The sequence below is a fragment of the Paenibacillus sp. Soil750 genome (assembly GCF_001428045.1).
Taxonomy (GTDB): domain Bacteria; phylum Bacillota; class Bacilli; order Paenibacillales; family NBRC-103111; genus Paenibacillus_E; species Paenibacillus_E allorhizoplanae.
The window spans coordinates 57,672-173,014 of record NZ_LMSD01000023.1 but is presented as its reverse complement, the minus strand read 5'-3'; the positions used below and the strand labels follow the sequence as shown (position 1 = coordinate 173,014).

The 115,343-nt window shown below is 43.7% G+C and carries 65 protein-coding genes (2 of these 65 cut by a window edge); 10 read left to right on the top strand and 55 right to left on the bottom strand.

The features are described from left to right. The 14 genes from ASL11_RS21050 to ASL11_RS20985 form a co-directional block, all read right to left on the bottom strand. Positions 1–105, bottom strand: the beginning of a protein-coding gene (locus ASL11_RS21050; protein ID WP_056619192.1) for a response regulator. The gene continues 1,413 nt to the left of window position 1, outside the view; only the first 105 of its 1,518 coding nucleotides appear in the window; the start codon lies at positions 103–105; its stop codon lies beyond the left edge, outside the window. Positions 106–232: 127 nt separating this feature from the next. Beyond that, positions 233–1,144, bottom strand: coding sequence for a carbohydrate ABC transporter permease (locus tag ASL11_RS21045; protein WP_056619189.1), 912 nt, complete (start codon positions 1,142–1,144; stop codon positions 233–235). A 13-nt stretch (positions 1,145–1,157) separates the two neighbouring features. Beyond that, positions 1,158–2,132, bottom strand: coding sequence for an ABC transporter permease (locus ASL11_RS21040; protein ID WP_056619186.1), 975 nt, complete (start codon positions 2,130–2,132; stop codon positions 1,158–1,160). A 72-nt stretch (positions 2,133–2,204) separates the two neighbouring features. Then, positions 2,205–3,881 carry a hypothetical protein gene (locus ASL11_RS21035; protein ID WP_056619184.1) on the bottom strand — a complete coding sequence of 559 codons (1,677 nt, stop codon included), beginning with the start codon at positions 3,879–3,881 and terminating at the stop codon, positions 2,205–2,207. A 410-nt stretch (positions 3,882–4,291) separates the two neighbouring features. Beyond that, positions 4,292–5,104, bottom strand: coding sequence for a carbohydrate ABC transporter permease (locus ASL11_RS21030; RefSeq protein ID WP_056619182.1), 813 nt, complete (start codon positions 5,102–5,104; stop codon positions 4,292–4,294). A gap of 13 nt (positions 5,105–5,117) precedes the next feature. Continuing rightward, positions 5,118–6,002: a carbohydrate ABC transporter permease gene (locus ASL11_RS21025; RefSeq protein ID WP_056619179.1), complete on the bottom strand. Its 885-nt coding sequence runs from the start codon at positions 6,000–6,002 to the stop codon at positions 5,118–5,120. Positions 6,003–6,091: 89 nt separating this feature from the next. Then, positions 6,092–7,447, bottom strand: coding sequence for an ABC transporter substrate-binding protein (locus ASL11_RS21020; protein ID WP_056619176.1), 1,356 nt, complete (start codon positions 7,445–7,447; stop codon positions 6,092–6,094). Between the two features lie 215 nt (positions 7,448–7,662). Next, positions 7,663–9,270: a response regulator transcription factor gene (locus ASL11_RS21015; protein ID WP_056619173.1), complete on the bottom strand. Its 1,608-nt coding sequence runs from the start codon at positions 9,268–9,270 to the stop codon at positions 7,663–7,665. 1 nt (position 9,271) lies between these two features. After that, positions 9,272–11,083, bottom strand: coding sequence for a sensor histidine kinase (locus tag ASL11_RS21010; protein ID WP_056619171.1), 1,812 nt, complete (start codon positions 11,081–11,083; stop codon positions 9,272–9,274). 253 nt (positions 11,084–11,336) lie between these two features. Continuing rightward, on the bottom strand, positions 11,337–17,330 hold the full coding sequence (locus ASL11_RS21005; protein ID WP_200962464.1) for a sugar-binding protein: 5,994 nt from the start codon (positions 17,328–17,330) through the stop codon (positions 11,337–11,339). 287 nt (positions 17,331–17,617) lie between these two features. Next, positions 17,618–20,068: a glycoside hydrolase family 31 protein gene (locus tag ASL11_RS21000; RefSeq protein WP_235550528.1), complete on the bottom strand. Its 2,451-nt coding sequence runs from the start codon at positions 20,066–20,068 to the stop codon at positions 17,618–17,620. 30 nt (positions 20,069–20,098) lie between these two features. Next, on the bottom strand, positions 20,099–20,920 hold the full coding sequence (locus tag ASL11_RS20995) for a carbohydrate ABC transporter permease (RefSeq protein WP_063795647.1): 822 nt from the start codon (positions 20,918–20,920) through the stop codon (positions 20,099–20,101). After that, complete coding sequence (locus ASL11_RS20990) at positions 20,917–21,792, bottom strand: carbohydrate ABC transporter permease (RefSeq protein ID WP_056619167.1); 876 nt, start codon at positions 21,790–21,792, stop codon at positions 20,917–20,919. The genes ASL11_RS20995 and ASL11_RS20990 overlap by 4 nt, the downstream gene beginning before the upstream one ends. A gap of 94 nt (positions 21,793–21,886) precedes the next feature. Further along, positions 21,887–23,239, bottom strand: a complete 1,353-nt coding sequence (locus ASL11_RS20985) for an ABC transporter substrate-binding protein (RefSeq protein WP_056619164.1) — start codon at positions 23,237–23,239, stop codon at positions 21,887–21,889. A 198-nt stretch (positions 23,240–23,437) separates the two neighbouring features. Between ASL11_RS20985 and ASL11_RS20980 the strand changes: the two genes are divergently transcribed. Both ASL11_RS20980 and ASL11_RS20975 read left to right on the top strand, forming a co-directional pair. Further along, a complete protein-coding gene (locus tag ASL11_RS20980) occupies positions 23,438–25,225 on the top strand; it encodes a sensor histidine kinase (protein WP_056619162.1) in 1,788 nt (595 codons plus the stop codon). A 14-nt stretch (positions 25,226–25,239) separates the two neighbouring features. Next, positions 25,240–26,004 carry a response regulator transcription factor gene (locus tag ASL11_RS20975; protein ID WP_056619160.1) on the top strand — a complete coding sequence of 255 codons (765 nt, stop codon included), beginning with the start codon at positions 25,240–25,242 and terminating at the stop codon, positions 26,002–26,004. A 35-nt stretch (positions 26,005–26,039) separates the two neighbouring features. Here ASL11_RS20975 and ASL11_RS20970 read toward each other — a convergent pair whose 3' ends face one another. From ASL11_RS20970 to ASL11_RS20890, 17 genes are all read right to left on the bottom strand, one after another. Next, positions 26,040–26,243 carry a hypothetical protein gene (locus ASL11_RS20970; protein ID WP_056619157.1) on the bottom strand — a complete coding sequence of 68 codons (204 nt, stop codon included), beginning with the start codon at positions 26,241–26,243 and terminating at the stop codon, positions 26,040–26,042. A gap of 125 nt (positions 26,244–26,368) precedes the next feature. Next, on the bottom strand, positions 26,369–33,103 hold the full coding sequence (locus tag ASL11_RS38025) for a family 43 glycosylhydrolase (RefSeq protein WP_327205109.1): 6,735 nt from the start codon (positions 33,101–33,103) through the stop codon (positions 26,369–26,371). Between the two features lie 266 nt (positions 33,104–33,369). Further along, positions 33,370–36,156, bottom strand: a complete 2,787-nt coding sequence (locus tag ASL11_RS20960; protein ID WP_200962463.1) for an NPCBM/NEW2 domain-containing protein — start codon at positions 36,154–36,156, stop codon at positions 33,370–33,372. Positions 36,157–36,470: 314 nt separating this feature from the next. Next, positions 36,471–37,976: a response regulator transcription factor gene (locus ASL11_RS20955; protein ID WP_056619148.1), complete on the bottom strand. Its 1,506-nt coding sequence runs from the start codon at positions 37,974–37,976 to the stop codon at positions 36,471–36,473. Continuing rightward, positions 37,973–39,733 (bottom strand): cache domain-containing sensor histidine kinase, encoded by a 1,761-nt coding sequence (locus ASL11_RS20950; protein ID WP_056619146.1) that lies wholly within the window; start codon positions 39,731–39,733, stop codon positions 37,973–37,975. Before ASL11_RS20950 ends, ASL11_RS20955 begins: the two co-directional genes overlap by 4 nt. Then, a complete protein-coding gene (locus ASL11_RS20945) occupies positions 39,730–41,001 on the bottom strand; it encodes an ABC transporter substrate-binding protein (protein WP_056619143.1) in 1,272 nt (423 codons plus the stop codon). The genes ASL11_RS20950 and ASL11_RS20945 overlap by 4 nt, the downstream gene beginning before the upstream one ends. 88 nt (positions 41,002–41,089) lie before the next feature. Further along, entirely contained in the window at positions 41,090–42,685 is a 1,596-nt protein-coding gene (locus ASL11_RS20940; protein WP_056619140.1) for a response regulator transcription factor, read from the bottom strand. A 165-nt stretch (positions 42,686–42,850) separates the two neighbouring features. Continuing rightward, positions 42,851–47,434, bottom strand: coding sequence for a family 43 glycosylhydrolase (locus ASL11_RS38020; RefSeq protein WP_063795646.1), 4,584 nt, complete (start codon positions 47,432–47,434; stop codon positions 42,851–42,853). A gap of 146 nt (positions 47,435–47,580) precedes the next feature. After that, the gene (locus tag ASL11_RS20930) at positions 47,581–49,359 is read right to left on the bottom strand and encodes an S-layer homology domain-containing protein (RefSeq protein WP_056619138.1); all 1,779 of its coding nucleotides are present in this window, start codon (positions 49,357–49,359) and stop codon (positions 47,581–47,583) included. A gap of 112 nt (positions 49,360–49,471) precedes the next feature. Then, a complete protein-coding gene (locus ASL11_RS38015; RefSeq protein WP_063795645.1) occupies positions 49,472–53,179 on the bottom strand; it encodes a carbohydrate-binding protein in 3,708 nt (1,235 codons plus the stop codon). 128 nt (positions 53,180–53,307) lie between these two features. Then, on the bottom strand, positions 53,308–54,309 hold the full coding sequence (locus ASL11_RS20920; protein WP_056619135.1) for an S-layer homology domain-containing protein: 1,002 nt from the start codon (positions 54,307–54,309) through the stop codon (positions 53,308–53,310). Positions 54,310–54,779: 470 nt separating this feature from the next. Further along, complete coding sequence (locus tag ASL11_RS20915) at positions 54,780–55,826, bottom strand: ABC transporter substrate-binding protein (protein WP_082595643.1); 1,047 nt, start codon at positions 55,824–55,826, stop codon at positions 54,780–54,782. Between the two features lie 23 nt (positions 55,827–55,849). Next, on the bottom strand, positions 55,850–57,913 hold the full coding sequence (locus ASL11_RS20910) for a methyl-accepting chemotaxis protein (protein WP_056619131.1): 2,064 nt from the start codon (positions 57,911–57,913) through the stop codon (positions 55,850–55,852). Between the two features lie 76 nt (positions 57,914–57,989). Further along, positions 57,990–58,952 (bottom strand): galactofuranose ABC transporter, permease protein YjfF, encoded by a 963-nt coding sequence (yjfF, locus tag ASL11_RS20905; protein ID WP_028553234.1) that lies wholly within the window; start codon positions 58,950–58,952, stop codon positions 57,990–57,992. After that, positions 58,945–59,970: an ABC transporter permease gene (locus tag ASL11_RS20900; RefSeq protein ID WP_056619128.1), complete on the bottom strand. Its 1,026-nt coding sequence runs from the start codon at positions 59,968–59,970 to the stop codon at positions 58,945–58,947. Before ASL11_RS20900 ends, yjfF begins: the two co-directional genes overlap by 8 nt. 5 nt (positions 59,971–59,975) lie before the next feature. Then, a complete protein-coding gene (locus ASL11_RS20895) occupies positions 59,976–61,487 on the bottom strand; it encodes a sugar ABC transporter ATP-binding protein (protein ID WP_327205108.1) in 1,512 nt (503 codons plus the stop codon). A 97-nt stretch (positions 61,488–61,584) separates the two neighbouring features. Beyond that, the gene (locus ASL11_RS20890; RefSeq protein ID WP_056619125.1) at positions 61,585–62,619 is read right to left on the bottom strand and encodes an ABC transporter substrate-binding protein; all 1,035 of its coding nucleotides are present in this window, start codon (positions 62,617–62,619) and stop codon (positions 61,585–61,587) included. Between the two features lie 252 nt (positions 62,620–62,871). On the opposite strand from ASL11_RS20890, the gene ASL11_RS20885 reads away from it, so the two are divergent. Genes ASL11_RS20885 through ASL11_RS20875 form a run of 3 tightly spaced genes read left to right on the top strand, consistent with a single transcriptional unit; the run spans position 62,872 to position 67,297 of the window. Continuing rightward, the gene (locus ASL11_RS20885; protein ID WP_235550527.1) at positions 62,872–64,677 is read left to right on the top strand and encodes a cache domain-containing sensor histidine kinase; all 1,806 of its coding nucleotides are present in this window, start codon (positions 62,872–62,874) and stop codon (positions 64,675–64,677) included. Between the two features lie 6 nt (positions 64,678–64,683). Beyond that, the gene (locus ASL11_RS20880; RefSeq protein WP_056619121.1) at positions 64,684–66,330 is read left to right on the top strand and encodes a response regulator; all 1,647 of its coding nucleotides are present in this window, start codon (positions 64,684–64,686) and stop codon (positions 66,328–66,330) included. Next, positions 66,317–67,297: a sugar ABC transporter substrate-binding protein gene (locus ASL11_RS20875; RefSeq protein WP_056619118.1), complete on the top strand. Its 981-nt coding sequence runs from the start codon at positions 66,317–66,319 to the stop codon at positions 67,295–67,297. Before ASL11_RS20880 ends, ASL11_RS20875 begins: the two co-directional genes overlap by 14 nt. Positions 67,298–67,389: 92 nt before the next feature. Here ASL11_RS20875 and ASL11_RS37875 read toward each other — a convergent pair whose 3' ends face one another. The 10 genes from ASL11_RS37875 to ASL11_RS20830 all read right to left on the bottom strand — a co-directional run bounded on the left by ASL11_RS37875 (position 67,390) and on the right by ASL11_RS20830 (position 84,258). After that, complete coding sequence (locus tag ASL11_RS37875; protein ID WP_268796212.1) at positions 67,390–67,515, bottom strand: hypothetical protein; 126 nt, start codon at positions 67,513–67,515, stop codon at positions 67,390–67,392. 107 nt (positions 67,516–67,622) lie between these two features. Continuing rightward, positions 67,623–69,146: a hypothetical protein gene (locus ASL11_RS20870; RefSeq protein ID WP_157256995.1), complete on the bottom strand. Its 1,524-nt coding sequence runs from the start codon at positions 69,144–69,146 to the stop codon at positions 67,623–67,625. Continuing rightward, positions 69,115–69,516 carry a hypothetical protein gene (locus tag ASL11_RS20865; protein WP_056619111.1) on the bottom strand — a complete coding sequence of 134 codons (402 nt, stop codon included), beginning with the start codon at positions 69,514–69,516 and terminating at the stop codon, positions 69,115–69,117. Before ASL11_RS20865 ends, ASL11_RS20870 begins: the two co-directional genes overlap by 32 nt. A gap of 93 nt (positions 69,517–69,609) precedes the next feature. After that, positions 69,610–74,688, bottom strand: a complete 5,079-nt coding sequence (locus ASL11_RS20860) for a CBM96 family carbohydrate-binding protein (RefSeq protein WP_056619109.1) — start codon at positions 74,686–74,688, stop codon at positions 69,610–69,612. A 99-nt stretch (positions 74,689–74,787) separates the two neighbouring features. Then, complete coding sequence (locus ASL11_RS20855; RefSeq protein ID WP_056619106.1) at positions 74,788–76,383, bottom strand: extracellular solute-binding protein; 1,596 nt, start codon at positions 76,381–76,383, stop codon at positions 74,788–74,790. Positions 76,384–76,439: 56 nt separating this feature from the next. Beyond that, positions 76,440–77,330, bottom strand: a complete 891-nt coding sequence (locus tag ASL11_RS20850; protein WP_056619104.1) for a carbohydrate ABC transporter permease — start codon at positions 77,328–77,330, stop codon at positions 76,440–76,442. Positions 77,331–77,333: 3 nt separating this feature from the next. Continuing rightward, entirely contained in the window at positions 77,334–78,308 is a 975-nt protein-coding gene (locus ASL11_RS20845; RefSeq protein ID WP_082595637.1) for an ABC transporter permease, read from the bottom strand. A gap of 180 nt (positions 78,309–78,488) precedes the next feature. Beyond that, positions 78,489–80,813, bottom strand: a complete 2,325-nt coding sequence (locus ASL11_RS20840; RefSeq protein WP_056619101.1) for a helix-turn-helix domain-containing protein — start codon at positions 80,811–80,813, stop codon at positions 78,489–78,491. Between the two features lie 45 nt (positions 80,814–80,858). Beyond that, positions 80,859–82,478, bottom strand: a complete 1,620-nt coding sequence (locus ASL11_RS20835) for a helix-turn-helix domain-containing protein (RefSeq protein WP_056619098.1) — start codon at positions 82,476–82,478, stop codon at positions 80,859–80,861. Next, a complete protein-coding gene (locus ASL11_RS20830) occupies positions 82,459–84,258 on the bottom strand; it encodes a sensor histidine kinase (protein WP_056619096.1) in 1,800 nt (599 codons plus the stop codon). The genes ASL11_RS20835 and ASL11_RS20830 overlap by 20 nt, the downstream gene beginning before the upstream one ends. Positions 84,259–84,435: 177 nt before the next feature. Between ASL11_RS20830 and ASL11_RS20825 the strand changes: the two genes are divergently transcribed. From ASL11_RS20825 to ASL11_RS20815, 3 genes are all read left to right on the top strand, one after another. Beyond that, on the top strand, positions 84,436–85,794 hold the full coding sequence (locus ASL11_RS20825) for an ABC transporter substrate-binding protein (RefSeq protein ID WP_056619093.1): 1,359 nt from the start codon (positions 84,436–84,438) through the stop codon (positions 85,792–85,794). An 88-nt stretch (positions 85,795–85,882) separates the two neighbouring features. Beyond that, a complete protein-coding gene (locus ASL11_RS20820) occupies positions 85,883–86,821 on the top strand; it encodes a carbohydrate ABC transporter permease (protein WP_056619091.1) in 939 nt (312 codons plus the stop codon). An 11-nt stretch (positions 86,822–86,832) separates the two neighbouring features. After that, positions 86,833–87,672, top strand: a complete 840-nt coding sequence (locus tag ASL11_RS20815; RefSeq protein ID WP_056619089.1) for a carbohydrate ABC transporter permease — start codon at positions 86,833–86,835, stop codon at positions 87,670–87,672. Between the two features lie 78 nt (positions 87,673–87,750). Here the strand turns inward: ASL11_RS20815 and ASL11_RS20810 are convergent, their stop codons facing one another. From ASL11_RS20810 to ASL11_RS20770, 9 genes are all read right to left on the bottom strand, one after another. Beyond that, on the bottom strand, positions 87,751–88,554 hold the full coding sequence (locus tag ASL11_RS20810) for a polysaccharide deacetylase family protein (RefSeq protein ID WP_056619086.1): 804 nt from the start codon (positions 88,552–88,554) through the stop codon (positions 87,751–87,753). Between the two features lie 15 nt (positions 88,555–88,569). After that, a complete protein-coding gene (locus ASL11_RS20805; protein ID WP_235550526.1) occupies positions 88,570–89,481 on the bottom strand; it encodes a carbohydrate ABC transporter permease in 912 nt (303 codons plus the stop codon). A gap of 2 nt (positions 89,482–89,483) precedes the next feature. Beyond that, positions 89,484–90,434, bottom strand: a complete 951-nt coding sequence (locus ASL11_RS20800; RefSeq protein ID WP_056619083.1) for an ABC transporter permease — start codon at positions 90,432–90,434, stop codon at positions 89,484–89,486. An 87-nt stretch (positions 90,435–90,521) separates the two neighbouring features. Continuing rightward, the gene (locus tag ASL11_RS20795) at positions 90,522–92,201 is read right to left on the bottom strand and encodes a hypothetical protein (protein WP_056619081.1); all 1,680 of its coding nucleotides are present in this window, start codon (positions 92,199–92,201) and stop codon (positions 90,522–90,524) included. A 99-nt stretch (positions 92,202–92,300) separates the two neighbouring features. Then, on the bottom strand, positions 92,301–95,090 hold the full coding sequence (locus tag ASL11_RS20790) for a sensor histidine kinase (RefSeq protein WP_056619078.1): 2,790 nt from the start codon (positions 95,088–95,090) through the stop codon (positions 92,301–92,303). Continuing rightward, the gene (locus ASL11_RS20785) at positions 95,090–95,869 is read right to left on the bottom strand and encodes a response regulator transcription factor (RefSeq protein ID WP_056619074.1); all 780 of its coding nucleotides are present in this window, start codon (positions 95,867–95,869) and stop codon (positions 95,090–95,092) included. Before ASL11_RS20785 ends, ASL11_RS20790 begins: the two co-directional genes overlap by 1 nt. A 132-nt stretch (positions 95,870–96,001) precedes the next feature. Next, positions 96,002–97,075: a sialidase family protein gene (locus ASL11_RS20780; RefSeq protein WP_056619073.1), complete on the bottom strand. Its 1,074-nt coding sequence runs from the start codon at positions 97,073–97,075 to the stop codon at positions 96,002–96,004. 37 nt (positions 97,076–97,112) lie between these two features. Continuing rightward, complete coding sequence (locus ASL11_RS20775; RefSeq protein WP_056619070.1) at positions 97,113–98,063, bottom strand: D-2-hydroxyacid dehydrogenase; 951 nt, start codon at positions 98,061–98,063, stop codon at positions 97,113–97,115. A 23-nt stretch (positions 98,064–98,086) separates the two neighbouring features. Then, positions 98,087–99,256 (bottom strand): mandelate racemase/muconate lactonizing enzyme family protein, encoded by a 1,170-nt coding sequence (locus ASL11_RS20770; protein WP_056619068.1) that lies wholly within the window; start codon positions 99,254–99,256, stop codon positions 98,087–98,089. Between the two features lie 395 nt (positions 99,257–99,651). Here ASL11_RS20770 and ASL11_RS20765 point away from each other — a divergent pair, with 395 nt between their 5' ends. Together ASL11_RS20765 and ASL11_RS20760 are read left to right on the top strand one after the other, a co-directional pair. Then, positions 99,652–102,087, top strand: coding sequence for a sialidase family protein (locus ASL11_RS20765; RefSeq protein ID WP_056619065.1), 2,436 nt, complete (start codon positions 99,652–99,654; stop codon positions 102,085–102,087). Between the two features lie 635 nt (positions 102,088–102,722). Next, a complete protein-coding gene (locus tag ASL11_RS20760) occupies positions 102,723–106,088 on the top strand; it encodes a hypothetical protein (RefSeq protein WP_056619062.1) in 3,366 nt (1,121 codons plus the stop codon). 803 nt (positions 106,089–106,891) lie between these two features. Here the strand turns inward: ASL11_RS20760 and ASL11_RS36595 are convergent. The 5 genes from ASL11_RS36595 to ASL11_RS20740 form a co-directional block, all read right to left on the bottom strand. Continuing rightward, positions 106,892–107,038, bottom strand: a complete 147-nt coding sequence (locus ASL11_RS36595) for a hypothetical protein (protein ID WP_157256993.1) — start codon at positions 107,036–107,038, stop codon at positions 106,892–106,894. A gap of 73 nt (positions 107,039–107,111) precedes the next feature. Next, positions 107,112–111,581, bottom strand: coding sequence for an OmpL47-type beta-barrel domain-containing protein (locus ASL11_RS20755; RefSeq protein ID WP_235550544.1), 4,470 nt, complete (start codon positions 111,579–111,581; stop codon positions 107,112–107,114). Between the two features lie 160 nt (positions 111,582–111,741). Beyond that, positions 111,742–112,842 carry a TolB family protein gene (locus ASL11_RS20750; RefSeq protein ID WP_056619056.1) on the bottom strand — a complete coding sequence of 367 codons (1,101 nt, stop codon included), beginning with the start codon at positions 112,840–112,842 and terminating at the stop codon, positions 111,742–111,744. 23 nt (positions 112,843–112,865) lie between these two features. After that, a complete protein-coding gene (locus tag ASL11_RS20745) occupies positions 112,866–115,232 on the bottom strand; it encodes a helix-turn-helix domain-containing protein (RefSeq protein ID WP_056619053.1) in 2,367 nt (788 codons plus the stop codon). A gap of 75 nt (positions 115,233–115,307) precedes the next feature. Next, positions 115,308–115,343, bottom strand: the 3' portion of a protein-coding gene (locus ASL11_RS20740) for an extracellular solute-binding protein (protein WP_056619048.1). The gene runs 1,560 nt beyond the window's last position; the window shows 36 of its 1,596 coding nt (coding positions 1,561–1,596); its start codon lies beyond the right edge, outside the window — the gene reads right to left on this strand; it ends in the stop codon at positions 115,308–115,310.

Genomic DNA, 115,343 nt, shown 5'->3' with positions numbered 1-115,343 from the left:
TGAAGCTTCCCCGCACACTACAAAGCCTAGTTTATTCCAATCAATCATCGTCCGCAGTCCCTCTAGCATGTAAGGCTCGTCATCGGCAAACATAACCCTTAACATGGGAATCACCTCACTTCAGCAAGTATATATGAACTATTATAAAGGATAAGATGAGTTTGTATAAAGCAAAAACCGTCCCAGCACCGAGCTGAAACGGGAAATGATTATAATCATCGCTTGCTAAGTCTTATTCTTTGACACTTCCAAGATTCATACCGACGATAAAATACCTTTGCAGGAAAGGATACACGAATAGAATCGGAACCGCCGCCACAATCGTGATCGCCGCACGTATGGAAGAAGGCGTAACCATGGCCTTCGTTTGATTTGTGTTTGCCCCAGCCATCAGACCGGGATCGTTGTTGCTGCTCATCGTTGATCCAAGCAGCTTCATCATTTCGTACTGAAGTGTACTCAGCTTCAAATCAGACGAAGCATACAGGAACGTATCGAACCAGGTATTCCAAGATCCAACAGCAATAAACAAGGAAATGGTCGCTAGTACGGGCGTGCACAATGGGAGGATAATCCTCAAAAATATGGTGAAATCGCCGGCTCCATCCATTTTCGCAGACTCAACCAAGCCTGTTGGAAGCGTTCGAATATACGTCCGAATGACAATGAGATTGAACGCATTCACCATTCCTGGGAGCACATACACCCAGAAGTTATTCAAAAGTCCCAGGCTTTTGATTAGAAAGTAGTTAGGAATTAATCCCGCATTAAAATACATCGTTAACACAAAAATTAGACCGATGATTTTACGAAAAAGATAGTGGGGCTGTGCCACTGTATACGCTAACATGGCGGTAAGGAATACACCTATCACCGTCGTTGTAATCGTACGAGCGACTGAAATCCACGCCGCATGGTAAATCGTACCTGAAAGGAAAATCGCCTTATAATTTTGCAATGACCATGAACGAGGCCATATATAGATACCTCCCCGAAGCGCATCATTGCCCTCATTGAATGAAATCGTTAGTGTATGAAGGAACGGATATAATGTTACTATAGCAAGAACGAGCATGAAGATGCCGTTAATCGTATGGAACAGAATCGGCTCTATCCGAATTCTGCGCGCAGTCGTTGTTCCCATCGTCATCTCTCCTTTATATCAACCGCTCTTCACCAAGGCGCTTGGCGGTAGAATTTGCAATTAGAATAAGGATTATGCTTACAACTGTTTTGAAAATACCTGCCGCAGTGGCCAGCGAATAGTTGCCTTGAGCAATCCCGTACTTGAGAACGAAAATATCAATCGTTTGCGACCAGTCGACGATCAATCCATTGCCGAGCAGGTACTGAATTTCAAAGCCAGCATCCAGAATATGTCCGATGTTCATGATTAATAGAATGATAAATGTCGACTTGATCCCAGGCAGTGTGACGTGCAGGATCTTCTGGTAACGGTTTGCACCGTCGATTCCGGCAGACTCATATAGCGACGGATCAATCGAGGTGATAGCTGCAAGGTAAATGATGGTATTCCATCCCACCTCTTTCCATACATTAGACAAGCCCACAATCCCCCAAAAATACTTACCTTGACTTAGCCACATCACAGGTTCCTTAATGAAGTGCAGCTTCATCAACAGCTGATTAACGATACCATCATCAACGGATAGGGAAGTCGCTACAATACCCGCAGCAATGATCCACGATAGAAAATGAGGCAGATAAGAAATCGTTTGGATGGACCGTTTCCAGAAACGAACTTTAATTTCATTCAGTAAAAGAGCTAAAATAATGGCTGTTGCAAAGCTAAGAACCAAATTAATCATACTCATGGCAAGCGTGTTGCGAAGCACTGTCAAGAACGTATCATCTTGAAAGAGAAATTTAAAATGCTTCAACCCCACCCACTGCTGTTTGGAAAATTTCAAAGCCGGACGATAATTCTGGAACGCCATCAACCAGCCCCAAATCGGTACATAATTGAAAATCAGAATATAAATCACGATGGGAAACGACATCAGAATTAACTGCTTCTGATTTTTGATCGTCTTCCAACTTAAACCGACGCCGATTTCCGGATCAATTTTTTGCTTTTTCTTTGGTCTTTTGGACAGTATGGTCTCGGCCATCGACATTCCCTCCTAGGAAGTAAAGCGGAGAAGACCCTGAGTCTCCCCCACTCTACTGCATGTTCTATTCTCTTATTTGCTGCTCCAATTCTTAATACGCCAGTTAATTTGTTCATTGATACGATCTTCGATGGCTTTGAAATTGCTTTTGGAAATCTGATCCACATATTCCTTCCATACACCATCAAATTCATCCGGTTTGACCATAATAGCTTTCGGCAAATATTTGACGGCAAGGTCTTCCATCTTCTGATTGGCCACTTTGGCCGGTGAACCATCCACGAGATCAATACTCCAAGCTGGGTAATATATTTGATTTTCCACAGGTGATTTGAAGAACTCTGCCCATGTCTTATGGTTGTAAGCCTTCAGCACTTCCTGATCCTGCGGCTTCAAGCTATCGAAGAATTCCTGTGGCTGTGATCCCGCATCAGTTGCATTTCCGTCACTATACGACCCTTGCATCTTAGGCAGGCCACCCAAGAACGCTTCCGCTTTATTCGCTAGCTTCCATGTATTATCGTCTGCTTTCGCGCGCTGTTCAGGCGTACGGTAGAACTTACCATCCTTCACCTCATAATCCTCGCCTTGGATACCCCATTGGAGTGTCTTCTGCCAATCTTCGGTCATTAGTGTGTCAAGGAATTTGATGATTTGTACCGGATCCTTGGCTTTCGTCGAAATCCCGAATCCGCGGTTGATGTTCAAAACTGGACGGTCACGGTAGTGCTCTTTGGCACCTGGATATAAGAGCGGGAACCCGACGTATGTGCTGCCGAATTTACCTTGTGATTTCAAAGAATTTTCTCCATCATTAAAATTCCATTGCTGGTCGAACATCCCAATGACGCGACCACTGGCAATTTTAGCTAAGTACTGATCGTAGTTCTGTACCAGTGCTTCCTTATCCAGCAAGCCTTGCGCATTGATCTCATTCAGCTTCTTGTAATAGGTCTTAGCAATATCCTTGTCCGCAAAAATTTGCGCTTTCCCGTTATCGACGATAACACCACCGTCATTTGGGTAACCAGCTAAATGCTCTGGCGGATTAAGCAGCGGGAATTTTCTCCAGTCAAAGCTCAACGTCTCGAACCCGATCATATCTGGATGTTTCGCTTTGTATTTCGCAATGATATCAAAATATTCGTCCAACGTTTTAGGAGTTGGATACCCCATTTCCTTCAGGACATCCTTTTGCAGGTAAAAGCCTGGTCCTCCATACGTAGTATCGTTAACTTGACCACTGAACACACCGTAAGCCGGCAGAGCATAAAGGTGACCGCTTGCAGGATCCTTGGCCTGATTCCACACGGAGGCATAGTGTTTCTTCAAATTCGGTGCGTACTTCTCAATCAGGTCCTCGAGGGGAATAAAAGCACCTGCCGCAATTAGTTTATCATCCCCGGACATAATATCCGCATAATCACCGCCAGCAATCATAACGCCCATCTTCTGTTGCAGGTCACCGACAAGAAACTCCATTTTTAGGCTAACGCCAGTTTTATCTTTAATCATCTTGTAGATCTTGTTGTCAGGAGTCGGCTGTTGACCAGGGCCACCAATGAACACTGACAATGTAACCGGTTTGATCGCATCGTTTTTCGTTGCTGCAGGACTTGTCTGACTACCGCTAGGCGAAGAGGTGCTGCTTGCCGCATCCTTCGAGTCGGTGCATCCTGTCAACGTTAATCCTAGAGCCAGAACAGGTACCAAAGTTGCTAAAACAGGACGTTTTATTTTCTTAACCATTTTTCTAATCCTCCCTTATTGTCTCCATAAAGATGAATGTTTGTATAGGTCAATCAATTAATTGCTTACACTATTTATTATACGCACCAAGAATGCGCTTACAATTCACAGAATAAAGATATTACCCCTATGAATTACAGCTGTTAATATTCAGTTATGAAACTATTTTACACTATACAAAGTTCAGAACACGAATACAACCTTTAGGGAGGATCGAATATGAAAAAACATCCTACTAGTTAGCAGGGCGGGTTTCGCCGGTCTTGCGCTCATACAAGAATTTTTGTTAAATCAAACAGCAGCAGTCTAGGACTTTATTTTCTCGTCCATGGCTGCTGCTGTTTTGTATTTCTGGTATGTAATCTCAGTGTTGATCGCCAACACATTAGCGAATACTTCTGGAGCTCTTCTTACTTCAAAATAGCACCTGCCGTCAATGCATTTTCAATCTTTTCATTACCTATCATATATACAATAATCATAGGTAAACTCGAGAGCACCATCGTTGCACCAATAAGTCCCCAGTCTGAAACACCGACGCTAACGAAGAAGCTTAGCAAGCCGACAGTTAACGGCCGGAATTGATCTTTTGAAGCTATAATGAAAGCAAGCGGAAACTCATTCCAAATGCGCATGAACAATAGAACGCATTGTGTCATTAGCGCTGGCGTGACAATCGGAAAAATAATTCTGAAGAATGTCTGATAAACGTTCGTCCCATCTATACAAGCAGCTTCTTCCAATTCCTTAGGAAGTGAACGGAGAAAGGCAAATAACATCAGCACACAAGAAGCGATTGCGAATCCGGAATACGGCAATATGAGACCCCAATAACTATCCTTAAGATGTAACCATTTTATTAATTGAAATAGTGGAATTAATACAACTTCAATAGGCACAATCAACCCTAAGGACACATAGAGTAGTGCCGCCGAATTGAATCTCCATTGCATACGGCTCAGACAATACGCAAGCATACTCCCCGTCGTCAGTGTGATTGCAATGGTCCCTATGGTATAAATCAAACTGTTCTCGAAGTAAACAAAGAAATGATATTTTGACAACGCTTCACTATAGTTTATCCAATCCCATGAATAGGGAATGCCGAATTGATTATTATAAGCTTCACTTTTGGACTTAAGTGACATCGTAATCATCCAGTATAAGGGAAACAGAAATGTACAGCCTATCGCTAGCCAAAATACACGACTTAAGTATTTCATGATGGTCTCCTCCTTAAAACTCCAGTTTTTCTCTGGCGACGAACCGTTGAATCAGAAAGGAGATGAATAGGCACTCTAGAATAAATACAACCGCAATAGCCGTTCCTTTACCAAATTCTGACGTTTCGAATGCCACATAATACATTTGGTAAATAACCGTCCTGGACAAATCTCCCGGACCTCCGGCTGTCATGACGCGGACTTGCGAATAGAATGCCATGGAACCTAACGTAGACAAGATTAATACGTATTTCGTTACATCTTGAAGCAGTGGAATCGTAATTCGTAAGCAGACTTGGGTAAAGCTAGCACCATCAATTAAAGCAGCTTCGTAATAATTTTTGGGGATCGTCTTGATTCCCGTATAGAATAGCATGGCGTTCAGCCCAATGTATTGCCATAGAAATGTCAATCCGATGCTTGGCATCACCGTGTTCTTTTCAGTAAGCCAGGAATGAGTCCAAGCTTCAAGACCTATGGATCTCAGAATACTGTTAAATAACCCATAGGTTGGTTCATAGAAGGATATCCACATTTCTGCGACGACCGTAACTGACAAAATTGCGGGAAGCATGGCAGACGTTTTAAAAAAACGACGCAACTTTGGAGTTTGAACATCCATAAAAAGAGCAAACATTAAGGAAAACGGTAAACCCAGAAAGACGGAAATTCCTACAATTAGATACGTATTCTTATGAGCTGTCCAGAAAGAAGCAGAAGCTAGGATATCCTTATAATTATCTAAACCAACAAAGCCTAAAGTTCGAAAACCATCATGATTATTCAAACTCATCCAAATTTCAGGCAAGAGTGGATAAACACAGAAAACGGTAAACAGAATCAACGCAGGTGCGGAAAATACAAATATGGACAATTTGGTGCTGTAGTACTTGTTCATGGCTCTCTCCACCGTCTGATTTGATTTAGAATCCCCCCGGAACTCAATGTTCCAAGGGGGATTCAGTTTATGAAATGAACTTATATAATTTACTTTTTAAACCACGTATTTTCACTCCAGATCTTGCCCATCTCCGTACTAAACTTATCAGCTGGATATTGTCCCGTCAGCAATTTCGCCCCTTGCGTCGCAAGCTCTGCCGATGTTTTTGCATCCAACGAGTTAAGTGCGAGTGAAGCAATTTTGGTAGGGATAGGATTGTACCAGTTAATGAATTTCTTCATTAACGGCTTAGGTTCCGCCACTGTATTGCCTGTCTTCAAGGCAATTGGGGCACCCGTAGATTCGAAATATTGAGCGTCTGCCATAGCTAGAAATTCCGCCAACTTTACTGCCTCTTCAGGAAACTTGGTTTTTGCGCTAACGGCATATCCGTTCAATGGAGATCCCCAGAACTGAACGTGCTTCGTTGGGTCGTATTTGTCGCTAGCACTTGGGAACGGGAAGAAATCGACTGTATCATCTTTCGCCAAATTCGGAAGCTCCCAAGTAAACATCATGTACATAGCTGCCTTCTTAGCTGTAAACATTTCGTTGGCTGGACCGTAATCTAGATTAGCAATACCTTCCGGAAAGACACCTTCCTTAACCATCTTCTCAATGCGAGACACCCCCGCCTTGACCGCCGGATTACTGAAGTCTGTCTTATTGCTCACAAGATCTGCCATCGCTTGCGGATCGCCGATTTGGATCATCTGCTGAAGCAGGAATAGCTTAGGTCCCCATCCATCTTTGCCAGGAGTAACCGCTGGTACCATGCCCTTACTTTTTAATTTCTTCGATACTTCGATAAATTCGTCGAATGTTTTCGGTACTTGCACCCCTGCTTGCTCGAACATGTCCTTATGGTAGAAAATGACCGGGGTGAAATACGTATCCGCTCCGGAAGACAAGCTGTAAATCTTTCCGTCAACATGTTTCAATGCATCAGGAACAGCGAATTTGTTCAAAAACCCGTCCTTGGTGATCGGTGAGGTTAAATCCATAATACTGCCGGTATTGTTCAATGGAGTAAAGTAACCTGCGTCGTTCCAGAATACATCAGGCATATCACCTGCAGCGTTAAACGTTTTCAGTTTATTCGCCATATCTTCGCCGCCGCCGCCCGGTTCAAATTCAATTTCTACGTTCGGAAACGCCTTGGCAACGTTCGGTTTAATATGCTTTTCCATGATATTATTGCGATTCTCGTCCGTAGTGATAGTTACAACTCTTAGCTTTACCTTCTTATCACTACCAGCCTTGTTTTCTGTCGTTGCCGCCGGGGTTGGTGAATTTCCGGTGGTTGTGGAAGGTTGGGCTTCATTCTTCGTACTACAACCTGCTGAAACGAGAAGCATACCTGCCATCAGAGAAGTGCCGAGTACCTTTACTGTTCTTACCATTTGTTGACCTCCTAAGTTTGATCAAAGTATATTGTATCTATTTGGTTGATCCCTCAATGGAAGCGGTATCATCCTTAATTTCATTCTACGGATTCCACATAAATAATTACAGAGACTATTCTCGGACAGAAAGGAAAATTGTTTGCAATTGCAAAAAAAGGCGCAATGAGACATTCTCGATAAATGCCTCATTGTGCCATATTCTTAAAACTACGCTATTGGATATTGTTCACGTACTTACTGGGGGTAATTCCAATATACTTCTTAAAACATTTACCGAAATAATTGGCATCAGCGTACCCGACCTGACTTGCGACGTATTGTACGATCTTCTCTCCTTGATCGAAAAGTCCCTTTGCTTTCGTGATGCGTATTTCGGTCAAATAGTCGTTAATTGTAATGGAGGTTTCTTTTTTAAATACATAACAGAGATGATTGTAGTTCATATGGACACTCTTTGCGAGATCAACGATACGTAGTTCTTCATTTCCATAATGACTTTGAATATACGATTTTACCTCGTCCACGACTTTGACCGCTCTATTTTGCTTCCTGCCATGTACATGTGCAATCACTTTGAGAATCAGGTTACGAACCCATCTCTCCAGTTCGCCAAAAGAGTTCATTTGTTGAATGAACTGAAAAATATCAGTTTGAGCCGTATCCTGAAATACATGTTCGAAGCTTTGAGACATCTCATGCAAAAATTCCAAACAAGTGGATACGATTTCAAGTGCGGCAACAAACAGCATTTCAGTGGAAGCGTTCTTGTTACGAGCATCCTGGAAAAAAGTCGTGAGCCACTCTTCTGCCTCAGAGAGATTACCAATTCGCATACTCATCAACAGTCCGATTCTCCTTTCTACGGAGAATAAACTGACCTTCATACCCGATTCGGCAATCATGGAATGAAGTATAACTTGATTGCCGCCTAAAACAAACCGATGTTTCAAAGCAAATAACGCTTCTTGGTAGGACACGGATATCGATTCAAAGGCAGGGTATCCATTGCCAACGCCGATCGTTACCGTACATCCCAAAGTCGCCTGAACCGATTTCCGAATCGCTTCACTAATCGCTTCCATTCTGTCGTAAGAAGCGTTAGGAACGCCAATTATCATAACATACCGATCGTTAGTATCGTGGCAACTAGCATACGGGTATGTGTTTTGAATAAACTCTTGGGCTATATCTTGAACAGCCAGCTTGCGAATATGCATGTCTTCTTTGGTAACAAGATCATCTTGTGAATCAATATCGGCTACGACCACCATATGAAATGGGGCATCCAGATTGATGCCCAAATACTGCAACCGTTCTGTAGAAGATAAGGGGTCTATAACTCTACTGCCCTGCAGCCATTCATTTAATAATCGCTCCTTCAACATCGGCATATGCTCTTTTGCCTGCTTCTTTAAGTGTTCATAATCCAGCTTTACGGCGTGCTCCTTGTCAATCAGATTCTTAATCTCAAGTAGGGAGTTTCTAAGTTCATCTTCGTCAATCGGCTTGAGCACGTAATTAAAAACCCCAAGCTGCACGGCCATTTTGGCATATACAAACTCACTTTGACCTGTTAACATAATAAATTTTGTTTCCTGCTCAGATTGTTTGGCCTTCTGAATAAATTCCATGCCGTCCATAATGGGCATATTAATATCGACCAAGACGATATCCGGATCAATTTCAGACATCAATGATAGAGCTTCCTCTCCATTCTTCGCTTCGCCAGCGATCTGGAAACCCAACTCTTCCCAAGGCAATGAAATTTTCAACGCTTGTCTAAAGTAATATTCATCATCGACAATGAGCACTTTTAACATCTCATACCTCCCGCAATGGTTTGAACGGCAAACGGATGGTAACTCTGGTATATAAGCCTATTTCGCTTTCTACCTCTAATCCGTATCTGTCCCCATACAGCATTCTAACCCGATTATGGACACTTCTGACTCCGAAGCCAGTTCTTTCACTGGAGTCCGCAACTTCCCTCAACAATCCCTTTATTTTCGATTCTTCTATTCCTACGCCGTTATCGTAAATTTCAATACGCACCTCGTCACCCAAACGGCGCCCAGTGATCCTCAATAAACCTTTTTCCGTTTTCCTCTTAAGGCCATGATAGATGGCATTTTCCACGATCGGCTGCAACGTTAACTTCGAAATTGAACACGACATAATTTCCTCGTCAATATCCATTGTATATGCCATATATTCCACATAGCGCAATTGCTGGATTTCCAAATAACTCTCAGATAGTTGCATTTCTTCTCTAAGTGTAATAATATCGTTACCTTTGCTTAACGAAATTTTATAGAAATTGGCCATATATTTCGCTGCTGTAATGGCTTCTGTTTTCATATTCAGCTTAATAAGCGATATGATCGTTTCAAGGGTATTATACAAAAAATGGGGTTGTACCTGCGTTTGCAGCAATTTGAATTCAATCTCGGCCTTTGTCTTCTGTTCCTCAACATTTTCGGCCAATAGTTCTTCGATACGGTCCATCAAATTATTAAAAACATCGTTTAAATATCCGATTTCATCCGATGATTGGTACGAGCTTCTGACCGTCAAATGGCCAGTCCGAATATCTCTCATCGTTCTGGAAAGTTGGAAGATCGGCCTCGTGATCGATCGGGACAACAGATAGGAGACAATAAATGCGAGCAATAGACATAATGAGCCGATCCAAATAATTAATTTGTTAATTTCTTTGCGCTCCACCGTAATTTCATCAATTGGAATAACACTTACAATCGACCATTCTAATGGTTCCAATCGGTGAGTAGATACCAGCACCTTCTCGCTCCCATTTCCTTGAAAGAAGCCTGTTTCTACTTGAGTCGAATTAGGAATGGATATCGAGGTTGCCTCTTTGAAATCCCGGTACAAATTAGCTTTATTCTGGGAGGAGATGATTTTTCCATATTGATCGAGTATATAGAAATTTCCTCCCTTGTAGTTCATTTTCCTTTCATAAATAGAGGCGATAACCGTTTCTTTTACGTATAAAACAACCAATCCAACCGTTTTTCCAGTATCTTTATGGATCACAGTTTTGGAAACAGCAAATACGTTGTCATCCCCTTCATAGCGGAATTTGAACTTCATTAACCCTGTCAAGACAGGCTGAAAGGAATGATCGATGGCTTCTGGGCCGGATCCAAATATACGGGAAGCAAACTCATTATCCGCAAAGCCTACATCGACCCATTGATGATTCGAAGTGAGAACACTTACCGCTTTGATATTGGTATTGGGCTCAACAATGTTGCTAATAACTTCAGAGAGTGTCTTTTTCATTGATAAATTATCTAACCCCCCCACATAATGAGAGGACGATAAGTTATTATTTTCTAAGAAATCGTTATAGAGTTCATTTTGCAACCTGTAATCAGTTGCCAATATTTTTGAATAATCTTCGACTGTCGTGATTAATGTCTGCAGGTTATTGTCAATGAGAACAAGTTCCCTTGACGAATTTTTGACTGCTTTCTCGATAATTGCTTTTTGAGAGACGATGTTGGCAAAAAGCGCAATGATTGAAATCGAAAGGATAATAATCAAAATATTTGTGGAGAAGATTTTGTTTTTAATCGAGAGCCCATTGAAATATTGCTTATACCCTTTCATGGTGATGCCACCTTTCAAATGAAGCAGACAAACTTTAATGTAAGCGTTCACCATCATTATATAAGGAAGAAATTAACAACACAATATTCATTCTTACACAAATTATGGCATGAAAAGCCCAATAAGCACATGTCATCATTAAAGAGACATACAGCTTATTGGGCATTAAACTAGCGAAACCCGCATTACGAATCCTGACATACGAACCACCGTTCACTCTTACAACAGTTCACGGCAGCCGGCCAATACTCTCTTAGTGTTTGGATAACAAATACCGGGCATCCCTGAGCAAGTAGCCTGCGGCTTGCGCAGAGATATGCTTGCCGCTTTGCGCCTGAACTTCACTCACGAAATCGGCCAGACTGTTTGCAGTGAGCTTGCTCTGCAAGCTGTTCGCAATGCCTGCGTTATCGATCCATCCGGCATTCTTAAAGCGTGAGACCAGAGTTTGCAAGGATTGGATACTGGCAGTCGTCTGGAACGCGATCGTCCGGCTACTCGTATTCCCTGCCAGATCGCTTGCCGTCACGATCAGCATGTGCGAACCGAGAGGCAGCGTATAGAGTGGAATCGTCGCTCCTTGCTGTACGCCATTTGTATCCAGCATGATCGTTGTTTTGCTGCTGTCCACTCCGGACAAGTTATCGCTGAGCGTCAGGATTGGCGTGATATCCATGGAATCACTGTACGAGCCGTATACTAGGCCGGATACCGTAATCGTCGGAACGGCCTGATCCAGGTTGAAGCTGATCGTTCTCGCTGCTTCCACATTGCCGGCATTGTCCGTAGAACGGTAACTCACGGTATATTTGTTGTCTTGGCTAAGCGTTACCGGAGCCGTATAGGTTAACCATGTGCTGCCGCCGTCCAGGCTGTACTCCGTCTTGGCCGCACCTGAGAGATTATCGGCTGCGCTAAAGCTTACCGTTACAGCTTCTGCATACCAGCCATTGCTGCCGTTAGGAGCTTCGGGATTAACAGATAAGTCTGTAACAGGTGCCTCCATGTCAATGTTCACTGAAGCTGTATGCGACTGTTCCACATTGCCAGCGTTATCCACGCTCCAATAAACGAGGGAATGAGTGCCTTCGCCGACAATGTACACTGTCGTTCCTGCCTGTTGAACTCCGCCATCTATCGTGTAATACGTCTCTCCGACGCCAGACCCGCTATCAGTTGCCGTCAGATTGACCACTGCATCATGATTAACCCAATAGATCGGTGCATCATCGGCCGTTGTCGGTGGAGTCGTATCGCCCTCTTGACCGCTGATTGAGATCAGCGCGCTGCCGCTCAAACTGGACCCGTTGGCTATCGCCGTTACTTTCACGACGCCGTTCTTTTTGGCCGACAGCAATCCTGTCTCGCTGATGATCGCCGCATTTGTCTCCGAACCGTCTTCTGCGGTTACCGACCATACGACGGGCACTCCCGCCAACATTTGCAGCGTGCCGGCTTTCGTCGTGATGGAGGTCGCTCCAGCAGCGCCGGTAACCACCGGCGGCTTGCCCACAAGTGTAACCACACCCCATTGTGAACCGTTAGCATAGGACTGTCCGGTCACGTCGTTCCACATAATAATGTCCTGACGGCCACCCGTTGCTTTCGCATCATTGATCTGCAAATCAAATCCAATTACACGATCAACCGTAGGAAGGACAGCTTTAAAGGGGATCTTCGTTTCAATGTAATAACCGCCATCCACGACTTTGGCAAAAGACTCAAAACCCGCACTGATACTGCCTGGATTAAAGCTTTTCGCATTAAGATAGTTAATACGGTATTGTCCCATACCTGTGCCGTAGGAGGTTTGTTTACTATTGGTCTCATCCACAAAGATCTCGACCGAGTCCTGCTCCCACGCGTTGCTGCTGCTGTTGTTCAGCTCAGGGGATTTTACACGCACCAGAACATACAGGTTAGTATCGTCCCATAGCACTTTAGCGGAGCCATCCGTCGGACCGTTCACCATTGTCAGATGCTTAAATATCGGCAGCGTGGCGGTCTTATCCCAGAGCAGGTCGAGCACGGCCCCGCCGAGAACAGGCGTACCGTATATGGCAGTCGCAACTCCGCTGGGTACCAGTTGAAGCGCTTTGCTCGCGTTACGGAGCGCGTAATATGAATTGTCCACTGCTGCCTGCCCGATCTCACCATTTGAGAGCGCTGTTTTGGCCTCACTTAATGCGCTTGCAAAAGCGTTCCATGAATTGCTTGTATAAATGGTAGCTTCCTTGTTATTGGCGGCCTCTATCAAGGCAGTCAGCAGGTTTTTGTCGACCGCGGAGACAATTGGGTTCGCGGGTCCACCACGGCCCGCTTTGACATTGTTAAAATATGTTTCTACTTTCGTAATTTCATCCGTTGTCAGCACCCTGTTGTAGATGAGAATCTGCGAGACCCTACCCAGGAAGCGGTAAGGGGTTGCAGCCGCCATCGTGTAACCTACGCCAAGATCCGAGCTGTTCCCTAAAAGTGCCTTAGCGTTGGTTCCAGTTCCAATGACATTGTTATTAACAAAAACGGCTCTATTGGTTCCGTTTAGCTGCGCCCGAACGCTGGCCAGACCGTCAGTGGCTGTTGTTGTAATTTGTTGCCCGCCGCCCGATACGCTGCCATCCGTGTTACCAAAGCGAACGTTAACTCTGTTTGTTCCTACACCTAGATTAATACCGCTCCAACCGCTGTTGGCCGCCCAAGTTTGGTAAGACTCGTTCAATCCGAAATAAACAAGACCATTTTGGTCACTCGAGTTGTTGGCTGTGGTTGTTGGTCTAACCAGCGCGTATATCGTCATCTGCGTACTGCCGTTATAATTTTTAAAGCCTGCAGCTTTTAGCGGCCTTGACATCGCTGCGAAATCTACATAGTCGTATCCATCGTTCTTTAGCGTGGGGTTGCCATTTGGTGTTCCAAGATTATCGCCACCGCTACCGGGGACGTTCGCTGGGACAAGCTTCGCCGGGACGCTTCCCATATTTGTCCATCCAATCACATTGCCACTGCTATCTTTTTCCACGCCCTCATCAGCCTTGAGCCATAAGTCAAGACCATTTCTAGGAATATCGACAGGCGTCATATCGCGCACCACAACACGAGCGTGAGACTGGCTGAGTACATCGCCTTCTTTCGACCGTACATAAATAATGTATGGACCGGGCAACTTTGGCGCGGTTATTTCTATCATGTTGCCGGAGGCCATTGTTTCTTTGTCGCTTTCAATAAAATTTCCATCGCTCGATGAGGAAATCCATATCTGTTTTGTGGCGTCGTCCAAATCGTACGCAAACCTGACTTTCCCGCCGGGGGCTACTGACACGTCAGCCGGGAGCAGCCTATTCGCCACCGATACTGTGGTGGTAAAGTTGAGGGTTATGGCAGGCGTCGAAGTGCTGCCTACCAAGGTCCAGCTTCCTTCGGTGCGGATTTCGTACCCATTCGCCACGGGCTTGCCGTTAAGCGTAAAGGTGTAATCCGTACTCAAAGTCAGTTTAAGCGGCCGTACCGCTGAAACTTCGTAGCTTTTCCCATTTTCCACATTGGTTGCTGAACCGCTCGCATCGACGTATACCGTATACTTGGAAGTCGCCGTTTCTCTGCCGTCTCCATATTTGATATATAGTTTGTATTCTCCTGCGGCAGACGGAGCGTTGATTGACTTAACGTCGCCGGCAGCTTTTGTCATCGTATTGCCTTCATTAAAGACAGTTGTGTTCGCGGGCGCGAGCCAGACAGTGTCTTCAGCCTTTAGCAGACCCCTGCGGTTCAGCTTTTCACCTTTACCCATGATGACGTTGGAAGCCAACTCAAACTCGGTATCGGCAATGAGGCTTCTTGGGATCATCTTCGTGTATTCGTTGGTAAGGCCCGAATTTAAAACGATTTCGTTGCCCTTAAGTGGCCAAATGCGGCTTGTACTTTTGTAATTGTCAAAAGTAGTCCTAGGGGCGCCATTCTGGTTGTTGTCCCCATCCACATAACCTTGGACCATAATCATATCGCTTTTGCGCTTCCAGTTGTTAAACTCAATAAGACGGCTCTGTCCGGGGGCATAGGAGAGCTTTGCCTGCACGACGTTGCCTATCATCTTAATGAACGTACTGCCTTCGTCGGGATGGAACCCGTTCATCCAGTTGTTGGAGCTCGTGGGTTTATCCGTTGGATTTGGGTTAAGGAAGTTGTAGTTCATCTCGGTGAAATTCGTCCAGTTGTCAGAATTCCAGTTACTATTCTTGTTAGTGACGGGATCGTTTGTCAAAGGATAGACGGTGTTTATGGTGTCCCATGTCCCTCCACCCGGCAAATTACCCGGATCGCCCTGCCGTCCCAGTGAGTAAATGGCTCCGGAGTCGTTAACTACCGTGCAAATTTCCTCTACCCTGTTATAGTTTATTTTGTTATTCCTGGAAGTCGTAGATATTGCTGGAGACCTTGCGATGCTCGTTTCACTCGTACCATTGTAAGGGCCACCGGTCTTGTTGGTCCCTTGGGCGGTAAAGCCGAACCCGTCATACTCGTCCCAACCCCATCCGATGCTCATGGCGCCGTAAGTGGTGTCATAAATGTAGTTGTGCAGTACCTGCATATTAGTTGTGTAAAAAGAAGCAAGTGCGTTGGCGCCCGGGAATCCGTAGCAGGTCCTGTACAAAAAGTTATTTGTAATATAAATATTCTCCGGCACAGCTTCCGTACCCGCCGTAAATTTCTCCTTATCAACGCCGGCCCAGTTCCTTATTGGCGTGCCTGAGACCGAAACACTGGATTCATGCGTAATCGCTACATCGTTTTCATAGATATGCTGCGGATGCCCGATTACAATGCCGGAAGCGAGCGTATCTACGATATAGTTGCCCGAGATTTCGATATCCTTGGCATCGTTTTCTACATGGATGCCATTAAATCCAGTTAGTCCGATCTCGCCGTTCAGCACTTTGATGTTCCTCGCCGCGTTGATCATTACCGCTGCCGGCGGTATGTCATACCCTCGGTAGAAAGTCTCATGCCAGTTTATGCTGCTGGGGAAGTAAACTTTGTTCACGATAGAGCCCTGAACGGACGCATAGCCGCGGGAACTGGTCGTTACCGGACCGGACCCGTCGCTATATGTATAGGTGCCCGTCAGTTCAGTCAGTTTGTAGTCGGTATGGGCAAACTTCAGCCCGTTGAAAGTAATGTTTTTGACACGTCCATCATCCGAGCCTGCAACAGGGTTCAACCGATCTCCTACAGGGATCCCTCTAATGTCGAGGACCGTCTCAAGCCTTGGAATGACCACGTCGGCGGAGTTGATATCTTCGCCTGCAAGCGGGATGTAATAAAGCGTGCTTTCCGCCTGGTCGAAATAGAAATCTCCGCGTTTGTTGAAGAACTCGAAAGCGTTGCGGATTACTTGATTGTTACCTGGATTATACTGCGTGTTATTACCCAATGATTGTGAAATGAACCCATACGGCATCTGGAACCGGAACATGATACCGCCGGGCTTGTTGCTGGCTACCGGCGCCTCTTCGATCGACGCGAAGGTGATAAAAGGCCTCGCCCATCTGGCGGTGGAGCCGCCCGTGCTTTCGGCTTCGATGTTTTGGGGGTTTTTCGTTGCCGTCGTCAGACCTACGCTGGCATCGAATACGATACCCGCCCGGATGTTGGTGCCGTTCTGCCACGCCCAAGGGTTATTGGCAGCGGTAAAGCTGGCTGTGGGGGTGCCGGTGACGGTTCTGTTGGCCGAAGCTATTTCCGAGCTCTTCGTCATGGTGGCGCCCTTATCGTTTACATAGAGTGCGCGCAGCTTATCGCTCCGGTTAAGGGTCGTTTTATACGCCTTTAAGCCGCCAGTCTGGGTAAGGCCAACAGCTTCTGTCCATACGCCTTTTTCCAGCATTTCACCAGCGCTGATTACCGGCTTCGCACCCGGCGCCGCCTCATAGCGAATCGTGCTGCTTGCACTTCCGGAATCATCTTTGTCAAAAACTAGGGTTTCATCAAGCGGATAATATCCATCCGCAATTTGAACGACGATATCACCGCCAGTCTTAGGCAGGGTCCTTACTACTGTTTTTGCCTTGGCAAGCGTTTTATACGGCTTTGCTTGTGTTCCGTCCCCTGTGTTATCATTGCCATTTGTAGCAACATAGATCGTTGCACTTGGCGCACTGGCAGCTGCGACTACCGACCCTGAAAATGGTAACATGGAAAATAGCATTACCAAAGTCATAATCCAAATGAATGCTCTGTTTCTCACTTTCATAAAACCTCCTTGGAATTGCAATTTATAAACTGTTCTGGGTAGCACGACAGTAGGAGTTTTGTTCGAATCACCCCCTTCCATTACGAACTTAACAGTGTTTTGTAAGCGATATCATTTCTGAGTTCATTGTAGTTTTTCACGACTCTTTCGTACAGAGACAATCATACGGCCAGAAGGAATTTTGTAGGAACATTGATTGGACATCGTATTAGAATGCCAAGGTAAGACAAGGAAAAGCTCAAGTACCATTTGGTAACGTACTCAAGCTATGTCTTGGCTATCTCCTCTTACAGGTCTTTGACCGTGATTTCTATGTAGTTTCCTGTGTAGTAAATTTGCGTTTTCTTCTCTCCCTCTTTGAGAGATCCATCACCATCACTAACACCCAAAAATGTTATGTTAAATGATTGATTTTGACTCATCCCGGGATAAGAGCCTTCCCGCTCTTTGATTATGAATGTTCGGTTCTCCTCATCCCACACCATAGGAATTAGAGCATAAGCACCCTTTTCATAGTTATAATTGTCTCCTTCGTCTTCATAGTAATCGAATGTGCCGTGCTGCCCCGTGTAGACACGAATGTGTCTATTATCATCCGTATGTTGTTCAGCAAACTGAATACTCCCGCCCATAGGCACGATCGATCCAGCCTTCACATAAAGCGGTATACGGTCAAGTGGAGCCTCAGCTTCTATTATTCGCCCACCTTCAAAGATGCGATTGGTCCAAAAATCGTACCACTCCGTTCCTGTTGGTAAATAAACATCTCTGGTTTTCTTCACACCTTCTAGCACTTCAGAATTACTATTGTAGTACATGGGCTCAGTGACTGGATTTACTAAAAAAGCAGGACCAAACATAAACTGATCCCCAATGTTATATGTGTTCGGATCATGCCTGAAGTCAAATGATAACGCTCGCATGAACGTATAATCATAGTGATAAACGTGGGCAGAAAAGGAATAGATGTATGGCATTAATTCGTATCGAAGAAGGAGGAAATTAACAATGGCATCATATACAGGCTCACCGGGCTCACCAAATCTCCATACCTCCCTGGGGGTATCCGTTCCATGAGAACGAAACATCGGAAGAAACGAACCGTACTGGAACCAGCGAGCATACAATTCCCGGTACCCCATATCCTGGGTGCCTGTGTCGTAATCGCCATTCCAAAACCACAGATCAGGTTTGTTCTGGACAAAGAAAGCTCCGATATCCACGGTCCAATATGGCGATCCTGTTGCGCAAAAATTCAATCCAGCGGGGATTTGCTTCCGCAGCGTCTCCCAATTTGCCGCAATGTCTCCCGACCATGTTACCGTTCCATAACGATGCTGACCTGCATAAGCTGAACGTGTCAGATTTACGACCCGTTTGCTCTCCGTGGTTCGGCGTTGTCCTTCGTAAATGCCTTTGGAATGTAGCAAGGAATAAGCATTAATGAACTCCGGATCAAGATATAGCTTCGCTTCCTCTGTGTTAATTTGCATCCGTTGTTCGGGTTCAAGCTTGATAGATCCATGCCAATCTGCTTCGAAAGGCTCTGTACAATCACACCACCAAGCATCAACGCCATGTACAAAAAGACCATCGTTTGCCTGCTTCCAGTACAATTGTCTGCCTTTTTCCTGGAAAGCGTCATATGTTGCCTGATTACCAAGCAAGCAACCATTGTCATTCATTTCCTTATTGTTATCGCTCTGAGGATTCATAATTGGCCAGATAGAAACCATCAATCGTGCATTCATCCCGTGAAGCTCTTCCACCATGGCTTTCGGATCTGGGAAACGCTCTGGATCGAGCGTTTTCTGACCCCAGAGTTCCCCAGTCCAGGACTTCCAATCCAGCACAATGCAATCAAGCGGCAGTCCTCGTTCACGGTACTCGCGAACAACGGCTATCAATTCTTCTTGCGACGTATAACGTTCTTTGGATTGAACATAACCGAATGACCACTTGGGCAGCATCGGCGCTTTTCCAGTTAATTCACGGATCCCATGCACAATACTGTCCATCTCCGGACCATGAATGAAATAATAATCCATTTCATCGTCTACTTCTGTCCATATATAGGAACCAAAAGCATCATCACGAAACGTCATCATGGAATAGCTGTCCACTACAATGCCATATCCACGCGTAGATACAAGGACGGGAACAACCGCCTTCATATTTTGTTGATATAAGTATTGATGCGTTCCCCGCAAATTCATTACGCCTTCTTCGTGCGAACCCAAGCCGTATAAAGCCTCATCTTCCATCCATTCAAACTCAAGCTTTGTATGAAATGCTTTTCGATCTATCACTTTTCTCACGTTGTCGGCTCGGACACGCAGGCCATCGGCTCCTTGTCCAGCTTCGATATTGGCGGATTCATCAAACACGGATTTCGTAACATCCATGGGGACAAGCGTTTTGCCTCTAGGATCTGGCTCTTTGGTTAATACAGCTCCTGACGCATCCAGATAAGTAAAAGCCCCCGTCTTCTTTAAGATACGGATTGTCAGTTCTGCCGTTGAAAATAATAAATGACTTTGCTGATCTTCTACGGTGAAGGGAATCTTCGAATCAGGCAAGCCTGTTATCATTAGACTTTCTCGCGTACTAAATTCAGCTTCCAATGTATATCGAATCCTAATGATCTTGTTGGAATAAGGAACGAGCATGATTCTCCCGCTTGTCGTTTCTAAAAGCAGACGATCTGCCTGCACAATATGTCGAATGATTTGCATCATAATTCTCCTTGTCACAGAAATGTGTATTCATTATCCTTTTACCGAGCCAGATGTCATACCTGAAATAATGTAACGCTGACCTAATAAATACAAAATAATAGCGGGCAGACAGGTCAGTACAATATCAGCACTAACTAGATTCCAGTCCATTTGATATTGACCAAAGAAATTATAGACGGATAACGTCATAGGCCACTGTTTGGCATTGTTTAAGAAGTAAAGAGGAAGTAAGAATTCATTCCATGAATTAATAAAAGCCAGAATAAATGTGGTCACTACAGCAGGCATTAATAATGGAAATATGATGGAGAAGAACAGCTTTAGTGGGCCGCAACCATCAATAATGCCGGATTCGTCGAGTTCTTTGGGGACGGTTCCCACAAATCCATATAAAATAAATACACTGAATGGAATTTGCACGACTGCGTACAAAATAATTATTCCGATTTGCGTATTCATCAAATGAGTCATTTGCATTACCTTGGTTAATGTAAAATAATTGATGGGTATGGCAATGCCTAGAATTAAGAAATAGTAAAAAAAACGATTCCATCTAGAACGGTTTCTAGCATAAATATAGGCTGCCATTGCAGCTAATAATACGCATAAAATCGTAGAAACTCCGGTATACAACACGCTATTCAAGAGAGAACGAAGTAATTTCCCTTTTTCAATAACGACCAGGAAGTTTTCGAAATGTAGCTTTTTTGGCAAATCAAAACCCATTGAGCTAGCCTGCGTTTTATCCTTTAACGAATTAATCACTATTAACAGGAGTGGAGCTAGCGTGATCATGCTCACGATCCAGGCAGCCATATTTTTCAAACCATTCTTCATCATGTTCAGCTTCATTTGCCCACCTCATCTTCTTTGCTCATCCATTTGACTGCAAAAAAGCCAATCACGATCATAACGAGAAACATAACTGTAGACAAAGCAGTACCTACACCGTAACGACCGAGGGAAAATTCCTTAAACACGCCAGTATACAGTACTTCTGTTTCGTATCCCGGTCCACCATTCGTAAGCGCGTACACAATATCAAATACTTTGAATCCATATATGAAATTAAGAACCGTCGTAACCGTAAGCGCTGGCATCAATAGTGGAATAATAATATGCTTGAATTTATTCCAAAAATTGCTTCCATCCATTTCCGCAGCCTCATAGTACATATCCGGAATGGCTTGAAGGCCAGCCAGTAGAATGACCATGATATAACCGACTCCTTTCCAGGTATCGACAGCAATAATGGATTTGAATGCCAAATGGATATCCGTCAGCCAACTTCTTGCCAAAGCTCCCAAACCGATGGATCTTAAAAACTCATTCAGTAAGCCAACTTCCGGATGCAGTACGGATTTAAAAATTAATCCTACAATTAAAGTAGGAACGATAACTGGCATAAAGATAACAACACGATGAAAGTTTTTACCTTTGATGCCATGATTTAAAATTAAAGCAAGGAAGAGCCCGATTGCCGTTTTCAGTATGGCCGTTGTTATCGTGAACGTAACTGTATGATTCAAATAGGATACGTATTTCTCATTCCCTGAGAAGATCGTTCGAAAATTATCAAGTCCAATGAATTCAATTCCTTCGCTATAACTGTTCCAGTCTGTAAACGAGTAGTAAATTCCCATAAAACCTGGAATTACAAAAAACAGCAGATACAGGACCAATGCGCCAATTGAAAAATAAAAGGGATATATGCTTTTGTTCATTGTAGGACTCTCCGCTCCATATTATCTTCAGTAACAACCCAGCAAGAGGTATTATCCTATCCACTGGGCTGTTCTGATTTATACCTTTATCAAATTATTGTGCCCAAGCAGGGTCTTTGGCTGCTTTTGCGGCATCGCTTCTTCTTTTGTCGATGCTTTTCAAAATATCCTTAGGCTGCATTTTCCCTGTAAACATCGCTGAAATGTCTTTCCCGATATCCATCCATTGCGGATTTAGGTAACTAATGGATGTTTGATACACGGTGCCTTGTTTTTTGCCATACATATCGAAGAATGCCTTTTGATCAGGTGTGTAACGGTTCTTAATATCTTTGAAATTCAAAGCTAAGAACTTCGGTTCGTTATCCAAAAAGAATTGCAAGTTTTCTGGCTTCGTCAAATACTGAAAATATTTCTTTGCCAAATCAATATGTTTGGATCCTGAATAAATAAATTTACTTGGCGCAGCAGGATTCACATTTAATATCTGATTGTCAGTAAGCGGCATCAAGAAATAGCCAAATGTATCCGCTTTAACCTCTGGGAACGCTTTTTCGATTTGCGCCGGCAGCCCAAGATTATACACCGTCATCGCATATTTGCCGCTTGCCATGTTCTTTTCTGTATCAGCGTACGTATTTGAAAAATAGTTATCTCCCATGTAACCCGACTTCGCAAGTTCATTGAGTTGCGTAAGTGCCTGCTCCATAATCGGTACGTTCGCGAATTGCTCCTTATTACTATTTAGCTTATCCGTTAATCCAGGATTTGCTTCTTCGAATTTAGGACCAAGCTCAGGAAACCAAAGCACATGATGCCAGCCATCCGACACGGGTTCATAAATAGGCGTCGTGCCTGCAGACTTGATCTTCTCTGATACCGCTTTAAAATCAGCATAAGTAGTCGGTACTTTGAGGTTTAGCTTTTCATATATTTTCTTGTTATATACGATAACCCAGTCATAACTTGGATCCCAAATGGTCAGTGCATACACCTTTTTATTAAAGGATCCTTGTTCTACAAAAAGAGGGTCTTCTCGTTTTACCCATTCTTCACCGCTTAAATCAACCGCATTTTTTTCGACACCGTACAAATTGTTCAAATCAAGCTGTCCGTCCTGTCCACCGAAAATATCCGGTGCTTCCTTCGCATTGAGTTTCGTCTTCAAAATATTCTGGTACTGATCTGATGGAACGATTTGGTAATCAATATGAATGCCTGTCTCCGCCTCAAACTTCTTTGCGAGCTGCATTTCGGAATCCTTTATCCAGTCTTGGCTAGCCATGTAGGTCAGTGTAACTTTTTCTTTTGGCATTTCTGTTGATTTCGCACTATTGGTAGCACTGCTTGAAGCTGCTGGTGTTACGGTCTCCACTTTACTTCCACATCCTGCTAACATCGACGCCATAATCCCAATCGACACAATCACCGTTAATGTTTTTTTCATTGGTCTCGTTTCCCCTTTTCACTTGTGGTTGCTAATGTTTACGCTTTCATTATATATGCAATTCATTTCCATCTTCCATGGATTTACAATGCTTTATAACTGGACATTCTTTACCTCCGTCAAATTTCTTTTGACAATTCACTATAAACACCGCAAACTAAACATAAAAAATCTTATTCATGTATTCAGTAGGAGACTATGGTCATTCACAAACGTACCATTCGATTCGTTCTTTTTCAGACCTATTCATTAATCATCATAGTGGTATTATCGCTAGTGGTTGTACCTTTTTATATGTGGTCATCCGATTTGTTAAAGAAAAAGGCCGTTGAATCTCTTGATAATCTCTCACAATCCATGCAGGACAAATTAGACCTAGAAATACGAAGAATTGACGCTGTATCTTTAAATATTTTGTATTCCAATCTAGTGAAGGACAAATTCCTCAAATTTACTGGGGGATCTGGCGACTCAATCAATAACAATAAAGATCTAGCAGACATTCTAGTTGCAGCAAATGGACCTGCTCTCCCGGTTAATCAAATTAACTTATATGATTTAGGAGGAAACATGTTTGGATCCGGTATCGACAACCGGAGAACGAAAGTAAACTTGCCTAATAAACTTTGGTATGAAGAGGTGCTCGCAAATACCAAAGGCAAATACATCACAATTCCGGAGAAGGATGATGAGCTTTCCCTATTCCTATCCTCCAAGGATGCGTATTCCATCTCACTAGTTCGGTTGTTTTTTGACGCTAATAATACCCCGGAAGGTATCGTAGAAGTCAAGCAAGATGCAGACAAATTATTTACCAACATCAATGATTACATGAAGCACAACTACGGGCAAAAGGTTATTGTATACTCGGATATTGGGGACATTATTTATCCAATTAACCCCAAAGCAAAGGAACTAATTTCTTACTTTACCCTTCTGCAAACAAATTCCCATTCAGCTATGAGTAACATCCGTAACCCTATTACAAGTGAGAAAGAAATTTATAGTATCGCTCATTCCGAGTACACAGGTTGGAACATTGCTCTCATTGTCTCCGAACAGCAATTATTAGGCCCCTTAAATGATTTTACCAAGAAAATCGCCTTGGTTAGTTTCGCCATTCTACTACTTGCGATTTCGCTTTCTTACCTTGCAGCCAAACGAATCACAAAGCCCATAGCAAGAATGCATGCCACTATGAAATCCACAAATTTAGTAGGTATCACCTCTCATACACATTTGGAACTAAACAGCGGTTTAAACGAGCTGGATCGCTTGCAGTTCGCTTTTAACAAGATGAGCGAAAGATTGAAAGAATCCATGGACCAATTGTTAATGTCCCAGTTACAGGAACTTCAAGCCAAAATGTTAGCGCTTCAATCGCAGATGAATCCTCATTTTTTATACAATACATTGACTACGATTTCCATCATGGCCGAAGAGAATATGAACGAACAAATTGTAATCATGATTGAGAATTTATCCATGATGTTAAGATACATATCCGCTGATAATTCATCTCTTGTTCCTTTAGAAACTGAACTAGCCTATACCGAAAAGTATCTGGAATGCATTAAAATCAGACATAAACAAAACGTTCTGTATACATTTGAAATGGCAGATAATATGAAAAATATTCCAGTTCCAAGATTAATTATTCAACCACTTGTTGAGAATTCACTGAAGTACTCATCCAAACTGTTGCCTCCATGGACAATTAAGGTGAGAGGGTATCAGGAGAACGACCACTGGTTCGTAGAAGTTACCGATAACGGACCTGGATTTGATCAGAGTGCCATCGCTGAATTTACCAATAGGATTCAGGAAATCGAACAAACCGGGATCATTCCTGGCCTGCAGCTTGATGGTATGGGACTACTGAATATTTATCTCAGGTTGAAAATTTCTTACAGTACAGATTTGTGTATGCAAACCGTTAACCTACCAGATGGCGGGGCAAAGGTTATCGTTGGAGGAAAATGTTGAAGGGGTGAGTCGAAGTGGAGCATACAACACAGATTCGCGTTGTAGTCGTTGAGGATGAAGAATTGATTTTGAATAATATTGTTAAGAAAATTCAATCTCTAGATACTTCCTTTGTCATCATTGGTACTGCTCAAGACGGTTTGTCCGCGCTGAAGGTACTTGAAAATAATACTGTCGATGTTTTATTTACGGATATTCAAATGCCTGCCATTGATGGATTAGAGCTCTTAAAGCAAGTCTCACTTCAATTTCCCCATATCGAAAAGGTAATCATCAGTGGTTACAACAATTTTGATTATGCGCGTCAAGCCATTAAATTCAATGTGAACGAGTACTTATTAAAGCCGATCATCACCAGCGAATTAGAACAAGTCCTAATCAAGATTAAGATGTCAATTGAAAACAAAAGGCAGTTACCTAAGTCACTGCCTTCTTCCGAGAAAACGATGCGTGCACCTGAAGAAATTGTGCAGATGGTTCAACTATATTTAAAAGAAAACTTTCATGAAGAAATTACACTGGAATCCATCTCCAGGCACTTTAATTTTCATCCTTCTTATCTTAGTAAAATTTTCATCAAACATTCGGGGGGACCGCCTTCCAAATACTTGACAACAGTGCGCATCAATCACGCCAAATATTTGCTTACAAAGGAAAAGAATCTCTCTATCCGAGAAATCTCTCAGCGTGTAGGCTATCCAGATCCTTATTATTTCAGTAGAATTTTCAAACAAGTTGCAGAAAGAACCCCAACGGAGTATCGAAATTTGTATGAGTGAATGAACCGTACAGTGAGGATCAAATCGAGTCAGCACTATATCTGATCGGCGGCAACTACAAGGATATTCTCTTGTATGCAAGCATACGCAGTAAAAGAGAGCCCGTTTTCCGAGGAGAGCTCGTTTTCACTTATCAGCTTTTCCTTCATTTTGAGAAGAAGCCCTTTCGCGTTACTATTATCAACTCTGGCTGATACGGTGTATTGATGCTTTTTTTTGATATTATCCATTTCTAACATAGATAAATCCCTCCCCTAGTAAAGTAAGCACTTTCATCTTAGTGCAATTATGTGCCCTCCCCCTTGCTCGAAAGCAATGTTTAAGGGATAGGGCACAATATTCGCACTATTCGTTTATGTGATCATTATAGTAAATCAGATTTCCGTAACAACTGTTGAACCAACTTAGCAACCTCAGCTCTTGTAATATAAGCTTTCGGAGCAAGAGTGGCTTCGTCTCTTCCACTTACAATGCCCGCTTGGATACTATCAGCAATACCACTCATTGCCCAAGGCGCACTTTCTGTTGCATCTGTGTAAGTACGTAATACATCAGCGGCATTGTGGTTTGTGAGTTTCGATTTCAAGCCAGTGATCGCCATCGCTTTTGCAATAATAACCATGGCCTGCTCTCTAGTAATCTTGTCTCCAGGACGGAAGGTGCCATCCTCGAAACCGTCAATAAGATGGCTGGATTGAGCCGTCATGATTGCACTACTATACCAATCCGCAGCCTTTACATCGGAGAAGTTCGGTGTTCTATTCTCCAACTTCAAGCCCAATCCTCGAACTATGATGGCAGCAAACTCGGCACGAGTAATATCTGCGTCGGGATTAAATAGGTCATCGCCAATCCCACTAATGATCATTCTTGATCCTAAATTGTTCACAGCATCTTGTGCCCAGTGCGTCGAGACATCAGAGAATGATATTGGATGCCAAATCAGAGAGTACGTGCTGTTCGTTAAACTGCTCACCTCTGCATAATACTTGCCGTCTAGGATGACAAGTTTAGTTGGTACATGACGAACAGTTCCATCAGGTTCTACAACAACCGCTGTAGTAATCTTATTCGGGTCTACACCATCTGGAATGGCAATCGTTCGTTTTACATAAGCGTTAAATTTGGATAATAGGATGCTCTTTTCTCCGTACTTCGCTTCAACTGTAAATTCAATCGGCGGAACAACAAGTGTAAACTTATCTTTGTCTGCTGCATTCTCCACGACTTTCACCATATCAGCTGATGGCTTAGCGATCTGAATTTGAATCATAATGTCTTGCAAGGCCACTGATCCTCCGACTTGATCTGAGATCGCGCGAAGATCAATTTGTTGTGCAGGCAGCGTATACGTTGCTCGATCCGTTTTAATCTCTACTACAGCTTTATTTTCTTGTAAGTTTTTGACCATCTGACCGTTCAATTGACCAATTACAACATCGGAATCGCCAGTAACTGGCACAGTAATGTTAGCTTTTTCCCCAACCACCGCTAGCAATTGATCAAGTTTCTTCTGGTCAAATGCAATAGTCGTGACTGTCTGGCCATTCACTTTAGTTGTTTCTGTGCTTACAGCACTTTCTGCTTTTCCGTTAACCAGAATGTCAGCGTCTTTACCGCTTGTCACCGGTGTTGTTGGTGTGCCGCTGTTACCAATATCACTATTGTTATTCAGTGGAATTACCGTTATCGTCTTTTGTGCCGTCTTCTCTGTGCCTCCGGCATGGACTGTTAATTGAAGCAACCCTGTTCCGACATTCGTTCCTTTAATGGTTACCGAATTCTTACTGCTGTCTCCAATGATGCTAATACCGCCACTTGCTTCCCAGAGATACGTTGCGCCCGTTACGGTAGTTGGATTTACGAATGAGTTAAAAGTTAAAAGCTCATTTACCGTAACAGATTGGGCTCCATTAATAATCGCAACAGATTCTACGCTCGTTGACTTTACTTGAATCGTTGTTTCAGCAAACTTCTCCGTGTCACCCGCATGGACTGTTAATTTAAGTGTTCCTGTTCCAATCGTGTTTCCTTTAATTGTTACCGTATCTTGGCTGTTGTCTCCAACTATGCTAATACCGCCACTTGCTTCCCAGAGATACGTTGCACCCGTTACGCTAGTTGGATTGATTACGGAGTTAAAAGTTAAGAGATCATTCACGATAACCGATTGAGCTCCGTTCGTAATTGTAACTGATTCTAGTGTATCGCCATTTGGATTTGGATCAACACTTGCTGGCGTCACTGTAATCGTCGTTTCGGACGTTTTCTCCGTGCCACCGCCAATGACTGTTAATTTAAGTGTTCCTGTCCCGGAATTGGTTCCTTTGATGGTTACCGCATCATTGCTGTTGCTGCCTACAATGCTAATTCCACCACTTGTTTCCCATAGATACGTTGCATCCGTTACGCTAGACGGATTGATTACAGCGTTAAAGGTCAATTGCTCATTTACTTTAACAGTTTGCGCTCCGTTTATAATCTGGACTGATTCTAATGGAATGACATCTGGCCCCGTAGGATTCGTATTGAATTTCCAATAATCCATAGCGAATAAGTTATTGCCTGTGCCACTAAACATGAAGAAAACATTGTGAATCCCTTTCACATTCTCCACATTCGTTTTCAACAACTGCCATACTTGATTGCCACCTGTAGGCGCTATGTCCAGCGTACCAATTACATCACCAATCGGGCTGTCCAGACGTATTTCTACTTTACCGCCTACTGTCGATGCGATGTTTGCTTCGAACGAAGCAGCTCCTGTATCACCAAAGTCAGCATTAGATACTGCCAGCCAGTCGCCGTTATTAATATCCGTTACATCGAGGTTAAGGCTTGCTAGCGGGTTACCTGGTGCTGTGCTCACCTCAGTAAGAATACCTGCGTTCCAAGCAATCGTTTCCGCCTCAACTCGCGAATACGGGTCAAGAGTTGCGATCTGGGATACCCCTTTCATATCCCCTTTAATATCTTTAATTAATCCATTATCGTAATACTCAACCTTATTAATATGAGGAGAACGATATCCTTTGCCATCTCCTACGACAGCTTTACTAACCGTTTGAGCATGGTAAACCACATACCACTGATCATTAAATTCGAAAATCGCATGATGGTTATTACCGCCAACACCAAAGAATACAGACGGATTTTTCAGGATCGGTGAAACGTAAGTAAACGGACCCATAGGACTATCACTTACCATGTAAGCAATTTCTCCAGGGGGAGGTGTTCCATCCGGGTGTGTACCAGAGAAATTAGAGCAATAAGAGTAATAATATTTACCATTGTATTTGTGAATACCTGAATCCTCAAACATAAAAGGGGCATCAATTGTAACTGCTGAACCTGACATATGAATCATATCATCCGTTAACTTCACTACTCTAGCCGTTTTCGGATGTGCAATCTGCTCTGGGGTTGGATTCGGATCTCCTGGTATACCCCCACCAAAATAGAGATAACCAGTTCCATCATCATCAACCAACACAGCTGGGTCAAATAGCCATGCTACACCAGGAACGCCAGGGCTGCTACTCGTGATCAAAGCTTGGCCCAGTGGATCAGTCCATGGACCGATGGGACTATCCGCAGTGAGTACACCAATTCCACTAGCACCATTTGCGAAATAAAGGAAAAATTTATCTACACCATTAATTTTCTTATGTGCTGCTGCTGGCGCCCAAGATAGATCTGCCCACTTGGCAACACCCGCGCCATTATTCGCATTATTCTTTCCAGCTACAGGGATTGCACCATGATCTGTCCAGTTGACCATATCAGCGGATGATATCACAAATATTCGATTCAAATTGCTAAATGAATTATCTTTGATTTTTCCATTTGCATCATACTCATAATCGTCACTTGACATATAAATGTACACTCTGCCGTCATAAACCATCGCAAAAGGATCTGCTCCTAATTTATGACTCATAAGTGGGTTCGCATACCCTGGAATCTTGGCATATGCACTTGTAGGCAGTAGCTTTAATCCAATGTTTGATACGGTATTGTTAACATTGTATCGCACATTTCCACCATCAACTTTGATGTAATCCGTCTTAATTTGAACGGTTTGATTAGCAGGGACAAAACCATTAACCTTTAGCTTAATCGTTGCGAACACATTAGAAGATTGATTATTTGCAAAGTTTACGGTATTTCCAGTTACATGTAAAAGCAATTGATTGTTGGCAAACGTATAGGAAGTATTTCCAACAATATTAGCCGTATTAAAGTCTACACCCGTTACAGTGAGCTCCTTCGGTATATTAAAGGAAGCTGAGATTGCTGAATAATTCCCATTCGGTAATGCATTCATTTGGACTGGAACTTGCAGCTCGATGTTCTGAACTCCGATCACATTCGGAACATTGGCTAGATTTGCCTGAAGTACTGTTGCTGGCGAACTCGTTCCTGTCAATTTATTATCTATTCTAAAATAGTCAAAATCAACAATACCGCCTGTTGTTTTCGTTGCATAGTTGAACAAACCGAAACGATAACCCATAAAATGAGGCAATGTATAATGCATTTGCAGCGTATTCCCTATTGCTGTCCATGTAATGCCGTCAAGGCTGTAATAGAAATAAGCCTTATCTGTCTGATTTTTATAGTCAAAATCAGCTTTAAAATATACGTTATCCTGAGTGACAGGAATACTAGCTTTTTCAACTGCCGTTCCAGAACTGCCATCCACCATAACAATGGACTTCGAAGTCCCGGACATTTTCACCCCAACGAATGCATACTCTTTTTGGAATGCAGCGAGTCCTGCATAATCACCATCTTTCATCTTGCTAATATCCATGGCCACATTTCCTGAGCTTTCTGGACCAAACGTTCTCTGTGTCAGCGTATTTCTAGCATCTAGAAGACTTGTACTCTTTCTTCCAGTAGTAAGTCTTAGATAGCCAGAACGCTCCGTAAGGGACCAATGGTTATTATCGGGATTATGATTCCATTGCCACACTAATCCAAGATTAGATCCATTGTAATCGTATTCCCCGTTCTTCACTTTATCCAAACCGCCAGCGGGCGTAGCGTCTATTAAGGAAATATCATCGACATAGAAATCCATTAGATCATTCGTCGGATCTTGCGCTGCTGTCCAGGAAGTTTCAATAAATATACGCGGTTGATTAAAAACAGCATTGTCAGGAACTGTATAGGTGCCTTCAATTGTGCCCCACACACCTTTGGTCATGACGCCAGATCCAAGAATCTTAATCGTCTGCCAATCTCCATCTTGAATATCGAAATTAAATGCTCTAGTAGCAGGACCTGAGGTATATTTCACTTTGGCAGAAAACTTATATTTACTGCCAGCCGATACTTTTCCGGTAACAGACTGTTGCACGCCAGCTCCAGTTGCTGCCCGTCCACTAATAAATAAACTATTGGTTCCACTAAAATGCTCATTCGTTGACACAGCAACTGTTGCAGTATCATGTTTTTCCCAAGGTGTTAGACCCTTCTCCATCTTACCATTTGTCAAAAGGTTCCCGTCAGGTGTAACATCCACGAAAGAAATATCATCGACGTAGAAATTCATTAAATCATTCGTGGGATCTTGCGCTGATGTCCAGACCGTTTCAATAAATATACGCGGTTGTGTGAAAGTTGCATCAGTCGGCACTGTATAGGTTCCTTCAATTGTGCCCCATGCACCTTTGGTCATGACACCTGATGCAAGATTCTTAATCGTCGTCCAATCCCCATCTTGGATATCAAAAATGAATTGCTTCGTAGCAGGACCTGAGTTATATTTCACTTTCGCGGAAAATTTATAAGTAGCCCCCGCTTTTATTTTTCCAGTAACAAATTGTTGCACACCAGCACCAGTAGCTCCCCTGCCGCTAATATATAAACTATTGGTTCCGCTAAAATGCTCATCCGTTGATACCGCAACCGTTGCAGTATCATGCTTCTCCCATGGTGTTAACCCGTTCTCCATACCACCGTTTATCAAAAGTTCTGTTCCCTCACTTATAGGTAGTGGTGTCACAGGTGTTGGCACTGTAGGTGATGTAGTTGAAGTTGTATTAATAACAGTATGCGATGCCCCTACTTTTTGGGAGCTTTGATAGAATTCATCAGAAGCTACCAAATTGTTCTTAGAAGCTACACCACTAACGGGAATAGCCATACTTTGTGGAACCGTACCGTTAATGCCGAATACTGGCCAACCATCACTCCATGTAACTGGCACTAGGTAAGGTATACGTCCGACTGAGCCACGGTCTCCAAACAACATTGCATACCATTTGCCATCAACGGTATCAATGATACCGCCCTGTGCGATACCAGCATTGTTTAAGGCAACTTTACCTTCATATACACCATCAATTTTGTCTGCTCGATGCATGATTTCAACACGGCCAGAATTCTTAGGCCATGTTATATTGAATACGTAATATGTACCGTTAATTTTTTGGATATGCGTGCCTTCAGCTTGAAGATTCACATTCTCCGCTGTACTTGCAACTAGGCTCGCATTAGGAATAATGACTTTATTAAGGCCGCCTGCTTTGATTGCGGTAGCATCTGGAGTCAGTTCAATGGCTTTAATATCACCGCCGCCATAAACCATATAGACACGTCCATCATCATCAAACAGCAATGACATATCATGATAGACCCCATCAAGCTCTGAATGGGTCCATGGACCCTTTTCTATATCTGTTGTTTGATAGATATAGGTTTTGCCAGTATCATAGGAAGCAAATGCCACATAATATTTGCCATTATGGTATCTTAAGCTGCTTGCCCATGAACCTTTCCCATAATTGTCTTTTCCATTTCTAAGTGCTTGTTCATCATTATCTGCAAGCATATCGTAAACATAATTCACGATTTCCCAGTTTTTGAGATCATATGATTTCATAATAGGAATACCAGGGTTCATATGCATGGTTGTGCTACTCATATAATAAGCATCACCTACTCTGATGACATCGAGATCGGGAACGTCGGCCCATATAAATGGGTTCTCTAAGGTGTCTTCATTGGATTGTGCATATATCGAAGCACTTGGTACAATACTTAGCAATAATGTAAGCGCTAATAAAAACACCCCTAGCTTCTTACTCATAAGCACAAGATTCCTCTCGTGTTTCTTTTTCATTTCCATTTATTACACTCCTTCTTAGTAATTTGCATGTGACAAATTACTATGCTGTGATAATTACTGTTTACAGTTTAACTTAAACGCAATCATTTCAGAATGTAATTTCTTATTCGAAAAGTGAAGATTTCTATGAATTGACTTCGTAGATTCTAAGAAAAACCAACAAATACAAGTATGCCCCATCCCTATGAAGATTTCTATCGGGATAGGGCATTACTAGTATTCAGTTTTTATTGGAGTATTTGAGATGCAACAACCGCAAGATCACTAATATCGATCTTATTATCGTTGTTAATATCAGCAATCTTAGCTGTCGCCCAGTCTGTGCCGTTGGAATTCTTACCGTAATGATAAGCTACCATCGCAAGGTCACCGACATTGATACTTCCATCCTTGTTGAGGTCTGCAGACTTCATAACTTGCGCTTTGAAGGCATCAACTGCATTGCCCAGTGCTGTTACACTATTATCAACCTGGGACTGTGTCGCACTTTGGTTGTCTTTTACAGCATTGGCTGCATTAAGGGCTGCACCGAACGCATCCTTGGCTGCCTGCGGGTATTGACCCGCTGCTGTACCAACGACTGCTGAACCATATAGGCTCTGTGCACTCGTAATGGCTGTTGTCAAAGCGGTCTTATCTACAACCACTCCAATACTGCCTACTGAAATGCTTATACTGCCAAGCTGCGCTTGAATCACGGTTCCCTCTGGAGCCACACCAAGCTTTGCCTGGGTAGCCGCAATCGTTCCACTGGTACTCTGAACACCGGCCTTTACCTTGAAGGTTAGATTCAGAACCGGCGTACTGGCTCCAGATATCCCCCCTCCAGTATTGGCGGTAATGAGTCTAACTTTCCCAGCAGTGGCTTTGTCCACTGTCACGATCTGGATGTTGTTGTTTGCACCCACCGCACTCACATAGTCAAATACATTGGAATCATAAGTTAAGGTGATGTCCTGGGCGTAAACACTTTGTGTCACGTTGTCCAGGCTAACTCCCACTGTAAAGCTGCTTCCGGGCTGCACACTGCTGTTTGCTGAAAGTGAAGCAGCGACTGCTTTCACTACAATCACTCTGGCACCTGCCCAATCACCATGATCAAATGCGTTCCCATCTCCACCATCGGTTACGACCAGTTTGAGAATTTGGACTCCTTTTATATTTACATTCGCTGTTGCAGTAGGGCTAGTTGCTGTCATGAGTCCGCTTTCCCACAGCTTTACCCCATCTCCATACACCTGAAACGTAACACTACCCTGGTTAACGTCATCATCAATTCCTACATCAGAAATAAAAGTTTCATATTTACTGTTTATATTGTAAGTGATTTCACTTCGTGAATTTGTTCCCAAGCCTTTGTTATATTGGACACCATTAAGGGTTATGATTTTTCCGTCATTTGTACCATTGTTTCCAACCGACATATTCTTCTCTACCGGTCCCCATCCATTTGTTGAAGAGGCCCACGCTAAGTCGCTTAAATACGCACTACCTTCGGATAAATTAACGACAACTTTTAAACTTTCTTGCTGCTGCTTTGTAATAGTCCCATCTAAGTAGTTCAATGTGATACCAATATCTTGTGACCCTACTGAAGAAGAAGGAGCAGTAATATTCCAGCTAGCTGTTACCGTTTGTCCGATGGCAATGTTATTAAAACTGTTGGCGGATGTTGGCACTACTGTCCAACCATTAGGAACTTGTGCACTTACAGATGCGTTTTGAATATCCTTGACACCGCTATTGTAAATAGTGGTTGAATATTGAACAGTTTTACCAGTCTCCAAATTAGCATTGGAAGCCGCAGGTTGAATATACAGTGAAGCAGGCAAATCAGCTAATGCTTCCGCAGATACTCTGAACATTGCAGTACCGTGAGAAGGAACATCAGCGCTGATTGTTCCAAAAGATCCCTTGCTCTGATGCTGCCACAAGTCTCTAACTAGGTATCCTTCTGAAACTGGAAGTCCTACATCCGCAGCCGTTACACTAATTTTCGTTGCCTGTGCTCCTCTATTTAACAATGCAACGGCTTTGTCACCATTCGCAAGTGGTTTCACAAGCACTTCGATATCTCCATTGTCACTAATTTTTGTAGCTTGAACGCCAAGAAGGTCCTGATTTACAGCAATTACTTCTTTATTCATTAAAATATCTTTGGTAGCTTGTGACATGGTTCTGAGATCATTCCCGGCAATTAGCGGTGCCGCCAACATACTCCACAAGCTAAACTGTGAACTGTATTCTATAGTAGTTGCACCGCCATTACCTATTTCAAGCATATCCGGGTCATTCCAGCCGCCAGGTCCTGCGTTGGCATTATGAGTAACAGATGTATCATAAGCATTAATTATTCCATTGTACCAATTTGTACCTTTTTCCCATGCATCCCCAATATCTTGGCCAGTGCGCCACAAATTGCCGACTTGCGGTCCCCACACCCATGGTGATTGCTCACCCCAGTTGCAAATACTATAAACAATTCCTCCTCCGGCATTCTTTAGTGCTTCCCCGAATTCACCATACCAAGTTGCCGCATTAGGTTTCGGACCGGAGTTTAATAATTTTGCATCTGGATCAACATAACACCAATCCACTTTGACATAGTCAACACCCCATTGCACATACGTTTGCGCATCTATGTCATAGTAACCTCGACTGCCCGGACGCCCTGCACAAGTCTTATAACCAACATCCGTATACACACCAAGTTTTAATCCTTTCGAGTGAACATAATCAGCAAGAGCTTTCATTCCACTCGGAAACCGAACGGGATCAACCACAATTTTTCCAGTTGTTGTATCTCTAGAAGTTTGCCAACAATCGTCGATATTCACATATTGATATCCAGCATCCTTCATACCACTTGAAACCATGGCGTCAGTCATTTCTTTAACCAAGGTTTCACTAACATTGCAACCAAACTTGTTCCAGGTGTTCCATCCCATAGGTGGTGTCTTAGCAAGACCGTTCTCTGAAGCTTCTGCTGGAATACTTGGAATAAAGAAATACATGCTGACCATTACTAAAAGAGTGGCAATCATACAAGCTTTTTTCATATTTTTTCAACCTCCATTATTTTTAGATAAATTAAGATTAGACCTTGCTACCAAACTGTTTGCGCTTTCAAAATATGAAGTATCTACAACGAGTACAGTTAGCCTGCCCTTCCCCGATAAACTCAATATCGTAGCATGACTTTTCCTTCCTATACCTCCCTTTATTCAAATTGTACAATTAAAATATATCGAAGATACATGCATGTATCCATTTAGAAAATTACAATTGAATTGCTCATTTATACTGAATAATTTGCATTGAAACGATTTTATTCTTGTTTGAAACTTCTTTTTATGATTTTTCCTGTATACTCAGAAGGGTTGTAGCCTGTATACTCACGAAACGTTTTAATGAAATGACTTTGGCTTGTATATCCGACCCTCAAGGCCACTACTTGAATAGGTTCGTCTGTTATAGCTAACAACTTTTGAGCTTCTTGAATTCGGAGGTTTGTTACATACTTAATAAAAGAAATACCGACATTACGATGAAACAATGTACTCAAATAATTGGGGGAAATATGAAATTTGTTTGCGATTTCTGTTATGCTGAGGTTATACATATAATTCTCGGAGATATATTGTTGAACTTGGAAGAGGAAATCATTTGTTCTAGCGATTTTATCAACAACATCTAATTTTGATGAAAATTTCTGAATGAGATGAACTAAGTAATTGGAAGGTGACTCGTCCAAATTGAATATAAATGGGAAAGTTGTCTGTAAGTATACAAGAAGTTTCCGTTTTTTCTCGGGGTCATCCTCCAATCTGTCCATCTTGAGTTGATTCAGCAATCCGTTACACTTCTCTATACTGACACACCTATTATTTGTATAATCGTTCACAGAATCAGTAACCATAGAGCAAAAATGAACGTAATGCGAATCATAATGAGCTATACGAGCTAAAACCTTCATTTTCCATACCTGATTTATGCCAAATAAGATTCGAAGAGGAGATAACTTATTAACCTCTTTGATCCAAACAGCGATTTCGCTATACTCAAGTTCACGATCATGTACAATCAACGTTATTGCCCAATCTGGTTTTGATTCTGAACGTATGAATTCCTCAAACTGTGCTTCATAGTTTTGCATTGAAGGCCTCCCTTCCGTTTCCTTCCTAAGTATATGTATCAAACAAAAAACTCCATTCTGTACGGAATAACACAAATCCCCTAAGGTTATATGTCTGTTACCTGTGAGGAACTGTTTTAATTTTCTATTGAATTCTTGATTTAAATCTGTTTGTAGTTCTTTTTCTAAACTACTGTCCACATATAATAAGGCAATTTGATAATAATATTTGTCTGTGTGTACTTCATTTTGACTCATAATTTCAATTCGCTCATTCAGAGCATTCTTTACACTGCGTTTTAGTTGATTCTTTAGGACATCTTGAGCCTTCACTAACTCCTCCTCAAGCACTCTTACTAAATACGTTAGTATTTCCGCTTTAACAGGCTTGGTCAAATAATCGCGTGCCCCGAGTTTTATCGCCTCCTGTGCATACTGAAACTCTTCATAGCCGCTAATTATAACCCATTGGGTTTCTGGGGAACTAAGTTTACAAGCCTTATAGGCTTCTAGTCCATTCATTTCCGGCATTTTAATATCGATAATAGCTAAATCTGGATTTAGTTCAGTTACAAGCTGATACAGTTCTTTGCCATTGAAGGCTCTACCGACTATTGTCCATGATGGATCGCCATTTAAAAGAATTTGTATTAAATATTCTTGAGCCCAATATTCATCATCTGCAATAACAATTCTCATACTTTCACCTCATTTTCTTCGATTATCCCTTTGGCCGGTAATGTCAGTTTGATAACAGTTCCTTGCTCTAGCACACTCTGTATATTAATCTCAGATCCGGGATATGTTAGTTTCATTCTGTTGATTACATTCTGTAAACCGATATGATTCCCTTTATCCGATTTCTCCTCTGCAAAACCTATGCCTGTATCCGCTACAATTAGATTCACAAAAGATATGTTAGCTTCATCTTTATCTAAACATGCTGTTATTAATAATTCGCTCGGGGAATACAAGGGCTCAATACCATGAATGATTGCATTCTCAACCAATGGCTGCAAGAGCAGTTTAGGAATTTGTATAGACTCCAGCTCGGGTACACATTCAATCCGATACGAAAAACCTCGACTGCCAAGTCGCATTTTCTGCAGCGCGCAATAGCTCCTTAGAAAATCCAACTCTTCGCTTAAGCGCGTCATATCTTTCTTCGAGAGTACGTAACGCATCATATGGCTTAACGACAAAATAGCTGACTCTATCTCTTCCTTGTGACCCTTTCGATTAAGTCCGAGTATCCCATTTAAGACATTGTACAAAAAGTGAGGTTGGATTTGTGCCTGCAAGGATCGAAGCTCCGCTTCTTTCAATCCTAGCTGAGTCCTATACTCCCTCTCAATAAGATCATTTAACCGATTGATCATGGTGTTCATTGCTAGACCCAGTTGAGATATCTCATCTTTCCCCCGAATAGTTACTCTCATATCTAAATGTCCTGTTTGCACCCTTTTCATCACGTTTGTCATCTCTTGGAATGGCTTGGTAGTTCTCCTGGATTGAATAGCAAATAACGTAACCGTCAGTATGAGCCCGCCGATGCCAAACAAGATACCAACCACATACACCCAACGGAACTTGGACTGAATATCGGAATAAGGCAATAGTACAATAACTTGCCAATTATTCTGTTTCAACTTTCCTTTTATGACAAAATAAGAATCATTTCGACCTTCATTTATTATCGTTTGATTAGCGTTTAGTTGAGTCAGCAAGCTATCATTAATGGTTTTACTGGTGAACAATGGGTTAAGTTCTTCATCCAAAATGGCGACAATCGAATTGACTTGAAACTTAGTATCATCAATGATTCGTTGAAACACTTTAGCATCCGCATCCGCCATGATAATCGCCAACTTTTGTTGGGTGTCAGGCTCTTTAATAACTCTTGCGACAGAGAAAACCTTTTTCAGCTTATGCCCTTTCCAATAATCCTGATTATGGGGGCCAATATACACCACTCGCCCATCTGCCTCCGTGATAGTTTTATACCATGGCTGTTTTTCAAAGGAATATGATTTTACTGGATCAGATAAATCTATTGATTTCACAAAAGCTGTGCCATCGTTAAAAAGCATTGTGGTGCCCAATATATCTGTTCGTGCCATCTTCATATAACTGCTAAGACTTGCGTCAAGTATACGACTTGTCATCAAGGCTGTGTATGTATCCTCTACTCCATGATGATTCGCTTTGTTCGATAACGCTTTCATTACCTCATTATTTAAATATGGCGTGATGGTCAGCCTTTCTAGATCGTCCAAATAGATTTCAATATTACGACTCAGGGCTGCCACTGTACTCTTAGTCTCTGCCCTTGAGTTGTTGATAATAACCTGCTTAAAATAATACGGCATAAAAAATATAATAATAATCGTCGGCACGATTATCGTAATCAAATACAGAACCGATAGTTGATAGCGAAAAGAGTGCATCCATTTCATTGGCGTAACCTCTTCATATTCGTTTGCATATTATCTGCAAACTCATCCGGGCTCATATGGTTAACTAATACATCTAGCCCTTCGTTAGACATGATATCCCACATGCCACTAGGTAGATAAACTCTGTCAAAGTAAGGAAAAATACGAGTTTGCGCATATTTCTCATAAAAGGATACGAATTCATGTGAAGCCTGTATATGTTTAAGTCCTGCCGGAAGCTTAGTCGCATTTGCAATCTTGGACATATTCTCAGGTTTGGCATAGAAGTCTAGTAATAACCTTGCTGCTTCTTTGTGTAGGGAGCCTTTCCATATCCCCATCGTGTTCCTTTCTCCTCCTGCAAAACTGGGCTCATCATGCTCCTGCATGGCTGGTATCGGCATGATACCGATTACTGTTTCCGCATTCAATTGGTAGACGTCGTTAGCAAAGGAAGGCGATGAAAACGTGAACGCCACTTTATCACTAGCAAACAATTCGGGTAAGTCACTATATTTGGCTTTAGCAAAGTCTTCATTAATATATCCTTTTTGGAGCATTTCCTTCCATGTTTTAGCGATCCACACCCATTTACTCTTATTCAGGATCCCATTTTCCAATTCGGCAAACTCATTATCCGAAGTTGAAACATAAAGAGAATTCGCCATATAATCGAAATATTGTCCAATTGTCCATCTATTCGCACCGGCAAAAAAGAAAGGAATGACTTGACCTCCGCTCTCTTGCTTAATCGATTCTGCAGCTTGCATTAACTCTGTAAACGTTCTAGGTATTTGAATGTGATATTTCTTAAGCACATTTACATTATATGATAATCCATCCCTTGCCTCACTTATTGGCAGCGCATACACGGCCCCATCTGTATCTGTGACGGCTATCTTCATTGAGTCCGAGAGCTGCTGCGCCCATTTCTCGCCACTTAAGTCCATCAGCAATTTGCCATACCTTCTCTTTGTCCAACCATGAGTATCGAAAATATCAGGAAGATCATGAGATGCGATTTTAATTTTTAGCACGTCCTCATAGTCAAACCCTGGGAATATTAGATTCACCTTAATATTAGGATGTACTTGCTCAAATGTCTTTGAAATGTCTAAATAGGTGTGTTGAACGGACTGGTCTGTGATATACATAGTTACCATCAACTCTTCTCTTTCATTTTCTTCGTTTTTATGAATTGGTCCTATTGCATCACTACATCCCGAAAAAAGCAAAAAGAAGAAAAATAAAAATATGCCATTTAAGAAATTAACTGCCTTATTTTTCATTAAAGGTATCCCCCTAAATTCACTGCTATCCATTAACAAGAAGCCGCAAGCGAGAAGTTCGTCTCGTTTGCGGCACACATATTTGCCGTTATATAAGATTTGATAACTCAGTTCCCCTATTTCTAAATTCCTTTGGTGTCATGCCTGTGATGCGTTTAAATATGTTTGAAAAATAATAGGGGTCATTATAGCCAACAAGAAAAGCAATTTCATATGATCTGGATGATGTACTTTTGAGAAGCTCCTTGGCTTTGCAGATACGAATTTGAGTTAAGTATTCAATAAAGGTTTGACCAGTTTCCTGACTGAATAAACGACTTAAGTAGTTAGGGCTCAACTTGACATATTCAGCCACAACTTGTAGAGAGATCGTATCCTTATCAAAGTTTGCTTGAACGTATTCTTTGACTTTGGTTATCAAATCCTTATATTTATCGTATGTTCGTGATCGCCAGGACCAAAATTGTTCAATCAACTTCATTAGAAAAGAGTTTGCTTCTTCCCATGAGTAGATACTTGCGATCATTCGCTGAAATTGGTGAAGTGATTTATCAGGATCTGGCAGGTGGCGATACATCTCTTTATAGGATCGGAAAGCTTCTATCGTAATATTATTTAAGATATAGAATCCGTTTGAGGAAGTGTCCCAATTAATCTCACGTAATGATGCAGCGTATGTAGAAACAAACGATTCCATTTTATGAAGTGTGCCGACCTTTAAGAAATCGATAAAAGCACCTTGACTTAATAACACTGTTGGGTCTAATGTTTCTGAATTGTTCTCCTGTAGTGCTATATAATTTTGAAAGGATAACCTTTGCCAGTGAACGTCTTCCATGGCGTCTAGGAAGGAGAAATGTACATTTTGGAGCCGATCCTGAACACTGCCAATACCAATAAAGATATTGGAGGTATTCATTTCTTTCTGAGTAGCATATTGCAAATCTCTAAATACTTGGACATCCTGATTTAATTGCTCCAGTGTATCACCTTTAATGATCCATATGAATTCGGAACGACTGCGTTGAAACATTATAGTCTGGCTACTTAGTTCCAGTTCCTTATAACGATTTACTAACGAAAGTTCATTTCCTAGTGAAGAAGACCTCAACTCTTCAAGTTTGTTTATGCCCCTATCACGAATGTCCAGCACGGTTAGTACATAGTAGCGGGCAACAATATTTAATTCGAGCGATTCGTTGTGATTTATCACTTCGGCAGCTGTAACGAAACCACTGCATAAATCGTTTAAGAGCTTATATTCTGGAAATGATGTTTTTTTCTGTTCCTTAGTTTTGAGTTCCCGTTCTTTATCAACTAGTTCACTGACACTTCGTAGGACCTTTAAAAGTTCATTAGCACCAATTGGTTTTATGCAAAAATCCTGTACGCCTATTTGTAAAGCCTTCCTTGCACACTCAAAATCCGCATCAGCGCTGATAATAATAATTTTCATTTCTGGGTACTTACGTCGCATAATACTGCTCAGTTCGAGACCGTTCGTGAAAGGCATTAAAATATCAGTAATTAAAATATCAGGTTGAAATTGCTCAATGAGCGGTATGGTAACATCAGCATCTAACGCATTTCCAGAGTAAATAAACCCTTCCTTGGACCAATCGATGATTTCTCTAAAGGTTTCTTGAAATAAGATGTCATTGTCGACAAGGAAAACTTTCTTCACTTCAATTCACTCCAATCGCCTGTCTCAGACATGTTTCCCCTCCACTACAAACAAAATAGAGCACCTCAGTAATACAGGGTTTCACAAGGAGAGCTTGCTCCAAGCCACAATGCCCTATCCCTATGAGGATTTATATCGGGATAGGGCGTTGCTGGCATTCAGATTTTATTGGAGTATCTTGGATGCCACATACGCAAGATCCATAATATCGATCTTATTATCGTTGTTCATATCGGCTATCTTCGCTGTCGCCCAGTCTGTGCTATTAGAATTCTTACCGTAATGGTAAGCTACCATCGCAAGATCACCTACATTGATGCTTCCATCCTTGTTGATGTCTGCCGACTTATTAACTTGCGCCTTGAAGGTATCTACTGCAGTGCCTAGTGCTGTTACAGCATTGTCAACCTGGGATTGTGTCGCACTTTGGTTGTCCTTGACAGCTTTCGCTGCATTGAGGGCAACACCGAATGTATTCTTGGCTGCCTGCGGGTATTGACCGGTCGCTGCACCAACGACTGCTGCGTCATACAAACTCTGTGCATTCGTAATAGCTGATGTCAGCGCTGTCTTATCTACAACCACTTCAGTATTGCCTACTGAAATGCTCTTACTGCCAAGTACCGCCTGAATGACGGTCCCCTCTGGAGCCACACCAAGCTTTGCCTGGGTAGCTGCAATCGTTCCACTGGTATTCTGAACACCAGCCTTTACCTTGAAGGTTAGATTTAGAACCGGCGTACTGGCTCCCGATATTCCCCCTCCAGTATTGGCGGTAATGAGCCTAACTTTCCCGGCAGTGGCTTTGTCCTCTGTCACGATCTGGATGTTGTTGTTTGCACTTGCCGCACTCACATAATCAAATACGTTGGAATCATAAGACAGGATGATGTCCTGGGCATAAACACTTTCTGTCACGTTGTTCAGGCTAACTCCCACTGTAAAGCTGCTTCCAGGCTTTACACTGCTGTCTGCTGAAATGGCTGCTGTAGGTACAAGCGGCTGAGGCCAAACAGGATCTGTGGTTGCATCGCTTGTGGTTACATATATCCGGTCTAGGATTAAGCCAGATTCCCTTCCCCATAAGTTCAATTCATGCACACCAGCGGTAATATTCAATGGAGTGCCACCAGTTACAAGCGTACCCCCATTACTGAGATTGACCCATTTAAACTGACTGTTACTCACGTTCTGAATACCGTTGGAAGTGAATTTATACGTATTATCCAATCCAACGTGGACGGAGTCCGTTTGGAAACTATGACTCTTGGCAAGTATCCAGACATAGTAGGTTCCTGCAGTCGTAAAGTTGATCTTGTAATTCAGTCGGGAACCAGCAGCGAGGCTGGCAGCGTCAGTACCTGGTGTGACAGCAGTACCATCATCAGGACTAAATTGCATAGCTTTCGTGGACAAGCCGTCAACAATCGACCAGGTATGGCCATTTGCGGTGCCAAATACATAGGCATTGGCTGAATTTGCTGCTGCAGCTTCTGCCTCAACCGCCACGATGGCTGGTGTATTAAAATTAATGGTATATACCGTAGCTTGTAAGCCTTCCCTGCTTACAGTCACCGTGGCCTTTCCAGGTACAGCCGATGCTTGTATAATCGTAACACTCGCGCCAGGATCATTTGAAGCAGCAGTCACTTGCGGCGGAACCGATCCTGCAGGAACATCTAGAGAATAGGTATACGCACTTGGACTAAACCCATTCACTTGTGTATCGTTTACCTGGAGTGACTTCAAATTCGTATCAAAGTTTGAACCAACCAACTTGTCATCTAATTTGAAATAGTCGAAGTCAACGTAACCACCTGTTGTTTTTGTTGAATAATTGAATAAGGCAAATCGGTAGCCCATAAAATGCGGTAGTGTATATGACATTTGAAGTGTATTTCCTATGGATGCCCAACGCTCACCGTCAAGACTGTAATAAAACTTTGCTTTATCTGTCCTATTCTTAAAGTCCAACTCAGTCCTTAGATATACAGTGTTCTGAGTAAGGGGGACACTTGCTACTTCCACTGCTGACCCTGAACTTCCATTCACCATAACAACTGACTTTGTCGTGCCGGACATTTTAATACCGACAAACCCGTAGTTCTGTTGGAATGCGGCAATTCCTGCATAATCCCCGTCTTTCATATGGCTAACATCGATAGCAATGGTTCCTGAACTTTCCGGTCCGAAGGTTCTTTGTGTAAGGGTATTTCTGGCATCAAGAATACTAGTGCTCGTTCTTCCGGTAGTGAGTCTTAGATACCCTGACCGATTGGTAAGAGACCAGAATCTATGATCAGGATTATGGTTCCACTGCCATACGAGAGAGAGATTGGACCCATTGTAGTCATTTTCTCCGCCTGCTACCTCTGTATGATAACCTCCAACTTTCTCTGTTCTCTGATCGAAGCTATCTGATGAAACCCAGGATTTTGAAAGTACAGCAGGAATCCCAGTGTCATTGACATCCCCGAAAACAGGCCATCCATCCTGACTCCAAGTCATCGGCACAATGTAAGGTATACGTCCTACGGACCCATAATCCTGAAACAACATGCCGTACCATTTTCCGTCAGCCGCTTGAACAATCCCCCCCTGTGCGACACCAGCACTGTTGGAAGTACTACCCGATCTTAAAGCAATCTTTCCTTCATAAGTGCCATCTATTGTATCAGCCCTGTGTACTAATTCAGTACGAATGCTTCCTGATGGCCATGATATATTGAAGATGTAATATTTACCGTTAATTTTATGAATGTGCGAGCCTTCAGCTCCAAGACCACCGGAGCCTCCGGGAGCGCTCGCATTTTGAATGATTGTTTTATTCATTCCGCCTGCTTTGATCGCTGTGGCATCTGAAGTAAGTTCAATAATCTTAATGGATCCACCGCCATATACCATATATACACGTCCGTCATCATCAAACAGCAATGACATATCATGATAAACACCACCGGCAAGCTCATACTTTTCCCATGTGCCCTTTTCTATGTCAGTGGTTTGAAAGATATACGTTTTACCCGTATCATTGGAAGCAAATACCACATAAAACTTGCCATTATTGTATCTTATACTGCTTGCCCATGAGCCTTGCCCGTATATGTTCTGCCCATTCGAAAGCGTTTGTTTATCCGTAGACGCAAGAATATCATACACATAATTGACGATTTCCCAATTTACGAGATCCTTGGACTTCATGATAGGTACGCCAGGATTCACGTGCATGGTAGTACTGGTCATATAATACGTATCATTTACTCTGATCACATCAACATCCGGTACATCCGCCCATATGATTGGGTTCTTGGCAATCGGTGTATAAACATCAGCATAGAAAGTTGTAACACTTTTTCCCTTAAGCGTGGCTTGAAGTGAGTTTCCATTTACAGTGGTATCGCCTAAATTTGCAATATTCTCACTAGACGAAGTTCTATAAGTAGTAAACGATTTTACAGTTTTACCATTTACGTTGAAAGTTAATGCAGTGTCCGTGTTAGTGTCATTTATAGCTGTAATAACTAACTTTCCATTCGAAGAGTCTTTATACGCTGTTGTATATACACCCGTTGCTGGGGTTACATCCGAATTGACTCTTTTATAACCCGGCCTGATAAATCTGCTGTATTGACCAAGAGTATACAATCTTTTATTCAAGTCGTAACTTTTGACAGCACCATTATCGTCCGTATGAAATGTAATCAGTGCACCTTTATCTCCAACAGAATTCACACTGTCTTTTGTGTTATTCCAAAGCCACCAGTAGTTAAACGCATTTACTTCTGCTACCGTCATATCCTTATGGATCATTTTCGCCCAATAGATACCGTCATTTATGGTCGGATCATTGGGTTCACCTACAGATGCTTCTGTCACCCATAATTTTTTATTATAAAGCTTTGTTTGCGTCAGCCACTTCGCGCCAAGATTGGGGTCCTGCTGATTTACGGCATATTGGTGTACACCAACAATGTCTACGCGATCCCTGCTATCGGCATCATTCAATGTTGGAACAGCCAGATCTTCACTGAAATTTAACCCCTCTGGCATAATAAGCTTCGCAGTCACACCTTTTTGTGCAAAAGTAGGTTTGAGATAGCCCTTTACAAAATTATGAAAATCATCCGCTGACCAACTGCTAGATTCATAATTCGGTGCATAGTTTGGCTCATTTTGTATAGATACAGCTGAGATATCGATTCCCTTATTGGTCTTAAAGCCAGTCACATAGTCAGCTAAGAAATCAGCATATGCCTGATATTTATCAGATCTGAGCTTACCACCGATCTCTCCGTTTGTTCCTGTGCTGCCAGTCTTCATAAACGGCGGAGGCGTCCAGGGAGTAGTGAAAAATTTGGTTACGTTATAATCCGTTTTTATTTTATTAAAAAGCCAGGTTGTACCATTAATATCCCAATTATTCCAATTCCATGTGCCTGATTCCGATACGATGTCATAAGGAAGCCTGTTTCTTACCATACTTAGTCCTGCGCCAGTAGAAGTACTAAAAAGCGCATCCAGTATTTCCTTCTGTGGTGGGTTTGCGAGATTTTGTACAATCCCAGTCGACCAAGCGTTGGATGCACCAAAGCCGTCGATTTCCTGCTTTTCAATATTATAATCAATATTAACCGTTGGGATGGATGCAGCATGGGTACTCTTATGAAAACTAAGCATGGATGACACTATCAGACTAAGACAGAGAGAAACTTTTAAAGCAGCTCTTGAGTCAACCCTTCCTTTTTCCATTTATCTCTTCCCTTCATTAAAATGATTCTTGTACCTTACCATAAAGCTATGGGCCCAGTTGCTTGTTAGCATCATGGACCCATTACCATCTCAACAAGGAATTGTATGCTTTCTACATAATTGCCAGATGCCTGTATGAATGAATTTTATTTCAATTCTTGATAGAGTCTGTAGATGACCGTAGCAGCTTGTGCTCTTGTCGATTTTCCTTTCGGATCAAAATATCCCTCTGACACTCCGTCCATTAAGCCTGCCTGTTTTGCAGCCCAAACAGCATCCTTGGCGTATGTAGAGATTTGATCTCCATCAAGGAAATTTGAAGTTGAACCATTTGCTAGTACAGTCGTAGAACTAATAATCTTGGAGGCCCGATAAATAAGCACCGCCATATCCTCACGACTGATCTGGTCGTTCACTCCGAAGCTGCCGTCATCTTTGCCTTGAACGAGGCCGCTCTTCTGTGCTGAGGCTATGGAATTGTAGTACCATGCACCCGCGTCAACATCTGTGAAGGCTGCAGTTGCTGAAGAATCTGCTAGATCGAAGAGTTGAATCAACATCTTAACAAACTCTGCTCTTGTTACCTCCCCAGCCGGAATAAAATGGCCGTCACTTCTACCGTTCACTACTTCACGAGCTGCTAAGCCAAGAACACCCTCGTTTGCCCATGTATACCCATTCATGTCACTAAAGGAAACCTGAACATGGTTAGCCGTGTACTTACTGAAGTGCGTAGGTTGAAACTGAACTTTGCCTGTTTCGATATTGTATCTGCCATTCCTAACAACTTCCAATTTACCATCTTCTGTTATATAGTAGATGACTACTTGATTAGGCTTTTCATTAGATGCCAATGTATACGGTACTTCTACTAGGACACTTTTCTTGTTAAATTTTGTGATTCTGTTACCATCTAAACTCAAATTAAAATCGTACACAACAGAACTTCCGACTTCTTCTTTTATATCCTGCGAAAGGTTAGCAGGGGCTACCTTTGCAATACTTAATTGCAAATTTGAAGTTTCCGACAGGGTGCTTTTATCAAGAACATCCCGATTAATGGTAACCGTAGCAAGATCCGTCTCAACCTTTACCATCTTTACTGCGCCTGATTCTGAACTGAGTTGTTGAAGCTGCTTCGCTGGCAGATTGAATTGGAGTTCCTTAACGTCAGAACCTGAGTTGACTTTAATCGTTACCGAATCATCTTTGGAATTTTTGCCCGCTTCAAGAAGAGCTTTTGACCCTACATCAATAGAAGCAACACCATTATTAACAGTCATTGTTTCCAGTAACAAAACAGATGTACCTGAAGTTCCCGGCGATGACGGATTTTCTGCCCCTTGGGAACCAGGGTTGGAGCCAGTATGAGAGCCAGGATCAGTGCCGGGATTATTACCGGGATTAGTACCGGGATCAGTGCCGGGATCAGTTCCAGAGTTCGAATTATTAACCGTCAATGTAATTCCGTTACCCATCTTCCCATTCGTTTTTTCCAACTGACTATTGATAGTTGTCAAAGAACTTAAGGAAACGGAGGCTGCCCCTGCTTGGGAAGCTTTAAACGAAAGCGTAAATAAATCCTTATCCCCTCTTAGTCCATCCTTGTTTCCTGTTAACGTAAAAACCAGCAATATTTTGTTGCCATGTACTTTAGGTTCAAGCACGTATGCTTGATTATTCAGGCTGCTTGTGTAGCCCGTATACGCCAGTTGCTGCTCATCATACGTTAATTCCATCTCGGCAGCATATAAGTCTGTAAGTGCTTTGCCTGCAATGGTAATCGTAACGTTGTTTCCTAACTCGACACTTGGAGCCTGAGAGCGCAATACAACTTCATCTGTTGTTTGTGCTGCAGCCGTCAAAGGGAGCAGCGTGGCAATGAACATCATAGCTAGGAAGAATAATTGAAATTTGAGTTTCATGTTCACAATCCCTCATTATAAGGAACGAATGGGAGACAAACGTCTCCCATCGCCCTTTTCTTGGATTTAGTAATTCTTAGCGATCACGATCAACTACGATTGTGCGGGTCACTTATTGAAGTATCTTGGATGCTACATACGCAAGATCAAAAATATCGATCTTATTATCGTTGTTCATATCCGCTTTCTTGGCAGTTGTCCAGTCTGTGCTATTGGAGTCCTTACCGTAATTGTAAGCTACTATTGCAAGGTCACCTACATCGATGCTTCCATCATTATTGAGGTCTACAGATTTAATTACGGCTGCCTTGAAGGCAGCTACTGCACTGCTCAGTGCTGTTACGCTACTGTCAACCTGGGACTGTGTCGCACTTGCACTGTCTCTTACAGCTTTTGCTGCAGTGAGGGCTGCATCGAATGCATCCTTGGCTGCTTGTGGGTATTGACCAGCCGCTGTTCCTACGACTGCACCGTCATACAGGCTCTGTGCATCCGTAATAGCTGTTGTCAAAGCCGTCTTATCTATTACCACTACAATAACTGCTGCCCTGAAAGTTGATCTTGCACTGCCCAGTGCTGTAACGGCACTGTCAACCTGGGACTGTGTCGCACTTGCGCTGTCTCTTACAGCTTTTGCTGCAGTGAGGGCTGCACCGAATGCATCCTTGGCTGCTTGTGGGTATTGACCGTTCGCTGTTCCTACGACTGCACCGTCATACAGGCTCTGTGCATCCGTAATAGCTGTTGTCAACGCTGTCTTAACCACTGCAATAGCGCCTACTGAAATGCTCTTACTGCCAAGAGCAGCATCAATCACGGTTCCTTCCGGAGCCACACCGAACTTTGCCTGTGTAGCTGCAATCGTTCCGCTGGTATTCTGAACACCAGCCTTTACCTTGAAGGTTAGATTCAGCACCGGTGTACTGACTCCAGATATCCCAACTCCGGTGTTGGCGGTCATGAGTCTAACTTTTCCAACAGTATCTTTGTTCTCTGACACGATCTGGATGTTGTTATTGGCACCTACCGCACTCACATAATCAAATACATTGGAATCATAAGATATGGTGATGTCCTGCGCATAAACACTTTGTGTCACGTTGTCCGCACTAACAGCCACTGTAAAGCTGCTTCCAGGCTGCACGCTGCTGTCTGCTGAAATCGTAGCTGTAGGTACTAGTGGCTGAGGCCAGACAGGGTCTGTGGTAGCGTTGCTTGTCGTTAAATAGATTCGGTCAATGGCAAGGCCGTCTTCTCTTCCCCAGAAGTTCAATTCATGTACGCCAGCGGTAACATTCAAAGTAGCTCCGCCAAACATACCGCCACTAGAACCACTGATATTCGCCCATTTATACTGAGGACCAAGAGTAAGACCCTCAATACCGTTAGTAGTGAATTTATACTGATTATCTAATCCAACGTGGATGGAGTCCGAATCGTAGCCAAGCGTCTTAACAAGTATCCAAACATTATAGGTTCCTGAAGTTGGAAAGTTGACTTTATATCCAAGTCTGGAATTGGCTGCAAGTGAAGCTGCATCCGTACCTGACGCAGTGAACACCGTATTAGGCCCGAAAAACATCGCTTTCGTGGACTGTCCATCAACAAGCGACCAAGTATGACCATTTATGGTGCCATATACATAGGCATTGACTGTGTTTTCTGCTGCTGTTTCTGCCTCAATGGCCACAACAGAAGGCGTATTGACAAGTACACTAATTTGCGATGTTGCAGCAGCGCCTAATGCTCCCTTAAAACTTACAGTAACATTTGCTGTTCCGCTTGCTTTAGCCGTTATAGTACCGCCCGCAACTTCTGCAATAGCAGGACTTGGATTGGTATACGTTGCTGTTTTGGTTACATCTTCCGTGTGTCCGTCAACATATTCTGCTGTTACTTTAAAGGTTGCAGTTTTGCCAGAATCCAGCGTAACTGAACCATTGTCAATGGTAATCTTCTTCACTGTCAGTTCGCTGTTCAAGTCTTTTACAAGCATATTAACTGTATCTGTTTTTCCACCATAGCTTATGTCAATGCTTGTGGAGCCATAGCCCACCCCAGTGACAACTCCGTTGTTTACACTTACAATACCGCTTTGTGCCGGTGTTGCAAGGGCCTGAGCACTAATATCTGCACTTGTTCCATCGGCGTATATGGCTGAAACCTTCAGGTTAGCCTGATTGGTTCCGGAAACAGTATCAATCTTTTGTTTATCAATGGATGCGTTGATTGCAACTAGATCATGAGCAGCTGTCTTTTGCTCGAATTGCCAAGAATCTACCTTGAAGAGATTACCTGTTGATGCTCCCGTGTATACCATAAATACATTATGGACACCTGTAGCACCGGAAACACTCGTTGTTTTTGTCTTCCAAACATCGTCTCCGCCTGTGTTGGAAATGGGAAGTGTCCCGATCAATGGGCCAGTAGCACTGTCAAGATGAAGTTCAATGTTTCCACCGCCCGAGCTTGCAACATTAGCTTTGAATGTTCCTGCGCCTGTAGCTCCAAAATCAACTTTGGATACCGCAGTCCAGTCTCCATCATTTATGATGCTGACAGCCAGATTTACACTGCTAACCATGCCTCCTGGTTGTGTAGTAGTTTCAGTGGATATTCCGCCATTCCAACCAATTGTTTCGGCCTCAACCCTTGTATAAGGATTCAAATTTTGGAGCTGCGGAACACCTGCGTAATCGCCAGTAATAGGATTAATAACCCCGTTTGCATCAAAACTTACTTTATTGATGTTTGTATTACGGTATCCATGCGGTTGCCCACCCATTTGTGGATACATACCGCTTTCAGCCATTGCCTTTGCTACGGTCTGTGCGTGGTAGGTAACATACCACTGGTTATTGAATTCAAAAATCGCATGGTGGTTGTTACCTCCAGCACCAAAGAACGTAGCAGGGTTGGGCAGTATTGTTTTGACAAAGGTAAATGGCCCCATTGGGTTGTCACTTACCATATAGCCAATTGCTCCCGTAGGGATATCCGACGGATGCCCGCTAGAGAAGTTCGTACAATAGGAGTAATAATACTTCCCGTTGTATTTGTGGATACCTGAATCCTCAAACAACCACGGTGGATTGATGCGTCCAAGAGTTCCGCCGCTTACACTCAAATCCAAACTGATCATATCCGCACCAAGCTTAGCAACACGTGCGGTTCCCGGGTCAGCATCTTTTCCGGCTGGAATACCGCCGCCGAAATACAAGTAACCGCTTCCATCATCGTCAACCAGTACCGCTGGGTCAAAAAGCCATGTAACATCACTAGCCCCAGGAGTACTTCTGCTTACCAATTGTTTGCCAATTGGATCTGTAAATGGGCCGATCGGACTATCCGCTGTGAGCACACCAATGCCGCTTCCATTATCCGCAAAATAAAGGAAGAACTTCTCCTTGCCATCAATCGTTTTATGTGCAGCCGCCGGCGCCCAGGAGTTGTTTGCCCATTTGGCCGCACCTTGCGGCCCTGCTACTAGGATTTCCCCATGGTCTGTCCAGTTCACCATATCATCGGACGAAACAACCGTAATCTTATTAATCTTACCGTATCCATTATCCTTAACTGTCCCATCAGCATTGTACTCCAATACATCATTGGTCATGTAGACATAAACTCTGCCGTTATATACCATTGCATAGGGATCCGCACCAAATTTTTGCGAAAATAGCGGATTGTTATTACCAGGTGTTTTAGCCAGCGCTGGAGTGAGCGTCGAAGCTGCTGCCTGCTTCTCCATAACTGGGCTTAATGTGAATGCAAGAGTTAAAGCCATCGTCATCCCCAGCATTTTGTTCAATTTCTTCATAGAACATCCTCCGCCTTATTGTTTGAATTTTCAATTAATTTAAGATTTGAATCCTCCTGAAAGCACACACCTTCTTTCAAGACAGGGTAGCCATTGACTATTCCGTCTCGGAATGCCGCCATCTTAGTCTACATGTTCAATACCCTGTGTATAATAACGGCTGCTTCTGCTCTTATCGCCGTATCATTTGGCTTGATCATGCCATTGTAGCCCTGAATGATTCCTTCCTTGAGCAATTGAGCCAGGGGGCCTGATGCATAAGCTGCTACCTCACTCGAATCACTAAAGCTGCTTAAGTCTGAAACTGACTCGTCCAGCATTTTTCCGGCTTTCTTCATTGCTCGTGCAGCCACCACCATCATATCCTGTCTGGATATGCTTAGCCTCGGCTCGAACAAGCTGTCGCTCGTTCCCTGAGCAATTCCAAGTTTCCTGGCTACCCCTACCTCTTGGTAATAATAGTCGGACTGTTCTACATCATTGAAATTGCCAACTACTTCTGCATTAAGATGTAAAGCTCTGACCAGCAAGCAAATGAAGTCTGCCCTGGTAATATTGTCCCCTGGGCTAAAGGTAGTAGCCGACGTTCCTTTGATGATTCCCGAAGATGCTAGCGCTTCTATCTCCGTATTTGCCCACTCATAGCCTTGGAGATCGACGAAGGCAGTTCCATAACTGTATACAGTTGCTGCAAGACTCGAATCCAGTGCCTTCACGGATACCAGCTTAATATTGGCATTTCCCTGGGCCTTCCCTTTGAAGATGATGGTACTCAGGGGTAATTTCCCTTGCACTCCGGCCTTCTTCCCAACCTGTGTAAAGGCTATCGTCATTTTCCCGTTATCTACCTTTGGAGGTATGTAAAAACCCTCCAGCTTCGATTCCCCTTTAACCAACTCAACGATTTCAGGATCGAATGTAATCAGTACTTCATATGCATAAAGGTCTTTTAAGTTGTTTCCATTCACCGTAACTTCCAGCTCTTGATCAAGTAAAACGCTTTCAACGCTTTCAATGCTTTCACTCAGTGTGAAGACGGCATCTCCTTCTGCATATCCTGCTCGGGGGAAGCAAGCAACTATCATCACTACAATTAAATATAATACGAAAGTTAATTTCCCTTTTCTCATGTTAATCTCCTTAGAATGCATAATATCCCATCCCCGGACCCACAGATAGTTAACTTATTCAACTATTTTTGTTTGAAACATACGCGAGATTAGTAATGTAAATCTTACAATCTTTTGGAAACTAAGTACCCACTCATTAAAAGTCTTTTAATAGCGTTTAGTTAAAAGATTGAGGAGACCCCATACCTATTTTCTTACTCATTCTAAGACTCCTCTCGTATTTCATCTTTACATCCATTTGATTACACTCCTTTTAGTAATTTGTAATTACCAAAATTACTGTGGTGTGATAATTACTAAGTTCAGTATAACTCGAACGTAATCATTTCAGAATGTAATTTCTTATTCGAAAAGTGAATATTTCTACGAATATACGATATAAATTCAACTAATAAGTGGATCATATAAAAGTATACATTTACTATAAAATAACAAATGTTATACTTTTATAATTTATTCCGATTCTTCCTTTAATAACTACGAGATGCGATTTCTTTCTGTGCTGTTACTTGTGTAAATACATTTTCAGGGGTAACAATACGTTTCGGCAATGTGCTGCCTTTCACGATTTCTTTCACAGCTTGAATGAGATTTGGCCCCAGCAACGGATTACACTCAACCACTAAATTAATTTTACCCTCATTCATCTTCTCAAGTGCTTTCCTCGTGCCATCTACGGTGATGACCACAATATCTTTGCCCGGAACTAATCCATATTCTTCTATTGCCTCTAAGGCACCAAAGGTCATATCATCGTTATGGGAATATAACACACGAATCTCCCTACCTTTTTCTTGCAAAAATTTCTTCATCACTTCTTTGCCTTTAGCAACAGTGAAATCTGCGTTCTCACTCTTCAAGAATTGCAAATCACTACGCGATGAAATGACGTCACGGAATCCCTTCCCCCGAGCAATGGATGGCGTTGATCCCTCTGTACCTTTTAATTCAACAATACCTACTGATTTAATCGATTTAGGAATTTTATCTAATAAGTACTTCCCTGCTTTTCGACCTTCCTCATAAAAATCAGAACCAATATATGTCACATACAGCGATGGGTCAGTGACATCTACCAGCCGATCAATAATAATGACTGGAATTCCTGCTTGTTTAACTTCTTTCAGAATAGGCTCCCATCCCGTTTCTACAACAGGAGCAATGGCGATGACATCCACTTTCTCTTTGACAAACTCTCGTATAGCCTCTATTTGCTTTTCTTGCGATTGCTCTGCGTTTTGAAAGTTGAGTTCGACATCAGATTCAACTGCAGAATTTTTAATAGATGACGTATTGGCAAGCCGCCATTCACTTTCAGATCCTAACTGCGAGAATCCTAAGACTGGCTCTTTAATTGTAGGCGTTGTTACAGACTCCTCATGGCTTTCTTGTCCAACCTTTCTAGTTGCTTCATCTACTTGAGCTTGCTCACAACCAAAGAAGCACATTAGAATGCTTAGCGACACAATCAGTTTGGTAAGCGCTAACAACATACTCTTCGGTCTACTCTTGTACATTTTATTCAAGTCCCCCTTGAAGATTATTTCGTGTGGAAATGAGACATATGTCGTTCTAATTGACCTGAGATTTGATTCAATCTCGTAGAGAGTTCTAACAATTGCTCTCCGATCGTTAGCTGCGTTGAACAGAGTGAAGCGACTTGCTCCGTTGAAGCTGATGACTCCTGTGATACAGCAGATACTTCGAATATAGCCTGACCAAGTACGGTTTGTACAGCGTTTAATTTATCCAAGGACAAGGTAACGTCCGTAGCTCGTGTTAATAACTGCTCCATTTCTTCTTGAATTCGTGTAAATAATTTGAACACCTCAAATACTTCCACATTCATATCTTGAAAGAAAGGCATTGCATCAGACATAGCCCCTACTGTAGATTCCACCTCTTGTAAAATAATATCTGTAAATTGTCCTACTTGACCAATGGAGGCATTGGATCGTTCCGCCAATTGGCGTATCTCATTCGCAATGACTTTAAAACTAGCTCCTGCGGCTCCAGCCCTGGTTGCTTCAATCGAAGCATTAAGTGACAATATCTTGGTTGAATTCGTGATCTCTTTCAAGATTTTCAGTATCGCACGAACAGAACTTGCAGATTCCTGGAGACTGTTAACTTTGCCTGCTACAACTCGAAAACTAGCTTCAGTATCCCCTGCTTTACGCAAGAGATCATGTACTGAGTTTCCACCCGTTCTACAAACCTCTTCTACCTCTTGAGCGGAACGAGCCATTATACCTTGAAGTGAAAATACATTAGTTAAAGAAGTACTCATTTGTTCCATACGCGCCGCACTTTGCTCGGCATTCGAAGCCAAGTCAATCGCACCACCAGCTATTTGATCTGTCGCTGCGTGTATTTCTCTTGCAGAAATAACGGTGATTTCGGCTGCACTGCTCATACGCTTACTAAATTCAGTGACTTCAATCACACTTTCTCTAGAGCTCATGATAAGATCTCCAATATTCTCCATCATCTGCTCGTATGCGAATTCTACCTGTCCAATCTCATCTTTCCGATTCTGAACTGATAGTCTTCCGGTTAAATTGCCATCGGCAGCTAACCTCATTAACTTCACAATATGAGAAAGTGGTTTGCCAACTATGAATACAATCCATAAACCAATCATCAAAGCAAGCAGAATGTTCAAACCTATAAATACATAAGTCATTTTCTGAATTTTACTAACAGACTTCGTTAACTCAGCCAACGGTGCAATCGCGATGAATGACCAATTACTGACAGATGATTGGTGATAGGCAAGCAAATTTCGAACCCCACTCACATGTTTATCTATGAAGCTGCCTGAAACTGTTGAATTCGCTGGTAATGAAATCGTATGAGAGTTCGATACCATGTTATTGCTCAAAATCAACTTTCCAGATTGAGTTGTGATAAGCGTTTCCGCGCCATCACTAAGCTGAAAAGCATTGACCATCGTTTGCAAAACATTAGCTTCTATTTGAACGATTAGGATGAAATCCTCAGAGCCTACATTATTTTTACCTAGTAATCTCCCGTAAGCAAAGAGAGGTTTAGGTGAATCTCCTAAGTACCCTTTTTCTTCTATAGGCATCCAGACGGGTTTACCACTCGCATTAAGAATAGTTTGAATCCAACCAGCCGTTCTTAGATCTGGACTCAACCCTTCTCGCTGTGTACTTATCATATCAAGGGACGTTTGAATGGGAATCAGTGTGATATCTCGAATGCTCTGATCCGATAATGCTAACTGGTCGAATGCATCTCTCATTTCGGAATTTCTTCGTTCCAATTCAGCCTTTCCAATACCAGCATTAGAAATTTGAAATAAATTTTTAGTAAATGTGCTATCACTAATGAGTTGATTCGATAAATCTATGTAAAACTGCTGCTTCATGTCTAATTTCTCCCCCGCAGTTGTAACTAAATCCTGCGAGCTTTTTTTCATTTGATCAATGATTGCGTTTTCAGCAATACGGGAAGAAAATAACCCCATGCCTATAACGGAGACACCTAAGGAACAAAAAAAGATGAGGAAAAGTTTAGTACCGATCGACCGACTAGGCCGTTGAAACAGCATCCGCACAATGTTTGTAATATATGGCATATAAGTTCCCCCTGTGTACATATGAAAAAGGGCACTAGTCGACAAAACATGTCAATTAATGCCCTTCCCTCAACTTTTATCTACGTTGTGCCCAGCGTCGTTGACTTAGCAAACGTTGTAAGATAATAAACATAAACAATAGAATACCGATAACAATTTTCGTCCACCAAGAACTTAATGTCCCTTCAAAACTAATAATCGTTTGAATAACACCTTGAATCATGACACCGAAGAAAGTACCTACAATGTATCCAACGCCTCCGGTGAGGAGTGTGCCCCCGATGACAACCGCTGCTATGGCATCTAATTCCATACCCATCGCGTGTAAGCCATAACCTGAAAGCATGTAGAAAGTGAAGACCACGCCTGCTAGTGCTGAGCAGAATCCACTGAACGCATAGATGAGCATTTTGGTACGCCCAACTGGTAAGCCCATCAATATGGAAGATTGCTCACTTCCACCTAATGCATACGTATTTCTGCCAAAACGTGTGTAATGTGCAATATAGAAGCCTAGAAATACAACCAACAAGGCAATGATGACACTAATCGAGACAAAGTTACCACCAGGTAAGCTAATCTTCGTTTGGGCCACACTTGTGTAGAAGCCATTATCGATGGTAATGGTATTAATACTTATGATGTAACACAAACCCCTAGCAAGGAACATCCCGGATAAGGTAACGATGAAGGGTTCAATCTTGAAGTAATGAATGATGGCTCCCATTCCCCAACCAAAGAGAGCTCCGATTAACAATACCATCGGTATGACGAGGCCAGGCGGCCAACCCGCTTGGACTAAACTCGCCGAGATCATCGTCGTTAAGGCAATAACAGAGCCGACCGATAAATCAATACCACCTGATACGATAACAAATGTCATTCCAACAGCCGTTATTAATAAAAAGGCATTATCAATTAGCAAATTCATCAGTACTTGTAAAGAAAAGAATCCTGTATAACGGAAAGACCCGACAGCGAACATGAGTACAAATAACCCCATTGTCACCAGGATAGGAATATGCTGTTTCTTAAGCATGCTGTTTGACCTCCCTCTCAGCCGGATAATGGCGGGTTTTCCAACGGAAGGCAATCGATTTGCGGAAAGATTCCGATTGAATTAAACAAACAATGAGAACTACGAAAGCTTTAACAACTAGCGTTATTTCAGGTGGTACACCAATCATATAGATCGTCGTTGTTAAGGTTTGAATAATTAATGCACCGACTAATGTGCCAGCTAAGTAAAAGCGTCCACCTGTTAGTGCGGTTCCACCAATAACGACAGCTAGGATCGCATCGAGTTCATACCATAATCCAGCATTGTTGCCATCTGCGCTTGAGACATTCGAGCTAAGAATCAACCCTGCAATTGCTGCGCATAAACTACAGAACATGTATACGAAGAACATTACCGTCTTCGATTTCACTCCGGCAAGATTGCTTGCTGTTGGCTTACAACCAACAGATTCAATAAATAGACCGAGTGCTGTCTTTCTTGTTAAGAGATACGCAATAAGGAATACAATTGCAACAATGAAGATAGAGAACGGAAGCGTCAATAGTGATCCTGCACCAATGAACTTATAATGAGGGTTCGAAATCGTAATAATTTGACCACTCGTTATTAATTGTGATACGCCGCGTCCAGAAACCATCAAGATGAGCGTGGCGATAATCGGCTGCATGCCAATATTCGCAACTAGGAATCCATTCCAAACACCTAGTACAAGCGAAATTAACAACGCTGTTCCCACTGAAATAATGACATTCACTAAGCTGCCATCCCCATTACTGATCATCAGGCAAGCTATCGCTCCAGAAATAGCTACGACTGAACCGACGGAAAGATCCACCCCTTTCGTCGCCGCAATAACTAACGTCATCCCAATAGATACAATCATTAGCGGAGAGCCAAAGTTTAAGATATCAATTAGACTGCCGTAAAGATGACCGTCTCGCATTTTTATCGCAAAGAAATCAGGAGAGTAGATAAAGTTAAAAACTAATAATGCGCCTAAAAAAATTAGTGGCCAAAACAAATGATGCTTCACCATGTCTATTAACCTCCCGCAATTGCCTTCATAACATTTTTCTGACTGATCTCATCGCCAACCATTTCTTTCACCTTGTGACGATCACGCAATACGACGATTTTATGACTGACACGTAAAACTTCTTCGAGTTCCGATGAAATAAATAGGACTGACATCCCTTTTTGCGCTAATGACAAAACTAATTTCTGAATTTCAGCTTTAGCCCCAATATCAATGCCTCGCGTAGGTTCATCCAGAATCAATAAACTTGGATCCGTAAGCAACCAACGAGCAAGCAATACTTTCTGTTGATTCCCGCCGCTTAAATTTTTAATCAAATGTTCAGGGTTAGGTGGATTAATGTTTAATGCGCGAATATATTCATCTGCCATTTCGTCCTGCCGTTTTCTTGAGATCGTTTTAAACCAACCTTGGGATGCCTGAAGGGCTAGTATGATATTTTCTCGCACGGTCAGATCATCAATAATCCCTTCTAATTTACGGTTCTCGGAGCAAAATGCAATACCTTGATCAATGGCTTGCCTTGGCGTATGAATCGCCTCACTTGAACCAGCAATCGTCATTTCACCAGAATCCGCCTTATCTGCTGCAAAGAATAATCTAGCTAGTTCCGTTCTACCTGAACCCAACAAGCCTGCTAAACCAACAATTTCACCTTTATGAATCGTGAGATCAACAGGTTCAATGGAACCTTTCTTCCCAAAATCGGTTGCTTGAATGAATACTTCATGACTAATTTGATTAGCTGCATCACCTTTGGGCAACTCTTCTAGCAGCTCAAGGTCCTTACCAATCATTTTAGAAACCAGCTCTATACGAGGAAGATCTTTGGCTAAATATTCCCCAATAAACTCTCCGTTGCGGAGTATGGTTATGCGATCTGAAATGTCGTAAACCTGATCCAAGAAATGAGTAACGAATAGAATCGCTAGTCCTTCATTTTTTAATCGGGTCATGACAGAAAATAGTTGGATAACCTCACCTCTATCTAAACTGGAGGTTGGTTCATCTAGAATTAACACTTTTGCCGAAATACTTAAGGCTCTGGCAATCGCTACAAGCTGTTGAACAGCTACGGAATACGCATGCAAGGGTTGTGTAACGTCTATTTCAAGATTCATTCTCTTCTTCAATAATTGCCCAGCATCCTCATTCATTTTTTTCCATAAAATACGACCGAAGCGACGTGGTTCACGCCCAATATAAATATTTTCAGCTACAGACAGGTTTGAACAGAGGTTAACCTCCTGATAAACCGTACTAATACCTGCGTTTTGCGCATCAAGCGGGCTAAGAATACGAATTGGCTGTTTATCCATCTCAACAATTCCCTGATCAATGGAGTGAACACCCGTAAGTACTTTAATTAGTGTAGATTTACCTGCCCCATTTTCACCCATTAGGGCATGAACTTCGCCAGGAAACATTCTGAAATTAACGTTCGTTAACGCCTTAACACCCGGAAACTGCTTATGAATTCCGGTCATCTGCAATACCGGATCACCCTGTTTCATCATGCCACTCCTCTCCAATATGAACGAGAGCTACTCCATTCTAGCAAGATGGAGCAGCTCCGCCCTTTTTATTTATAATAACTAGGTTATAGACAATGTCTTAGTACTGACGGTTAGGCAATTCACGTTTCGCATCTTCGGAAGTAAATACGCCTTCTTTCGTAACAATACGTTTCGGAAGTTCTTTACCGGCTAGTACATCTTTAGCAGCTTGCATCAATTGTCCACCAAGGAGTGGGTTACACTCTACGATGAAGTTAATTTTCCCTTCACTTGCTGCTACGAAGCCGTCTTTCACACCATCAACAGAGATAATGATGATATCTTTACCTGGCTTAAGTCCTGCTTCTTCAATTGCTTGAATAGCTCCTAGTGCCATATCATCGTTATGTGCATAGAGAACATTAATGTTCTTATTGGCTTTCAAGAATGCTTGCATAACCTCTTTACCTTTAGCACGTGTAAAATCACCTGTTTGTGAAGCAATGATTTTAAGGTTTGGATTTGATTTAATAATTTCGCCAAATCCAGCTTTACGATCATTCGCAGGAGCAGAACCAGTAGTTCCTTGAAGCTCTACGATATTAACTGTTTCTTTCGCATCTTTATATTTGTCAACTACCCATTTCCCTGCGCTGCGGCCTTCTTCCACGAAATCTGAACCAATGAATGTTTTGTAGAGGGAAGTATCCTTCGAATCTACAGCTCTATCCGTTAAGATAACTGGAATGCCAGCATCTTTAGCTTCTTTCAATACAGTGTCCCAACCGGATTCAACAACCGGAGAGAACGCGATAACATCAACTTTTTGTTGGATATATGTACGAATGGATTTAATTTGATTTTCTTGTTTTTGCTGTGCATCGGAGAATTTCAATTCAATGCCTGCTTCTTTCGCAGAATCTTGAACGGACTTCGTATTCGCTGATCGCCATCCGCTTTCAGCACCTACTTGAGCAAAGCCCATAGTGATTTTCTTGTCCGCTTTAGCCGTAGCTACTGCTGCTGTGCTTGGGCTTACCGCTGCTGCTGCAGTTGTGCTGCTTGCGGTCTTGCTATCTCCTGAACTACCACATGCTGCTGTGAACATCATCATTGCTGAAGCTACTAATACTACCCCTAGAGACTTTTTCATTTATATTTCCTCCCTTATTTCACCTGTTTGCTTCGGTGTAACTAAATTATAGGATATGAAATGAGCAAGGGTATACGGAGTTTCATAGACACTTCTTGTAAATTATTATTCACTTTTTGAATCCCAAAATTAAAAACAGTACTTTTTTATTCAAAAAGTGCAGTATTTTGTTAAATGATTGCGTTTTCATATCGGTTGATTCATAATTTACAATAAGCTTTCGACACTTTGTAACTAATGAAAGGTATTCGCATGATGGATATATATCGCAAAATTACTTCTAGCCTCCGGGCCAAACTTTTAACCATGTTTGTTATACTCACATGTCTGCCATTAATTGTTGTCGGTCTCATTTCCTATCATAAATCGTACAATACCGTGTTTAATAACAGCAAAGCTGCAACGGTGATGCTTGCAACCCAATTAGCGACAGAAATTGATAACGTGTTTACTGATACCAAGAAACTCCTGGAACTCGAGAAAAATCCCAATGTTCTACATTTTCTATTTTCACAAACAGATTCAAATTTAGATGCACGAGAGATTTTACAAACGATGTCTTCCTATAGACAGACGTATCAATATGATGGCGTACTGAACATTACCATGATTAATTTATATGGCCGAGGGATCAGCGAGAGGAAGGGTGTCTTTCAACTTAATAAAAATGCATTACGAAATCCACATTTTGACTATCTGATTCAAAATCCTGAAGCTGTCTTGAATATCCCGCCTAATGATCCTTCTTCCATAGATCCTCTAGACGGATTTCAATACAAGAATCACAATATTATTTCAATTGTTTCTACAGTAAAACAGCGAGTTACCCACGAAGTCATTGGATTCATAATCATTGATGTCGATGACAACATCGTCAAAAAGTTTAGTGATAACGTCATTATTGGGAAAAGTGGCTTTTTCTATGTCGCGGACAACAAGGGCAATGCCATTTTCTTACCCTCAAAAGCTGCAAATCATACAAAGTGGTTAGAAAACAAATATATTGCTTCTATTATTGAAAACAAAAACAAAGACTATGTGGATTCTTCGGAAGGTAAACCAGAATTTATTGTAACTTCCCCCTCCATGTCCACGGGTTGGAATATCGTTGGGGTGGTACCATTGCAAGAAATTGTGGAGGAAGCCAATTCCATTCGTCAGCTCATTATCATAAGCGTTATGCTTAGCATCGTTTTCGCGATAACCTTGCATTTCTTTGTGTCTACTCGCTTGACTCGACCTGTTCGCATACTAAAAAACAAAATGCAACTCGCCGCATCCGGCTTTCTTGAAGCTAAAGTCGTTCTTACAGGTACAGATGAAATCTCTGATTTGGGGAATAGCTTTAATATTATGATTGGGAAAATTCGCATGTTGCTAGACCAAAGCATTAAAGAGCAGCAAGAAATCAAGAAATCGGAACTTAGAGCCCTACAGGCTCAAATTAACCCTCATTTCTTGTACAACACATTGGATTCCATACTCTGGTTGGCGCAATCAGAGAAAAAGGATCAGGTCGTCCAGATGGTTATGGCTTTATCCAAACTGTTTCGAATTAGCTTAAGTAAAGGGAAGGATTGGATAACCTTTGAAAAAGAAATTGAACATCTTCAGAGTTATTTAACCATCCAACAGATGCGGTATCGGGATATTTTGGATTATGAAATTGCCATCGATTCAAGCTTGCATTCGTTACTTATCCTTAAAATGACTTTACAACCCATTGTTGAAAATGCCCTTTATCATGGGCTTAAAAACAAGCGTGGCAAAGGGCTGATACGAATTACGGCGAAGATTGAGGATGAGGATAACTTCCTTATTGTGGTTGAAGATAACGGTAAAGGCATTACGGAAGATCGACTTCAGCAGCTACGGAAGGATTTAATGGAACCCCATACGCCAAAGGAAACTGGAAATGAAGTGTCCGGAGGATTCGGATTGCACAATGTTCATAGACGAATTCGCTTATATTACGGAGAAGCTTATGGCGTACAGGTAGACAGCATAGAAGGTGAAGGAACGATTGTTAGCATTCGAATACCGTGTGATTGGGGATGATGTTTCGTGAAAAAAATATTGTTAGTTGACGATGAAATATTAATTAGAGAGATTATTCGTGATTGTATTGATTGGGAGAAGGAAGGATTTATATACTGTGGCGATGCATCAGATGGCGAGGTTGCACTACCTATTATTGAAAGAGTTCAACCAGATATCTTAATTACGGATATTCTTATGCCTTTCATGAACGGTCTGGAATTAAGCAGCATTATGAGCAAGCAGTTTCCGGATATGAAAATCATCATTATTAGCGGCCATGCTGAGTTTGAATATGCAAGAACAGCGATGCAAATTGGGGTAGAAGAATACTGTTTGAAACCAATTAGCCCTACTGAGCTGGTGAAGGTGCTCCACAAAGTCAGTCAAGAAATAGACAAGGAGCGTTACATACAAACACAACTCCAACTACTTAAAGATAAAGAAAATGAACGTAGTGTCATTTCGCAAGAAAAGTTATTAAATGACCTCTGCAGTGGTTTCATGACCACCTCAGAGGTGATGCATCATAGTGCTTCTATTCAATTGAATATTATCGCTCATTATTATGTAGTAACCGTACTGGATTTACGTGAGACAGAGGCATATAAACATAATGACTTAATTGCAATGTATGAACATGAGCGCTTATTATTGGACAAGTGTGTCCGATTGAAGGTGAATCTTGAGCATTTGATGTTTCAACGCAGCCGCTCTGAAAGTGTTTGGATCATTAAGAGCGATACCTTAGAGAATTTGAAACTTGAGTTACAAGTATTTCAAGATTTACAAAAAGAGATCTCCGAAGAAGCTCACTCTCTGCCGATCTCCATTGGCATTGGCAGTGTGCAAGATCGCCTCCAGAATGTACATTTATCCTTTCTTGATGCCATGGAAGATGCTCACTGGCGGAGGCTATCCCGTCAAAATCGAAATGTGCTAAGTGAGATGAAGACAGAAACATTAGATCCGACTCTCTTTTTGGATCGTGGCGCTTTTATGGATTTTTTGAAAATCGGATCACATACGAAATTAGAAACCTTTGTCGCGGAATATGCTGCCGCATTAGTCGATATTAATTGGCATTCCTCTTCTATCGGATTTTATATTTTGAATGACGTTACGATTGAAGCCTTTCGTTCCAATAAAGATATGTATCGACACCTTGCTGAACCAGAGAAATCACTTCATCAATTCCAACAAATGATTGGTAATATACGGAGTTGGGAAGAAACCTGTGCTTATTTAGTCAATTTAATCGAACAGTTCTGGAACTGGCGTTCTCGTATTTACGATAAATATAGCGATATGATTTCGAAAGTCAAAGATTATATGCAATTGAATTTTGAGAGGGATAACTTCTCGTTGCAAGACGCTGCCGAGTATGTCAATCTGAGTCCTAATTACTTGAGTCGCGTATTTAGCCAAGAAACCGGGCAAACCTTCATTGAGTTTTTGACCCAGGTACGCATTCGCAAAGCGATGGACCTTCTCAAAAGCACGTCAGCGAAGTCATATGAGATCGCCTTTTTGGTGGGCTATAATGACCCCCATTATTTTTCGAATTTATTCAAACGCTTAACCGGCATGACCCCCAAAGAATTTAGAAAGAATGGGACTGCAGGTGAAGTTCTCGATAGTACGAAGGGAGATTCTCTTCATGAGGATGACTAAATGGATAACACTCGGAACGGTAATGTTAATATGTTTAACGGGATGTAAAGAGTCATCACCTTCCGGTCCCGAAGTATCTTTTTCGACATCAAGTTCGCCAGGTTCAACAAGCTCAAATACCAAACATACAAATATACTCACATTTGGTATCATTTATCCGATGACACACCCCTTCTATGAAATGATTACTGATTCCATAGAGAAAGCGATTGAACCATATCCCGTTCATTTAATTGTCAAAGCACCTGATGTAATTAACATAGAACAGCAGATGAGGATGATGGAAACCCTCATTGCCCAAAAGGTTAACGGCATTGCCATTGATCCAATTGATCCTGTTGCACTGGTGCCAATCATTAATAAAGCAACGCAAGCGGGCATTCCAGTTATTTGTTTCGAGTCAGATGTACCTGCCAGTAAGCGTTACTCCTTTATCGGAAGTGATCCCCTTCAAGAAGGTACACTCATGGGTCAAATGGTAGATCGGTATCTTAAAGGCAGAGGAATGATCATGATCGAGGGAAGCATGGCGGACTCCCTTCAAATACGCCAACGACTTCAGGGTTTAGAACAATATTTAAAACAAAAAACGGAAATTCAAGTTCTTGAAAAAAAATATCATAACGGTGATTCTGAGAAAGCTATTTCAGACCTTGAAACCATGATCAATGAGCATCCTCATTTTGACGCACTAGTTCCTTTGGATATTATCTCCAGTTCCAATGCAATCCTTGTTTGGAAATCCCAAGGATTAAAACGCTACGCTATCACATTCGGTATGACACCTGATGTCAAAGAAGCCTTATTAAATGGCCAAATCAACGCTGTGATTTCTGAGAATGAGCATCTATGGGGAGATAAAATTATCGAGCAACTACTCGCGGCGTCTAGCAATGCACCTCCAACTACTTGGGTCGACACTGGTTTTGTGGAGATTAAACAGAGTGATATGGCGAATGAGTATTAAGGTTCTATGCAACTGAAAAAGAGCAAAAAATAGCCCTTTAAAGCAATTGGCTGTTTTTTGCTCTTTTGTATTTCCGCGGATATCATTTCTTTTTACAGTAATTTCCCATCCCGAAACCTTACAACCCGCTTCGCCTGCTCCGCAACCTGCCGGTTGAAGTTCTGAAAAATATACCCGATCTTTAAATTCCGAATCTCTGCTAACTGCGAATCCTTCATACGTTCTCCCACTCCTTTCATCGCACAAAGGGTGTGTCGCCGCGCGATTACCGGGAGCAGCAAGGGCGAGAGCGCTAAATCTCTGTTGAGACAGGCTACTATGAAAATCACTTTATTACTTCCACCGATCGAATGTACTCGTCACTTCCGTCGTAATAATTGCCGATCCGAAAATCGCTGGCATTATTCTGCAAGTTTCTAAGATTCGCGTCCGTTATTGTAAATGCAGCTTCCTTCCACGTATTAGTTCCTGTTTTAACAATTTGCAATGGTTTGTACACAGCGGTAAGCGCATTGTACTGGATCAATATGTTGTCGGTTCCGGAATCATAATACGAAATCTTGATCGTCAACTGTGTATCTCCTGTTCGAGCGAATCCGTCGGATACCTGAAAATAGAAATATTTGTTGTCGCCTGATATTTTGCGCGCCTCCACACCGCCGATTGTCTCCACCGTCGTATATGGTTCTTTGGTTGGATCGCTCGATTGAAATTGTTCCACCAACGTGTAGTTGTTGACATTTTTCAATATGACTTTCGCGTGGTTGCTTTGTTTCTTCACCTTTACCCTGCTAAAGGATTTTATCCCATTGTTATCCGCGTAAATACGAAAATCGGAAAAACTATTTTGCCTATTGGCGAATTTAATGTCGTTCAGGGTATACGTTTGGGTTTTCCATTGGCCTGTATTGCCTATATATACTTTAGCCATTGTTGTATAGGCTCCCCCTTGACCATCGTATTGAAGCTGCCATGAACCGGACCCGCTGTCCAGATATGTTACTTCTATCGCTGCCGTTGTATCGAGCCCCTCGTTCGTGTCATAAAGCCATTGATCGCTCAACCGAAAATAGGCGTATTTATTGGGGGAAATCTGGATATAAGATCCATAGCTCGTTACTCCGCTGTCTGCCGGAGACGTGTTCATAAATAACGTGAGCGCACTTTCCACTTGCGAGCCGAAGAAGCTTTCGGCACCGTTCAACGCTTGAAAATGGTACAAAGCCTTTAACGGTGATAAATTTTTAGCGACCAGACCGAAATTGTCCTCTTTAACATTGCTCGTGTCTGTGTCTCTATAATTATACCAAAATACTTTGGCGACATTAGGCCATCGTTTATTCATCACGTACACTTGATCCGCGTAATCAGCTTTTTGGTATTCATTAGTTCCCATCGAAGAATAACCGGTTTCCGTTATCCAGATGGGTTTGCTTCCCAAGGTCGCACTGTACTTATTTACGATGTCCATCATCCCGTTATATTTGCTGACCAGAAGCGGTGATGAACCGTATGCATGGTAATTAATAATGTCAAAATAGTTACCTGCCCCCTTGCTCATCAACGTATCGAACCATGTTCCGAGACCATAACTTGATAGAGCCAATCCCCCCATTAATACGGTATTGGATGAGTCTGTCGCTTTGACACCGTTATAAGCTTTCTGCAGAAGGGTGTTGTAATCGTCGATACTGCTCTTCCAGAATCCTAACGAGTCCTGCTCATTCCATACCTCCCAATTGTTGATTTTCCCTTGATACCTTGTGGTAATAAAACTGACGTAGCTTTCCCAATCCGCCCAATTGGCTGGTTTATACCTAGCTATATCCGGTGAAGGAAGCCCTGGCATGGAGGAAGCCCTGGCATGGAGGAAGCCCTGGCATGGAGGAAGCCCAAGGTGCTGTATAACATAAAATCCAAACAATATGGACGCCCTTTGCGATCAATTGATTGACCATATTATCCAAATGATTCAAGTAGGCCGTGTCATACACGCCTTTGGCTGTTTCAATCCTGCCCCATTCCGGGGAAATGCGGATCCACTGAATTTGGGAATCGGCGATTTGATTGATTTCCGTTGTATAATCCGTCGTGTAGCGTTGCAAGGGGTCATTCACCCCAAAATAGTCGGAATCGATGGCGTTGGCTTGGTTAAGCGGTAAACCGATGATGCCTACAAGACAAATCATCAAGAAAATCCCCATCTTCCTCAGAAACATAAAAAATCCCTCCATTCAATTTGGAAATAAAGTTTGGATCGCCATGTATAAGGAAAGCCCCGGGCAGAATTGCTTTCTATCCGGGGCAGGCCATCATTCTAGCGCGTGGGCAAACTCAATTAGGATGTCTGCCAACTCGTTCGGAATCCGTTTTCCTTTTTGCGCCGATATCTCGTTCACATAAGCGCCATACTGCGAATGTTCCAGCTTTTTGACAAGCGAATTGATCACTCCATTCGATCCTGCTCCGGTTACGAAGCGCTGCGTTAATATCTTTAGGCTATCCTTTGTCACTTGAATCGTGTAGCTGGATGTTTCGATTGTAATGTGGCCTGCCGCATCCTCTGCAGAGGCTGATACCTGGTGTGTGCCCACGCCCAGCATATAGGCAGGACTATCAACTAATAGCCCGTTGCAATTGCTGTACACAACGCCCGACACACTATCCGCAGCCACACATGCTATCTTCACGTTCTGATCAACTGTAAACGTGCCAACACCGGAAATTTGTACAATCGGGGAAGTCTGATCAACCTTGAATGTAACCGACTTGGCTTGCTCTACATTTCCTACACCATCGGTTGAGCGATATAACAACGTGTGTGCTCCATCTTCAGCAAAATTAAGTTCCTGCGTGTATGGCTGCCATGTGGCACCGCCATTCAAACTATACACGGACTCTGTCACACCGGTCCGAGCATCCGTAGCGTTCAGGCTAACTTTGACATCAGATACATACCAATCGTTATGCTTCGTTCCGACAAGAGCAGCAACCGTACTCGGCGGTGTATTATCCGTTACGATCCACTGCATGGAACGGAATTTATTGGACAATTTGCCGTCGCCGATCCCGCCTCCCCACTCGATCCAACCTTTCCTGCCGTTACCATCATTGTCATTAACCAATAAAGAGAAGCTGATGACCCCGTTCCTTTCCGCTTTGATCGGCGTTAATTCCGACCAAGGAAGCGCCAACTCGTAAATTGTCTCGTGCTGATTTTCATCTCTTGTCACGACAAGATCGCCATTTGTCACCAAACCTTTACTTACTCCCGGAGGTGTAATCCAGCGATAAATTTGCATACCGTTTGGTGTTTGGGAAATCCCGTATTCATACCAACTGAGACTCTCTCCCGGGAGTCCGTTCGAAATTGCGAATTGAAAGCTGTCATTTTTATAGACGTCCGCTCCGGTAAAGGGCGCAGACATGGTGTTATCTTTGACCCTTGCTGTGATATACAGACGATTCGAATCGAAATTAAGCCAAAATTTCCCGCTTAAATCATTTGCGCCTTGATAACCCGTCATCTTGACCGTACCCTTGGACAGGTCGATTGTGGAGGAAGCGGCTGCCGTTTCTGGATCGAGCCCTCCGCCAACGTTTACCGTCCCTTGCATAATGGGGTTGAATTCAGCCGTTCCTTCATAAGTGAACAGATCGAATTCATCAAAGTAGACCGTGACTTTAAGCGCATTGGTTACCCCTAGACCGTAACCGGTAAGCGGAATATCAAATACATCTGCGGAACTGGACTGAACCACAGCATGTAATTCCTTCGTTCCCGATTGCGTACCGAACTTCCATTCAACTTTTTTAACTTGTAATCCTTTGGTCGTAGAAAGATTGTTGATCTGAATTTGAAGCGTTTTGCTCATCGTATTTACGTCGGCAAAAATGGGACGAACCTTGACTTCATAGGACTGGAGAGCTGTAACCGCGCTCCTTATCATGCCAATCTTGTCATTCCCTTTCATCAAGAAACCCTTAACCAAGCGGTTTCCGGGTTCATTCATATTCGAGACAGTCAGCATTTGGGTAACCTTATGACCACCCTCGGCAAATACCGGATATGACTCGCCTTCAACCTTCAAGTTAAATGAGTATGGTGCAAATGTTGTATTATTGGTTTCCAATGTCAGCTTGATCGGATCACCGACCCGAGCGGGATCTCCATGCAGGGAGAACGTGGAATCCTTTTCGACTCCGGAGATATGCCCTTTTATAAAAAACGGCTCATCGTTTAAAGTCACATACACATTCCCATTATAGGGAACGTAAGTTTCTGTATTTCCCATCATATCCGTGATTTGGATCGAGTTGGAGGTATGAATAACAGCCGGAACCGACGAACCTACTGCCCACAAAGCTCTTATTTGTTCACCGTCCTTTTCAAAAACGTAACTTCGGATGTCAGTATCCGTGGAATCCTTACTTACGAACTGTGCACCGCCAAGTGCTCTTGACATGGTCGCATAAGCCGCGTAGGCAGGCTTAGGCGTGTAAGCGCCCAGTTTATCATTCGGATTACGGATAATGCCGAAATTATCTTCGTTATAATTAAGCTGAACACCATCGTTCATAAAATCATACCACATGATTTTATCAATACCGTTTGCGATTGAAACGACGTAACCACGAATCAGGTAGTCCGCCTGCTTCTGCTCATCCACTCCGCGACTGTCCAGTTGCGTCGGCCAGCCTGTCTCGGATATCCAGATCGGTTTCAGCTGCCCATTATTGTAGGTCCGAATCAAGTCCTGTAAGCCTTTAATTTGACTTTCCAACCGCTCAGGTTCACCCGGATATACATATGGATGAACGGAAATGACATCCAAATATTGCATACCCCCAAGCTGGAATACTTTTTCCATCCAATTCAAGTCGATAGCCATGACCATGCCCACGACAGGCATGTCAGGATGCGCAGCCTTGACTGTTTCATACGTTTTTTTCAACAATGGAAAATAGTTTTCCGGTTTGGAATCTGCCGGACCGTTTCCTCTGTCCCCGAAGCTTCCGTTGAATTCGTTGAAAACCTCGACGGCATCAAGCTGGCCCTCGTAACGATCCGCGTACGCTTTCACATAATTGGCGAATCCTTCACGGCCCGCATCGGTATAGGGGGTACTATTGTTATCGTAAAACGGGTTATTGAACCCGGAAACAAACGTGAAATCAAAATGATCATCATTCAACTTCGCCATGTAATCATCAGGTGAAGGAGAAAAGATGTATGAACCCTTTTGCTTTTCAATACTGTTCCATTCTCTGCCGTCCCTAACCATATCAATTCCGGCATATTTCATCATTTTTATCATATTAGCAGCATCTGCCGGCGGGATACGGTGCAGATGGGTAGCCATCCCGAACGGAGAATTCTCATGACCCGATTGATCTAAGGGAGAAAGCACGGCAAACGGAGTTTTGATGGAAATGGGATCGCTGATATTCGATTGGACCTTAATTTGTAAAGTGAAATAACCGAACGTTGTAAAAGGAACGGTCAAAACGGCCTCGCCCTGTACAACCGGACTGATCCCATCGGAAACCGCAGCTCCTTGATAATCATAGACTGCCCAGTATACGTTTGGTCTTGTGGTTATTACCTTAAACTGAATAGCTTCATTATTAATAAACACATTGCCCGGACGAAGCTGTACCAGACTGGTGGATGGCAACATCTTTGTAATAAAGGGTCCATCCGTGCTCCATTGATTCAAGCCGTTCACGGCCTCAACCTTAAACGTGTACTTTTGATCGATTTGCAGCCCCGTAACCGTATAAGAGCTTACAGTACCGGCAACCGTCCCCAGGAGGATTCCGTTTTGATAGATTTTATAACCAGTTACGCCAACAGGGTCCGCCGCAGCCGACCAGTTTAATTGCAAGCCCGTTTCGTTGGAATTCGAAACGGTGAGGCTTCCTCCGGACGGCCAATTGGGAGCGTTCGCATTTACTCGATCTGTGGAAAGTTCCAGATACGGCCGGTTCAACGTGTTTTCCATGCTGTTAATTTGCACAGCATGACCTTGTGCAGCTTGCTCCAAGAATGCGAAACTGATTGTCTGATCCAACGCCTTTTGCCTTTTCACAAAAGCTGTTACATCGATTTCATACCAGCCCGCTGTTTTGCCTACATCTATATTGGCGATGTAAGTATCGATAGCTGGCTTCGTATTCCAAGTTACCGTGTTTGCTTTCCATGAATCGTCCTCCATACCAAATACTTGGACACCAATTGTCGAATTCTCGGTATCAATGGCATAGATCTTTAATTTGGCCGACCCAATCTCGCTGGCATAATAATTCAAATCATACTTCATATACGTTTGCCGGTTTAAATTGGCGTCTGCATCAAAATTCTTCACACCTAGCAACGCAGCTGTTCCATAGTTATCATTCGCGTTCCCTCCGCCCCGGACATAGGAGTCCTCGAGTGGCAAAATAACCGTCTGTTTCGGGTTGGGCAACGTTACGGTCACATAGGGCCCGTCGTTACTCCATTGATTCAGGGCATTACCGCCTTCAACCTTGAACGTAACCTTCTGTCCGACCTGCAATCCTGTCACCGTGTACGAAGTTGCCGATCCCCCAACCATCCCGATGACATTTCCGTTTTGATAAATCGTATAGTTTGCCACGCCTGCCGGGTCTGTAGCCGCCGACCAGTTCAATTGCAAGCCTGTTGCGCTTACATTAGAAATGTTGACGGATCCCCCAGACGACCACGTGGGAGCGCTTGCATTTACTCGATCAGCAGAAATCTCCAAATATGGACGGTTCTCCGTATTCTCCAAACTATTGATGTTCACAGCATGACCTTGTGCAGCTTGCTCTAAGAACGCGAAGCTGGCTGTCTGATCCAACGCTTTCTGCCGCTTCACAAATGCCGTCACATCAATTTCGTACCAGCTCGCTGTTTTGCCAACATTGATATTGGTTATATAATGTTCGGGAATCGGCTTGGTATTCCAAGTTACCGTGTTTCCTTTCCATGCGTCGTCTTCCATGCCAAACAATTGAACGCCGATCGTTGAATTCTCAGTGTCAATGGCATATATCTTTAACTTGGCCGATCCAATCTCACCTGCAAAAGAGCTTAAATCATATTTCATGAAAGCTTGTCGGTTAATATTAATATCTGCATCAAAACTCTTTACACCTAGTGTTGTAGAGGATCCAAAGTTCGTATTCGCATTCCCTCCATTTCTGACATAGGTGTCTTCACTCGGATTTAATTGTGAGATAACCGGATTAGATACCGCAGCTAAAGCAGACATTTTATCGCTTGCATAGGGAACAAGCGGAGCAACAAAACCTTGGAGCAAAGCAGCTGTCATTGAAAAGGCTAAAACCATACTCGTTATTTTCAATTGCATCTTTTTTACCATTCACTCACCTCATATTATTTTTTAAAAATAGTTGCCAAGCGCTTTCCCCGGACATGATGGATATCCGGAAAAAGTACTTGCCAATTTCGGTACAGATTGTTATTTAAAATTGTTCTTGTTCTTCTGATACCAATCCTGAATCTGTTTATCTACGTTATCTCCTCCGAGGCGCTTCCATTCTTTGCGGAGGTCATTCAGTCCATCCTGGGCTGTTAAGGACTTCCCACCGGTAACCACTTTCGTTTCAATCTGAACAGCGATCGGTGAGAACGTTGAGATCAACTGGGTTAGTTCAGGAATATCTGGGCTGTACGGTATATCCCTCCGGTATGTATTCTTCATCGTCAATTCGAGCGATTTCGCCTTCAACTTGGCATAGTTCTGAGATATCTCATCTTTCGCCGCCATGTCTACGATTAATTTAGGTGTCATCATCGAATCGATCATGAGCGCGTATTCGCCAGCATAACTGACTTCCTTGACAAATTTGTCCTGATTAATTGTCTGCCGAACGCCATCAACTGTTTTATAATGTACGTTCTCCTCCCCGTACTTGAGAGGTACCCATCCCTCCAGCAGCATCCAGTCTATAAATTGTATGGCTGATTTGATCTGGTCTTCCTTCATCTTGCTGTTAAATACCGTAAATACGCTCGGTGGTGCTTCCTGATATAAGCCGTCCTTGCCAAACTTGGTACTGACCGATTCAAGCGGAGTCAATTTCGCATCTGGCACATTTTTCAGCAAATCGCGATAGGTGTTATCCATACTCCCCGCACCCCATTGGCCCAAATATATGCCTGCTTTACCGGTTGTCAACAACTGGCTTGATCGCTGAAAATTAGTGTCTGTAATATATTCTTTGTCGATAAGCCCTTCGTCAAAGAGCTGCTTCTGGAATGCAAGCGAATCCGCATAACGGTCAAGGAGCCTGCCGTATTCCAGCTTACCACCTTCCACATACCACTGATTTTCCTGGGTGAAAAATAAAGCTCGCAAAATACTGACACCGCTACCACTTAATGAAATCGGTACCGTGTCCGATTTGCCGTTACCGTCTGGATCACCGTCTCTAAATTTGCGAGCAACATCAAGAAATTCCTCTGCCGTAGACGGAGCCTTTAGACCTAGCTTATCCAGCCAGTCCTGACGAATCCACATGCCGTGATTGGCGACCGTATCTCGCGCGAACGAAACCGCATACGTTTGACCGTTGACGTTCAGATAAGGTTTAAGCTCCGGGTGCTTCTCCAGATAAGCTTTATACGTCGTGCTGTATTTGTTGATATAATCGCCGATCGGCTGAATTACGCCTTGATTGGCCAACTGGCTGATGTAATTTCGATCATATTCCCAGATCAAATCAGGTGCTTCACCGGAAGCGATCAAGGCGTTCAATTTGGGCTGCGCCTGGCTCCTGGTAACGGGAACCCATTTGACATTTACAGGAGATTTCTCGTTGATCCACTTTGTCCACCGGTTGTTTTCATAAGTACCTTCCTCCGTCGGCACTGCACCGCGATCAAACATCGATATGCTGATTTCCTTCTTAGGTCCCGTGCTTGGAACGGTGGTGGAGCCGGGTGAAACTGAAGACTGTACCGAAGAAGTATCCTTGGAACTACATGCGGCAAGCATTGTTAAAGACATGCTAATAGCGAGAATAACTTTGCCCGCTTGTTTCAACTTGCTCATTCTTTCATCCCCTTACATGTATAATATTTATATCAAGAGCAAGTTCGCTCTGGATATCAACCTTTGACCGATCCGATCAAAACACCTTTGACAAAATATTTCTGGAGGAATGGATATACGCACAGGATCGGCAACACGGCTATGACAACAGCCGCTGCTTTAATTGCTTCCGGAGTAAGCAAAATTCGTTCCACGGCATCATTTCCTCCAATATTGTTTAATAAATTCTCGTCCACCTTGTTAACCATCTGATACAGCTTCACCATAACAGTCAATTTGGTCGACTTTGTGATATAGAGCATCACGTTAAAGTAGCTGTTCCACCAATTAACGGCATAGAACAAAGATAATGCAGCCAAAATAGGCTTGCAGAGCGGGATAAAAATCTGTATTAATATTCGCCAATCACCAGCGCCATCCATCGCTGCAGACTCTTCAATTTCTTCCGGCAGACCTTCCATGAATGTTTTCATCACAAACATGTTGTAGGTACTGATCAATCCAGGCAGCCAGACGGCCCAATAGGAGTTCATTAACCCCAGCATTTTGATGAGGATAAAGTTGGGAATAATGCCGGCGACAAATATCATCGTAATCGTGATCATCATTAGCAGCGCGTTTCGACCAAGAAGTCTCCGTCTAGAAAGCGGATAGGCTGCCAGAATCGTCATAATCATATTAAGCACCGTTCCAACTAACGTGACAACAACCGTGTTGCGCATGGCTACGAATAACTGACCATCGTCAAACAAACGTTCATAGGCGACTATATTAAACTCGATCGGCCATAAGAAAACTTCACCGGAATTAATCGCCCTGCTGCTGCTGAAGGATGCCACAATTTCGTACCAGAACGGGAACAAGGTCATTAATGAAATTGAGCCGAGAATGAGGTACATACTTATACTTGCCAATCGAGTTAGAATCCCTTTGCTGGTTATATCCATTGCTTACCATAGCCCCCGTTCCCCGGTCATTCGAATCATCCGGTTAACGCCAACGATCAGGATCAAGCCGATGGCCGATTGAAACAGTCCGATCGCCGTTGTATAGCTGTAGCTCATATTCTGTAAACCTACCCTATATACATAGGTGCTAATTACATCTGCAACATCAAGTACGGAATTGTTTTGTAGAACGAGCGTTTGTTCCAATCCTACATCCATCATTTGACCCATTCTAAGAATAAGCAGAACGGCAATTGTACTGCGAATACCGGGTAATGTAATGTGCCATATTTGGCGAAGCTTGTTGGCACCATCCATCTTCGCTGCATCATAAAGCTGCGGATCGATCGAGGCCATTGCTGCCATATACAGAATCGTTCCCCACCCTGCTTCCCTCCAAGTGCTCGATAACGTATAGATAAGCGGCCACCAGAACGAATCAGCCATGAAATAGACGGATTCCCCACCGGATATTTTCTTGAGGACCATATTCACAACTCCCGTGCTTGGTGACAACACGGCAACCACAATTCCGCCCAGCACTGCCCATGACATGAAATGGGGGACGTATAACATATTCTGTACAATACTCTTGTACCATTTCCTGCGGACTTCATTGAGCAGAAGAGCAAGGACAACCGGAATTGGAAATCCAAAAACGAGACTGTACAAGTTAAGTACGAGTGTGTTTCGTAATATCCGCCAAAAGTCAGGGCTGGCAAAAATCATTTGAAAATGCTTAAGTCCAACCCACTGGCTTCCGAATACACCATCTGCGAACCTATAATTCTTAAAAGCAATGATTTCTCCGATCATTGGAGCGAATTTGAACAGCAGATAAAAGCTGATCACGGGCAGGAGCATCATATACAAATGTTTATCCTGCATCATCCTTCTCCAAATCGATTGCCAAAACGTTCTCGCTTCAACCCTTTGCTTCCCGGTCCGCAATTCTGTTGCCGGGAGTCTAGCCTTCATATCGTTTCACCCTCTCGTTAAGTCTTTTCCCAAACCTTTCGTTCGGTTACAGTTTGATTGTAGGAGGGCTGACAAGAGAAGGAAATAGACGTGTTATGAGGTATGTGCCTTTTTTTGTATATTGCCTGGTTACATTTCTTTAGGGTGGTACCTTTATCTTGGTTTTTTGCTCATTAAAGCTTACTCAGACCCAGAATTCGCTTCAAATCCGAGCACCCACTCCCGATATTCGGTGGGCGTCATGCCCGTATATTTTTTGAAAGCCCGAAGGTAGCTGCGTGTATTTGTATACCCAACCCATTCTGCGATATCGTTAATCTTGCGGTTCTTAACAACGAGCAGCTCCTTGGAAGCATTGATCCGGATCTCAATCAAATAATCAATGAAGTTTTTCTCCGTATATTCTTTGAACAGCTTGCTTATATATGACGGATTTAATTGAAATTTTTCGGACAGCAACTCGAGGGAAAATTCACTCTCACGATAATGTTCTCGAATGTAAAGCAACAACCTGTCAATTGTCTTATTGCTTCCCCGTTGACTGCGTTTCCCTTCAATTTTACCCGCTAATCCTTCAAGTACAGTTTTGACGATCTGCTGCATATCCTGCCAATTGTTGCATTGATGAATCCGTTGGTGGAGATTCCCCATCTCTTCAAGCGATTCCTCCATATTTATGCCGATCGAAGCAACGACCTGCAATGATTTCATAATCAAATCGTAGGAGAGCTGCCTTATCAAATCGGGAGATAAGCTGCCATTTACCGCTTCTTGAAACAATTCCGTTATATATCCCTCTAATTTCTCGCTTTCTGTCTGCTTTAACGCTTCTACAATTCGATCCGTCATCTTTATCATGCGATAATAGTCCTGATTATCATGCCCCAGCAAATCTTCTATAGAAATGACCGAATGACTGCCGATGACCATTTTGTATTGCAGGGCTTTTTGCGACTCTTCGTACGATATCGGGATATCCTTCATATCCTGATAGCATCTTCCTACACCAATGGTCACCTGAAGCCCGAATTGCCTCTTCATGACATCCAAAACCAACTCGAGGACGGCCAATGCACGCAGATGGTTTTGTTCCATATCACCTTCTGCAAAGCTAAAAACGATGGCGGCGAAACCCGCTCCTAAATCAACTGCAACCCCCGAATTTTCCATATTCATCAACTCTTCCGCAACGTTGCATAACGCATACGTATACAAGGTTTCATCTTTCGGGCTAACGCCGCCCTCCTTACCGATCTCGGCTGTACACACGACAAACCATTCAGAAAACAAGTTAATTGCAGTAAATTCCAGGATATGGCGCACGGATGTATACTCCGTTCTATAGCCGGACAGCATGTCCAAGATGATTCTCCATTTCAATAATGGTTTGGAATCCCGGACCTGCTTCTCTAGTTGTTCACGATCTACAAACATTTGGTCGAATACCGTTTCAAGGTAACCCAGCCCAACAGCACTTCTCATCGGCTCATCTTCAGGATGGACTGGCTTGAACGCTCCTGACATTTTCCCGGCTAATCGATCCAAGGGCTTAAAGGTCCGACGGTTTACGTAAAAAAGCACACTTAAAGCTAAAAGAACCATACCGATGGCAAACGCAATCATTAGATTCCGTATAGACTCCAAAGGCTGATATACGTTAGATTTGGGAATAACGCTGACAATTCGCCACCCCGTATATGTAGAGGCCGTATAAAATATCGATTGCTCAATCCCCTCCATTTTCACTGTGAAATATCCGCTCCCGTTATGGCTCAGAATCTGCTGAATATAGGGAATGTGTGTCAAGTTCTTATATAATTGCGTTGCGTCATCATGAGTTACTATGTTTGCTTGATCATCAATAATGAAGGTATGTCCGCCCTGGTCTCCTTCATACACATCCTTGATCATCCGATAAAGAACATCTTCACTGATATTGATGGCAACAAGTCCCTTTCGATATTCAGGGCTGCTGATCGATGGATAGGAACGAATCAGCGTGACGACATCCTGTTCTTTTTCGCCATCCCATACTTTATGAGTAGTCAGCCATTTTGAATGCCCTTTCATTTTGATATAAGTAGCTAACCAGCTGTCTTCCGAGTCACTTCTCTTCATATACGTTTTATCAGTCAGAATATCGCCACTTACCTCAGAATAAAGGAATATTGAAGCAAACAGTTCATTCGTGTGCACAACCGTTTTCAGTTTGTTTGATAATCCAAAAAAATTCGCATATTTCTGAGCTGCATCATCATAACTGTCATACATAAAATATACATACTCTAACTCCTGCGACATATTGAGCAAATCTTTCTCCGTTTGACGAAACACGATCGCGATTTTATCATCAATTTGCTTCAGCAAAGCAACATGAGTATTCTTCAGATCCTGCTCCAATCGTCCTACGGTACCCGTATAAGACACCCAAAAAGATAAAAAAATTATCGTTATGAAAACCAAACTGTAAACAAACATAACCTTTCCTGAAATGCTAAATCTCATAGACTACCCCTCTCTATTACAATCACTCGCATTATATCGCTAGTCTTATTGACGGAATTCAGTAGGAGTCATCCCGATCTTCTTCTTGAAAAGCCGACTAAAATATTTTTCGTCTTGGTACCCTACTTGATTGGCGATTTCATAGGTTTTGAGATTAGAGCCGAGCAGCAGTTCCTTAGCTTTATCCATCCTAACCTGGGTTACATAGTCAGTTAAATTTATGCCTTCGACTTGTTTAAACAAAAAGCTTAGATAGACTGGCGATACAAAAACTTCTTTGGCAATGGTATCCAAAGAAAGGTTACTTGCATATTTGGTTTCTAGCATCGTTTTAGCAGCTTCCACAACGTTATTCTTGCCGGATTTTCGCAAATCAACGGTTAACTTGAGCAAATGACGAAGAAACGTTTTGCAGATTTGACTAAGTTCCTGCAAGGTAGCAGCGGCTACAACGTATTGAATTTGCTCAGCCGTCAATAGATGATCCAATTGCATCTTGGGATGCAATTCGGAAATAACGCTGGCGCCATAAATCATGGCTTGCAGACTTTCCGTTTTCGTTAATGGAATTGTAATCTCCTTCTCTTGCAGTTCTTTGAAAAATGAGTGCATCCAATCCTCTAATTCCTGAAGATTGCCTATCTTAAGTGCCATTCGCAGCCGTTCATAAGCAGTTGATATTTCTTCAGCTGTAGACGCTTCAGTTATTAAAGACTCCCGTCCATCGTTCTTTCTCTTGCTCTTTGACATTTCCCAGTCTAAGTCATCAATAAAAATGACTTCGTTCGGTCCAGTGTAATATTTATATTCCAAGGCCATTTGAGCCTGTTCATAGGCCATCTTCCCTTCGAGAACCAATTGTTCGTTATGGGCTGAGATCCCGACGGTAACAAAGTATTTTAATGTTTGCTTTATATTTATCACCAAATGCTGCAGGTCACGGCGAAGTTCCTCCATAGCAAATGACATATTAATAATCATCACAAACTGTCCCGATTTCTTCAGAAACATGCATTTATTTTCCCATCGTTGCAACGTTTCCTCAGCAATATTCTGGATAGCGAAATTCATCAGTTGTTGATCTTCATAATTATAATTTCTGAGGGTTTCGGGATCCTGCTCGATTTGCAGCAGGACTATTCGGAAAGGCTCCACGGTCAATGGAACCTTCAGGTAAGCAGTTTTCTCCATAAACAACTTCTCGTTGAGTCGAGCTCCTTCCAGTAAGCTTCTTAAAAACCTGTCACGGATTAGAGGCATATTTTCCTGTAGTTGGTGGTTGCGTTGGTTTTCTTCCTCCCATTCTTTTTTTATTTTAATGAGCACTTCTAACATCATATCTGTGTCCGGCGGCTTAAGAAGGTAATCCGAAGCTCCAAGCTGAAGCGCTTGTCTGACATAGTCAAATTCATCGTGGCCGCTGAGAATGATGGATTTCATTGACCATTTCCGATTGCGAATTTCTGTAAGCAATTCCACGCCACCCATGATTGGCATTTGACAATCCACTATAATCAAATGGGGCATTATGCATGCCATTTGCTCCAAAGCCTTCCTCCCATTTTCAGCCGGCGGAAGCCATTCGAAGCCGTATTCCCCCCATGGAATTAACATACTCAATCCTTTTATAACAATCGCTTCATCATCAATGACCATGACTTTCATATAGTTTCCCCCATTCTGTTTCATTTTCGATGATTGGAATTCTTACAATCACAGTGGTGCCGATATCAGGAGTACTGTTGATTTGCAGGGCATATTCAGGACCAAACATCATCTGCAACCGTTCGTTCACATTTCGCAGGCCATAACCGCCTTTACTTCGTACTGGTATGTATAACAGTTGTTCCACCTGATCCGGATTCATTCCATTACCATTGTCTTGAACGATCCAAACAATATCACTTTCTTGAACATAAGAACGAATTAATAGTACTCCTTGGCGATCTGTAGGCGGTTCGAACGCGTGTAGGATGGCATTTTCCACAATAGGTTGGAGAAGAAGCTTCAACGTAATAAAATGGCCAATGGTGGAATCGATATGAAAAATGGGAGTGAATCGACTAGGAAAACGTGCATGTTGAATATTGATATAGGCTTTGATTTGATTCATTTCATTTTCTATTTTGTAGTAATCTTCACCCTTATTCAGCGAAAGCCGGAACAATTCGCTCAACGATTGAACGACTTTAGCCGTTTGGTTATCTCCGTTGATTTTTGAACTAAAGAAAATGTAATCCAACGTATTGTACAGGAAATGTGGCTCAATCTGTGCTTGAAGTGTTTTCAATTCAATCATTTTCTGATTCGTTTGACTGATATAAACTTTCTGAATTAGTTCATTCAATTGGGAGACCATTTCATTATACTTTTGCGTGAGCAGCCCGATTTCATCTTTCGACTCCACAGGGACCTTTTGATTAAAGTCCCCTCGTTTAAAATTGTTCATAGACCGAAGCAATTTCTTAATAGGCAGTGTAATGCCTTTAGAAAGCAATATAGACATCACAATCGCAACTAGCAGGAGTGAGAACGACAATATGATCGTGCTGCTGAGCACAATGCTATATGGCTTTTGGATGTCTTCCATCGGAGTAAGGCTCACAATATGCCATCGATATATCTCAATAGACGTGTTCGCAGCTAAATATTTTTTATTTCCTATTTCATAGATCCAGGTTTGATTGGGCTGAAGCAGTTTTTTAATTCCGTTCACATTGTCTTTAAAATGCTTGCTCATTTCTTTATCATCCAACTTACTTGCAACGAGTCGATAATTGTCGTCGAAGAGAAGCAGATTGGTCGTCCGACTGATCTGCACATCTTGGATGGCATCTCTTATGGCATCTCTATTAATTCCAAGAAAAAACATCCCCAACTTTTTGTCTGCATCATACAAACTTAAAATACGTCTGCCTAGTACGATATCATTGTAATTATGTGCGTATATAAACAGAGAAGAGCCCGAATAATCCAAGTGAGACTGGCCGTTACGCGCAGCCGTAGCCATATATAATGGGGATTCTTTAAATTCTTCATAGGGTACCACCTGCCTGAAAAACTCTGAGAAATCCTTAAAGATAAAATCATTTTCACCATACAAAACAATAAATGATATATACTTTTTAGCTTGTTTTAAATTAGATAAATAATTGAAAATTGTCTTTTGTGGATCTCCAATATACGAAGGAGCAGTTTGGCTTAGCATCGATTGAATGGTTTCGTTCCCCACAATAAAGGAAGAGAGGTCGGTGGCATCATCCAGCATATGCTTAATATTGTCGGCAATAAGCCGGATGATTTGCACTTGATTCTGCATCGTCTGTTTCTCCAAAAAACGGGTTGCTATGTAGTATGAAAAGCTGCCAAGGCCAATGACGGGAATAAGCACGAGCAAAATGAAGGAAACAAGCATTTTGGTTTGCAATGTTTTGAATTGAAGCATCCTGCTCTCTCCTCACTTATGTTAATTACTTGCATTATAAAGCTTTGCAAACGTCTAAGGTATAGCCTTTCCCCACTTGCTTGAATAAGTCCACTAATCCTTAAAATCGTCACATTGTAATAAATTTCGAGAACATTTACGATAAATTTGTATCCAAATCATCAAGGAGGGGTAAACATGAAACAGTTAAAAAAGCCTGCAACGATCCTAATCAGCCTCGTAGTACTGGCAAGTGTAGCGTTGACAGGCTGTAGTTCTAACAAAGAGGAAAAGAGTGCATCGAACACAACTCCGGCAGCATCAACGAAAGAAATCGACTGGAAAACCGTGAAAGCGGATATACGTTTCGTCTATCCGGGGACATCAGAAGCAGAAAAAGAGTTAGCCGATCAATTTAAAACAAAAATGAAAGAAAAGTATCCAAACGTCAACATTGAGTACATGTTCTTATCCTGGCAGGATATGGAGAAGAAGCTGCCTATAATGCTATCATCCGCCGATTATCCGGATATGACGATGACCCAAGATGTCACCAGCCTTGTGCAGTTGGACGGGTTGGAGGATATATCTCCTTATTTGAATAAAAAAGGCGCAGCATTGAAAAAAGATGATTTTCTCCCAGGCACACTGGAATATGCGTCCAGAGGAGATAAAATTTATTCCGTTCCGAATCTTGCCAACTCGTTTACCTTAATGGTAAATGAAAAAATGTTGAACGAAGCCGGCATGAAAGTTGAAGAATTAAAAACTTGGGAAAGCGTGGAAAAGGCAGCACAACTCATGACCAAGGGTGATAAGTACGGCTTTGGATATCCAATGGGCGTAGCTCGGTTTGCTTTCAGAGTTCCTTTCACCGCCGCATATAGCAATGGGCTTCTGCTCAGCGATACATCGGAAGCATCAAAGAAAAAATATATCGAGACACTGGATCACTTCAAAAAACTAGAAGCTTTTGAGCCTAAGGCACATTTCACTTGGGGCTATCCGGAAATGTGGCGATCATTTAGTAACGGAGAAGTGGGCATGGTTGCTGCAGGAACCTACTTTTCTGCTAATGTGTACAGCATCAATCCGGACATCATAAAGGTAACCAGAGCGATTCCTTATCCGAAAGGACCTTCCGGGGACAAGGCACAAGCACCGGTATCGAGCGTTGGAGTAGGCATGTTCAAAGGCAGCAAAAATAAAGATGTTGCATGGAAGCTAATCGAAGAGTGGTCCTCTTCCGAGTTTAATACGTCAGAAGCAGCTGTAGTAAACGTCACTGCTATGAAAACTGCAAATTTGGATGAGATCGTTAAGAAGGCCGAAAAAGTTTACCCAAAAGCCATTGATGGTCACAAGCGAATTTTACAAGACTTTAACCAAATTCTTGTCAACAATGGTGTACCCATGGCTACCATCGTAGGGCAACCTGAGATCGAGACGCTTGTGCAAGATAATATGACGAAGCTTCTCACGGGAAAAACGAGTACGGAAGAAACGTACACGGCTATCAAAGATGGGATCAATAAAATAAAAGATAAGTTCAAATAACGTTTGTAAGCATGCATCGGGGAACCGACAGGAAGTTAAAGTCGCTGTTCCCCGTTTTTTTTACTCTTATAAAGGAGGTAGTTCACCTATGGACACGCCAATCAAACAACCTGCTTCTTCTATTGCGTTAAGAAATAAACATAACCGTTCCCTTATCAAACGGTATGCTTTCGGATATTTGCTGCTTGCGCCAGTCGTATTATATGTGGCCTTGTTTCAATTTTATCCGTTGTTCGATACGCTTCGTCTCAGCTTCTTCAAATACTCACTGCTTCATGGCGGTGGCACGCAGTTTACGGGCTTGAACAACTATAAAGAGTTGATTATGGATGATGATCATTTCTGGTTTATTCTTAGAAATAGCCTTGTTTGGGTTATTGGTTCAACATTGCTCCAATTTCTTATAGCAGTTCCAGCTGCACTTATCCTAAATCAGAAGCTTCGCCTCAGGGGCCTTTGGCGTGGGTTAGTTATGGTTCCATGGGTTTCTCCTGTTGTTGTAATCGGCATCATTTGGAAATGGATTTATGACGGACAATATGGGTTGCTCAATTACTATTTAAAGCTCCTGCATCTGCTTCAAGACAACATCGTTTGGCTTGGGAACGAATTTTGGGTGTGGCCATCATTGCTGCTCACTTCTACTTGGAAAGGGTTCCCCTATGTTACATTAATGCTGCTATCCGCACTGCAGGGAATATCCAGTGAAATGAAGGAAGCAGCAGAAATTGACGGGGCGACCAATTGGCAGAGATTTCTTTATGTCACACTACCTTCGTTAAGACCCATCATGTATGTCACTGGTATGGTTTCACTCATCGCTTCTTGGACGAAGTTCGAAATGATCTGGGCATTGACCAATGGTGGACCGGGTTATACAACCAGTATTTTGCCGACCTATTTATACACCCATGCATTCGTTTATTTGGATTTAGGTAAAGGCGCTGCTATTGGAACTTTATCGATGCTGATTGTGTTGATTATGGTATTTGTTTATGCAAGATTGTTTGGTAAAGATAATAGTTAAGGGGCGAGAACATGAGAGAAACTTACTTGATGAGAATATGGAAATACACGATTTTGTTTCTATTATTAGTTTTTACCTTAGTACCTTTTCTCTGGCTTTTGGATACTTCATTCAAGAGCGACGAAGCCATATTTGCCTCTAAACCGACTTGGTGGGTATCACCTTTTACTTTGGATAGTTATACATGGGCTCTAGGAAAAAAAGGGATCCAGCTTGGAAAACTGTTGTCCAACTCTCTGATCACATGTGCGATTACCGCGCTGATAACGGGTTTGATAGCTTGTATCAGCGGTTATGGTTTAGCCAGATATAAAGTCCCAGGGATTAAATTCATATTCGTACTGCTCGTATTGGCGCAGATGATTCAAGGACCAATGATTATGATTCCATGGTATAAGTTTGCATCCTCGATGTCGCTTTTGAATACCAAAACAATACTTGTCATGATTTATTGTACGATGACAATTCCTGTTGGCGTCTGGATCATGAGCGGTTTTTTCAAAACAATCCCGATCGATTTGGAAGAAGCGGCCTACATGGATGGCGCATCGAAACTAAAAACATTGTTTGTTGTTGTGATTCCCCTTGCTTTGCCCGGGTTAGTCGCCATTAGCCTCTATTCCTTTATTCTTGGTTGGAACGATTACCAATACTCACTTATTTTAACGAACTCCCTTGCTGCGAAAACTGTCCAGGTTGGCATCGCTGAGGTGATGGAAAGCATGGGTTCGACCAATTGGGGAGGCATTCTGGCCAGTGGTGTAATTATCATTCTTCCAATTATTCTGATCTTTGCTATCATTCAGAAATTTCTCATTGAAGGTTTAACCGCCGGAAGTGTTAAAGGATAATTTCTACACAATAACGAGTGTTAAGAAGGCTTGTAACCTTTAACACTCGTTTCAAAGTTTCTATCACAAACATCTATTTCACACAAATAGTCTTTTAGTTTCTCCAGGCTTTATTTCAATGGCTTTTCCTTCGAAGCTAAACCACACGGACAAGGCAGAAGGATTATGAACCAGTTCCCCTGAAACAGCAAACCGTAATTGGTGCAATGCTTTGACGTAAAGGACGATTTCAATATTGGTCGCATACCATATATCGGGATGCCGACCGATCAATTCACCAAATCGCTCAAGCTGCTCCCAGTTTTGATTGTTATTAAATTCATAACTGTGACCCCATACATATAGCAGAGACATTCGAGAATGACGCGGTCGATCATCAATAAACTTTTGGCCGTATTCCAGCATATCGCGATGGTGGCAGGTTGGAGACCACAGCAACCACTCCTCCGGCATATCAAAGCTTCCATGATTGATCGTAGTTCGCGCATACTCCACTCCCAGTGCAGGAAGCAGCGCCACAACCTCCTTGTTCCAAGCGCCGTGAGGGTAAGAAACCCCCTTTACTGGATATTCGGCAAGCTGCTCCAACTCCCGACGATCCTGCAAGATCTCATCGGCAATTCGTTCCTTTGGTGATAAATTCAAAAACGGATGGCTGACTGTATGAGCTGACACCTCATGCCCGCCAAATAATCCTTTCACTTCCGAACGTTCCAAATACCCTGGCTTTCCCAAGAAGCCGGAATTCAAGTGAAACGTCCCCCGGATGCCGTAATGATTTAAGATGCTAACCATTCTCCGGTCGAATTCCCGCCCATCATCATAACTTAGCGTCAGAGCTTTGCACTTTCCACCAGGAAACAGGTCAAAACGAATACGCATACAATCCCTCCAAATTCAACCTTTTACGGAACCTATCATAGCTCCCTTAATGAAATATTTTTGCATCCATGGATATATCAATATGATCGGCCCTATCGAAAGCAGCGCAATCCCAGAACGAACATTGCTCATCGCAAGCTGCGCTTGCTGCGCATTATTATTGAACATCAAATCATTGCTTTGTTCGCTTACAGATGCTAGCATTTCACGCATAATTACTTGGATAACCGTCAAATTGCGGTTGCGAATATAAATCATGGCATCAAACCATGCATTCCAATGCTCAACGGCGGCCCAAAGTGCTATAGTTGCCAGTACAGGAGTTGACACCGGCAAAATAATTCTAAACAAGAGTGTCAAATAACCCGCACCGTCGATAACAGCGGATTCTTCAATAGCTGTATCCAGTGACATAAAATAGTTCCGCATAATGATGATGCTGAATATGGCTACAGCCCCGGGAATAATGAGAACTAGAAAATTGTCCAGCAGTCCCAAACTGCGAATGATCAGATAAGTCGGAATTAACCCTCCGCTGAAAAACATTGGGATGATGAAATAAGTGGTAATCCCCCCGCGAAATGGCAGTTCTTTCTTAGCAAGCGGATAAGCGGCCAGGATGGTAAATAAAACCTCCAATACAGTCCCTAAGGCGGTACGTAAAATCGAGTTCATGTAGGGCCGAACGATCTCCCCAGAAGAGAGCAAAAACCTATAGGCTTCAAAAGACCAGGTACTCGGCCAAAAGTGGAAACCGAGTGTAGTTGCTTCTCTTCCGTCTGAGAAGGATAGCACCACCACCTGCCAAAACGGATAGAGAATTACCAATGAAAAAATAACCATAAACATGCTGTTTAAACCAACAAACCACCAGCCGGGTTGGAGTCTGACGCCGATTCCGCCTGTTCTTTGCTGCACTTGCCTCATTTTCACCACACCCCATAGTCGTTGAATTTGCGCACTATCTGATTCACCGTGACGAGCAGAACAACCCCCACCAGGTTTTTGAACAATCCGACTGCTGCGGAATAATCTAATCTAAATTCGACGAGACCCGTGCGGTAGACATAGGTATCAATAATATCCCCAACTTCATAGACTAACGGACTATACAAATTAAGGATTTGATCAAACCCGCCAGATAATATATGACCTAAACGAAGTAAAAATAAAATTGTAATTACAGGTATAAGCGAAGGCAATGTAATATAAATCATCTTGTGAAAACGGTTAGCACCGTCTGATTCTGCCGCTTCATAGATTTCCGGTGAAATCGAGGATATCGAGGCCAAATAGAGTATCGATGCCCAGCCTACTTCCTTCCAGGCATCGGAAATAAGCAGAAGTGGGACAAAATAAGCTTTACTTGATAGAAAGTTGATCGGATTTCCGCCAAATAACGAAATGATATAATTGATAACTCCCCGCTGTGGGGACAAGACCTCAACAACCATGCTGGCAATAATGACCCAGGACATAAAGTGCGGTAAATACGAAATGCTTTGTACGGTTCTCTTGAATGTCTTGTGCATGATTTCATTGATAAGCAGGGCAAAAATGATCGGGAATGTAAAGCCAACCACCAATCGCAGAACGCTGATAATGATCGTATTGCGTAGTGCTCTTATAAATACGAAATCATGAAACATATTCTTAAAGTGTTCAAAATTATTCCAAGGGCTGTCCCAAATGCCAAGCCCGGCTTTAAAGTCCTTAAAAGCAATGATCACACCATACATCGGCGCATAATGAAAGACAGCAAGATGTATGACAGGCAGAAGCAAAAGAACGTACAACATTTTCATTTTTTTTACTTTTTTCCACTTGAGTGCTCGGGTAGATTGCGTTTTAATGTGTGATGCCTCAACTGAGATAGCCATGCTTCCTCCGCCTTTCTAAAAAGTGGGGAGATTTGTCAACGACAAATCTCCCATGTTCCTAACTTATCTGTTTATCTATATTTAGAATTACTTCTTACGGAGATCGGCGACCTTAGGCGCTTTTTCCAGTTCGGATAGAAGTTCATCTCCACCACTGCTGCGCCAATTTTTCACGTAAGCATCCCAAGCAGAATCGACATTCAGCTCACCTGTAATGGACTTAAACAAGAATTCATCCGTTATTGTTTTTAATTTTGCAGCGTATTTGGTATTCAACTCATTGTATTTCGTTTGATTGAAATAATCCCACTTGAAGGGACGATAAGCAATTTTCCTGCCTGCTTCGGCACCAAAATACAGATCTGTCAATTTGGAAACGGCAGCATTACTATAGTACGCATTGACATTCCCTAATTGGATCGGCAAACTGTAGTAACCTATACCATCTTTTTCACGATCAGCTTCTGCTGCCTGTTTAGGAATGACAGCTGACTTATAGGGCTCAGCTTCCCACGAATAATCTTTTCCTTCTTCACCGAACGCTGAGAGCATGAGCCCATCTTTGTCCAAATTAATATAGTCAAAGATCTGGAGAATACGAGCTAACTTTTCATCCGAGACATCCTTTTTGATGACCATCGCGTAGCCAAATCCATCTACAGGCGTATATGCGGCTGAACCCTGCTGACCTTTAGAACCGATTGGCGGCGGGGTAAAAAGAAATCTTGCATTGGGATCCTTCAAAACGAGATTTCCAGGCGGGCGATTGAACGTAAAGGGCACCATGCCTGCCGCTTGAACCTGTACCTGCGCAGCACCGTATTTCCCAGCAGCAAACTTTTCCCAGCTTTTAGCACGGTTTAATGTGGTGAATTCCGGATCGATATACCCCTTTTTATTTAGAGAAGCCATATATGTCAGAAACTCTTTATAGTTTTGGCTGATCGCATAACCAACCACTTTCCCATTGTCCTCCAGATTATAATCCCAACCAAAGCCAAACGCCCCAGCTTCCGTATTTAAAGCCCAAGATGCATCGCTATTATTCAGAAGCAAACCATACGTATCCTTTTTACCGTTCCCATCAGGATCATTATTGGCAAAAGCTTCGAACATTTTCTGCTCTTCATCGAGAGTAAACGCTTGCTTTGAGAAGAAAACTCTTTCGGCACCACCGGAAGTACCCACGGGTACGATTTCCCCTTTAGGCTTAAATCCGAGTTTTTCCATCCAATCCAAACGATAAACCTGACCCCATGTGAGATTATCCCAATCTTGTTTATAACCCGTAAGGGCATAATATTCACCATTCTTGCCTGGGACCTGATTCACTTTCCACCCCGTCGGCTGATCGCTTAACACTTTTGCGTAATTAGGTGCGTATTTCATGATCATTTCCTTGGATATGCTCCGAGTGACAGCATCCGAATATAGCTTATCCGGTGCATCCATGAAGGCGATATCAGGCAACTCCCCCGAAGCTACCATCAGATTTTTTTGTTCCTTGTTGTTTACGTCCAGTTTTCGATTCTTCAATTTCACATTGAATTTCTTTTCAATCATTTGTTGAACCTGGTTGTTGTCTTCAATCTTACCTCTTGCCCCTTGGCCAACCCAACTGATTTCCAGCGTTTTTGTGGTTTCGGCAGGCTTGTCTGATGCACCGGTAACGTTCGGCTCGCTCGTTGTTTTTCCCCCCGAGCATCCCGATGCCATCAAGACCACGGCCAAGCTTAGTGAGGTAACGCTTACTGTTTTACTTTTCATATTCATCCCCCTACTCTTATCGCTTGCCTTACCTTTTCATTATAAATAAGAAGCCCCTGAGATCTGTAACACAATCATCAGGGGTTTATAATACGAATCTCATACATTTGAGGACGCTTCCATCGAGTTGACGCTCTGGTACGGAAGACGGATTGTCACAGTCGTTCCAGCACCAGCATTATGAATCGACAAGCCGTACGTATCACCAAAATGGAGCTTAATTCTACTATTCACATTATATAATCCTACATTTCCCCGTTCTCTATTCTCCAAACGAAGACGAATTTCATCTAGCTTATTTTGTTCTATGCCGGGCCCGTTATCCTTGACGACCACTTCGATATGATTTTCCTTTTTCATACAGCTGACCCTAATCCTAATCTCGCTGTTATTCATCTTAAGCGTATGTCTTATTGAATTCTCAATAATGGGCTGTAGGATCATCTTATTAACGACACAATCGTTCAACGATTCGTCCATATGCCATTCGATATAAATCCTATCCTTATAGCGGTAGCTCATGATCTTCGAATAGGACTGGCAGTAAACGATCTCTTCTCTAAGCGTGGTCAATGAGCTGTCTTTCCCCATGGCATATCGAAACAGACGACTCAATAGTCCAATCATATCTACAGCTAAATGGCGTTCTCCCTTTTCGATCATATACATGATATTTTCAAGTGTATTGTAAAGGAAATGGGGATTAATTTGTGCCTGCAGCGCCTCCATGTGCAGCTCCCTTTTCTCAAATTCAAGGGTTAGCTTTTCCTGATTCGCATCCAATGTATCCTGTACCAACCTATGAATCCTCTCCAGCATGTGGTTAAAGGAAATTCTTAGCTGTTCAACTTCATCAATCGCAAAACTTCTATGGATAGTTAATTGATTAACACGATCAAGATCAATGCTCAGATAACGGTTTTGAATGGAAGCTAACGGCTGCACTAAATACTGTGACATCAAATAAGAAAATAGGAGAATCAGCAAAAAAAGAAAGACCAACAAATAAATATCATCGAAAAAGAGACGTATTACCTGATCCCTAATCGCCGAAGCATCGTATCGGGCAACCACATACCAGGGTAAAGCAGCGATTTTCTTGGAAAAATATATGGCGTTATCCGTGCGGAATAGGGTCCCCTCCGATTGATTCAATTGAAACGGAATGTCGGCTTTCTGCCCAATTCTTCCCGTATCCGGATGGGAGATTATACGTCCATTTTCATCAATGATAAACGCTTCACTCCCGTTCCCGTTCAGATCTGCATACAGATTGGTGAAGAAAACACCGTTTATATCCGTTTTCATATAAGCAATCGGGCTTGAATAGCGATTAATATCTACGATGCCTATACTTAAACTTACCGTAGAGGAGGCCGTATCCGTCGGTGGAAGCCAGTAAAGAATAGGTTTACGGCTAATACGCATTTGTTCGAAAAAAGATGGATCAATTTGGGTCGCATGCTTATACCGATTGCTGTAGATCAATTGATTATTTATCGAATAGATGCCAATGGTATCCTCACTGAGAATTGGCAAAAAACTATCATAAATGAGTTGATCCATATGCTGTTGCAGGTTATTGCTCGGTTGATCTACGTAGGTTACAACAAACGCATCGTAAGCCAAGCGGGTCATGGCAGACTCTTTTTGATCGGCAAATAACTCTACCCTATGAGCTGTCTTATCAAACAGCGTATAAAACGTTTCTTCCAATTCCTGCGTAATAATTTTTGATGATTGCACATAAAAAACCGTAACGAAAAGACAGATAGGAAGTAGTATCGTAATTAAAAAATAGGCAAAAAAACGGTCCCTCATCGTGAACCTATTGTATCGATTCCGTCCATCTTCGACAGGTTCCCATCGTTCCTCCAAGCTGCGCTGCCTGCCGATCCAACTAATCAGGCTGTGCAAGGGGAATAAGATTTTACGGCCAATTAAATGCGATAGAAAAAAAGTAAGCAATGCGCTGCCGCCTAGTATGATGAGCGAATATCCCCCAAGCGCCAGAAGCTGCCTTTTATGAAACCCAGATTCGTTTTCAGCCAAAGCGATGCGGATATCATGAAATCCGATATCCCGAAAAAAATAACGTTTCCCCAAGAGTGGAATTCCGTCCATTTGCTGCGTATTCTCCGTACTTTTCAGCAGTTCATTGATTTCTGGCGTAACTGCGCTCCCCTTAAATAATACTTGGTCCTTTGCATCTAAGACCGCCAGAGATTCACCGTATGGAATAATATGATTGAACGCACCTGCATTTAAATTGATCGTGAGTATTCCGAGTGAACCTTCTGGACCTTTAAGAGGACACATAAAGTAACTCGATTTGTTCCATGCGTCCAGTAGATTTCGCAGCGCGTCATCTTTGATGTCCAAGGAATTTAAGCCAAATGCTTGATACGTCTGGTTTATGGAGACGAACCTGATCTGATTGTCCAGGTTGGAAAGTGACAATTGATTGCCTTCAAAATAATAAGAGGAATACTTGGCATTCGAACTGTACTGGCCCCCCCTTGTCCAAACCGTGATGCCACTGATGAACTCATTTCCTTTATTCAAATTAAAAAGGGAGGACTCTACATTTTGCGACAGACTCACCTTTTCATACGAGCTTGCATCTTGTCGCTCTAATTTGTCCAACGATTGGATTAATATGGTGTTATTCCGCAAACTATCTATGGTTTGGTAAATATCTTCGAATTGTTTGCGCACATCCGCGGTTGTTTGATTCAATTTCATGGCTTGCATCATATCGGTTTTCTCATCAATGTAACGGACGGTTTTCACATAGAGCACATAGCCGATAATGATGAGCATTAGCGAGACGATCGAAAGGGAGAAAAGCAACAAAAAACGATTCAGCTTTATCTCTTTTCGCTTCATTACATGCCTTCCTTGGACTGGAAGACCGATCCGCCAGATTCTCTATAGGTTTGCGGCGTAACACCGCTTATGCGTTTGAATATTTTATTGAAATACGAAAAATTGCCATAACCGACACTCATCGAAATTTCAAAAACTTTGTAATCGGTATGCAACAATAATTTCATGGACTCGTTGATTCTAACCTCGTTCAGATAATCAATAAAATTCTTTCCCGTTTCCCGCTTGAATAATGTGCTGAAATAGTTCGGATTGACGTGCAGCCGTTCCGAAACGTCTTCAAGCTTGATTCGTTCTGGATAGTTTTCAGTAATATATTGCTTCGCAACAGCAACATACGAATTGCGATCTCCATTCGTCTTTACGACCAAATGTTTAACGGAATTAACGGGTTGCCCAGCTTCGTTCTTTAAACTATTGGCGACATCTCGGAACAGCTCGAGAAATTCATCGCGAATAATTGGCTTAAGCAGGTAACCTTTCACCCCAAAACGTATCGCCTCTTTAGCATATTGAAAATCATCATACGCACTCATCAGTGCAACCTTGATGTGAGGAAATTCACTTTTCACGCACTGTGCAAGTTCTAATCCCGTCATATTCGGCATTAAAATATCCGTCAAAATGACATCCGGATGACATTCGCGTACCATTTGTAGAGCTAATTCTCCATCTGAAGCACACCCTGCCACTTCAAATCCAATCTCAGCCCATGGCATGTTATTGATTACCCTTTCGCGAATAAACTCCTCATCATCAGCAATCAATACTTTGTACATCGGATCCCTTCCCCCCTGTTATAAGCGCTTACAAATAGAGAAGATTGTTTCTCCTTATAATCCCTTATAATTAGATGTTACCTTGATAAGTATGAAAAAACAACTACCGTCTATAGACGGTAGTTGCCTTGCCTAAACCATTATTGTGGTATCTAACACTGCCGCCATTAAATCGATTCCAGTCCGTTTAAACGGTGGATCTGTTTCCGGCGCATCGAATGCCGGATCCTCAACCTGCATATAGGTAATGATGGCTTTACCGGATTTTGTGAACATACAATTCAGATTGGTATATTCATTCGGTCCCACCGCAATATTCCCCACTCTTTTCCAGGATTCCCCGCCGTCTGTAGAAACTGCTGCGCTTAAAGGTGTACGCCGTCCGAAATGATGCTTGCCGGGTTCGTAGTGACTATCGTTCCATAACAGAAGGAGTACATCGGTGCCGGGAACTCGCCGTAAACAAGTGCATGATTCCGGCGATTTCAAACCGCTTGTTTGTGGTAAGCTCCACGTGTTGCCGCCGTCCATTGAAGTACACATAAACACCGCGCCCAATTGAGACCTGATGGACATGAGAAGACGTCCGTCGCTCATTTCAGCAACGGAGGATTCCATAGCGCCACGCATAGGCAAATCTACGGTACCAGCTGCACGCGTCCATGTAAATCCGTCATCATCGCTAAAGTAGCATCCTATCTCATTGTGTTGACCACCTTGATGGCCTGTGCCGAAGTGGAATGGAAGTAACAATCGACCACTGGACAACAGGTTGATATGGTTCGCACCGCCTTGCAGCCACTGACCCTTTGTACGTTCCCAAATGTGCGCAAGAAATTCCCAGGTTTCGCCTCCATCCTTCGAAACATAAGCTTCCATAGTGGAGCTGGCTCCCCCCTGATGGCCTCTTAAGCAATGGAGAATTAACGTTCCATTGGGAAGAAGACACAGACCAGGGGCCTGCACATTATGATCTTCCGGATTGACATCGATAAGCATCCGCTCGCGTTTCCAGGTCATTCCGCCGTCCGTAGAAGTTTTGGCATAAATCCGGCATAAATCGAAATCGCTTCCAAAAGAACCATCATACTTGTGCCAAACGGCTAACAATGTGCCATCCTCCATCTCAGCGATGGAAGCCGTATCATTCCTAGGGTTATTTGCAGCGGATTTCGCAATTGTCGCGTATTTTATTGTATTCATCATGTCATTTCACCTCGTAAATGGTCATGTAGTCAATTTTTTATACATTCACTTGATTTAGAAATGGTTTCCCCTCACGATAGTTCATCAGATTGTTCAAAAGCAAATGACAGAATCGATCGAATTCTTTGACCGACCGTCCTCCCGAATGAGGTGTAATGATCACATTATCCATTTCCCATAACGGACTTTCCTTTGGAAGCGGTTCTACCTCGAAGACATCAAGCCCCGCGCCCTTCAGCCTACCGCTAATCAATGCCGCATGCAGGACATTTTCATCGACGATACTTCCGCGAGCCAGATTATAGAAATAGGCCCCATTCTTCATAGAAGCGAACATTTTATAATCAAACAATTTCTCGGTCTGTGCGTTGCCGGGCAAGATCAGGATCACATGATCAGCTTTCGCTACAGCTTCCTTCATTCGGGAGCTTGGGTATATTTCATCCATGTAAGGATGTGATTCCCCGATTTCACGACGTACACCAATGGTACGAACGCCTAATAGGCGCAGACGTCGCGCGATTTCTGTGCCGATGCCGCCCACTCCGACGATGCATGCTGTGCTGCCATACACCTCTTCATATTCTGATTGACGACTCCAGCTATGCTTACTCATATCGCGTATGTGATGCGAAATACGGCGCGTCAATGCGAACATCATAGCAATTAAATGCTCTGCTACAGCAACAGACATGACACCGCTAGCATTACAAAGCGTAAAAGAGGGATCATCTTGATGTTTATTGCCTAAGAAAGCGTCATAACCAACGCTTCCTAATTGGACAAGCCGAACCGGGCTTCCTGCAAGCCATTCCGCTTTCGGCCAACCAACCACAATATGAGACCTACTTATCTTTTCACGGAAAACAGACTCAGAAGTTTCTTCGTCTATTCGTTCCATTGACGCCCAACCGGACAAAGCCTGGCGGATACGTTCCATGTGTTGTTCCGTAAAACCATTAACTGCAACCAAGACATGAGGTTTCATGGTTTATTTCTCCCACCTTCCTATTAGGAAACCGTAAGCGGAACCCGATATACAGAACCTGGCATGTATGGGTATTTTTCTTCCAGCCCTTCGGGCCAATGTACTCCCAATCCAGGGGTTGACGGAACCTGTATACATCCGTTCACCATTTTTAAGGGTTCAACCATCATTTCCACACGCAGGGGATTCGGTACATTGGAAAGTTCTAGAATTGTGCAATTCCTAGAAGCAAACGCAGCTTGGAAATTCCCCATGATGCCCACTCCTCCGCACCATGCATGAACGGCAATCGGAATGGACTTACGTTCGCACATTTGCGCTACTTGGCGGAACACGCTCAATCCCCCGATAACAGCAGCATCAGGCTGGAACAGGTCGAGCGAATTCGCTTTCAAATATGATTCAGCTTCTACAAGACTTGTAACCGTCTCGCCTCCTGCAACCGGGATGTTGACGTGACGGCGAATTTCTGCAAATCCTTCATAGTTAGTTACCTCTGCTGGTTCTTCCATCCAAAGGAGGTTGTATTTCTCAATGCGTTTTGCGATCTCAATTGCCTGTTTGACGGACCATGGATATTTCGCTAAGCCTTGCGCTGCATCGACAGCCAGCCCGATATCCGGGCCAAGTGCTTCACGACACACGGCTACCTTCTCTTCAATCGCGTCGATATCCGGGAGCAGGTTGATACGAATTTTCACCGCCCGGAAGCCTTGCGTCACATAGTCACGCATTTCTTGTTTAAGCTCGTCAATCGGCTTATTATTACCACCGCTCGCATAAGCCCTAATTTCATTATGCACCTTGCCACCAAGTAATTCGTACACTGGAACGCCAAGTGCCTTGCCTTTTAGATCCCAAAGTGCCATCTCGATACCGCCAATCACGCATTGCGTTAGCCCCATTCGACCTAGATAATAATTAGCAACCCGCATTCGATCGGACATCTCAAGAACGGACATGGGGTTTTGCCCGATCAGATCGTGCTCCATTTGTTCCGCTATTCCTCTGACTGCTTCGGGTGCATAAGTGCCCGCGTAGGTTTCACCCAAACCATAGATGCCTTCATCGGTTTCCACTTTCAGAAAGGCCGTTGGACGGTACCCTGTTTTCAGACAAATTTCCCGCTCCGCATCTCCTTTATTGGCGTACGGAGCGCTGACAAGGACACATTTAACCGCTATAATTTTCATTCCATTTTTACCCCCTCGATGTTTAATTTTCACCCAATAACTCGTTTACTCTGCTATTTATTATATAGAGGAAGCACGTGAACGCCGTAACACAATCCTTAGAGGTTTATAATACAATTTTCACCGATTACTTCCTTCCATCGGAAGGCCGGATGTCCAATCAACCTAATAGTACTTGAATAAATCCACCAAATCTAAATTTCATCCCGTTATCGCATAGTGTTCCTAGTGATAATATGAGAGAAACCTCTATTGAGGACTTTCAAAGATGAGCGACCGCGCTTAGAGGAATCTAAATTTTAATGGAGGGGATACGGTAGCAAGTATCTACTTATGAATGCGCTTTAAATAAACTATGATTCATGGCAATTGATATGTTAGGAGGAAACTTTATTATGAAAGAAAATCAAAAAATACTTCTTTTTAGCCTCTGTTTCACTTTCATCTTTACCTTGACACTTGGGTGCTTCATTGTTGTAAATTCATCTGTTGCTCATGCGTCTTCACCATCTTCTTACATACTTGATGAAAAGGTAGCTTATCAAAATGATGGTTCAAATAACTTTTGGTGGACTCACATGCGATGCGCGACCATTCCGGGCGGTTCAAGTCCCCAAATTATGTGTACCGTTTCCAAAGATAAGAATGAAAGCCCTACCAATTTCTCGGATGTCTTTTATGATATCGCTTATACGTCCAGCACGGATTTAGGTGAGACTTGGTCATCGCTGACAACCATTCCTCAATTTCAATGGAAGACACTGCCGGATGGTTACCAAGGTATGCTAATTGATCCCGTGCCCGTGTATCATAAAAAAACAGGAAAGATCATCCTGTTCGGCATGGCCCAATCCTATGGCCTTAATTTTGCTAAGAAACATAACTACCCCGCTTATGCGGTATACGATCCTGCCACTTCAACTTGGAGCAGCGATTGGTATTTATTGGACTGGCCTAATATTTACGGACATACCGGCAGTGTTTATCCTTATGAAGCTGAAGATGGTACAGGAGACATTCTTTGGCCAATCAATTTATTGGACGGAACGGGCTCCGTAAAGGTTGTTAAAGCCTCATTTAACGGCACTGCGCTTTCCTACATCAACCAAGGTACGTCGGTACCCAATTCAGGGGGCAACGGGAACCGTTCCGGTATTGAAACATCCCTTACCAAGTACAATAACGAATATTTTATAACCCTTCGCGATGATATCCAGAACAGATTGTCCAAAAGCAGCGACGGTTTAACTTGGCAGTCAGCAGTGACTTTGCAATGGGAGGACGGAACAGCTGTAACCGGAAGTATGAATACGCAGATGCACTGGGTGACACAACCGAATGCACTATACCTGGTCTATACCCGACAGGACGCTTCTAACACGGATATCCTTCGATATCGGGCTCCCTTATGGATGGCTGAAGTCGATCCGGTCACGCTTCGCGTCAAGAAAGACACAGAACAAATCGTGATGTCGATAACGGACAACCGGGCGCAATTGGGCAATTTCGGAACCACTGCGGTTACACCTGATTTGAGCATTGTGACAAGCAACGAATGGAACTCCCTCGTTCCGAATCGAGCCATTGTTTCGAGAATTTGGTGGAATAAATCTAACATCGGTACTTGGAGCTTAGATGAAACCTCAGGAACGACAGTTGTGGATTCCGCTGGCGGCCTTAATCCCGGAACCATTGTGAACGCGACGCGAGACACAAACGGCAAATTTGGAAGCGCTTTACACTTTGACGGCAGCGGCGATTATGTAAACTTAGGCAATCCTTCCAGCGGTGCGTTTGACTTCGGAACCACACAAAACTTCTCGGTCTCTGCTTGGGTGAAAACCAGCGTAACGGGTACAACCCAATATATTTTAAATAAAGGGAATACAAACGCTTCATACTGGTTACGATTCGAAGCGAACAATACCATTAAATTCCTACTCGACTATGGCAGCACCTTTGACGCCGCTCAATCGACAGCCACCTATACGGATGGGCTATGGCATCATGTTGTTGGTGTCGCTGACCGAACAGCGGGACTTAAACTATACGTCGACGGTGTATTAGTTGGGCAAGATACCAGCCCTGCAAGCGGTACCATCTCCAACTCCCTTCCATTAACCATCGGAATCAATTCTACAAGTACAATGAATGGTTTCATTGATGAAGTGAGCGTATACAACTATGCTTTGAATTCAACGGAAGTGGGACATTTATACGGGTTGAGTGGATATTGGAAGTTTGATGAAATCACAGGAAGTACCGTGCTGGATTCTTCCTCCAATGGTTTTCATGGAACCATTACGAATGCAGCTTGGAGCAATAGCGGTAAATTTGGAAGCGCTTTGAGCTTTGACGGAAATGGCGATTATGTATCTTTGGGAGATCCCTTCAGCAATGATTTTGATTTCGGTAGCACAGGGGACTTCACCATTTCCGCATGGGTGAAGACAAGCGTCCCGGGTACAATCAAATATATATTGAATAAAGGAGATTCAAATGCCGCATATTGGTTACGATTTGAAACAAATAATACGATTAAGTTTCTGTTGGATTATGGTAGTACCAGTGATGCGGTCCAATCGACAGCAACCTTTGCAGATGGGCAGTGGCACCATGTTGTAGCCGTAGCCGAAAGGGTTTTGGGGCTAAAACTATACGTCGATTCTGTTTTGGTCGGCCAGAACACTATACTTACGGGTGGGAATATATCTAATGCATTTCCTTTGACCGTAGGCGTCAACTCCGCAAGCTCGATGAACGGCCTGATTGACCAAATTAGGATTTATGCTTATCCATTAAGTGCAGCAGATGTCCAAAGCTTGCAATAGAATTCCAACAATCACATTAAAAAAGGTAGTTACTGCGTTATAGCAGCATCTACCTTTTTTCATCTTGTCAGCTGTCGATATCCGCATTCGACCCCATTTACATTTTTTACAATTCTATTTGGATCATACGAATTTGTCCGTTCCATTATCAATGCTAATATGGAGACTATGCTCATCGTCCCCACTCAAGAGTATCAAAACCAATTTCTCGGAAACCATATTTTTTCCTAATATTGGATACTGGTCCGTGGTTATGTAGACCATCCATTTTCCTACCTCCTTTCAGCTCATCAGCATCCTCCGCCGTAAACCTCTCGCCAACAAGCCTTTTCTTGATGCCGGAAGGCATTTGAATCATTAATAGCATATGGAGCAAGAAAAGCATAGTCCATCGGAGCAAAGAAAGCAGTGGGGCATCAAAAAGTGACGCTTTCCAATGAAGCGTGCAATTGCTATGGTGGGATCAGGCCCCGATCGAGCAAGTTGACAATGGAAAGGAGAGTAACGAATGACACTCGCCAAACAAAGCTGAGTGACGGATCGGGGAATGGTTTCGCAGGCGTTCAGATCAATTAGAAAGCGCTTACAATTAAATGGGCAATTTGATTTCAGATCAGGATAAGGGAGTGAATGTGATGTCCGTGAAAACGTGTATGATCCGTTTGATGCTTGTTCTGCTTGTGCCAGTCATGCTACTTAAGGAGGTCCTCATGCGATTGCAGAGTGTGAGAAATCGCCATCGTGGATTGAGGGCGGCCGCGGCCGTGATCGCTGTCACGGCGAGCGTTATTGGGGGAGTCGCACCCCAGGCCGCAGCAACCATGCCGCAGGCCAATGCAACTTTGAGTTCGCCACCAATTTATAGCGGTATAAACAAGGCTTGGCCCGGCGATGCAGACAAAGATCCGACGCACGCCGCGACTATCAGGAACGGTACGGCGTGCTGGACGACGTCACAAAATCCATTAAACCCCTACGTCTACGTTGATGTCGCAAGCTCCACGAAACCTGCGGGCGCAACGTACGCGATTGTGTCCGTTGATTACTTTGACGCAGCGGCGACGACCATGGCCATTGAGTATGACGGCCAGGGCAACGCATACCAGGCCACCCCGTGGATGCCGACAAGCGGCAGTCAGACCTGGAAGAACCAAATCTTTGAGCTGAGCGGAATAAAGTTCGCCAACGGAACGAACGGCGCAGATTTCCGTCTGCGTGTTCATAGCCTGGGCGGCGTCATCCCGGGAATCTGTTTCGCACAAATCCAGGTGACCTTTGCAACGACTCCAGCGCTGTCATTGATGAACCCAAGCCTGCTCTTTACAACCAATTCCGCAAACCTGGATTTCGGCACGGTGGGTGATTCGGTTTCATATGACATTTCAGATGATCAGGGTGTGAGTCTTCGCACGGGATCTATCCCCGTAGGCACCGACGGACATGCTCCGCTATCCGTGATTGACCTCGGGCCGGGGTTCTACAACCTCACTTTCTCAAGCGTGATTGATGACCAAACGGTAACGCGCACCACAACGTTTGGCATTGTGACCCCGACGCCAGCGGGCGCCTTGAGTCCTGACTCCTTCTTCGGAATCGACACCCATTTTGGTCACTACAAATCCCTCGAAGATGGACTCATGAACGCATTGGCGACAATCGGCTACGGCCACATTCGAAGTGACATCAACTGGTCGCTAATTGAAAAGCAGCCAGGTGTATACAACTGGGCTGGGTATGGCTTTGAATCCAAGTCACAACAGTCTCTTGACCTCGGCATGACTCCCCAGGGAGTCGTGGCATACAACAACACAAATTATGACAACGGGAAAACGCCGAGCTCCGTGGCTGGTCTGGCCGCATTTGGTCAGTTTGGGAAAGCTGCCGCCGAGCACTATAAGGGCAAGGTCAGCGATTTCAACATCTACAATGAGTTCAATGGCACCGGCTTCAACAATGGCGCTTGCGGTACTACCGCAGCCTGCTATGTGCAGATGCTTCAGGAAATGTACGGACCGATTCACGAAGGAAACCCAGATGCGAACGTCATAGGCCCGATTACTTCCACCATTGATGATAACTGGAATAGTGCCTTTTTCGCTGCCGGCGGTATCAACTACATTGATACGTTCTCGACGAATGTCTACGGCTACGCTCTGGAGGGGGCAAACACTCCGCCCGAGCGCACACTGTTGGTATCGAAGCTTCCTGCGTTGGTGCAGCAGGTGAAGCAGGCAGCTGGAAATCGGAACGTCCCAGTGTGGATTACGGAGAACGGTTGGCCGACGTATGCCGCCGCCTCCACAGAGCCCCAGCAAGCGGACAACCTGGTGCGTGCTCAGGTGCTAGCGAAGGCAGCCGGCGTGGACGTCTTCAGCTGGTACTCGGCAATGGATGACGGTACGGACCCCAATAATAGGGAACATCACTTTGGGTTATTCAGGCAGCCCGTCGCGGGTGTACTCGGCGTAGCTCCGAAACCTGGAGCTGTCGCAAATGCCGTCCTCATTCGCGCGGTGACCGGAAAGACGCTTGGTACTCGCGATGGCCTCGGCTCCGGTACCGCCTACTCGTATCCGTACACGGGAGGAGGTTCGACGACTCGGGTGATGTGGTCCACCGGCTCCGAGAACATTGCTTTGCACACGACCCAGCCTCTTATCATCACGGATGAATATGGCTCAACGCAGACGGTAAATCCGACAGACGGCACGGTCGTTCTTACGCTCAACGGCAGCCCGATCTACGTCACCGGTAACGTTGACAGCATGGGAGTGACACAGTCTGCGGTCACGATGAAAGTCGCCGACCAGTCGATCAAAGGTGATACGGTCGCTGTTACGGTGACTGCAGACCGATCGAACCCCAAGACGGACCTTCCCAATGAGTTGACAATCACTGCGAACGGGGCACAGCCTGTGCCCCTTCGTACTTCTCCGGGCAAGATAACGAGCGCTACCATCAGCATTCCTGCAACCACGCTCCTCGGCCAGCGAACTGTGGCCATAAACGTGACCAAAGTGAAGCCTGGGAAAGTGAAGCCCGAGAAAGAGAACCACGACAAGCACCAGCCGAGTCTTGTTGCCGACTTGAGGGCAACGACAAATGTCGTCAAGCCGTTCGAGATCAGCGTCCAACCGGCGATCACTTCGGATGCGACGTCCCGAAGCTACTTTCTCGACATCGCGCTGAAGAACAATCGAACCAGCGCCTTCACGCCGACCAAGATTGCCTACCAAGTAGGGCCGGCATCAGGGACTGTGACAGATCTGGCGAATGTCCCTGCAAATGGCACCGCTTCGTTGCGTGTCCCGCTCTCCGACATTCCGTTGTTCGACTCCCTGAGCTATAACGTGGCCTTCGACAGCGTCGGTGGTTCGGACGCTTCATCTGGATCGATTTCCTACGCTCCCATCGAGCCCACGAACCATCAAACCCTGCCCGCAATCGACCTAGCTACGCAAGCGACCTGGGTATCGATATCAGGGACGCGCAGTGGTAACAGCGACCTAAGCGGGCAGCTGCATATCAACTACAACAGCGACGCGCTTGTGATCGACGCCACCATCACAGACGACAAACACTTCGGCGCGCGCACACCAAACACATTGTGGCAGACCGATTCCATTCAGTTCAGCACCTACGACCGAGTGCCGGGACAGGTCGGCGGTAAACGCGTTGAGTTCGGCGCAGCGCTTCTCGACAGCGGTCCGGCGGTTTATACTTTCACAGCGCCTGCTGGCCAGCAGGCGGGACCAACCCCTGGCGTCCAAGCGAACATCACTCGAAGCGGCAGCACCTTGCACTATGTCATCTCTGTTCCGTGGGCCTCGCTTGGGTTTAGCGGGCCACCGACGCAGACCATCGGAATGTCGTTTCTGGTGAATGACGATGATCGAGGCTCCACGGGCGATTCCCGCGATGGTTTCTTGCAATGGGGATCGGGAGTCGGAACGACGCCGAAGGACCCCTCATTGTTCCGCAACGCACAACTAGTGCAGTAAAGGACGGATCTGACCCGAAAATCATCAGGACCGACCCGAGAAATGGAAAACAGCTGGTCACCAAGTCGGTCTCGCCCGTCACGGATCGGCTACTTCCCTTTGCTGATTCGTTTCGCATGCCGCGTTGAGCCGGCAGTCGGAACGCGCAGCGTGGAAAGAAAATTCCCAAGGTTGCCGCCGTGGTCTTGTTGAGGATTGTCACGGCATTGAGGTAAACGGCCAAAACCGGGGAGCATCCTCTAAGTCGAATGACTTGGGGATGCTCCCCGGTTTTGTAATAATTTTAAGGATAGGCTCAGGAGGATGAATTATGAAATATCGCAAAAACTTGAAATGGATATCGTCGTTTAGCTTCGTTAATGAAGTACGAATGGGGTAGGATCGCATCGCATCGATTCAGGTACCAACGAGGTCGAGGCGGATTGTCATCAAGTGGAGAATTATTTTGTACGACAGCACCGACAACGCGTCGTGATACGAATGCTGTAGCGCGCCCAAATCTTTCCATCTTTAAAGCCGATCACCAAACCGTCCCGCGCTTCAATAGCGATCCCTCGGTACTCGGTGTTAATCAACTCCTCCGCCACATTGCATAGCGCTTAGCTATATAAATGAAGATCCTGCGGAGTCGCAATCCCCGATTTTCCATCGAACTCAGCTACCATCACGATATACACAAGCCGCCATTTGCTAACTGGCTGTGTTTCGGGCATTTGCCTGTACTTCCGATTACTGTCCGCCAAAATGTACAACAAGGAAACTTCGAAACTGCTGAATTCGTCGTCTGCCGTATGGTCGCTTTTTCATTCATTTCCGCTATACGCCTGCAGTTGTTTCATCACATTCGAGAGAACCCGATTCACTGGCCGGAACATCCAGCTTGGAGCACCGGTCGGTCGAGCTTGTAAGGAGTATGTAACTGGCAAATGCTGAATATCGATCTTCGACATAATGGACCACCTGGCTATCGTATTTAGTAAAAACACTTGCTCCCAATAGGGAGCAAGTGTTTAGGAAATCTTGTTATGATTTCAAATCATTCACAAACTTCAACAAGTAATTCGCAGCTTCTTCGGGAATTTTCTTACCTTTCTGCGCATGAACTTCGTTGATGAAGGCATCAAACTGTCCATGCCGGAGCTTAGTTCCAAGCGAGTTAACTATACCTTGGCTGCCATTACTGGTGACCCAAGCTTCGATAAGTCGGATCAGGCTATCCACTGTCACCTTGACGGTAACAGTGGTTTCTGCCGTTCCGGAATTGCCGGCAGTATCGGCCGCATATGCTGAAACGGCATTGTTACCCACGTTTAATAGATAGGCTGGGCTGCTCAGCAAAGGAGCCGAGCAGGAGCTATATACCACGCCGGATACGGCGTCTGTAGCGGTGCAGGTGATCGTTACCGTCTGATCGACGGTATAGGTTCCCCCTCCGCTGATATGAACGGCCGGAGCGGCTTGATCAATTGCGAAGGATACCGTTTGCGACAGTTCCTTATTACCAAACTGATCGGTCGATCGGAACGAAATCGTGTGAACGCCATCTTCGTTGAAGACAAGCTCGTTCTGATATTTCGTCCAAGTGGCTCCTCCATCTAGGCTGTATACGGTTTCCGTAACGCTGGACTTATCATCCGTAGCGTTCAGATTTACTTTGACATCGGAGACGTACCAACCGTTCTGCTTCGTCCCTTCCAAAGCGGCGACGGTAACTGGAGGTGTATCATCCGTTACGATCCATTGAACCGTTCTGAATTTTTTGGGATCTTTCGTTTCACCAATGCCGGAGCCCCACTCGATATACCCTTTACGCCCGGTGCCATCGTTATCATTAACGAGCAGCGAGAAGCTGAAGGCACCCTGTTTTTCCGGTTTGATCGGCGCAAGCTCAGACCAAGGAAGCGCGAGTTCATAGACGGTAACCTTTTGTGCTTCATCGCGCGATACCTGCAAGGAACCGTTCGTTATAAGATCCTTGACGCTGGTATTAGGTGACGACCAACGAAAGATTTGCGGTCCCTGAGGCGTCTGGGAAATACCTATTTCATAGAAACCCAGATTTTCTCCAGGAATACCCGCCATTGCGGCAAACTGGAGACTGTCATTTTTCCAAATATCCGCTCCGCTTGCAGGCGTGTAATGAACATCGTCTTTGATTACAGCGGTCAGATTGAAATGATCCTGATCCCAGTTCACCCATACGCTGCCGTCCAAATCCGAGGGACCTGTATAATTTTGCATTTTTACCGTCCCTTGCGACAATTTGGCAACCGGCTGCGACGCTATGATCGCAGGGTCAGTCACGCCGTCAATTTGTACCGTTCCGGGAAGGATCGGATTAAAATCCAGCTTCCCTGCATAAACGAAAGATGCTTTTCCGTCAAATTGGACAGTCACTTGCGCTTGGTTACTGACACCGTAATTAAAACCGCTGAGTGGAATGTCAAACGTCTTGATAGTGTCTGGAGGAATCACATCGTTCAAATTCTGGCTGCCTGACTGGTTGCCGAATTGCCAATCCGCTTTTCGGACAGTTAGACCTTGCTGCTTGGAATAATTCTGAATTTGTATCTTCAATGCTTCAGCTTTCGTATTCACATCGGTAATAACGGGTATGACGCGTGCACGGTAAGAAGGAAGCGTTTGTATGGCATGCTTCAGTCTTCCGATTCGGTTCCCGTTCACGGTCAAGTCGCCTGTTACATAGCGAATGCCTTCCTGGCTCAATCCAGGCAGGGAGAACGACTGCGACGTATTCTGGCCTGCTCCCGCGTACAAAGGATATGTCGAGCCTTCCACCGTAAATGAAGCGGCGAGAGGCGATGCGGATGTATTATTCGCTTCTACCATTAGCGCAACAGGTTCACTGGTTACCGCCTCAGCCCCCGTCACGACGAACGTCGAATCAAGCGCAATGCCGTCAATGTTACTTTGGATGTAAATGGGTTCCGCGGTTAGTGTCATATACACCCTGCCGTTAAGCGGCGTGAAGGTTTCCGTGTTCCCCATGATATCCGTGATTTGAATAGGCGCGTTCGTTTGAATGGCTGCCTGCACAGGGGTATTAGCCCAGACGACTCTTAGCTTCTGGCCGTTTTTATCAAATCGGTAGCTGGTAATGCCCGTGTCGACGGCTTCCTGTTCAACGAACGAGGCGCCTAGCAATTCTCGCGTCATCGCCCCATAAGCCGCATAGGCGGGTTTCGGAGAAAACTGCCCTTTGGGGTCATCCTGGTGGCGAATGAGGCCGAAATTATCTTCGCCATAGTCGGCTTGCATGCCGTCATTCATCAAATCATACCAGAATATTTTCTTGACACCGGCGCTCAACGCTTGCACATAAGCACGCACCAAATAATCCGCTTGCGTTTTTTCGTCTACTCCCCTTGTGTCGGTATGCCAGCCGACTTCCGTAATCCAAACCGGTTTGTCTTGTCCCTGATTATATTTCCGGATTAAGCTTTGCGCATCGAGCACAGCTTGCAACATACCATCCGGCGTTCGATTGTACGGATGGATGGAAACGACGTCCATGTATTGGAGCCCGCCAAGCTTAAACACTTCTTCCATCCAGCTTATATCTACATTCGATGCCATTCCGACAACCGTTACGTCCGGTCTGGCCGCTTTCACCGTCTCGTAGGTCTTCTTCAGCAGCTTAAAATAATAGTCCGGACGCGAGTCTGCGGGACCGTTCCCACGATCGCCAAACCCTCCGTTGAACTCATTGTAGACTTCCACCCATTCCATCTGATTGCCATATAAGTCCAGCAAGGCCTTGCCATAATTGGCAAACCCTTGACGGCCATCGTCCGAATAGGGCGTACTATCCTGATCATAAAACGGATTGGTAAAGTCAAGGGTGATGAACGGCTTCAAGCCGTCTTGCTGCGTTTTCCGCATAAAGGCATCACGGCCTGGCGGCTTCTGGTATTTCCCTTTTTCGTATTCGACATCTACCCAAGTTATTTCGTCACGGAAATTTTTGGATCCGACGCGTTTCAATAATGCACTTAACTCAGGCGTCCAACCCGTATTTGTTCTTGCTAGGTGAGTGGATACCCCGAATGGAGAATTGTTCACCAAAGTAGGGTCATCCGAAGCTAAGCGGGCAAACGAAATTTCTGCACGCTTGATCGTTTGACCATCTTTCTCAGCAGCAAGCGAAAGCTTATAATAACCAAGCTGCTGAATAGGAATCGTCAATTTCAATTGCCCGTCCTGCACCCCTTCACTGCCTGCTAATACTTGATGATCCAAGTGGTCATATACGCTCCAACTTACGGTATCTCCCCTTGTTGCAAGAGGAAAGATTGCGGACTCGTTCGCCAGAAAGACATTTCCCATTCGGGACTGCTCGATGGATAAATCCGGGAAGGTAGATGTGGTCACGATATTGTCCAAGCGAATGTCTCCGCTCGTTTTACCCGCGATCAAGCCGGTCTTTTCTAGAATAAATCCGATTCTCTGGGCGGGACCATGCCATACCCCGTCGTTTGCCCCGTTATAATGTAGGTAGCTCGTACCGCTATTGAACTTAAATATTTCTATTTTTTGCCAATTTCCAGTTGACGCCACGGCGATTTTCTGCTGATGCACCTGCCCGGTCGAATCCGTCAACAGAACCAGGATGGCAGCAGCATCCGTTGTTTTCACCCAAAATCCAAGCTTCTTTATCTCCCGAGGAGAAAAATTTCTTCCTATCGAAACACTTTTGCCTGTACCACTAAAATCTCCGCTCAACTTACCCGAAAAACTTCCCTCCTTAAACACGGACGAGTCCCGTACATATTCGCCTTTAGCTCCTGTTCCCAAGGTTGGTTTCCATATGTCAAAGGCGTTCTCGAAATTGCCGATCGCGGAATCCCAAAGAGGCTCTTGCTGCGGAACCGTCGCAGACACATCATCGATCCACAAGTTCCCGCTTGTTTTCCCACCGCTTAAACCAGATTTCTCCAACAAAAGCCCTATTCCCTGGGCAGGTCCATGCCACACCCCATCGTTTGCCCCACCGAAATGAAGATAGCTTGTGCCGCCGTTAAATTTAGTGATTTCCATCTTCTGCCAATTGACATTTGACGTCGCTGTTAGCTTCTGCTGATGCACCTGTCCGGTCGAATCCGTCACCCGAAGCACAATCGCAGCGGCGTCAGCTGTTTTGACCCAAAATTCAAGTTTCTGTATATCCATAGGAATAAAATATTTACTCACTGAGACATATTTGCCGCCGGTGCTAAAATCCCCGCGCAGCTTACCCGAAGAGGTCCCCGACCTAAATACGGACGTATCCCGCACATATTCACCTTTGGCTCCGGGAAACTCCGTTCCCAGGTAAAAATTCCAAAGCTCTTCATCGCTTTCAAACCCGCCAATCATTGCATTTTGTAATGTTTCTGCCGCATAAACGGTTGTGCTGTCTAAAGATCGTAGTCCAAACAAAGGTGAGGTAAACAATAACGAAATCAGCATAAGGCATAACATCCATTTTTTCATCACCAAGTAAACTCACTCCCTTCATTTTTGAAAGCGTTTTCATTATTAAGCCAACACAGGCAGCCAAACTATGCTTGCTCATCTCCATCCCCACGCCTGCATGAATCTTAATCATGCAGGCCTATCCTTGCACTCTAACGTAACCACCACTCGTGAATCCTCACCTAGCTAATTGGTCTCCAATATCCATAATCCCGACATGGAGCCGATCATGCTCATCCGAAAATGTGAAGGTAACCTTACGGCTGTCTGGACTAAAGGATGGATGCGGGTGTCCAGGATGCATCCCACGGCACGGCAGCTCGCATAGCAGCTCGGACTGTTTCGTAGCCGTGTTGATGAGCACGATTTTGGAAATGCCCGGCTCCTGCGTATCCGCTGCCGCATATCGGCCGTCAGGACTGATGCCGACATGCCAATACCTGTAGTCTCCGTTAATGAACTCGTGCCGCTCGCCCCGACGATCCACGAAATATACGCCTGTCGGTTTATCCGGACTATGCGGATACTTCACGAAGTACAGTCCACTGCCGTCGAACGCCCACATTTCGTGCCCCACATATTCTACTGGCAATCCGCTCTCCTCTTTCTTCTGCGAAAAAAGGTTGCGCATACCTCCGGTTCGCGTGTCGACTGCCCAGAGCCGATCTGGAATTTGCTCCGTAGCGCCCTCATGTGAAAAGAACACTTGATTCGGATCAACAGGATTGATCATGGCATGATTCGCCACCGGATAAGGCTCGTCAAAACGCGGACGGGCTACTTCGCGCACCTCCCCGCTCGCCGCATGGACAGTGCCGATCACCCAATCGGCCTCCCGAGATGCAGCATCCTCGGAACGAAGAAGCTGCTCTTTCCAGTAGACACCAAGCGCCTTGCCATCGTTCGTAATCGATAATGGCCCAAAGAACGTGCAATGCTCTTCCAGCTTGCAAATCGTACGCCGTTCGCCGCTCCACGCATCAATTGCATACAACTCATTCTTGTCGAATAGATACAAGATATCATCACACGAAACGACCCCGCGTCCCCATTTCAGGCTTTCCTCCAGCAACTGCACATCACCCGTTTCCGTATCGAAACGCACGATGTTACCTATCCACGTCTCCCGGTCCATTTCCGTGTGTACGATCACATGGCGGCTGTTCGACAACCACGACATCGCCGTATAATAATGATGTCCCGTATCGCCTTTATCGGAACCAATCACTAGGATCGGCAGCCCTGTTTTTGTATCTGTAAACGATGTACGCGTCAGCATCGTCCATACCTCCTGTTGCATTCTTATTCGGCTTCGTCAGCTTCGTCGGTATCATCAGCACCATCGGCTTCTCTTAGGGACGCTTGCTCCCGCTCCCGATATTCACCCGGGATAAAGCCAGTACTTTTCTTGAAAATCCGTACGAAGCTGTTGACGTTCGAGTAGCCGACCGCCCCCGATACATCACGGATCAACATATCGGTACCAACTAGCAGTTCCTTTGCCTTCCTCATACGAATATCCATTAGATAATCGATGAAATTCCTTTCCGTTTGCTCCTTGAAAATACGACTAACATGCGACGCGCTCAGCTTGAATTCGCTTGCCAAATAATTCAATGATAAATCGCTGTGCATATAGTGCGCGTCAATAAAAGCGGTCATGCGCTCGACAACGTCGTTTCGCTCTCGATTGCTTCGTCTCTCCTCAATTAGCTCTGCATATTGGCCAAGCTGCTCGATGACGTATTCCGACAACTCATGGATACTTTCGTACTGACTCAGCAGATCGAATAGCCGATGTGAAGGCGCCTCCTCGAGCAGTGCCGGATCGATCTCGCCTACGGCTTTGGCTGCCTTCATCATAAAATGCACAACAAGCTGCCGAATCATATCCGGGGCAGCGCCGCTGCCAGCCATCTCACCGAACCAACGGTCCGTCTGCTTCGTCATCTTCTCGCTATCTGTCAGCCGCAGCGAGTCAACGATCCCATCCGCCATGCCAAGCAAGCGCATAAACTCCCCGCTCGCGGGCTCGCGAATATCTTCGCTGGAGATAATCGTGTTGCCGCCGAGAATCATTTTGTACGACAGTGCCGACATCGCGTCGTGATACGAATGCTGAAGCGCGCCCAAATCTTGCGTCATGCGGCCTAGTCCAATTGAAATCGTCTGTTTGAATTGTTCTTCCACATAGCTCTTGATCAACTCAGAAACCGCCAGCGCACGCAGTAGATTCGCTTCCCCGTCCCCATCGTCAAAGCTGAGCACGATAACGACCATGCCATCCCGCGCTTCAATGGCGATCCCTCGGTACTCGGTGTTGATGATCTCCTCCGCCACATTGCAGAGCGCGTAGCTATATAAATGAAGATCCTGCGGAGTCGCAATCCCCGATTTTCCATCGAACTCGGCTGCCATCACGATATATTGCATCGCATGCAGCGGAAATCCGATCGCTGCAAGACTAGGCAACAGCTCGCCCGGATTTTTGCGCGCGCCGATCAGCGCATCCATCACAAGTCGCCATTTGATAACCGGTTGTGTTTCCCTCATTTGCCTGTACATGCGATTGCTGTCTGCCAAAATGTACGATAAGGATACTTCGATGCTGCTGAATTCGTCGTCTGCCATATGCTCACTTTTTCTTTCATATCCGCCATACGCTTGAAGTTGTTTCGTCACATTCGAGAGGACCCGATTCACCGGCCGGAACATCCAGCTGTTTAATACCACCGCCATGCCGCTTGCTAGAAGCAGAAGAATGATCGAAATTCCAAATAAGGTATTTCGCACCTGGACCAGCGGCTTGCTGAGCTCAGAATCGGACACGACACTAATGATTTCCCAGCCCGTATACGGACTCTTCATATAAAAGATGGTTCTGTTGATCCCGTTTATTTTCGAACGGAACTGCCCTTCATCCCGCTCGTTCATTTGTTTCGACCAAAGCAATTCGCCTGTTTGCGTGCCGATCAACGATTTATCTGCATGACTGAGAATCGTTCCTTCCGCATCAGCCAGAAATAAATAGCCGAGAGAAGGATCAATCGCATTTTTAATCAAATTATAAATGGAACGCTCATCGACATTGAAAGCAACCGCTCCTTTCCTGTATCCTTCCCCATGTGTAAGCGGATAGGAGCGAATGAGCGTCATGACGTTGTGCCGAATCTTACCAGACTCATCGATGGACAGCTTTCGTGTGCCTATCCACTGATAAAAGCCTTTGTAACGTTCGAACGCACTAATCCATTGATAATCGGGGCCTGGCTCCGGCGTCTGAAACGGGTTCGTTTGCGACCAACGCTTCTTCGCATAGGAATACAGATCTATTGAAAAAATGGTGTCATTGCTCAGCAACATATCGCCGATTCGGTTGTTGATATTGATCGTGTCCTGCTGGTCAGCAGCATCGTCCTCCATAAACGTCCTCATATCACGGCTGCGCAAAAATTGCATCGCCTCCGAGTCGATCGCCTTCAGCACCAACAGCAGTTTACCGTTTACCTCGTGGAGCAGCGACATGTTCGTTTGCTCGACTTCTGCCTGAAGATGATCGGTCGTGATGAAATATGACAGGCCTGCTGTCGAAACAATGCATAGGCTCAAAAAAAGCAAAATCATCGACATTGCCCGCTTCGAACGGCTTCTCTTTTGTCGCCAGAACATGTCTCTGCCCCCTTGAATTATCGATAATCGGGGAAATAACGGGACCTTAAAAGCCCCATTTATTCCCACATCGAGTTATTTGAAATTCTTTTTATTCTTTTCGTACCATTC

What these genes read in the sequence shown, in the direction of transcription:
- ASL11_RS21045 (WP_056619189.1), bottom strand. Translation starts at nt 1,144, where the DNA reads ATGGGAACAACGACTGCGCGCAGAATTCGGATAGAGCCGATTCTGTTC.
- ASL11_RS21040 (WP_056619186.1), bottom strand. Translation starts at nt 2,132, where the DNA reads ATGGCCGAGACCATACTGTCCAAAAGACCAAAGAAAAAGCAAAAAATT.
- ASL11_RS21035 (WP_056619184.1), bottom strand. Translation starts at nt 3,881, where the DNA reads ATGGTTAAGAAAATAAAACGTCCTGTTTTAGCAACTTTGGTACCTGTT.
- ASL11_RS21030 (WP_056619182.1), bottom strand. Translation starts at nt 5,104, where the DNA reads ATGAAATACTTAAGTCGTGTATTTTGGCTAGCGATAGGCTGTACATTT.
- ASL11_RS21025 (WP_056619179.1), bottom strand. Translation starts at nt 6,002, where the DNA reads ATGAACAAGTACTACAGCACCAAATTGTCCATATTTGTATTTTCCGCA.
- ASL11_RS21020 (WP_056619176.1), bottom strand. Translation starts at nt 7,447, where the DNA reads ATGGTAAGAACAGTAAAGGTACTCGGCACTTCTCTGATGGCAGGTATG.
- ASL11_RS21015 (WP_056619173.1), bottom strand. Translation starts at nt 9,270, where the DNA reads ATGTTAAAAGTGCTCATTGTCGATGATGAATATTACTTTAGACAAGCG.
- ASL11_RS21010 (WP_056619171.1), bottom strand. Translation starts at nt 11,083, where the DNA reads ATGAAAGGGTATAAGCAATATTTCAATGGGCTCTCGATTAAAAACAAA.
- ASL11_RS21005 (WP_200962464.1), bottom strand. Translation starts at nt 17,330, where the DNA reads ATGAAAGTGAGAAACAGAGCATTCATTTGGATTATGACTTTGGTAATG.
- ASL11_RS21000 (WP_235550528.1), bottom strand. Translation starts at nt 20,068, where the DNA reads ATGATGCAAATCATTCGACATATTGTGCAGGCAGATCGTCTGCTTTTA.
- ASL11_RS20995 (WP_063795647.1), bottom strand. Translation starts at nt 20,920, where the DNA reads ATGAAGCTGAACATGATGAAGAATGGTTTGAAAAATATGGCTGCCTGG.
- ASL11_RS20990 (WP_056619167.1), bottom strand. Translation starts at nt 21,792, where the DNA reads ATGAACAAAAGCATATATCCCTTTTATTTTTCAATTGGCGCATTGGTC.
- ASL11_RS20985 (WP_056619164.1), bottom strand. Translation starts at nt 23,239, where the DNA reads ATGAAAAAAACATTAACGGTGATTGTGTCGATTGGGATTATGGCGTCG.
- ASL11_RS20980 (WP_056619162.1), top strand. Translation starts at nt 23,438, where the DNA reads ATGGTCATTCACAAACGTACCATTCGATTCGTTCTTTTTCAGACCTAT.
- ASL11_RS20970 (WP_056619157.1), bottom strand. Translation starts at nt 26,243, where the DNA reads ATGTTAGAAATGGATAATATCAAAAAAAAGCATCAATACACCGTATCA.
- ASL11_RS38025 (WP_327205109.1), bottom strand. Translation starts at nt 33,103, where the DNA reads ATGAGTAAGAAGCTAGGGGTGTTTTTATTAGCGCTTACATTATTGCTA.
- ASL11_RS20960 (WP_200962463.1), bottom strand. Translation starts at nt 36,156, where the DNA reads ATGTATTTCTTTATTCCAAGTATTCCAGCAGAAGCTTCAGAGAACGGT.
- ASL11_RS20955 (WP_056619148.1), bottom strand. Translation starts at nt 37,976, where the DNA reads ATGAGAATTGTTATTGCAGATGATGAATATTGGGCTCAAGAATATTTA.
- ASL11_RS20950 (WP_056619146.1), bottom strand. Translation starts at nt 39,733, where the DNA reads ATGAAATGGATGCACTCTTTTCGCTATCAACTATCGGTTCTGTATTTG.
- ASL11_RS20945 (WP_056619143.1), bottom strand. Translation starts at nt 41,001, where the DNA reads ATGAAAAATAAGGCAGTTAATTTCTTAAATGGCATATTTTTATTTTTC.
- ASL11_RS38020 (WP_063795646.1), bottom strand. Translation starts at nt 47,434, where the DNA reads ATGGAAAAAGGAAGGGTTGACTCAAGAGCTGCTTTAAAAGTTTCTCTC.
- ASL11_RS20930 (WP_056619138.1), bottom strand. Translation starts at nt 49,359, where the DNA reads ATGAAACTCAAATTTCAATTATTCTTCCTAGCTATGATGTTCATTGCC.
- ASL11_RS38015 (WP_063795645.1), bottom strand. Translation starts at nt 53,179, where the DNA reads ATGAAGAAATTGAACAAAATGCTGGGGATGACGATGGCTTTAACTCTT.
- ASL11_RS20920 (WP_056619135.1), bottom strand. Translation starts at nt 54,309, where the DNA reads ATGAGAAAAGGGAAATTAACTTTCGTATTATATTTAATTGTAGTGATG.
- ASL11_RS20915 (WP_082595643.1), bottom strand. Translation starts at nt 55,826, where the DNA reads ATGTACAAGAGTAGACCGAAGAGTATGTTGTTAGCGCTTACCAAACTG.
- ASL11_RS20910 (WP_056619131.1), bottom strand. Translation starts at nt 57,913, where the DNA reads ATGCCATATATTACAAACATTGTGCGGATGCTGTTTCAACGGCCTAGT.
- yjfF (WP_028553234.1), bottom strand. Translation starts at nt 58,952, where the DNA reads ATGCTTAAGAAACAGCATATTCCTATCCTGGTGACAATGGGGTTATTT.
- ASL11_RS20900 (WP_056619128.1), bottom strand. Translation starts at nt 59,970, where the DNA reads ATGGTGAAGCATCATTTGTTTTGGCCACTAATTTTTTTAGGCGCATTA.
- ASL11_RS20895 (WP_327205108.1), bottom strand. Translation starts at nt 61,487, where the DNA reads ATGATGAAACAGGGTGATCCGGTATTGCAGATGACCGGAATTCATAAG.
- ASL11_RS20890 (WP_056619125.1), bottom strand. Translation starts at nt 62,619, where the DNA reads ATGAAAAAGTCTCTAGGGGTAGTATTAGTAGCTTCAGCAATGATGATG.
- ASL11_RS20885 (WP_235550527.1), top strand. Translation starts at nt 62,872, where the DNA reads ATGATGGATATATATCGCAAAATTACTTCTAGCCTCCGGGCCAAACTT.
- ASL11_RS20875 (WP_056619118.1), top strand. Translation starts at nt 66,317, where the DNA reads ATGAGGATGACTAAATGGATAACACTCGGAACGGTAATGTTAATATGT.
- ASL11_RS37875 (WP_268796212.1), bottom strand. Translation starts at nt 67,515, where the DNA reads ATGAAGGATTCGCAGTTAGCAGAGATTCGGAATTTAAAGATCGGGTAT.
- ASL11_RS20870 (WP_157256995.1), bottom strand. Translation starts at nt 69,146, where the DNA reads ATGCCAGGGCTTCCTTCACCGGATATAGCTAGGTATAAACCAGCCAAT.
- ASL11_RS20865 (WP_056619111.1), bottom strand. Translation starts at nt 69,516, where the DNA reads ATGTTTCTGAGGAAGATGGGGATTTTCTTGATGATTTGTCTTGTAGGC.
- ASL11_RS20860 (WP_056619109.1), bottom strand. Translation starts at nt 74,688, where the DNA reads ATGGTAAAAAAGATGCAATTGAAAATAACGAGTATGGTTTTAGCCTTT.
- ASL11_RS20855 (WP_056619106.1), bottom strand. Translation starts at nt 76,383, where the DNA reads ATGAGCAAGTTGAAACAAGCGGGCAAAGTTATTCTCGCTATTAGCATG.
- ASL11_RS20850 (WP_056619104.1), bottom strand. Translation starts at nt 77,330, where the DNA reads ATGGATATAACCAGCAAAGGGATTCTAACTCGATTGGCAAGTATAAGT.
- ASL11_RS20845 (WP_082595637.1), bottom strand. Translation starts at nt 78,308, where the DNA reads ATGAAGGCTAGACTCCCGGCAACAGAATTGCGGACCGGGAAGCAAAGG.
- ASL11_RS20840 (WP_056619101.1), bottom strand. Translation starts at nt 80,813, where the DNA reads ATGAGATTTAGCATTTCAGGAAAGGTTATGTTTGTTTACAGTTTGGTT.
- ASL11_RS20835 (WP_056619098.1), bottom strand. Translation starts at nt 82,478, where the DNA reads ATGAAAGTCATGGTCATTGATGATGAAGCGATTGTTATAAAAGGATTG.
- ASL11_RS20830 (WP_056619096.1), bottom strand. Translation starts at nt 84,258, where the DNA reads ATGCTTCAATTCAAAACATTGCAAACCAAAATGCTTGTTTCCTTCATT.
- ASL11_RS20825 (WP_056619093.1), top strand. Translation starts at nt 84,436, where the DNA reads ATGAAACAGTTAAAAAAGCCTGCAACGATCCTAATCAGCCTCGTAGTA.
- ASL11_RS20820 (WP_056619091.1), top strand. Translation starts at nt 85,883, where the DNA reads ATGGACACGCCAATCAAACAACCTGCTTCTTCTATTGCGTTAAGAAAT.
- ASL11_RS20815 (WP_056619089.1), top strand. Translation starts at nt 86,833, where the DNA reads ATGAGAGAAACTTACTTGATGAGAATATGGAAATACACGATTTTGTTT.
- ASL11_RS20810 (WP_056619086.1), bottom strand. Translation starts at nt 88,554, where the DNA reads ATGCGTATTCGTTTTGACCTGTTTCCTGGTGGAAAGTGCAAAGCTCTG.
- ASL11_RS20805 (WP_235550526.1), bottom strand. Translation starts at nt 89,481, where the DNA reads ATGAGGCAAGTGCAGCAAAGAACAGGCGGAATCGGCGTCAGACTCCAA.
- ASL11_RS20800 (WP_056619083.1), bottom strand. Translation starts at nt 90,434, where the DNA reads ATGGCTATCTCAGTTGAGGCATCACACATTAAAACGCAATCTACCCGA.
- ASL11_RS20795 (WP_056619081.1), bottom strand. Translation starts at nt 92,201, where the DNA reads ATGAAAAGTAAAACAGTAAGCGTTACCTCACTAAGCTTGGCCGTGGTC.
- ASL11_RS20790 (WP_056619078.1), bottom strand. Translation starts at nt 95,090, where the DNA reads ATGAAGCGAAAAGAGATAAAGCTGAATCGTTTTTTGTTGCTTTTCTCC.
- ASL11_RS20785 (WP_056619074.1), bottom strand. Translation starts at nt 95,869, where the DNA reads ATGTACAAAGTATTGATTGCTGATGATGAGGAGTTTATTCGCGAAAGG.
- ASL11_RS20780 (WP_056619073.1), bottom strand. Translation starts at nt 97,075, where the DNA reads ATGATGAATACAATAAAATACGCGACAATTGCGAAATCCGCTGCAAAT.
- ASL11_RS20775 (WP_056619070.1), bottom strand. Translation starts at nt 98,063, where the DNA reads ATGAAACCTCATGTCTTGGTTGCAGTTAATGGTTTTACGGAACAACAC.
- ASL11_RS20770 (WP_056619068.1), bottom strand. Translation starts at nt 99,256, where the DNA reads ATGAAAATTATAGCGGTTAAATGTGTCCTTGTCAGCGCTCCGTACGCC.
- ASL11_RS20765 (WP_056619065.1), top strand. Translation starts at nt 99,652, where the DNA reads ATGAAAGAAAATCAAAAAATACTTCTTTTTAGCCTCTGTTTCACTTTC.
- ASL11_RS20760 (WP_056619062.1), top strand. Translation starts at nt 102,723, where the DNA reads ATGTCCGTGAAAACGTGTATGATCCGTTTGATGCTTGTTCTGCTTGTG.
- ASL11_RS36595 (WP_157256993.1), bottom strand. Translation starts at nt 107,038, where the DNA reads ATGTCGAAGATCGATATTCAGCATTTGCCAGTTACATACTCCTTACAA.
- ASL11_RS20755 (WP_235550544.1), bottom strand. Translation starts at nt 111,581, where the DNA reads ATGAAAAAATGGATGTTATGCCTTATGCTGATTTCGTTATTGTTTACC.
- ASL11_RS20750 (WP_056619056.1), bottom strand. Translation starts at nt 112,842, where the DNA reads ATGCTGACGCGTACATCGTTTACAGATACAAAAACAGGGCTGCCGATC.
- ASL11_RS20745 (WP_056619053.1), bottom strand. Translation starts at nt 115,232, where the DNA reads ATGTTCTGGCGACAAAAGAGAAGCCGTTCGAAGCGGGCAATGTCGATG.